Raw genomic sequence first — 115,343 nt, 5'->3', positions numbered from 1 at the left:
ATAGGGCTGAGCTGCTAGTAAGACCTCAGCTGTCGTCAAACCAAGATCGGTCAAAAAGTGATATTCTTTTCGTTTACGGCGTTCATTTTCGATCGCAATAAAATTAGTTCCACCTTTTCCGGAAAGGTCGACATACTTGACGTGACATTGTTTTAACTTGGCTAAAGCAAGTGGTGAGATCCCACCGCCAACTTCTTTAACGATCACAGGGACAGCTAAATTTTGGGTGACCTGCTTTAAATTTTCTAACCAGTAGAAACTACGGTCACCTTCAGGCATAACTAATTCCTGGGCCGCATTTAAATGTAATTCCAAGGCATCAGCAGACAGCATGGCGACCGCTTTTTGACAATTTTCTAAAGGGTGGTCAGCCCCAAGATTACCGATCACCATATTTTCTGGGAGCAAAGCCCGTAAAGTTGTGAAACCTTGGGCATATTTAGGGGCTTTGAGTCCGACACTTTGCGAGCCAGTTGCCATAGCTAGCCCGGTCTTGTTTGCAACATAGGCTAATTTTTCATTTATTTTATCGGTTTGAGGACTCCCACCAGTCATTGCGTTGATAAAGAAAGGGTAAGCTACCTGTTTTCCAGCCAATGTAGTCGTGAGCGTTATCTCATCTAGTCCAAGCTCTGGTAAGGTCGCAGGTAAGAGGCGGACTTGATCTAAACCATTATCAGCAATGGGGCGGTATTGTTTTTCAGCAATAAAAACATGTTCATCTTTACGGTGTGCGTGGATATCCATCGGCTCAGCTCCTGTCTAAAGTAGAGTAAATATTAAAGGGAAGTGGAGTGATCCCAGCTTGTCTCCAAGCGCTTAAGAGCTCATTTAAAGGGCGCTCTTTAGCCAAAATAGCGATCCCACAATCCCCACCACCAGCACCTGAAGTTTTAGCTTGACCACCAAATTTTTGGGCTAAGGTGATCAGCTGATGTAATTTAGGGGTCTCGATGGTCACTTGGGAAAATGTTTCAAGTGAGCGCAATAATTCGCGATCACGTGCCAGTTGTTGCATGATCATTTCCAGATCTTGTTGCTTGAAAGCAGCGATCATTTGGGAAACACAGAGCATACTTTGTTCTAGAAAATAGTCATATTTACGTTGGCGTTCCTCTTTTGAGAGCGCAACTTCATTGACTAGATTGGAAGTTGAAGCAGGTGAACCAGTCCAACCGATCAAAAGGCGCAATCGTGGTGGCGCCTTAAGAGGTTCGATCTGCAGTTTAGGCCAAGTGAGCTTTAATAATTCGGTCAGGGAATGGTCTTTTAATGCTTGGAGCAACCATGAACGATCAAAGGAATGATAGGCGATCCAGCCACCAAAGCTACTAGCTGCAATATCACCTAGTGAACCATTTTTTTGAACGAGATAATGAGCGCTGGCTGCGAGCTTGAAGATCTCAAGGGGAGTCAGCGCTAATTTGTAGTAGGCAGCCAGCGCTTTGACTGTGGCAACAGTAACGGCTGCTGAAGAACCTAGGCCATATTTTTTGCCATCAGGGCTATCTAGATCACTATCAAGTTGTAATTTGAAAGTCGATAGCTGGCAATTTTGTTCTTTAGCATAGCGTTCAGTCAGTTCGATGGCTTTGAGGACATAGGCAAATTTTGAGGTCGCTTGGGCCGTTTGCAGTTGATCGTTTTTACGTGTCCAAGAGATATCTTGACCTAGCAATTGTTTTGAGGACACTAGACCTTGCTTGGCTTGACTGATCGTGGCATAAACGAATTGATCGACTGCAATCAAAATAGCCGGTTGTCCAGGTTCAACAACGGCATATTCACCAGCAATATAGAGTTTTCCTGGAGCTTTTACAGTAGGCAAAAAATCAATTCCTTTCCGAATTTTTAATTTCTAAGATCTCTGCGCCAGGACCAGCTGAGGCGACTAAAAGTTGCTCGTTTGAAAATTCTTGACTTAATGAATCTACGATAGCTTTAAGATCTTTTCCTTGACAGATGACCTTGACATTAGGCCCAGCATCCATCGTGTAGTAACACTCTAGCCCTTGATCACGCAATTGCTCGACAAGTTGCATTGCTTTTAGACTTTCAGCTTCAAAATAGTTAAAGTGTGGTGTCGCACTAAGATTTAAAGCGTGCATACACATAGCATTACCTTCTGCGATCTTACCTAATTGTGTAAAATCTTTTTCCGCGATCGCTTGTTTGAGTGCTAAGAGATCTTCTTTTGAACGTTTTACCCAAGCTGAATAGTAAGGTGAAGTATGGACAACAGTTTGCATGCCAGCGCGTGAAGCGATCTTTTTTTGTTTATCGTTGACAACGATCGCGATCATTTTTAGATCCCAATCTAAATTTTCCACCAAAGGAACTGCATATGATGTCTGATCAGAATCACCTTTTTGCCACTCCACAAAACCACCATAGATCGAGCGACAAGCAGAACCAGAACCACGACGAGCTAAGCGTGATAAGTCTTTAGAGTTAAGATCTAATCCCAAAGCTTTGCTGCCAGCTAAAGCTAAGGCAGCATAAGCACTCGCAGAAGAGGCTAATCCAGCCATAGTCGGGACGTGGTTAGTCGATTCGACTCGTGCAAAAAGTTGGCTAGCAGCCATTTGCCGAATAATGTCCAAAAATTTAGTGATCTTAGTTGTTTTTTGGGCTTGACCGTTGAGTGTGAACTGGTCAGCTGTCAAAGTTGGATCGAATTGGACAGTCGTATCGGTGTAAAAATGGTCCAACGTCAAAGAAAGGGAATTGTTTTGCGGGATGATGAGTTCCTCATCTGCTTTGCCCCAATATTTAACAAGTGCGATATTTGTATGTGCACGAGCAGTTACTTTAGGTGTTTTCATCTGATATTACCTATATAAATGTGTTGGTCTAATGACCAGAAAGCGATATAGTTTTCCTTTCATAGTGCTACATTGATAACTATATATGATCAGTCACACATTTTTAGCTTTCTAACTGATGATCATTTTTTGAGTGGTTCGATCCAAGCTGCGATCGCGCCGTTAGCGAGCAAAAGATCGGAGAGTTGCTTGGCTGAGCGCTGATCTTTGACAAGACAGATAAAACAACCTCCACGGCCACCACCAGTCAATTTAGCGCCTAAAGCTCCATTTTGCAAAGCTAGTTCGATCAACTTATCTAGCGTTGGCTCGCTGACATCTAATTGCCTTAAATATTTTTGGGCTGCATTTAGCGTCTGACCTAGACCTAAAACGTCATTTTGTGCTAATTGTTTGCGTGCTTGCCAGCTTAAATCTCCGATCGCTGTGATCATGTTTTTAGTCGCAGTAGGTGTAGCTTGAAGTTTTTCTTTGACAGTTGCGATCGCTTGCGAAGTCTGACCTTTGATACCACTATCACATATCACCAAATAAGCATCTAGCTCAAGTGGGATCGGGTCGATCGTTTGGTCACGGATCATCCAGATCGGAGTGGCCGAAGAGGTCGTCGCTGCATCTAAGCCACTTGGATTTTTATGTGTATCTTTTTCAGCCACATCAGCAAGTTTTAAGAGCGTTTGATGATCAAGTTCTAGAGAAAATAGATCGTACATCGCGCGGATGATCGCTACTGCGACTGAGGCTGATGAGCCCATCCCGCGTTCGATCGGTAATTGGCTAGTTACCTGAAGCGTAAAGCCGATCTCTTTATTTTGTTGAGTCAAGATATACATGACTAAATGTTTGATCCCCTGCATAAATTCGGGGACTTCAGCGATCGGACCCGTATAGTAACTACTTTCTAGTATTTGTTGGTCATCTTGGCGCAAAGTCATCTTAGCATGAGTCTTAAGTGTTTTTAGTGGTAAAGCGATCGCTGGTTGCCCGTATACGACCGCATGCTCACCGATCAAAATGATCTTAGCATGACTAAAACCTTGGCCGGTCTTTTTTTGTGTGCTAAGCAAAAAGAGCACCCTTTCTATCGTGTCTATTCTAAATATTTACAATGAAAAACATTGCAATTTCAAACTAAATTATACCATACCGCTAAATAAGGATGGATAAGTCTCAAACTAGATTATACCTGTTTAGTGTTTAGGCGACAAGTTTAGACCGGTAATTAAGGATAGTTCGATCAAAACGAGCTGATCACTGGTTATTTATTTTTAAACTGAGTGTGATAGAATTATTGTCAGAAAGATTATTTAAAGTCGGTGATGATAAATGACTAAATCAAAAACCTATGCAGTAGTTGATCTTGAGATGACGACCCCTGCATTGGATGGAACTGGAAGAATTATCCAATTTAGTTGTACTTTTATTGAAAATGGAAAAATCTCAGATACTTTTAGCACGTTGATCGATCCACAATGTCCGATCCCACCAGAAGTACAAAAGCTGACCGGGATCAAGAACAGTGATGTTTCCAAAGCACCATTATTCAGTGATGTAGCGGATACGATCTATGCATTGTTACAGGATACAGTTTTTGTAGCGCATAATATCATGCAGGATTATCGCTTTTTAAATGCAGAGTTTGAGCGTGCGGGCTATCCTGAACTTGAATTAAAGGGGATCGATACGGTGCAGTTGGCTCAGATCTTATTGCCGACGCAACCTTCATATCGATTAGTTGATCTGGGTAACTATCTTGGGATCAAGCATGAACGCCCGCATCAAGCAGATAGTGATACCTATGTTACGGCAGAGTTATTTTTGCTCTTGCAGAAACGTTTAGAATTGTTACCACTAAGTGTTTTACAAACTTTATGTAATTTGAGTGGTGCGTTACTTTATGATACAGCAGAGTGTTTTAAAGAAGCATATGCTAAGCAAAGAAAAAAAGCCCAGCCGTTAGCTAAAAAATGGATGCAGATCGAAGACTTGGTTATTTTGAGGCCAAATTTCAAGACAAGGGATAATATAGCCCTGACATTTCCTAAGACTAAAGAAGAACAAGAACAACTCTTTTCAGGAAGTATCGAGTGGCGTGATGAGCAAGTCAAAATGATGTCTACGATCGCCGATTTCTTTGATGATCCAAACGAACGGCGCTTGTTACTTGAAGCACCGACTGGGATGGGAAAGACTTTGGGGTATTTAGTGCCGGCCGCATACGCTTCGACCCAAGACAAGCGTATCGTGATCAGTACGGCAACAACAGCCCTTCAAGCCCAACTGGCAGAAGAGATCGATCTGACCTTGAAAAATCTTTTCCCATTTGATCTTGATGTCGTTGTTTTAAAAGGAAATCGTCATTATATCGATCTAGATAAGTTTTGGCGTTCGTTGAAACAACCGTACAATAAAAATTCGCGTTTATTACAGATGCGTTTGATCGTTTGGTTATTACAGACCAAGACCGGTGATCTTGATGAGCTTAGATTGACGACACGGCAAGATCCTTTATTTGCTAATATCGAGCATACTGGTTTTGATAGTTTAGAGCCAACCAGTCCATTTTATCGCGTCGATTATCTCCGCTTAAATGAGATCGCCAAAGAAAACGCCTCATTTATCATTACAAATCATGCATATCTATTGACCCATGCCACTGATTTTAAGGGCAATGACTTGGAATTGATCGTTGATGAAGCTCAAAATCTCCCAGCTACAGTAGCTAAAAGTGTTCAGCAAGTTTTGGATTTTGATGAGATCAAGATCCTCTGTGATAGTATGTTAGTCAAAATGGAGTCGCAGATCTCATTTTCATTTGAACAATTGATCGAGCAAAGTCTGTTGACTAAAAAACAATACCATGCTCTTTTAAAAGATCTCCAAGTGTTAGATCATGATATGTGGGGTCTGAGGGCTGCTTTTATGCGAAGATTCCTAAGATTCCGACAAAATGGGATCACTGAGCAACCATTAACTGAAAAGAAGTTTTTGGGATTTTTAAAGGAACATTATGGTGTGATCAATAAGATAACTCGCGCCTATGACGGTTTTTTACAGCAATTTGTGTGGCTACAAAAAGTTTTTTTCAAAGCCAGCCGTTTAGAACAGATCGATCAAACGGCGACGTTATACTTATTGGATTTCTTTAGATTAGCTTCGCAATTAGTGACAGCTTTTGAGCCCTGGCAAAAATTAGCCTTTACGGATCTTGAAGCTAACCAAACTAAGCAATTGATCTGGTTGAGTATCGCTGAACAAGAAACTGCACATTTACGTTTACACTTCAGCTATTTAGATGGAGCTGACTTCTTACAAAGTAAAGTGTATCCAAAGTTTGAACATGTATTGTTTTTAGGTGCAGGTTTATTTACAAAGCAGACTCATGCTTATACGTTAAAACAATTAGACCTACCTAAAGATACGCGTTTATTGAGCTACCAAGGTAATTTTGACTATCAAAAAACCTTAGCGTTGATCGCAAAGGACGCGCCTAATGTTGGTGCGACTGAAAATGAGGAATATGTTAAGTACCTAGCTAAGACTATTTATGATCTAACTGCTAAAAATCAATGTCAGACAATGATCTTATTCAATTCATTAGATGAACTTGAACGAACTTATGAGTATCTAGCAGTCTTAGGTCTTACCAAAGAAAGAGAAGTTTTAGCTCAAGGTGTCAATGGAAGTCCCGAAAAGCTAAAGAAACGTTTTACCTTGAATCAAAATCAAACGGCGATCTTGCTTGCGACGGGGACATTTTTTGAAGGGATAGATCTACCCGAAAAATTATTAGAGCTTTTAGTGATCGTACGTTTACCATTTCAAGCACCTAATACCTTATTTAATCAAGTTCGATATGAGCGTGCACGCCAAGTCGGCGATGATCCGTTTACGACATTAGCTTTACCTGAAGCAGTTTTGCGGCTAAAACAGGGCTTTGGTCGCTTGATCCGGACGCCAAATGATCGTGGAGCTTTTATTTTATTAGATTCAAGGATCTTGACTAAGCGTTATGGTAAAGAATTTAAGCAGGTCTTCCCAGATAAATTAGAATTACGCCCAGTTTTGACAGCTGAGATCCCGAAATTAGTTGCTGATTTTTTACATGACAAACAGCGCTAACTTGGTATAATTGAAATAAACAGTTTTTGACTAGAGGAAGGAATTTATGAAGCGGACAACGAGGATCAAAAAGAAAACAAAGCATCGTTTGTGGTATCTCGGAGTTTTGACCGTCTTGGTATTAGTGCTCGTCATTTTCAACTTGGCACTTTCGCCTATGAGAAATGCCAAAAAGCAAGCAACGCAATTAGCACAACAATACGCTGGCTTAAAAGAAGAGACGGCCTTTTATCACTACAATCGAAATCATACTTATTACACGGTCGCAGGAACTAATGACAAAAAACAAAAAATTTATGCCATCGTTGCACAAAATGGTAAGAAGATCAACGTTTACCAGCAAAACGAAGGGATCTCTGAAGCAAGTGCCAAAAAGATCGCTCAGCAAACTGGGAATGTGAAAAAGATCACCCATACTGCTTTAGGGATGCATAAGAATAAACCAGTCTGGGAAATAAGTTATCTCAATTCCTACGGCAATCTTTGTTATGATCTACTTGATTTTAAAACAGGAAAAGTTGTTAAAACGATCCAAAATATTTAATTAAAGGGGCTATTCAAGATGGAATTATCAAAAAGAGTACAAAATGTTTCACCCTCAGCAACTTTAGCTTTGTCAGCTAAGGCAAAGCAATTACAAAAAGACGGCTATGATGTTAAAAATTTAACTGCTGGTGAGCCTAATTTCAATACGCCAGAACATATCAAAAAAGCAGCGATCCAAGCGATCCAAGCGGGAAAATCAGATTTTTACACCGCTACTTTAGGGATCGTTGAATTACGCAAGGCGATCGCTAAAGCAACTAATGCTCAATATCACACTGATTATACGTTTGAAAATGTTGCTGTTACAGTAGGGGGAAAATTCTCTTTATATGCGGTCAGCCAAACGATCCTTGATCCAGGCGATGAAGTCTTGATCCCCTTGCCATATTGGGTCAGTTATAGTGAACAAGTCAAGTTAGCTGAAGGTAAGCCAGTTTTTGTACTGCCTGAAACTAAGAGCTTAAAGGTAACGGTAGCTGCTCTTGAAGCTAAACGAACTGAAAAAACGAAGGCCGTGATCATTAACTCACCACAAAACCCTTCTGGTGTCATTTACACTAGAGCTGAGTTAGAAGCGATCGGAAATTGGGCCGTAAAAAATAATATCTGGCTAATTGCTGATGACATGTATAATAAGTTAGTTTATAATGGAAACAGCTTTGTTTCTTTAGTTGAACTTTCAGAAGCAATCAAGCAGCAAACGATATTGATCAATGGTTTTTCTAAAACGTACTCGATGACTGGGTGGCGTGTGGGCTATACTTTGGCGAAGAAAGAATTGATCGCTAAGTTAGGTACTGTGGTCGGGCATGCGACTGGAAATCTTTCGGCGGTCAGCCAATATGCAGCCTTAGCAGCTTTGGAACAAGATCAAGCTTGTGTTGAAGAGATGCGCCAAGCGTATGAAACACGACTAAATGAGATCTATCCTTTAGTGGAGAAGATCCCTGGTTTCGAGCTGACAGCTAAGCCAGAAGGTGCCTTTTACCTATTCCCTAACATTCAAAAAGCTTTAAAAGCAACGGGATTTAGTGATGCATCAAGTTTTGCTGATGCCTTATTGAGCGAGGCCTTTGTTGCTGTAGTTCCAGGGGAAGCCTTTGGAATGCCCGGACATATTCGTTTGAGTTATGCAACTTCGCTTGAAGATCTGCGTGAGGCGATCGTGCGAATAGAAAAATTTGTTGAAAAATATAGTAAATAAAATAGGAGGAAAAATTTAGTGGAAACTATCAGTATTATTAACGCTAAAGACTATGTTGACCAAAAAGTAAGAATTGGAGTTTGGTTGACTAATAAGCGCTCCAGCGGTAAAATCGCCTTTTTACAGCTGCGCGACGGAACAGCTTATTTTCAAGGAGTCGTAGTTAAGAATAATGTTTCTGAAGATGTATTTAAGCTTGCAAAAGAAGTAAGACAAGAAGCAAGTATGTACGTCACAGGTACGATCCATGAAGATACACGCTCACACTTTGGCTATGAGATCGAAATTGAAGATATTGAACTGGTAGGTCAAAGTGAAGACTATCCGATAACTCCTAAAGAACACGGGACAGATTTCTTGATGGATCATCGTCATCTTTGGTTGCGTTCGAAGCGTCAATTTGCGATCATGAAGATCAGAAACGAAATGATCCGTGCAACTTATGAATTCTTCAACAAAGAAGGGTTCATCAAGTTGGATTCACCGATCTTGACCGGTAGTGCTCCTGAAGGCACAACAGAATTGTTCCATACTGAATATTTTGAAAAAGATGCTTATCTTTCACAATCAGGTCAGCTTTATGCTGAAGCTGGGGCAATGGCTTATGGTAAAGTCTTTACTTTCGGGCCAACATTTAGAGCGGAAAAATCCAAGACACGTCGTCATTTGATCGAATTTTGGATGATCGAACCAGAAATGGCATTTATGCATCAAGAAGAAAGTTTAGAGATCCAAGAACGCTATATTGCTTACTTGGTTGAAAAAGTACTTGAAAATTGTGACTACGAACTTGATATTTTAGGACGAGATAAGGAAGTCCTAAAGCGCTATACGCAACTACCTTATCCACGCATTTCCTATGATGATGCGATCAAATTATTACAAGAATCAGGTAAATTCCCAGATGTAAAATGGGGCGAAGATTTCGGTTCGCCAGAAGAAACTTATTTGGCAGAACACTTCAGCAAACCTGTTTTTGTGTTGAACTACCCTAAAGCGATCAAACCGTTTTACATGAAACCACATCCAACTAGAGAAGACTTAGTTGTGTGTGCTGATTTGTTAGCGCCAGAAGGCTATGGTGAGATCATCGGTGGTTCTGAGCGTGCGACCGATCCAGAATATTTAGCAAAACAAATTGAAGATGCAGGTTTAAATAAAGCTGATTATGAATGGTACTTAGATCTACGGCGCTACGGTAGTGTACCACACTCTGGCTTTGGACTTGGTCTGGAACGTGCGGTAACTTGGATCACAGGTGAAGACCATATCCGGGAAGCTATTCCATTCCCACGTTTATTAAACCGGATCTACCCATAATAGTTGGTGGGCTGCGGGACATGACCGAGTGTTGTGTCCTGTTTTTTACTTAAAAAGGAAGATCAAGATGGATAAAATAATACGAAAATATTTAGCTGCTGGACAAATGACAGTTTCCAATCTATTGTTGAATAATTATCGTCAGTTAGGACTAGATGAAGCTGAGTTTATCTTGATGTTACAGCTCATGAGTCGAACGCAGCAGGGAAACGCGATCGATCTAACTGAACTTTCACAAAGTATGCAGCTTGATACTAGTAAGCTGGGAAATTTATTGCGTAATTTGATCGAAAAAAAATTTCTTAGATTAACGACAGCAACTGATGTGGCGGGACGTAAGTATGACAAGTATGATTTTACGCTACTTTACGAGAAATTATTTGCTTTAGAACAAAATGAAGTAACAGCTGAACTAACACAAAACAAAACGACCAGTAAGCAAGAAGTTTATAAAAATATTGAGGTCGAATTTGGCCGGCTTTTGACCCCGATGGAACTACAAACGATCGATAGTTGGCTCAATACAGAGAATTATTCACCCGAATTGATCGTTTTAGCTTTACGTGAGGCCGTTTTAAATCAGGTTTACAGTTTGAAGTATATTGATAAGATCTTATTGAGCTGGGAAAAGCAAAACATCAAAACTAGTGCCGATGTGCAACGATTACGCCAACAGCGCCGACAAGAAATGGCTAAAAAAGCACAACCAACTGCACCTAAGCAAAATAAAGCTAAGCCAAGTATTCCAATGTATGATTGGTCAGGAGGGATCGATGATGCTAAGTAGTGAAGAAACGACACATGCGATCGAAGTCATGGGTGAAATGTTTCCCAATGCCACAACATCGTTGACGAAGACAGATCCGTATCACTTTATGCTTTCAGTGATATTGAGTGCCCAAACTACTGACAAAGCTGTTAACTTGGTCACACCAGCTTTATTTGAACGCTATAAGGATCCTGTTGACTTAGCGAATGCGAGCCAAGCAGAAGTTGAAAGCTATATCAAAACGATCGGTCTATATCGCAATAAGGCGCGCTTTTTGATCAAATGCTCACAGGAACTGGTCGAACGCTTTGATGGGGTCGTCCCTAAAACTAGAAAAGAGCTGATGAGCTTAAGTGGGGTCGGACGCAAAACAGCGGATGTGGTTTTAGCTGAATGCTTTGGGATCCCAGCATTTGCAGTTGATACCCATGTCAGTCGCGTTGCTAAACGTTTAGGGATGGTCCCAGCTGATAGTGATGTTTTAACGATCGAAAAGATCTTAATGCAAAAAGTCCCACAAGATCTATGGATCAAAGGACATCACCGGATGATATTTTGGGGACGATACCAATGCATGGCAAGAAATCCGAAGTGTAGTTCTTGTCCACTATTAGATATTTGCCCAGAAGGCCGATCAAGAGTGTAAAAACCGAACATAATTAGTGATAAAGATATAATTTTAATAAAAAAACAAACAACATAATGAATTTTTATGTAAAATATGGTAAATTATTAACTGGCATAAAAATTCTATGGAGATGGTGAATTTGAAAAAGTTAAAAGTATATCGTTTGTCACTTGGGTGGCAGATAATTTTAGGCCTGTTGATCGGGATCGGTTTAGGGGTCATATTTGCTGATGATAAAGGATTTATCAAATTTGCAAATGGACTCGGATCGACCTTTATCAATATGATCTCGATGATCGTCTTACCGATCGTCTTTTCAAGTTTAGTTGTAGGGATCGCTAATATGGGCGATATCAAAAAGTTAGGGCGGATCGGACTAAAAACTTTGATCTATTTTGAGGTGTTATCAACGATCGCCTTTATCGTTGGGATGTTAGTCTCTAATCTTTCCCAGATCGGATATATGCTTGATTTAAGCAAGTTATCCCAAGTTGATATTTCGACATATGTTAAAACAGCTAAACAGGCTTCGCACAGCGGATTAGGATCGATCTTGATGTCGATCGTGCCATCTAATTTCTTTGATGCATTAGCGACAGGTCAGATGCTACCAGTGATCTTTTTCTCTTGTTTATTTGGGTTAGGGATCGCGGCAATTGGTGAAAAAGGTAAGATCTTATTACGATTTTTCCAAGCCGTAGCAGAAGTAATGTTCAAGATCACGAGTTGGATCATGTATTTTGCGCCTTTTGGGGTCGCAGGCTTGATCGGGGCTACCGTCGCTCAATTGGGACTCGAGTCGTTAAAACCATTAGGATTATTTATCGTAATGTCTTACGCAACGATGATCTTCTTTATTTTAGTAGTTTTAGGGATCACATCTCGGATCTTTGGTTTTAAGATCATGGACCAATTACGAGTAGTCAAAGATGAATTGGTGTTGGCCTTTACAACAGCTAGTTCAGAGGTCACATTGCCCCGTTTGATGGAAAAAACTCAAAAATTAGGTGTTGACCAAGCGATCAGCTCGTTCGTTATTCCGACTGGTTATACCTTTAACTTGGACGGCTCTGCGATCTATCAATCATTAGCAGCTATTTTTTTAGCCCAAGCCTATCATATTGATCTTTCGTTGAGTCAGCAATTGACTTTATTATTAGTTTTAATGATCACTTCTAAAGGGATGGCAGGCGTTCCTGGGGCGTCATTTGTTGTTTTATTAGCGACAGTTTCAACGATCGGTGTTCCAGTCTCAGGCCTAGCTTTGATCGCTGGGATCGATCGTTTAGTTGATATGGGACGGACAGTTGTCAATGTTGCAGGAAATGTTACTGCGACATTGATCATCGGTAAATCAGAAAATGAATTTGATCAAGAAAAACATGATAAATATGTAGCCTCTTTTAAATAAAAGAAGCATAAAAAGAGGCTGTGACATAAGTCTCTATCTTTAAAGAAGACCACTCGAATTATTCAAAAAAATTCGAGTGGTCTTCTTTATTTGGATCAGTTGGTGATGTTGTTTTTGCGTAAAAAAACACTCCTCCACATTGCTGAGGGGAGTGTTTACGAGTCTATCCATATCAGTTGATGGATACTTTGTTACTTTATTGTGGTGGCTTTTCACTGTTTGTTGTTTGATTTTCAGCTTGTGAGTCGGGTTCAGCTGGTGGTGTAGAGTTTGCTGAACTAGAGTTATCGTCGGTCGGTCGTGAAGGCTGACTTGACGATTGACTCGCAGAACTACTTGAGTTTGAAGAAGATTCTGATGAACTTTCTGAGCTAGCTGAACTTTCTGAGCTTGAAGAAGATCCAGACGATGAACTCGAAGTTTCTGAAGAACTTGAGCGACTAGAAGTTGAACTACCAGAAAGTTCTGAGCTTGGAGCAGCAGAACCAGCCAAGTAAAGTTGACGGACACCATTGATATAGCGAACATAGACGTTGCTTGGTTTGCGCCAATCGGTGTTGGTCTTTCCTTGCGACATGTAGGTCATGATGTTCTTATAGAAAAGTGATGCTAAAGCAACGGAATTGTTATCCAAGTAATTACCCGCTTCGTATTGGTGGTCATAACCGACCCAAACAGAGACAGAGTAGTGTTTGGTATAACCATTGAACCAAGAATCCATTGCCGCATCATCAGGGAATTTAGCTGAGATATCAGATGGGTAAGCGTTAGTCCCAGTCTTACCGGCTTGATATAAACCGCTGATATTAGCTCGAGTACCTGTTCCTTCAGGTGAAGTAATAACACCTTTGAGCATATCGGTGATCATATAAGCTGTTGATGACTGCATGACTTGTTTAAAAGAACTTGAAAATTCTTTGCGTTCGCCATCACCAGTTACGATCTCTTTGATATATTGTGGTTGGTAATAAGTCCCACCATTGGCAAAGGCCGCATAAGCTGCAGCATTTTGGAGAGTCGAAGAAGGTAACCCGATACCGTTTTGATATTCTAGGGTCTTATCGTAGTTAAAGCCCATTTGTGAAATGAAGTTTTGAGCTTTTGTGATCCCCACTGCGGCTAAAGCCCGGATCGCAGGGACGTTACGTGATTCGACCAAAGCTTGGCGCATCGTCATCAGGCCTTTGTATTGGTGGTCAAAATCGTATAGTTGAATATTTGTTCCAGGGTAAACATAACGATTGTCTTTGATCGGATGATACGTAGCCCAATCGAGATATTCGATCGCAGGTGCATAATCCATCAAAGGCTTAGCCGTAGAACCATTTGTCCGATCAGTTTGAACGGCACGGTTGAGTCCAAAGGTAACATCGCCAGTCTTACGTCCACCAAGCATCGCGACCACATTACCATTATCTGGATCGATCACAGTTGAAGCAACTTGGATATTGTCATCTGGGAAGTTCAAATATTCATCGCTATTTGCGATCTCATAGAGACGTTTTTGGATCGCCATGTCTAAATTAGTGTAGATCTGTAAGCTGTCTTTATAAGGATCATAGCCTTTCTTCTTAGCTTCTTCGATAACTTGTTTGATATATGGATCAGCGATCTTTTCAGTTGAGGTCACAGTTTTTGAAGTGTTCTTCTCAACTAGACCAGTGGTGATGCTTTCTTGTTTAGCTTCGTTAGCTTGAGCTTGGGTGATCTTTTTATTAGCGACCATCGCATTTAAAACATCATCCCGACGCTTTTTAGCAAATTCTGGATTAGTATAAGGATTGTAAGAGGATGGGGCATTTGGGATCCCAGCGATCAAAGCTGTTTGAGCTAAGTTTAATTTATCCAATGTCTTACCAAAATAGTATTTAGACGCGGTCTGCATCCCGTAACATCCGTCACCCATGAAGACTTTATTGACATAGAAAGTCAAAATTTGATCTTTGCTGTATTGGCGGTCCATATTGATGGCTAGCCAAGCTTCTTGGGCTTTACGCTTGATCGTTTGGTCAGAGCGCTTGGTCGAGAAGTAGGAGAGTTTGATCAATTGCTGATCTAATGTACTTCCACCTTGTAATCCAGCTGAACCAGACGCATTAGACATTGCAGCTGATACGATCCGCCATGGGTCGACCCCATGATGCTTATAGAAACGACGGTCCTCGATCGAGATGACCGCATCTTTTAATTGCTGTGGGATGTCTTTTTCTGCAACATAGGTCCGGTTTTCGGTCCCTAAAGACATGATCTTTTTGCCATTTGAATCATAAATGACCGTTGAACCGGCACTTTCAAGCTGTTGCTCACTTAATTTAGGAGCACTGCTTGCATAGACAAAAAAGACGGTGACTCCAACCACTAAAGCAGCTACTAGGGCGGCTGCAAAGGATAATAAGATCTTGAGCCACATTGGCTTTTTGCCAGTGCGTGAAGCTTTTTTCTTACCGCTACGCTTTAAACGACCATTTTTCTTGGGGCCATTTGTGCGCGAGTATTTCGGATTTTTATCCATAACGATACTGCTACTATACAAATGTGGAATCATAAAATATATGATCAGAAAGAATATAGAGTTCCTTTCTTAATTTTAGTTACTACAGTTATATAGTGATAAAGTGTAGTTTAGGCAAATTGCCTGACTGGGTCATTGTAAGTATCAGTCACACATTTTTAACTTTCTAACTGATATAGTTAACTGTATTTATCCACTAGGGAAACATTGAACTACTTTTCAAGCAGTAGATCAACGTAATTTAGATATGGGATACGGGGCCGGAGCGCATAATCGATCTCAAAGCCATCGCGTTCGATCACTGCTTTTGGGATCGATTTGCGCCCAGTTGCTTGGGCATCCCAGTAATCAAATAAAATATTAGCCGGCATCAAAAACACCTGATCAGTTGTGACGAATTTAACGATCGTAAAGCAGATACCAGCTTGATCTTGACATGCTTTCATGTGTTTTATCTGGTGAGCATGAAAGTTACTGAGCGGAAATGAGGTCTTATTTTTAGTCTCTTTTGCTTCAAAATCAAGATAATGACCACGATAGACACCATTGTAATCAGTGGTAGAAGCTTGTTTGAAATAAGCTTTTTTGATCACTGCGGCGCTACGTTTGGGATAATAAACATCAACGATCTGGATCGGTGTCGGCTTTTTGTGAATGACCGCGATCCCAGCTGAAAGATAGTATTTGTTGCTTTCGTTTATTTCATCTTCTAACGACATTCCGCGCTTTCCATAAATAGTATTGTTGGCGCGGCTTTTTTTACTCGCACTATTTTTAGTAGTGAACAAGCCGCCGTTTGGATAGTGGATTGCCATAGATAAATATCACGCTCCTATCCGGTTAATTATAACAAATTTAAACAGTTATTGGCAAAAAGTTGGGTGAAATTTAAAGTAAAAGATTTGTGGTATTATAAGGTAAAGAAAATATTTTGTGAGGTGAAATGCGTGCGTTTATGGGTAAGTGGCTATCGAAGTTACGAACTAGGGGTCTTTAAATTAGATGACCCCAAGATCGAAGTTTTAAAGTATTGTTTACGTAAAAATTTTATGCAAAATGCTGATATGGGGCTTGAGTGGATCATTTCTGGGGGCCAATTGGGGATCGAACAATGGGCGTTAGAAGAAGCAGTTTCTTTTACTAAAGAATATGTAGGCGTCAAGACCGCATTGATGTATCCTTATACAGAATTTTCCAAAAATTGGCAAGAAGATAAGCAGATACAGCTAGCACAGTTAGAACAACAAGTTGATTTTTGTGCTAGCGTAAGTAAACAACCATATAGTTCACCAATGCAGTTGAAAAATTACCAACAATTTATGCTAGCACATACAGATAAAGCGGTCTTGATCTATGACAAAGAACATCCCGGTAAGCCAAAATTTGACTATGAAGCGATCAAACGTTATCAACAGACACATGCTTATGAGCTTGAGGTGATCGATATGTATCAGCTTCAAGATGAGGCAGAACAGTATTTAGAGCAAAAATACTAATAGATTAAATCAAGAGCACTAAAAACTGATCATTAGTTGTTTTAGTGCTCTTGATTTGTATATGTGATCAATTAGTATTAACCATGATTTATCGAAAAAGTCAGTCATGAATCAGTCAGAAATTTACAAAGCTAACGAATTTGTCCAGAAGAGTTAGGAAATAACTCATTATCTCGGTTCAATGTATCACGCAAAATGGATAGTGTGATCGCTCGTGTTTGGAAAGAGTCCTGCATTTATGGCAGGGCTTATTTTTATGTCTACAGTCACGATAGCGAGATCTATGTTACTGATGCTTTACCACTCGATACCTTTGTGATCTACGACAATACGGTAGCACATAAGCCACTGTATGCAGTTCGCTATGGTCATATCGGTTCAGCTAAAAAACTGGAAGGATATGGTATAAAATGCGAAAAGCTTTAGTTGAAGATCGTGTCAAAAAATTGATGAATTTCATACCAAAAAAAGATATCGTCTATTCTTCCGATCCTTATATTGAAGGACTGACAGAAGACGAGATAGCTTACTTTGATAAACGATTCGAAGAAGAAAATGATAAACTAACAGAATGGCCCGAAGTATTTACAGGGAATTAAAGCACTCGTTGTACAAATCTAAGCCTAAAAGATATAATGACGTTGAAGGAGCTAAAAATATTCTTGATAGTTTACTTGAAAAATATGTAAAGAATGCAAAGGCTCAAGATATACAATATCTGAATGAAATTGTTAGTCGAAACGCGTCTATAAAATTTAGGGAAGGATCTGTAAATGAAATTGTATCAGAGATTGCTGTTTTGGGTGATAAATAAGAAGATAAAGTGCTTTTAAATCTAGTGAGTGAGGTGTTAAAAGATGGAACCAGAGTTAGAAATAATGGCTCTTCCAAATAAGGAAACTTTGGAATTTTATGACAAAGTATATAACTGGATAACTGGTGGATATAGAGAGCCTGATAACAAAATTGTCTATATTTTTTCAAAAGATGTACCTAAAGAGATCATCGAGTTATTTTTGAAAATAAGAGACGACGTAGAATTGCCGATATCAGAAAATTTCCATGTTGAAAGCTAAAGCACTTAGATAGGGTGCTTTTTTAGTACACGGAGGGATGAAAATTTCCTAATGCAAAAAGCTTACAAAGTAGCCAAAGAAACTAGAGACTGGTTACCGTTGATATGAATAAGCAGGGAGAACTCTGAAGAAGTTAAATGAAATCGAAGAAAAAGAAAGACTAGCGGAATACGGTGCTAGTCTAACGATCTTGATCATTATTTTGGTGGGGTTATTTGTCTTTACTTACGGTTTGATATGGTCCTTAGCATATGAGCCTGAGAACTATTATCTAAATAATATCAAAAATGGAAGGAAGTTATATTAATGGAATTTGAGAACTTTAAGTTTAGTTTGACTGAATACGAATTAGATGAAACTGTTCCTGAAATTGACATTGACTTTCCTAACAGGATTGGGCCTACTTACCGTGGGGAGATAAAACTTCCTGGAAAAACAGGTGCTGGATTGTTAACTGAGTGGACTGAATTTTCTGGTGGTGAAATTTGTTCCCTTCTAGTTGTTGATCCCGAAGCATTTTTAAAAGCACCTGAATTGGATGATATTGAGGTCAACGGTTATAATGTCAAGGAACTCATTAGGGTTGCATATCGCCGATTAAACATTGAACGATTAGTTTAACTTCTAAGCACTCGTCGTTGGGTGCTTTTTTAGTACACGAAGGGATGAATATAAAGGCTGATTCTTATGCTCGAGTAGCATGCAAGATCTTGAAATACCTAATGATTGTTACGAAAACGGCTTAAAAGCTAGTATTGATAGTCTAAACGCAAATATGTTTGGGCATTTCAGATCGGTAGTTCTATTAGACTATGAAAATGCTGTCTGATGATGGTTACGTTAAGGAAGTTGAGTTTATGGATTTTGTGAAATTTTTATTGACAGTCATGTTGAACTTTGGTATTCGTGACTTTTTGTTGACACTTGCACAAGGATATTTAGCACAAAAAATGATCGATATCCAAAAATTTATATTTACAAGCATCAAATAATTATGCTATAATGGACAACGTTATGAGTTAAGTTCCTAATATGCAAATGAGGTGCAGTTTCGATGGAAAATGTAAATCTTACGCCTAAGGACATCGTAAATAAGAATTTTTCACGCGGTCTACGCGGTTATGACTCGAATGAAGTTGATGAATTTTTGGATCAAGTTATCCAAGATTATGAAGCATACGCTAAAGAAAATCAACGTCTTCAAATGGAAAATGATCGTTTAGTAAGCAAAGTCGATGAATTGACAAAGCAAGTTGCGGTCGGTTCTTCGGGTCAAGCAGCTCGTCCAACGACGAATATGACTAATATGGATGTTTTAAAGCGGTTGTCTAACTTAGAGCGACATGTTTTTGGTGCTCAACTTAATGATGATGACGATCGTAGTAATCGTTTTTAAATAAGTAAATAATGTGTAGTCTTCTGGTAATCGCGGTCTATTATATATAGGCTGAGGAAAGTCCAAGCTTGCACAGGCTGCGATGCCTGTAGTGATCGTGCTTGCTGAAAAAATAAGGCAAGGTACCATTTTTTATGGTAACGGCAGATAAAAGGGCTAAAGTCATTTGACCATGTCCGAGTAGTCTTGAAAAGTGCCACAGTGACGAAGCAATAGTGGAAACATTATTGGTGGAACGCGGTAAACCCCGCGAGCAGGTAACCCAAACTTTGGTAGGGGCGCTTCATGACGGAAATGAACTAATCATGGGGGCGAGTTATTTAACTCGGAGATAGATGATTACCACCGATTTTAGCTCCTGGGCTAAATGACGTACAGAACGTGGCTTATAGAGGACTACATATTCAGGAAATGACTAGGGCGGAAGGAAACTTTTGTCCTAGTTTTTTTAATGTGAAAATCAAGTTATTAAAGCTATGCGAATACAGAAAGGAAGTATTATGAAAAAATACAACTTACTAGCAACCTGTGCTGCTGGGATCGAAGCAATTACAGGAAACGAATTAAAGCATCTAGGCTATCAAGTGGCTGTTGAAAATGGACGCGTTCGCTATCAAGGAACGGCAGAAGATATTATCAATACCAATCTCTGGTTACGCACGGCCGACCGGGTCAAGATCATTATTGGCGAATTCAAAGCAACGACTTTTGATGAACTTTTTGAAAAGACAAAGGCTTTGCCTTGGGATGAATATTTACCGTTAGATGCTAATTTTCCAGTTGCGGGAAAATCTCAAAAATCTAAATTGCATAACGTTCCTAGTGTACAAGCGATCGTAAAAAAAGCGATCGTTGAAAAGCTTTCAGCGGTATATCATCGCCGATCATTTTTACCAGAAACAGGGGCTAAATATCCTTTGGAAGTAGCATTGAATAAAGATAAAGTCCTATTGACGTTAGATACGACTGGAAGCAGTTTATTCAAACGGGGCTATCGTGTTGGTAAAGGGGGCGCTCCATTGAAAGAAAATATGGCAGCAGCGCTTGTTTTACTAGCACATTGGTATCCAGAAAAGCCCTTTGTCGATCCAGTATGTGGTTCAGGGACTTTGCCGATCGAAGCGGCAATGATCGGGCATAATATCGCACCAGGCTTCAATCGTGATTTTGTTTGTGAAACATGGGACTGGATGCCGGCTGGTTTGAGTGAAGAATTACGAGCTAAAGCTGAACAAGCAGCCAATTATGATATTGAACTTGATATCTGTGGCTATGATATTGATGGTAAGATGATCGAGATCGCTAAAAAAAATGCAATGGAAGCTGGATTATCGCATAGTATCAAGTTCAAGCAATTGGCTGTCAAAGATTTTAAGACAGATAAAGAATACGGCGTGATCGTGGCTAACCCGCCATATGGTGAACGTTTAAGCGATGAGGTTGGCGTGCATAAGCTCTATCAAGAAATGGGGGACCTTTACCGTCCATTAACGACTTGGAGCAAATATATCTTGACTAGTGACTTAGCTTTTGAACAATATTACGGACAAAAGGCGACTAAACGACGCAAGCTCTATAATGGTACTTTAAGAACTGATCTATTTCAATATTGGGGACAAAAAAAGCCTCGCAATTAGGCTTTTAAAGCTTGTAAAGCAAGACTATGAGCGCCAGTGTTTTGTTTATCAGGGATCCATTGATCGATGACCAACGGAAATTTTTCATGTAGCGTGAGTAGTTTGGCCAACTCAGGTGCAAATGACTTACTATAGCGCTTATCTAAGCTATCGATCACGATCTTACTATCAGAGTGAAAGAAAACATTTTGGGCATTTGGAAAGTTTCGAGACAAATATTCAAAACCTAAGATAGCAGCTTCAAATTCAGCTTGATGATTATTTGAGGCTGTTATTTTTTGTTTAAATTGGTATTGTTTTTGATCAGCGATAACTAAGATCCCAGCCGCGCTATGGGTTTTGTTTGTTGCGGCATCGGTGTATAATTTTACCATGGACTGTGCTCTTTTCTTAATTAATTGTTAAATTACCACTTCAATGAGCAAGTGGTTCTCTTCAAATTGTAAAATTAAAAGAAAAGTAGTGCAACGGAAAGGTGTTTTTTTGTGGAACAAAAATTTTATTGTCAACCTGATATTCCCAGTTCGATCACATGTTGGTCTTATACTTTTATGATTTTTTTATTGAGTTTGTTCTTATGGTTAGAGATCACAGTTTTTCAGATCTGGACTGCAATTGCTTTTGTATGCTTTGTGCTAGTCACTGCGATCCAATTATGGCGGCGCCAATTAGTTATTACAGACCGTGAAGTGAAATTCAAGCGCGTTTTATCTTTAAATGATAAAATCATCGCTCGTAGCGATATCAAAGAAGTCGTGGCTACGAAATACCAATTGAAGATCACTGACCAATATCGGACTTATTCAGTTTTGATGTTACCAAAAAGCAAAGAAAAATGCTTAAAAATATTAAAATAGTTCGTTTTTAAAATGATTAAATTGTGATTGTTAGCTTTTTTATAAAAACTAATGACAAAACACGAAATATGTTTTATACTGGTCTTAAATTCATCAGGAATTAGCTATAAGATACAGGTAAAAAAAGAAAGGAAAAGCTATATCTATCATTTTGGTGATATAGTCGTAAGCGTAAACGTGAAAGATATTGAAATTGCACAACAAAGTGAGATGTTACCGATCGTTGAGGTCGCTAAAAAAGCGGGTTTAAGTGGATCTGAGATCGAGCAATACGGGCAATATAAAGCAAAGATCAAACTACCGTTGGCTGACCGCCCAAAAACTAAAGAAAAATTGATCTTAGTGACGGCTGTCAATCCAACGCCGGCTGGTGAAGGCAAGTCGACAGTTACTGTTGGTTTAGGCGATGCCTTGAGTTTAGCAGGTAAAAAAACTATGATCGCCTTGCGTGAACCATCCTTAGGTCCTGTAATGGGAATGAAAGGTGGCGCAACTGGCGGTGGCTATTCTCAAGTAGTCCCAATGGAAGACATCAACTTACATTTCACGGGTGATATGCATGCTTTGACGACTGCCAATAATACTTTAGCAGCCTTGATCGATAACCATATCTACCAAGGTAACAAGCTAGGTATCGACCAGCGCCGAGTGATCTGGAAACGCGTATTGGATATCAATGATCGCGCATTACGCCATGTGGTCATCGGGCTTGGTGGTGTAGTCCAAGGGATCCCACGTGAAGACGGTTTTGATATCACGGTGGCTTCAGAAATGATGGCGATCTTATGTCTAGCAAAAGATATCGCTGATCTAAAGAAACGTTTAGGGCAGATCGTGATCGGTTATACTTATGCCAAAGAACCAGTGACAGTCGCTGACTTAGGCGTGACAGGTGCGATCGCGTTGTTGTTAAAGGATGCCTTGAAGCCAAATCTAGTTCAAACTTTAGCGCATACACCAGCGATCATTCATGGGGGACCATTTGCTAATATCGCTCATGGCTGTAACAGTGTGTTGGCAACTAAGACAGCTTTGCAGTTGGCCGACTATACGATCACTGAAGCTGGTTTTGGAGCTGATCTTGGAGCTGAAAAATTCTTAGACATCAAAGTACCTCAGTTAGGTAAAGCACCAAATACGATCGTGATCGTAGCCACAGTTCGTGCCTTGAAGATGAATGGTGGCGTGGCAAAAGATCAACTTGATCATGAAGATCTAGTGGCTTTAGAAAAAGGCTTTGCTAATTTGAAGCGTCATATTCAAAGTATGAAACAATATGATATTCCCGTAGTTGTTGCGATCAATAAGTTTACTGCTGATACTTTGGCTGAATTAAACATGTTAGTTGAGCTTTGTGCTAAAGAAGACACTACCGCTGTTGTTGCCGATGTGTGGGCTAAAGGTGGTGCAGGGGCTAAAGAATTAGCTCAAGCTGTGCTCGCTAGCTGTGATCAAGTTACTACACCTAAACGCTTGTATGCGGCTGATGATAGTGTTGAAGATAAGATCAAACAGATCGTGACCAAGATCTATGGTGGTAAAGATGTTGAATTCAGTCCGAAAGCTTTACGCCAATTGAGCGAATTCAAAACTCTTGGTTGGGATAAATTACCTGTATGTATGGCTAAAACACAGTATTCACTTTCGGACGATCCTAAATTACTTGGGGCCCCAACTGATTTTACGATCCATGTTCGTGAATTTGTGCCTAAATTAGGGGCCGGCTTTATCGTAGCCTTGACCGGTAATGTTTTGACAATGCCTGGTCTACCAAAAGTTCCAGCTGCGATGGGGATGGATCTAGCAGATGATGGTACGATCACAGGATTATACTAAAAACGTTTGCGATCGTTTAAAAATCGTAGGCTGATAGGTCAGGTCGGCTTTAAAAGGCATCAGCAGTGGTGCCTTTTTTGTTTGGATAATTGTCTAACAACGATTTTTACGTTAAGATTGAGATGAAAGATTTTTAAGTCATTAGTTTAGAAGGGTTATGGATCGGATGACGTTATATATTTGTTTAATGGTCGCGGTAGTTTTATCCGACCAGTTGTTGAAATTTTATATTCAGCAAAATGTTCCACTTAATGTTAGCTATGAAGTTATTCCAGATGTCTTGTCGATCGGGTACGTGCGAAATTTTGGAGCGGCTTGGAGCATGTGGTTAGGTCAAAGATGGTTACTAAGTATTATTTCACTTGTAGCTTTGGTGATCTTTGGCTATTATTTTAAGAAATTGCACCATAACTGGGGCTATGGACTAGGTTTTTCACTGTTGATCGGTGGAACACTCGGAAATTTACTTGATCGTCTTTTCTCTGGATATGTGGTCGATATGTTGGAATTGGATCTTATCAATTTTCCAGTTTTCAACATTGCTGATTGCGCCTTGACTTTAGGTGTGATCGTAATTTTGATCACGATGCTAAAAGATGATGAAGGGATAATTTAATCTATAAAGAAGGATGATAATGAATTGGTAGAAGCAACGATCACAACGCAAACGGGACGGTTAGATAAAGTTTTAACGACGATCTTTCCACAGTACTCGCGGTCCCAGATCCAACAATTATTGGAACAGGGCAATATTTTAGTCAATGAGACCCTACAAAAGGGTAAATACAAGGTCAAAGCGGGCGATAAGATCAGTTTGACCGAACCAGCGATCAAAGAGCTTGAAGTCGAACCTGAAAATATCGCTTTAGATATCGTTTATGAAGATGATGATGTGATCGTGATCAATAAACCACAGGGAATGGTCGTTCATCCGGCACCAGGACATGAACACCATACGTTAGTCAATGCTTTGTTATATCATTGCCCGCTTTCAACGATCAATGGAACTTATCGCCCAGGGATCGTACATCGGATCGATAAAGATACTTCGGGGCTCTTAATGGTCGCTAAAAATGATCAGGCGCATCGCAGTTTGGCTAAGCAATTAAAAGATAAAACTAATTTACGCGAATATGTCGCGCTTGTTCACGGACGGATCAAAGAAGATTCTGGGACGATCAAAGCTCCGCTCGCACGGAGCCCTAAGGATCGTAAAAAACAAGCTGTTGTTTCTGGTGGTCGGGATGCAGTGACGCATTTTAAAGTCTTGAAGCGTTATCAAGACTATACCTTAGTAAGTTGTTGCTTAGAGACAGGTCGGACCCACCAAATACGTGTGCATATGAAATATATCGGTCATCCGCTAGTGGGTGATCCAATGTATGGACCCAAGAAGACTTTGAAGGGTAAGGGGCAGTTTTTGCACGCAGCTAAATTAGGTTTTACCCATCCCAAAACGGGTGAATTTTTGACTTTTGAAGCCCCACTGCCAGAAATTTTTGAAAAACAACTGGCATATCTTGACAAAACAAATAAAATCAAGTAGATTATAAATAAATAAGTGAGTCCTTTAAGAATAGTCCAGAGAGGCTAGCAAGGTACGGTTCGATATTCCCACACTATCAGTGGGTCTGTTTAGCGCTAGTCTTGAAGTGTATTCTTTGAGGCTAGCGTTTTTTTAATATTCTAGGGAGGTTTTTACTTTGGCAAAAGAAGTGAGCGATGCAATCACGATGAAACGAGCATTAACACGGATGACTTATGAGATCATTGAAAAGAATAAAGGGGTAGACGGGATCGTTTTAGTCGGGATCAAGACCCGTGGTATTTATTTAGCTAAACGGATCGCAGCGCGCTTGCAACAACTAGAGGATGTAACGATCCCGGTAGGCGAATTAGATATTTCCTTATATCGTGATGATATTCATCATGATCCTAACGCCAAGCATGAACCGGTCGTAAAAGATAGTCAGATCGGATTTGATATCAATGATAAACATGTGATCTTAGTTGACGATGTGTTATTTACTGGACGAACGATCCGTGCGGCTTTAGATGCTTTGATGGATCAAGGCCGACCAAAGACGATCAACTTAGCGATCTTAGTCGATCGGGGACACCGTGAATTGCCGATCCGCGCAGATTTCGTTGGTAAAAATATCCCGACCGCATTAAATGAAGAAGTTTCTGTTTATGTCGAAGAGATCGATGGTAAAGACGGGATCGAATTAAAGACAATCAAATAAATTAACCATTTTAATTGACTCCAGAGAGGGCAAAAAAGGTTGATAGGCTTAAGACATTATGGATTAAGTCTACCTTTTAGAGCCCGAAATGTAATATTTCGGGCTTTTTTCTTAGCAAAATAGAACGGAGATTATTTATGTCAGAAAAAGAAGTTTTTAGAAATAAAGATGCACTATTAGATATCAACGATAAGCCGAATTTTCCGCATTGGTTAGTCTTATCGATCCAGCATCTCTTTACGATGTTTGGAGCTACCGTGCTCGTCCCGTTGTTGATCGGTTTGAATCCAAGTATCGCACTCTTTTGTTCCGGTGTCGGAACGATCGTATACTTGCTATGCACAAAAGCTAAGATCCCAGCTTATCTAGGTTCGAGTTTTGCTTTTATCATGACGATGCAAGTTTTGATGAAAAATTACGGCTATCCTGCTGTCGGTCAGGGGGCCATTGCAGCCGGCTTAGTTTATGTGATCGTTTCTTTGATCGTTGGCAAATTTGGCTCAAGTTGGGTCGATAAACTATTGCCTCCTGTTGTTGTAGGGCCGATCATTATTGTTATCGGGCTATCACTTGCCACGACGGCAGCTAATGATGCGATGTTGAACAATTCAAATTACGATCTGAAATTTTTCAGTGTTGCGATCTTTACTTTGCTGCTGACGATCGGCTTTAACATCTTCTTGCGCGGTTTTCCAAGTATGATCCCCGTTTTGCTTGGGATCATCGGTGGGTATATCTTTGCTGTTATGATGGGGATCGTGGATTTTACAGCCGTCGCTAAAGCTAAATGGTTCACGCTACCGGCGTTTGATGTAATGTTTATCAATTATGATTTTAAATGGTACCCAGCAGCGATCTTAGGGATGGCACCGATCGCTTTTGTGACAATGACTGAGCATATGGGACATATCATGGTCTTGAATAAACTAACTAAGCGCAATTTCTTTAAAGATCCAGGTTTGAATAAAACTTTACTTGGTGATGGTTTTTCAAGCATTATCGCTGGTTTTGCTGGTGGTCCCCCGACGACTTCTTACGGTGAAAATATTGGTGTTTTAGCCATGTCAAAGGTCCACTCAGTTTGGGTGATCGGTGGCGCAGCCTTTTTTGCGATCGTCTTTAGTTTTTGTGGTAAGATCTCAGCCTTGATCCAATCGATCCCAAGTCCAGTCATTGGCGGGATCTCATTTCTACTCTTTGGGATGATCGCCTCCAATGGTTTACAGATCTTAGTTGATAACAAAGTAAATTATGCGTTGAAGCGCAATTTAGTGATCACCTCGGTCATCTTGGTCGTAGGTGTCGGTGGAACATATCTTCAATTAGGGAATTTCCAATTGACAAGTATTGCTTTAGCAACGATCTTTGGGATCGGTTTGAACTTGATCTTACCAAAATACGCTTTTAGTGAACGATAAAAAATAATCAGTGGAAAGTAAAATGTGGAACTGATATTTGCCAGCAATCTAAGAAAGGAAAACTATAGCACTTTCTAATAACCACATGATCTATAGCCAAAAAGAGCCATGCAACATTTTGTAACAGTCGATAATTTAGATGAAAAACAAGTTTTAGCGTTGATCAAACGCGCTCAGTATTTCAAACAAGGGGGACGTCCAACTTGTGATCTAAGCGAGGTTTATTGTGTCAATATGTTCTTTGAAGATTCAACTCGGACGCATACGAGCTTTGAAATGGCTGAACGTAAATTAGGTTTGAATGTTTTGCAATTCGATCCTAAGCAAAGCTCGGTCAATAAGGGCGAGACTTTATATGATACATTGTTGACGATGGATGCTTTAGGTGTGAAACTAGCTGTGATCAGACATTCTCAAAATGAATATTATGCACCATTGATAGAACTAGGTGCCAAACAAACGCTAGATATCGGGATCATCAATGGCGGGGATGGAAGTGGTCAGCATCCTTCGCAATGTCTACTAGATATGTTGACGATCTATGAGCAATTTGGAAAATTTACGGGCTTAAAGGTCGCGCTTGTTGGTGATCTGACCAACTCGCGGGTCGCCAAAAGTAATATGGAGTTATTGCATAAACTGGGGGCGACGGTATATTTCTCGGGACCAAGTTATTGGTATGATGAAGCCTTTGAAGAATACGGTACTTATCGCCCATTAGATGAATTAGTCGCAAAAGTTGATGTCTTGATGCTCTTAAGAGTTCAACATGAACGCCATGGTGCTACTGAGGAGCAAACTTTTTCAAAAGAGAGTTATCATCAAAAATACGGTTTAACGACGAAACGCTATGCTAAATTAAAAGATGATGCGATCGTCATGCATCCCGGACCGATCAATCGGGATGTTGAGTTTGCTAGTAGCTTAGTTGAGGCAAAAAAATCTAGGTTTAAGGCACAGATGCAAAATGGTGTGTTTATGCGGATGGCAATGCTGGAAAAAGTGATCGAAGGCCGTGAGCTAGGAGGAAAAACAAGATGAAGTTATTGCTTAAAAATGGGACAGTTTATCAAGCTGGTAAATTATTAAAAAATGATCTGTTGGTCGAAAACGGCGTGATCACAGCCTTAGGCACGGAGCTAAAAGCAGATAGCGCTCAAGTGATCGATGTGACTGATAAATTAGTTGCTCCTGGTTTAGTTGATGTTCATGTACACTATCGCGAACCCGGTTTTACACATAAGGAAACGATCAAAACTGGGAGTTTAGCTGCAGCTCATGGAGGGTATACCACTGTTTGTGCGATGCCAAACTTAGATCCTGTCCCTGATACGCCAGCTAAAGTTACCGCTCAAGTGGCGTTGAATGAGGCTGATGGGGTCGTTAAGATCAAACAATATGGTGCGATCACAGCAGGTTTGAAAAGTGATGAGCTACTTGATTATGCAGGAATGAAGGCAGCTGGTGCCTTTGCTTTTAGTAATGATGGTTGTGGAGTTCAAACAGCTGGCACGATGTATCAAGCTATGTTAGCAGCGAAAAAACTAGATGTAGCTTTGGTAGCCCACGTCGAAGATAATTCACTGTTGTTTGGCGGTGTGATGAATGCGGGAAAGAAGGCTAAAGAATTAGGTCTACCAGGTATATTGGGGATCAGTGAATCTTCTCAGATCGCACGCGATCTATTATTAGCCAAAGAAACTGGCGTCCATTATCATGTCTGCCATGTTTCGACTAAAGAAAGTGTTGAATTGATCCGCATTGCTAAAAAGCATGGGATCAATGTGACCTGTGAGGTCTCACCACATCATCTATTATTGAGTGAAGACGATATCGTAAAAAATGATGGCTTTTATAAAATGAACCCACCGTTACGAGCTAATGAAGATCAACAAGCTTTGCTTACGGGGATCTTAGATGGCACGATCGATATGATCGCGACTGATCACGCTCCGCATAGTATCGACGAAAAAACTGGTGATATGCGCACAGCTGCTTTTGGGATCACAGGTAGTGAGACGGCTTTTGCCTTACTGTATACTCAACTGGTAAAACAACAGCAAGTTTTGACTTTGGAGCAACTATTAGAGCTCATGTCTAAAAATCCAGCTGAAGCCTTCAAATTTGAAGCGGGAAGTATTTTTGCAGGAGCTAAAGCGGACCTAGCCGTTTTTGACCTGAAACATGAAACTACGATCACTGAAGCCGATTATTTTTCGAGGGGTAAAAATACTCCATTTACTGGCGAAAGAGTTTTTGGGCAAACTTACTTGACTATGGTCGATGGTAATGTAGTTTATCAAAAGGAGGATTAGCATGGAGCGTTATTTAGTTTTAGAAGATGGTACAGTATTTTCGGGGGAAGCTTTTGGTTTTGAAGGGCAAACGACCGGAGAAGTGGTTTTTACAACGGGGATGACAGGTTATCAAGAAGCTGTAACAGATCAATCATTTGCTAATCAGATCTTAGTTTTCACCAATCCGTTGATCGGAAATTACGGAGTCAATCTGGATGATTACGAGTCGCTCATGCCAAATTGTTGTGGGGTCATTTGTCGTGAGGTGGCACGTGTTTCTGACAGTTGGCGCAAGCAAGGGACTTTTGATGATTTCCTAAAACAAATGCAGATCCCAGGTCTTTGTCATATCGATACTCGGGCATTGACTAAGAAATTGCGTGAACATGGAACGATGAAGGGGTGTTTGGTCGATTCAGTCCATGACATGACCCACACCCTTGATCAGTTACGTGCAACTGTGCTAAATGATCGTGTAGTAGAACAAGTTTCAACGACTAAACCTTATCCAAATCCAGGTGAAAAGCGCAATGTCGTTTTAGTTGATTATGGGCTAAAGCACAGTATCTTACGCGAACTTTCTAAACGTGATTGCAATACGATCGTGCTGCCCTCAAGTGCAACAGCCCAAGATATCTTGAATCTAAAACCCGATGGCGTCATGTTATCTAACGGACCTGGGGATCCTAAAGATGTTTTACATGCTGTCGAAATGGTCAAAGAAGTCCAAAAGCATCTTCCACTCTTTGGGATCTGCCTAGGACACCAGATTTTTGCTTTAGCTAATGGAGCTGATACGTATAAGATGAAATTTGGACACCGAGGCTTCAACCATCCGGTTCGTGAGATCGCAACGGGAAGGATCAATTTTACTTCACAAAATCATGGTTATGCAGTCGATCCAGCCACTGTCGATAAAGCTGAATTGATCATTACTCACCGTGAGATAAATGATGGTACAGTCGAAGGACTACGGCATAAGCGCTACAAAGCTTTTAGCGTGCAATTCCATCCCGATGCTGCACCAGGACCACACGATGCAGTCGATCTTTTTGATGACTTTATGCATATGATCGATCAACGAAAGGAAGAAGAAAATGCCTAAACGAACAGATATTAAAAAAATCATGGTTCTGGGATCAGGACCGATCATCATCGGACAAGCCGCTGAATTTGACTATTCTGGGACACAAGCTTGTATGGCGTTACGTGAAGAAGGTTATGAAGTAGTTTTAGTCAATTCCAATCCTGCAACTATCATGACAGATACTGACATTGCTGATCGGGTCTATTTAGAGCCATTGACGGTCGAATCAGTTTCACGTATCATGCGTCAAGAATATCCCGATGCTTTATTGCCAACATTAGGTGGTCAGATCGGGTTGAACTTAGCGATCGCATTGCATAAAAGTGGGATCTTAGATGAGCTTGGGATCGAACTTTTAGGTACAAAATTATCTGCGATCGATCAAGCTGAAGACCGCGAGAAATTCAAAGAGTTGATGTTACAGTTAAACGAGCCGATCCCAGCTTCAAAGACGGTCAATACAGTAGCAGAAGCCTTGGAATTCGCTGAAACGATCGGCTATCCTGTGATCGTACGGCCTGCCTTTACGATGGGCGGGACCGGTGGGGGCTTGTGTGATACCCCGGCTGAATTAGAAGAGATCGCAGCTAATGGTCTGGATCTTTCGCCTGCGACCCAGTGTTTGATCGAAAAATCGATCATGGGGCATAAAGAGATCGAATTTGAAGTGATGCGCGATTCTGCCAACAATGCAATGGTAGTTTGTTCGATGGAAAACTTTGATCCAGTTGGGATCCACACTGGTGATTCGATCGTGGTCGCACCAACACAAACATTGACTGATCGAGAGTACCAAATGTTACGGGACTGTTCTTTAAAATTGATCCGTGCACTCAAGATCGAAGGTGGCTGTAATGTTCAGTTAGCCCTTGACCCTAACAGTTTCAATTATAACGTGATCGAAGTCAATCCCCGGGTATCACGTTCTTCGGCCTTGGCTTCTAAAGCAACGGGGTATCCGATCGCTAAAATGGCAGCTAAGATCGCAGTTGGATTGACACTAGATGAGATCAAAAATCCTGTTACCCAAACGACGTATGCTGAATTTGAACCGGCTTTAGACTATGTAGTTGCTAAGATCCCACGCTGGCCATTTGATAAATTCGCCCAGGCAGATCGGACTTTAGGGACCCAAATGAAAGCAACTGGGGAAGTTATGGCGATCGGTCGTAATTTAGAAGAAGCGTTGCAAAAAGCAGTCCGCTCACTTGAGATCGATGAAAAAGATCTTTTATCACCACGAGTAGCTAAAGCTTCGGATGAAGAGCTAGAGAAAAAATTAGTTCACGCTCAAGATGACCGTCTCTTTTATTTGGCTGAAGCCTTTCGGCGCGGTTATACGTTACGAGAGGTCCATGAATTTACTAAGATCAATCTCTATTATTTAGATATTGTAAAACATATCATCGAACTTGAAGCTAAATTAAAAGCACATCCTAATGAGCCAGCTTGCTTAAAAGAGGCTAAGTATTATGGCTTTAGTGACCACACGATCGCTAAATTGTGGGATACGACTGCTGAAAAGATCCGTGTTTTACGGAAAGAAAATCAGATCCTTCCTGTCTATAAGATGGTCGATACTTGTGCAGCTGAATTTGAATCACATACACCATACTTTTACAGTTCATACGACCTTGAAAATGAAAGTCACCCGTCAACTAAAGAATCGATCCTAGTTATCGGTTCTGGCCCGATCCGGATCGGACAAGGGGTCGAATTTGATTACGCTACAGTTCACAGCGTTAAAGCGATCCAAAAACTAGGCTATGAAGCGATCGTGATGAATTCTAATCCTGAAACGGTCTCTACCGATTTTTCAGTTTCCGATAAATTATATTTTGAACCGCTTGATCTAGAGGATGTCTTGAATGTGATCGAGCTTGAACAGCCTAAAGGTGTGATCGTGCAATTTGGGGGGCAAACAGCGATCAATCTAGCAGATGGTTTAGAAGCAAATGGCGTCAATGTTTTAGGGACTGCAGTTGCTGATCTTGACCGCGCTGAGGATCGTGAGTTATTTGACCAAGTTATCAAACAACTTGGTCTAAAGCAACCTGTGGGCAAGACTGCGATGTCAAAAGAAGAAGTTCTGGCATGCGCTCATGAGATCGGATATCCAGTTTTAGTTCGTCCAAGTTATGTACTTGGCGGACGGGCAATGGAGATCGTTAATAACGATGAAGAATTGACCCAATATTTAGCTGAAAATGCGCACTTAGCCAAAGAACATCCGATCTTGGTCGATGCTTACCTTGAAGGATATGAATGTGAAGTTGACGCTATCTGTGATGGTAAGGATGTCTTGATCCCAGGTATCATGGAACATATCGAACAAGCCGGGGTCCACTCTGGCGATTCGATGGCAGTATATCCAGCGCAAAACTTTGATCAAAGTGTCAAAGATCAAATTGAAGATGCAACTAAGAAATTAGCCGTTGCTTTGAAGTGTATCGGGATCATGAATATTCAATTTATCGTGCATAAAGGTGAAGTTTATGTTCTTGAAGTAAATCCACGGGCTAGTCGGACAGTCCCATTTTTGAGTAAGATCACTGATATCAAGATGACCCAAGTTGCTACTCAGGTCATCTTAGGCAAGACTTTAAAAGAGCTCGGCTATGAGTCGGGGATCTATCCTGAATCTGAAATGATCCATGTCAAAGCTCCAGTCTTCTCCTTTAATAAACTGGCTGATGTCGACAGCTTATTAGGACCAGAAATGAAATCAACTGGTGAGGTCATGGGTAGTGACCATAGCTTTGAAAAAGCACTTTACAAAGCTTTTGTAGGAGCTAATATGAAATTACCGGCTAACGGGAGCGTCTTATTTACGGTCAAAGATAAAGATAAACAGCAAGCCCTAACTTTAGCAAAACGTTTTGCTAAGATCGGCTATCGGATCTTTGCGACTGCTGGAACAGCCGAATTTTTAAATGAAAACGGGTTGCATACCATGACCGTTGCCAAGATCGGACAGGCGAAACCAGGGATCTTAGATGTCTTACAAAATAATGAAGTTGACATCGTGATCAACACGATGGATCATGACCAAGAAAAAGTATCTGACGGCTTTGTGATCAGACAAACTGCGATCGAGCACAATATTGCTTTGTTGACATCATTTGATACCGTGGATGCTTTACTGAAAGCTTTAGAAAATCGTTCATTTTCGACGACAGCATTATAAAGGGAGGCTAATTATGTCAAGGTTATCAGTCAAATTACCAGGTTTAGAGCTAAAAAATCCTATCATGCCAGCAAGTGGAACTTTTGGCTTTGGAGATGTTGGCGCAGCTCAAAAATTTAATTTGAATACTTTAGGAGCGTTAGTTATCAAAACGACGACACCTGAAGCGCGTGACGGTAATCCCAATCCTAAGATCGCCGTATTGGACAATGGAGTCATCAATGCGGTCGGATTACAAAATCCGGGGATCGCAGCCGTTATTAGTGAAAAATTACCAGCATTAAAAAAGGATTATCCCGACTTGCCAGTGTTAGGTAGTGTGGGGGGGTCGACGGTTGCTGATTATGTGGAAGTTGCTAAAAAACTCTCCGATTCTAATTTAGTGGCCGCTTTAGAATTGAACATCTCTTGTCCTAACGTGCATGAAGGTGGGATGGCATTTGGAACTGATCCACAGACCGCAGCTGAATTGACCAAACAAGTCAAAGCTGTCTCTAAGGTACCAGTTTATGTTAAACTTTCTCCTAATGTAACCGATGTAGTAGCGATCGCTAAAGCAGTTGAAGCTGCTGGTGCTGATGGCTTGACAATGATCAATACCTTGATGGGGATGAGTTTGAATTTAAAAACGCGTAAATCGGTCTTGGGTAATTTGACTGGTGGCTTTTCAGGACATTCGATCAAACCGATCGCGATCAGAATGATCTATCAAGTTTCCCATTCAGTAGATATCCCGATCATTGGGGTCGGAGGGATCAAGAGTGCTAAAGATATCATTGAGATGTATTTAGCTGGAGCTTCAGCCGTCCAAGTCGGAACGGCGCATTTCTACGATCCTTTGATCTGCCCACATTTAGTTGCAGAATTACCAAAAGTAATGGATGAATTGGGGATCGAAAGTATTGAAAAGTTGATCCAAGAAGTACGGGAGGCTAGAGATAATGAAGCTTAAACGTCCGATCATTGCTCTTGATTTCAATGATGCTCAGCGAACGCTTGATTTTTTACAAAATTTTCCGCAAACAGAGAAACTTTTCGTAAAGATCGGAATGGAATTATATTACAGTGCAGGTCAAGATCTAGTTAAAGCGATCTTAGAGCAAGGACACGATGTCTTTTTAGATCTAAAATGTCATGATATCCCGCACACAGTCGAACGGGCAATGTATGTTTTAGGCCAATTAGGGGTCAGTCTCACCACGACGCATGCTAATGGAGGGCATGAGATGCTCAAGGCTGCTAAATATGGCCTAGTTGAAGGTGCACTAAAAGCTGGTAAAAAAGAGCCCCAATTATTAGCGATCACGCAATTGACCTCAACTGATGAACGCATGGTCAAAGAAGAACAATTGATCACAGTCGGACTTGAGAAAAGCGTGGAAAATTATGCTAAATTAGCGCAAAATGCCGGCTTAGATGGGGTCGTTTGTTCGGGCTGGGAAGCTAATAAGTTAAGAGAAGTTACGGGACCGGAATTCTTACGGGTCACGCCTGGGATCCGGTTAAAAACCGACAGTTTAGGTGATCAAAAACGGGTCATGACCCCAGATATGGCGGCGCAAAATGGCTCAAGTGCGATCGTTGTTGGGCGTCCGATCACACAAGCAAAAGACCCTGTGACGGCTTATCAAGCAATTTTTGAGCTCTGGAATCAGTAAGAAAGGATAAAGTAAATGAAAGAAATCGCAAAAGACTTACTCAAAATTCAAGCTGTAAAATTATCTCCTAATGAACCTTTTACGTGGGCAAGTGGGATCAAAAGTCCGATCTATTGTGATAACCGTTTAACGATCAGCTATCCTAAGATCAGAACAGCGATCGCCAAAGGAATTGCAGAATTGATAAGCGAAAAGTATCCAAAAGTCGAGGTGATCGCCGGGACAGCTACGGCAGGGATCCCACATGCGGCTTGGATCGCTGCTGAATTAGATTTGCCACTGGTTTATGTTCGATCTAAACCTAAAGATCATGGGCGTAGTAAACAGATCGAAGGTGTTTTGCATCCTGGAGCTAAAACAGTCGTGATCGATGACCTTTTATCAACAGGGGGCAGTGTCTTAAAAGCTGTTAAAGCTGCGCAAAATGAAGGAGCCGATGTTTTAGGTGTTGGAGCGATCTTTAGTTATCAATTGCAAGCAATCGTTGATAATTTTAGGCAAGCAGATCTGAGTTATTTTACCTTGACTAATTACTCAGAATTATTAGAAGTTGCTGTTGAAACTAACTATATTTCAACGACAGAACGTGCAGCCTTGGAAAAATGGCGCCATGATCCTGAAAACTGGTCAGCTAAAGCCTAAATGATAAAATGACCATCCGTGCACATTGGATGGTCATTTTAGATTTTTATCCTTGCTATGAAAGGCTTTTGTTATACAAAATTTAGGAATATTGGTATAATATACAAGGTTTATTTTTATTAATATAGATAATAAGGCGGTGATTGTTGATGCCTGATGAACAACATAAACATAAGCATCATCATAAGAAGAAAAAACGTTGGTGGAAGTGGGTCTTGATCGCATTGGGACTCTTTTTACTGATCGACGCAGTTATTGTAGGTAAACTCTATTTCGATGCCAAAAAAGCTGTCGATGTTACATATAAAGCTGTCAAACATGACGATAAGCGCACCGGCAGTGTCAATTTAGACAATGGACAACCGTTTTCAGTCCTTTTATTAGGAAGTGATACTGGTGAGTATGGTCGGACTGAACAAGGGCGTTCGGATACGATCATGGTAGCGGCTGTTACGCCTAAAAAGACTGAATTGTTGAGTATTCCACGAGATACTTTAGTTACGATCGCAGGCCATCCAGGCAATAATAAGATCAATGCAGCTTATTCATATGATGGAGTTTCGGGAGCATTGAATACATTACAAAGCTATTTAGATATTCCGATCGATCATTATATCGAGATCAATATGAAAGGCCTTGAACAGTTATCAGAAGCGATCGGTCCGGTCAAAGTCGATAATGACTTAGAATTTACGAACTTAGATGTTCATTTCCCTAAAGGCGAAGTCACGATCAATGCTGATAATATCTTAGCTTATACTCGGATGCGTTATGAGGATCCACGAGGCGATTACGGGCGACAATTGCGCCAACGCCAAGTTTTGACTGCTTTAGTAGAAAAAGCAGCTTCGATCGATAGTCTAGCTAAATACCATAGCATTTTGAATGCTATTTCGGCTAATATGAAAACTGACTTAACATTTGATGATATTAAAGATATCGTAACTAATTATGGTGGGGCTAAAAATATTGATCAGATCCAACTCAAGGGTAATGGTCAAATGATCGATGGTGTTTCATATGAGGTCGTACCAAAGGAAAACTTGGATGAAGTTCGCTCTCAATTGAAGCAAACGTTAAAACTTAAGTAATTAAAATTAAAGTTGAGAATTAATTAATTCTCAACTTTTTTTTCATGTATTTTCGTTGAAATTTAGAGTAAGTGTTAGTATACTGATACTATAGTGCAAATCATAACAAGATAACTTTTTGTTTATTGTTTTGTGCTTGCGTATTTGAAAATAGTAGATCATGTGGAAGTTATCTACTAGATATAACGGTAATTTATGGGTGGAAGCATAGATTATCGTTTTTTATTTATTTTATGTACTATATTCATTAATTTATCAAAATTTCTATTACTTATAGAAATTTTCACTTATAATGGAATTATTCCCCTTAGAGAGTTCAAAAAGTTTTAACATTACTATCATAATATAGTATAATTATTTATATAAGGATAAGATATTTGGCATTTGAATTAATGAAGGATAATGCTACGGGAAAGGATATACTTATATGAAGACACAACAAGAAAACATCTTTTCATCAAAGACGTTGACCTATTTCTTGCAATTAGCTGAAACGATGAGTTATACCCAAGCAGCTCAGATCTTGGGGATCACACAACCGGCATTGACTCAACAAATAAAGAAATTAGAGCGAACAGTCGGAGCACCACTATTTTATTCAGTTGGTAAAAAGTTACACCTTTCTGATGCAGGCTACACTATGTTAGATGCAACTCACCAGATCTATGAAACATTAAATAAAGCAGCTGATGAGATCCAACAATCAACAAGTGCGACTCAAGGGACGATCAACATTGGGATCTTAGCTTCGATCGAGGATCAAGTCTTCACGGATTTTGCGATCAAGTATTACGAAAAAAATAATGGTATCAAACTTTCCACACATATGTTGACGCGTAAGGAGATTTGGGAGCGCTTAGAAAATAATACGATCGATTTAGCGGTAATGTATCTTCCAGATGAAAGTATCAAAAACTGGAAACCATACGAAACTAAAAAGATCATCACCGAAGACTTGATCTTCTTGCACAACAACGAACGCTTAGAAAAGCGTAAGCGCGTGCGGTTCAAGGACACTTTGAACAATAAATGGGTGACATATCCACCACAATACTACTTAAATGATACGATCAGAGAAGCTTATAAGAATGCAATGGTCGATCATCCTAATAGTGTAGCTCACTTTGCAACACCGGAACAACTTTTTGAATTTGCTAAACGAACTGGTAGTTATACTGCACTACCAATGTCGTTTGTGACGGCTAAAAATCATGGTGAGATGGGGATGGCGTTATTTGAACCAGAGATCAAGTTCGATTTGGCCTTTGTCTTTAGACGTGGTAAAGATCAGATCCCACGTATCAATAGTTTTTTGAAAACTTTTGACAGCTATCTAGCTAAAAAAGATTACGTTTCACGTCTCAAAGAAAGCTTATAAGTCAGCAGTCTCACATAAATGGGCCCATCACGCTGCAATAAGTATCGTGGTGGGCTCTTTTTGTAGTGTCAAACCCAATGTTTGAAAGTCAAATAAAAGACTTATGTCACAGCTTCTTATTGTTATTTAAGTTTAGCTAGTTGTGTGGTAGAATTATTAAAGTTAGGAATACTTTAGATGGGAGATATTTTTGATGAAAGAATTAGTTTTCGGACATAAAAATCCAGATACAGATGCGATCGTAGCTGCTAAAGCTTACGCCTTTTTACAAAACGCTTTGGGCAATGAAGTCGAAGCTGTGGCTTTGGGGACACCAAACGAAGAAACAAAATTTGTTTTAGAACATTTTGAAGAACCAGCACCACGTGTGATCGAAAAGGCAACACCTGAAGTTGAAGCTGTAATGTTGGTCGATCACAACGAAGAACAACAAAGTGTCGCTGATATTGCTGATGTGACAGTCACACACGTTGTCGATCATCACCGGATCGCTAACTTTGCGACAGCTGCACCTTTGTACTATCACGCTGAGCCAGTTGGCTGTACAAGTACGATCATTTACGGTGAATTCGTGCAAAATAACGTTGAGATCCCAGCTAAATTGGCTGGTTTGATGTTATCTGCTATTGTTTCTGATACTTTACTATTCAAATCACCAACAACCACAGCTAAAGATGAAGCCGCTGCAAAAGCTTTAGCCAAGATCGCTAATGTAGATCTTGAAGCTTATGGCCTTGAAATGCTTAAAGCCGGTACAAACTTGGCAAGTAAGACAGAAGAAGAATTGATCACAGCTGATGCAAAATCATTTGATATGGGTGGTAAGACAGTCCGGGTCGATCAAGTAAACACAGTCGATCTTGATGAAGTTTTCGCACGTGAAGCTGCTTTACGTGCAGCCATCGAAAAACAATCAGCCACTGAAGGTTACGATCTATTCTTGTTGATGGTAACTAACATCTTAGACTCCAATACACGTCTTTTAGTTGTTGGCGAACCTAAGGAAATGGTCGAAAAGGCTTTTGAAAAAGAATTGGTGGCTGACAAAGTTGATCTACCGGGTGTTGTTTCCCGTAAAAAACAGATCGTCCCACAATTAGAAGCAGCTTTTAACGCTTAAAAGTTGATCTGATCAAGTATAGTGCATGCGTTCATTTAAGGACGTGTGCGCTTTTTATTTTTCAGGAGGGAAAATAAATCGGGATTTACTAAAAATAAGCTATTTTTTAAGGGAATTCGCCTATTTTAAATAAGTACATCATTATAAATGCTTTTAATTGCTGATAATTAAAGGTATAATAATTATAGATAATTAGTTAAGAGGTGCGCTTGATGAGTCAAGAAAAGAGAATTGAATTGATCAAACAATTATTAGAAGAAAGGCAGGAATTGTCGACTAAAGATATCATGCAGGAATTTGGGATCTCACAAGATACTGCGCGACGTGATATCGTGTTGTTAGCTAAACGTGGTGAAGTTAGACGTACACATGGTGGGATCTTGCCATTAGATTTTGGGCGTAGCGTACCAAACTTTCAAAGCCGTTTAGCCCGTTTCACTAAACAAAAAACGCAGATCGCCTTAGCAGCTGCGACCTATTTTAAACCGCATCATGTTTATTTTGTCGATTCGTCGACGATCTTATTGAAGACTTGTCAAAATATCAATATGCCTCTAACGATCGTGACTCATTCTTTAGATAATTGTATGGCTTTAGCTGAGCATAATAAGGTACGGGTCAAGGTTTTGAGTGGGACTTTGAATCATGAAAACCGTTATTTCTATTCAAATTTAGCGATCGAAGAATTACAAAATGTCGTATTTGATACAGCTTTTATTGCTGCATCCGGGATCGATGAAAATGGTGCTTATTTACTTGATCAAGATGATGCTCAGATCGTTGGAATGGCGGTCAAACGGGCACGTAAAGTCATTTTGGTAGCCGAACATCAAAAGTTTGTCAATAAATCCTATTACCGTATTTGCCCTTTGGATAAGATCTCGTTATTTATCACCGACCAAGCACCGACACCAGAACAACGTGCGATGTTTGCTCCTGAAACTAAGATAATCGTGACAAAAGAAGCCTAGCAAAAAGAAGCCTGCTAGCTTCTTTTTTATAGATATAGTAAACTTTTAGTTTCGTTAAAGTTGACAAAGGAATTTGAAACTCGTATGCTTATGATATTGATAGTAGAGAGGATGAGTGAATTTGAAGAATAAATTATATTACATATCTTTAGCTAGCATCATGCTCGCTTTACTGATCGTTTGTTCACAATTAACGATCCCCTTGCCCATGATACCGTTGACGCTTCAGACATTGGCTGTTGGCTTATTAGCCTCGATCTTACCGCTAAGATATAGTTTACAGACCATTTTAGTGTATCTATTATTGGGGTTTATCGGTTTACCGGTCTTTGCTAATTTTAAAGGGGGACTAGGCGTCTTATTTAGTAATACTGGAGGCTATTTATTGGGCTTTTTAGTTTATGTTATGATTGTTGGCTCAATGGTCGCTAAAAAGCAAACATTTAACTGGTTATTACTGGCTAACAGCTTAGGAGCCCTAATGCAGTTATTATGTGGTTCACTGTGGTTACTTGTGATCAGCGATATCAACTTGGAGAATGCTCTATTGATCGGAACAGTTCCTTTTCTTCTTCCAGGAGCAATTAAGGTCATTTTAGTATGCATATGCGCACAGATCTATTATCGCGAATTTACCAAACGAAGTGCTAAGATATAACAATGCCAAAATGCAGTCATATGGGCTGCATTTTTTATTTGCTGAAAATTCTTTGGAAATTTTAATCTATCTGCTATATAATGGAGTAAATTTAAAAAAGTGAGGTACTGTTTTTATGCAAGCTAGATTTAACCATAAGATCGAAGCTATTGCTGTATCAGACATTCGGCAATTCGATATGGAAGTCAGTCAGATCGAGGGGATCATTAAGTTAACATTAGGGGAACCGGATTTTAATACACCGGAGCATGTAAAACAAGCTGCGATCGCGGCGATCAATGCAGATCAGTCACACTATACACCTAATTCGGGGATCATGGAGTTGCGACGGGCTGCCGCTAAGTACTATAAGGAAAAATATGCTCTAGATCATACTCCAGAACAGATCATTACGACGGTGGGAGCAACTGAAGCGATCGCAGCGAGTTTGCAAACGATCTTAAATCCAGGAGATACAGTCTTAATGCCAACACCAGTCTTTCCGATCTATGCTCCAATCAGTCAGCTAAATGGAGCTGATGTATTACAAGTTGATACGAGCGCTGATGGTTTTATTTTAACACCTGAAAAATTACGTGCTACTTTAGAAGCAAATAAAGATAAAAATATCAAAGCAGTCGTGTTAGTCTACCCAAGTAATCCAACCGGGGCAACATATACAAAAGAACAACTAGTTGCTTTGGCTAAAGTGATCGCTGAATATGATATTTGGGCTTTATGTGATGAAGTCTATGCTGAGTTGACTTATGAAGGACAACATGTTTCCTTAGCAAGCTTCTTACCCGAAAATACGATCGTGATCAGCGGTCTATCTAAATCACATGCGATGACTGGCTGGCGGTTAGGCTTTATTTTAGGGCCCAAAGATTTCAGTGAACAAGTTGTCAAAGCACATCAATATATGGTAACAGCACCAACGACAAATGTTCAATTTGCTGCTTTAGAAGCATTGACTAAAGGAAAAGATGATGCCTTGAGCATGCGTAAGGAATATCAAGCTAGACGTGATTTTATGCGCCAAGCTTTAACAGATGCTGGCTTTGAAGTAGTCAAACCAGATGGTGCCTTTTATTTATTTGCTAAGATCCCCGCTAAATGCGGGCATGACTCATGGAAGTTTGTTCGTGAGTTAGCCAAAAAAGCTAAAGTTGCTTTGATCCCAGGTGTTTCATTTGGTCAAGGCGGCGAAGGGTATGTGCGTTTAAGTTATGCCGCTTCTATGGACGACCTCCGCCAAGCAAGTGAACGCATCAAAAAATTTACTGATAATTATTAAGACTACTCCTCACTGTCAAAAAGTGTTAGAATATTTAATTGTGAATAATGCAGTAGAGATGAGGAATAGTGATGACGGAAAACAAGGCTTTAGCTCCGATCGGAGTATTTGATTCAGGTCTCGGCGGCATCAGTGTCTTACGTGAGATCTATAAGCTCATGCCAAATGAGCGCTATTATTTCTTTGGGGATTCGAAAAATGCCCCTTATGGTACCAAAAGTGTAGCCAAAGTCAAAGCTTTGAGTGAAGCGATCGTAGAGGATTTTATCCAACAAAAAAAAGTCAAAGCGATCGTGATCGCTTGTAATACTGCGACAAGTGCTGCGGCCACATATTTACGTCAAAAGTACCCAGAAATTCCGATCGTCGGACTGGAACCAGCTGTTAAACCAGCTATTTTGCATCAAACCGATTCTAAAGTCTTAGTGATGGCGACTCCATTGACTTTAAAGGAAGAAAAATTCAATCATTTGATGGAACGTTTTGCTGATCAAGGTGAGATCATCAAGCTACCAGCACCTAAGTTAGTTGAGTTTGTCGAAAAAGGCGAATTAGATTCAGCAGAATTATATGCATATTTAGAAGATATATTAGCACCGTATAAAGGAAACGTTGATTCGGTCGTTTTGGGATGCACGCATTTTCCATTTGTTAAAAAAGCGATCCAAGATGTTGTTGGAAAAGATGTCGCTGTTTTTGACGGAGGTGCAGGAGCAGCACGTGAGTTGAAGCATTTATTGACGCAAAAGCAATTACTTTCACCCAACCAAGCAGTTGGTGAGATAACTTTTGAAAATAGTAATGCCACACCAGGTGAGCTCGAGTTGAGCCAAAAATTGATGAACTTGGCTGATTAACACAGTCACTTTGAGCTGAGAAGATCTCTCAGCTCTTTTCTTTGGAACTTTTTAGATAGTGAGGATAACAATGACAAAACAACAAAAACTTTGGACGCTACTGACGATCTTGTCGACTTTTCTTTGGGGCGTGTCGGGCTTATTTGCTAAATTCATTTTTGAGCTCGAGCCTAACTTGACTCCACTTTTATTGAGTCAGATCCGGATGCTTGGTGGGGGGCTAGTATTATTAGCCTTGGCCAGTTATAAAAAGGAAGCTCCCTTAGCGCTTTGGAAAAATAAGCAAAGTGCAAAAACGGCGATCGCTTATGGGCTAGGCGGAATAATTCCAGTCCAATTTTGTTATTTCATGGCGATCAAATTAGGTGATGCTTCGATCGCAACGATCTTACAATTTGTTGGACCATTTTTCATTATTTTGTATCTAGCTGTCTTTCAAAAACAACGACCACGCCGGATCGAAGTGATCAGTGCGTTGGTGGCATTTTTAGGTGTAGCTTTGCTTGCAACGCATGGTGATCTGACTCAATTAGCGATCACACCGGCTGTTTTGATCTGGGGCTTACTTTCAGCAGTTGGCGGGGCAGCTAATACTTTGATCCCTCGTAGCTTATTACAACATTATTCTTCAACGGCGGTGACCGGTTGGGGCTTGTTGATCGCGGGGATCGGTTTGACCGTGATCCATCCCAGCTTTGAATCATTTTCTGTGACATTTGAATTAGTATTATTAGTTTTAGCTGTTGTCGTTTTAGGGACGATCATTCCGTTTCAACTCTTTACTAATGCTTTGAAATATATCCGCCCCACCACAGCTAGTATGCTAGATGCCTTTGAGCCAATAGCAGCAACGATCGGTTCGATCATCTTTTTTGGGCTACAACTCAGTGGAGCAGATCTGTTAGGCTCATTTTTGGTCATTATTGCTGTCTTAGCCTTGAATTGGCGTCCAAGAAAAAAGAAATTTACCAATAATGTCTAAGTGAAGCGATACTCGTCATAAATATTGGCGAGTATTTTTTAGCTATATTTTTAAAACGTTTCCATAAGTTATAGCTAAAACTTAGGAAAAATGATAGTATATTATTATTGGAATTAGTTCGTATACTGAGATTTACTATTTAACTGGAGTGACCGGTTCGGAAAGTTAAAAATGTGCGAAGAGTTGCTCACAGTTCGTTAGATGGAGGTCTCAAGTTTAGGAAGGGAAAAACTATATTTCTTTCGCAAGTATAATTAATAAAGATTATGTTGTTACACATTTTATATAGCTGAAAAAGTCAATGTTAGAAAAAATTCGGGTCAGGCGTCGTTCAAATGAAGTGATCAGTATTGGCGATGTTGTTAACTATCGCAAAGCCACATTTGTTGTAATAAATATTTTAAGTATTAAAGTTGTTCCACGTGCTACAGGTGAATTTATCTATTATGACTGTTTATGTCAACAGCTCCAAACGCCAGATCTGTCGGCTGAATATACGACGACTCAAGCCGAGATCATGTATCAACCGCACGAATTTCGTGAAGTCTCTGAAGTTGGGGAATTTATCTATGATGAAAGTACCGGGATCTGGGTCCAGATCGATGCCATTTTGAATGTACGCTTTGAAGATAAAAATATGTATGTTAAATATGAATTCGCACCGGTAGTCGAGTGGTCAAAGAAAGAGATGCAAACGGCAGTAGTCAAGCAACGACGTAAATGTATGAAATTATTGAAACCAAAGACTAACAATTTGGTAAATGATTAAGATAGGGATGGTTTGATGGCTAAAATAGCGATAATTTCGGATATCCATGGTAATTTGACAGCGTTAGAGGCTGTTATTGCTGATATCAAAGCTAAAGCAGTTGATGAGGTCTGGGTCTTAGGTGATATTTTGATGCCGGGACCGGGGGGAAAACAGATCTTAGAATTACTCCATTCATTACAGCCAACAGTATTTATCCGGGGCAATTGGGATGATCTGTTGTTACACGGGTCAGCTGGTAAGATCGAATTGACCAAACCTAGTCATGTGTATTTTTCTAAATTGGCAATGGCTTGTGGTCAAGATCTAGGGCAAGCTGAATTAGAATTTTTAGCTAAAAATCCGATCCAACAAACACTTAGACGTGGTCCATTGACGATCAGTGTCTCACATAATTTGCCAGATCTAAATTATGGTCAAAAGTTATATCCTACGCGCCCACAAACAGACTTTGATGCCGTTTTAGCGGGGATCTCGGCTGATCTAGCAGTCTATGCGCATGTGCACCATCAACTGATGCGTTATACGACTGCAGAACAGATCGTGTTAAATCCTGGGTCAGTCGGTGAACCATTTTGTGATTGGAAAAAGTTCCAAGCGGATCTTAGAGCACAGTATGCTTTGCTAGAGATCGATGACGCTGGGATCGGCGGGATAGCTTTTTGTAAAGTCGCCTATGATCACCAAAAAGAATTGGAATTAGCTAAAAAAGCTGATATTGCATACCTTGAGCTTTATGAAAAACTTTTGACGACCGGTAAAGTCTATACGCATGATCAAGAATTATTAGCCCAGTATAATGAAAAGTATGGTTATGAACAAGAAGTGCGCGCTTATCAAAATAAAATGCGATAAATAAAAAGTTACTTTAACTTTAGTAAAAATAAACGATCCCCAGCTTAAAATAAGCTGGGGATCTAACAACTAACAGGAGGAAATTTTATGGATCTACAAACTAGCCAAGCTACACAATTAGCTGAGATCGATTATTTAGAACGCTTTATCAATTTTATCGATGCATCACCTAATACGATCCGTACTTATAAAACCTCATTAAAACAATGGTTTAATTACACCAAACAACAACAGATCACAAAGCCGACTCCGCAAGATGTCAAAAACTATCGTGAATCTTTGCTAGCAATGGGGTTACGACCAACGACCGTTCAAAATTATCTAATGGCGGTCAAACAATTTTTCAAATGGACCGAAGAAATGGGACTTTACCGTGATATTGCTAAAAATGTCAAGGGTTTAAAGCTAGGGACGGAACATAAAAAAGATTACTTGACTTCTAAGCAAGCGGCGGCAGTTTTGGAAAATATCGATCGCAGTACACTCAAAGGTAAACGTGATTATGCAATGTTAGCTTTGATGTTGACGATGGCCTTGCGAACGATCGAGGTCAGACGTGCCAATATTGAAGATATGCGTGTCAGTAGTGATGTGGTCGTTTTATATGTTCAAGGTAAAGGACATATTGAAAAAGACGCGCCGATCAGAATGCCCGACCAAGTTGAGACCGCGATCCGTGAATACTTGCGTGCTCGCAAAGAATTCAATAGTCAAGCACCGTTATTTGCTTCGACTTCCAACAATAATTTAGGCAAACGGCTTTCGACACGAAGCATTCGTGGGATCGTCAAAAAATGTTTTATTGCAGCCGGCTACAATAGTCCACGTTTGACTGCTCACAGCACACGCCATACCAGTGCAACGCTCAACTTATTGAATGGAGCAACTTTAGAAGAGACACAACAGCTTTTACGGCATACAAACATTCAGACGACTGAGATCTATGCCCATCATTTGAACAGTTTAAATAACAAGAGTAGTGATCGGATCAGTGATGCGATCTTTAAGTAGACGTTGGTTTGAAAGCCAACGTTTTTTTATTGGAAATAATTCGAAAAACTGATATTGTACATCCCTAGCAGCAACATTGTTATGAAGTACAATACTTTTCTAATTGAAATTATAATTAGTATATTTTAATCATAAAAGTATTATTACTTTTCGTCTTAATGTGCTATAGTAACTGTAATTTAAAACATATAGATCTGTTGTATTTTAAAACTTGGTAAAATTAATTAAAAAATTATATTTTTTATTAGTAGATAATAGATCGTTTTGACACTAAGCCAGATGAAAGTTTCAATAACGGTAATACTGGTATTAGATATTTTCAAAGTTTACTGAGGGGGGATAACTATGAATTTAAAAAGGGGGACAAATGCTAAATTGATCGGTGTTTTACGAAAAAAGAAACATGTACGTTATTTGCTATGTGCTAAGTTTGTCAATCGCATCGGAAGTGCACTATACAACTTGGCTTTATTGACTTTAGCTGCTAAACAAACATATAGTACTTTAGCGATATCATTAGTAAAATTGGGGGAAAATTTACCTGGCTTGCTTGATCCTGTCTTAGCTTACATGACTGATCGAGAAACTAAACGCCTCAAAAAAGCTGCTTTACTTAATATAGCCCAAATTTTGCTTTATTTTATGCTTGCTTTTTTGTTGCTTAAATACCAGATGCCACTAGCTTTATTTGTATTTATCTTATTAGCAAATGTATTGTCAGATCTACTCGATAGCTATATGGGTAAGATGTTTACTCCGTTTTCAAAAACTTGGATCGACCAAAGTGAACGTCGCGAAATTTCTTCACTGGATATTGTTTTATTCAGTTTAAGTATAATTATCGGTCAGCTTGTTGGTGCACAATGGTTAGTCATATATCCCAATAATTTTTGGGGACTAGCACTTTTGAATGCTGTAACCTTTGCTTTGAGCTTGTTTTTTCTAAAAAAGATCAAATTCGATGATACAGTAAAAACGGTAATGTCAGCAAAAAATCATTTCTCAGTTACTGATTTTTTGCAAAAGATGAGACTAGCGTATTCGCATATGCAACAAAAACATGTTCTGCAGACTATGTGGTTACTTACGTTTGTCAAAGTGATAGCCCTGGGATATGGATTGCTACTAAACGTTGCCATGGTTTCGACTAGTAACTTACGCTTTGGAAGTTATTCGCAAACTTTAGTCGTTTTACAACTCACTTCTTTTATCGGACTAATTTTAGGTTCATTTTTACGATTTAATTGGTTAGAAAAATTGAGTTATGGGCAACTTATTATGTTGGCTAATGGAGCGCTTGTATTTGCTATAGGCAGTTGCTTTCTTGGATTACCATTAGGATATACGCTGTTTTTTAAATTGATCGGTGTCATTCTTAGTGGATACATGACACCTAAATATTATACTGATCTGCTCCAGGTCATTGATGAAGAACAGCTAACTCGTGTTGATAGTCTTATCAATTTCGTTTTATTGATATCATCCCCACTAGGTATCTTACTGACAACGATCTGTCTGCAACTTTTTAGTTTAAAAACTTCGTGGCTACTTGAGCTTGGTGCAGCGCTCCTTTTTATAATAGTCGGAGAGATCGTGATCTATCGAAATAAGCGTCGCTATGGTTAGGGTATTAGGATCTTAAAAAAAGGATAAAATAGATTTAATAGAGGCTTTGACATGTTCTCTAGATGAACATAGAACTTGATCTAACTATCGCTTTGACGCTAGATCAGATGAAAGTTTCAATAATAGAAATGCAAGTATTCAATATTTTCAGGGGTTATTGGGGGGATAACTATGAATTTAAAAAGGGTGACAAATGCTAAATTGATCGTTGTTTTACGAAAAAAGAAACATGTGCGTTATTTGATATGTGCCAAGTTTGTCAATCGTATCGGAAGTGCACTATACAACTTGGCTTTATTGACCTTAGCTGCTAAACAAACATATAGTACTTTAGCGATCGCGCTTGTTAAATTATTTGAAAATTTGCCTGGTTTTTTTGATCCAATATTAGCATATCTGACCGACCGCGAAACACGAAGGCTTAAGAAAGCAGCTTGGCTTAACTTGTTTCAAGTCTTGATCTATTTTGTGATCGCTTTTTTGATGCTGCGTGTACAAATGCCACTAGCTTTATTTGTGCTGATCCTTTTTTCTAATGTGGCATCTGATAGTATTGATGGCTATATCAGCAATATGTTTGCTCCATTTTCGAAGACTTGGATCGATCACAGTGAACGGCGTGCGATCTCTTCTTTAGATATTGTTTTATTTAGTTTGAGCTTAGTTCTTGGTCAATTCTTAGGAGCAGCATGGCTAACTTTATTTCCTGGTCAGTTTTTTTCGCTTTCGTTGTTGAATGCCTTAACTTTTGCCCTAGGATTATTTTTTATTCGAAAGATCAAGTTCGATGATACGGTAAAAACTTTAAGAACAGTCAAAGAACATTTTTCGATCAAAGATTTTTTTAAAAAGATGAAACTTGCATATACGCATATGCAAGAGCGACATTTGCTAAAAATAGTTTGGCTGTTAGCGGAAAGTAAGATGATTTATGCTAGCTATCTGTTATTGCTAAACGTAGCCATGGCCTCAAATAATGAGCTACGCTTTGGTAGTTATGCGCAAACCTTGGCTATTTGGCAATTCATTTCATTTATCGGTCTGATTTTAGGGTCCTTTTTGCGGATCAGTTGGCTAGAAAAAATAAAGTATGACCAAATTATCATATTGATCAACATAACGAGTTTCTTAGCTATGATCAGCTGTTTTTTTGAACTCTCGCTAGTCAATGTTTTAGTCTTAAAGCTGATCGGTACGCTTTTGAGTGGCTATATGGCCCCTAGATATTATACAGATCTCATTCAACAGATCGACGAAGAACACTTGACGCGGGTCGAAAGTCTCAATAATTTTATCTTGTTACTCGCTGCGCCATTTGGTACCTTACAAGCAACGATCTGCTTACAACTTTTTGGTTTAAGGCTGACCTGGTTACTTGAATTGGGGATTTTGGTGAGCTTTATGATAGGTAGAGAAATTGTGATATATCGCTCCAAAGATAAATAATTGGGTTTTCTGATGATTTCTTTGGTCTTGCATTTAAAGCCGTATATTAGCTTTAAATCTTCATTTCTTAATTATTGGTTCTTTTTTAAGGTGAAAAGTTAAGTTATGAGCAATTAATGATGCTGCAATTTCTATCCCTCATCTTGGCTACACTAAATTGTGTTTATCGCGGACCGCTATTGACCGTCTTGCTCATCATATTAATTGCAACCATCATCATTAGTTCAAAAAATTGGTGAAGAACATTTGACCAGGGCCGAGAGTTTGATGGGGTTCATCTTTATGTTGGGCGACACAAGTGGCTCGTTACTTGCCACCGCAACCTTGCAACTCTTTAGTTTAAAAAATTCATGATTACTCGAACTGGGGATGCTAGTGGTCTTTATGACGATTGGGGAATTTATGATCTATAAAAATAAACGTCAATAATAGTTAGTGTGCTTAGCGGCAGCCAGCTGAGCACACTTTTTTATACCTAAAATCCAACTTCCGCAAATTAACATTAGCGGAAGTTGAAAGTTTTTTTAGCCAAAAGTATCCCCATTTTGCTAATATTTGTGTATAATATAGAATATATGTTCGGTAAAAGATATCGTTTGATATTTTGCGCTAAGATTGATAATCTATTAAGTAGAACGTGAACGCTGCGTTTAAATGCGTTTCTCAGCGTTGTATAAAGGAGTGAATTTAATGGCACGAACCGAGACGATCGAGCTCACCAATATGTGTTTATTACGCAACGGCGAACAAGTGCTAGTTGAAAACCGCCGTAAAAAGGAATGGCCGGGGATCACTTTTCCAGGCGGACATGTTGAGTCGGGTGAATCATTTCACCAAGCAATGATCCGGGAATTTTTTGAAGAAACGGGTCTGACTTTATTAGACCCCAAGCTTTGTGGGATCAAGCAATTCTTTGTCAATGAGACCCGCTACATAGTTTTGCTTTATCGCGCAACCAAATTTTCAGGTGACCTTAGATCATCAAGTGAAGGTGAGATCTTCTGGTTACCTGAACGTGATCTACTAAAGCAAGACCTAGCAAAGACTTTTGCTGAAATGTACAAAGTTTTTGCTGATGACACTTTATCTGAGATCTACCAAGTTCAAGATAACATTAATTTATATTGATAGTTATCCTTTGGATGCGGTAAGATAGATAACGTGACTTTTAAATTTGATAAAGGAAATGAATGTATGAGTAAAGTAAAATACGGTGATGACTCCATTCAAGTCTTAAAGGGCTTAGAAGCAGTTAGAAAACGGCCGGGGATGTATATTGGTTCCACTGATGGTCGCGGATTGCATCACTTAGTTTATGAAATTGTCGATAATGCAGTTGATGAAGCCTTATCTGGTTATGGTAAAGAGATCGATGTTACGATCCATCCCGATGATTCGATCACAGTCGTTGATTACGGGCGCGGGATGCCAGTTGGGATGCATGCCATGGGGATCCCAACGGTCGAAGTTATTTTCACAGTGTTACATGCTGGGGGAAAATTTGGTCAAGGTGACTATAAAACATCGGGTGGTCTTCACGGTGTTGGGGCTTCCGTTGTAAACGCACTATCTTCTAGCTTGACTGTCAATACAGTTCGTGATGGTGTTGAGTACGAAGAAGATTTTGAAAATGGCGGTCAACCAGTCGGAACTCTCAAAAAATTAGGCAAAACAAAGAAAAACAGTGGAACTACAGTCACTTTTAAGCCTGATCCGGAGATCTTTTCAACAACAAAATTCAATTATGATACTTTAGCAGAACGGCTACGTGAATCGGCCTTCTTATTAAAAGGTGTCAAGATCGTTTTGACTGATGAACGAACAGATACTCAAGATGTCTTCTTATTTGAAGACGGGATCAAAGAGTTTGTTTCCTATTTAAATGAAGACAAAGATACATTAGGCGATGTGATGTATTTTGAAGGGCAAAAAGATGGTGTCGAAGTTGAAGTGGCTGGTCAATACAATGATGGTTACTCAGAAAATATCATGTCATTTGTTAATAATGTCCGTACTAAAGATGGTGGAACACATGAAGCAGGGATGAAAGCGGCTTGGACTAAAGCGTTCAATGAATACGCGCGTAAAGTTGGCCTTTTAAAAGGCAAAGATAAAAATCTTGAAGGTAGCGATGTTCGTGAAGGCCTTTCAGCCATCGTTTCTGTCCGCATTCCTGAAGAATTATTGCAATTTGAAGGACAAACAAAGGGTAAGTTGGGGACTCCTGAAGCTCGGACGATCGTTGATAACATTGTCAATGAGCAATTAAACTACTATTTGCTGGAAAATGGCGATTTCGCTAAAGATCTTGTTAAAAAATCTATCAAAGCTAGAGAGGCTCGGGAAGCTGCTCGTAAAGCGCGAGATGAAAGTCGAAATGGCAAAAAACGGCATAAAAAAGATCGATTACTTTCAGGTAAATTGACTCCTGCGCAATCACGTAACGCTAAACGCAATGAATTGTTCCTTGTCGAAGGTGATTCAGCTGGTGGATCTGCTAAACAAGGGCGTGACCGTAAATTCCAAGCGATCCTACCGTTACGTGGGAAAGTTTTAAATACACAAAAGGCTAAGTTGCAAGATATCTTGAAAAATGAAGAGATCAACACGATGATCTATACGATCGGTGCAGGTGTTGGTGCTGAATTTGAGCTTGAAGATGCCAACTATGACAAGATCATCATCATGACCGATGCCGATACTGACGGTGCCCACATCCAGACGCTATTATTGACTTTCTTCTATAAATACATGCGTCCAATGATCAATGCAGGACGAGTATATATCGCTTTACCTCCATTATATAAGCTCCAAAAAAGTGTTAATAAAAAACTTCAAGTACGTTACGCTTGGACTGACGAGGAATTGGAAAAACAAGCTAAAGCGATCGGTAAGGGTTATACCTTACAACGCTTCAAAGGTCTCGGTGAAATGAATGCTGATCAACTTTGGGAAACAACGATGGATCCAAAAACAAGAACTTTGGTCAGAGTCAAGATCGATGATGATGCCCTAGCTGAAAAGCGGGTCACGACCTTGATGGGTGATAAAGTCGAGCCACGACGCAAATGGATCGAGAAAAATGTCCAGTTCACCTTAGAAGAAGATGGAAGCTTATTAGATACGACTTTAGCTAATAAAGCTCATGAAACAGAAGATAAAGCATAGTTAGGAGAAATTTGTAAATGTCTGAACAAAATATCCAAGAACTATCCTTGGAAGCCGTTATGGGTGAACGTTTTGGACGTTATTCTAAATACATCATCCAAGAGCGCGCCTTACCTGATATTCGGGATGGGTTAAAACCCGTGCAACGCCGGATCTTATTTGCAATGCACGAAGATAAAAATACATTCGATAAACCATTTAGAAAATCGGCTAAATCTGTGGGGAACGTGATGGGTAATTTCCATCCCCACGGCGATAGTTCGATCTACGAAGCAATGGTGCGTTTGAGTCAAGATTGGAAGTTACGCGAGCCGTTGATCGAAATGCACGGTAATAACGGTTCAATGGATGGCGATCCGCCTGCTGCGATGCGTTATACTGAAGCACGTCTGTCAATGATCGCTGCTGAAATGCTTAAAGATATCGATAAAAAGACAGTTGATATGGTCCTAAACTTTGATGATACGGAATATGAACCAACTGTTTTACCGGCCCGTTTCCCTAACTTATTAGTAAACGGTGCTACAGGGATCTCAGCGGGATACGCAACCGAGATCCCGACCCACAACTTAGATGAAACGATCCAAGCAACGATCTACTTGATGAAACACCCTGAAGCAAGCTTAGAAGAGTTGATGCAATTTATCAAGGGACCTGATTTCCCGACCGGTGGGATCTTGCAAGGTTTAGATGGAATCAAGAAAGCCTATGAAACTGGTCGTGGTCGTGCGATGTTGCGCGCCAAGACTGCGATCGAAGCCCTCCGTGGTGGAAAATCTTCGCTCGTAGTCACTGAGATACCTTATGAAGTTAATAAAGCCGTTTTAGTCAAAAAAATAGATGAGATCCGGTTACTCAAAAAAGTTGAAGGGATCGCTGAAGTTCGGGATGAAAGTGACCGTGACGGTTTACGGATCGTGATCGAGCTAAAGAAAAATGCCAATGCTGAAGGGATCTTGAATTATCTCTTCAAAAATACTGATCTTCAAATCTCCTATAACTTCAACATGGTCGCGATCGATCATATGCGCCCTAAACATGTTGGCTTAAAACAGATCTTGACTTCATATTTAGAGCATCAACGAGCAGTTACAACTAAACGGACTGAATTTGATCTAAATAAAGCTAAACAAAGAGAACATATCGTTATTGGGCTGATCAAAGCTTTATCGATCTTAGATCAAGTCATCAAAGTCATTCGTGCTTCTAAAAATCGTAAAGATGCTACTAAGAATTTAGTTCAGCAGTTTGATTTCACTGAAAAACAAGCTGACGCGATCGTTGCCCTACAATTGTATCGGTTAACGAATACTGACGTGACTGAACTTGAAAACGAAGCAGCTACTCTTAAAAAAGCGATCGCTAAATACGAAAAGATCTTAAGTGATCCTAAGGAATTAGATAAAGTCATTCGCCAAGAATTACAAACGATCGCCAAAAAGTACGCATCTCCACGTAAAACTGAGATCCAAGCTAAGATCGCCTCTCTTAAGATCGAAACTGAAGTCTTAGTTGCTCAAGAAGATGTGATCGTTCAGATTTCACGTGAGGGTTATGTTAAACGCTCATCATTGCGTTCTTTCAATGCATCAGATGCTAATGATAATGGCTTACGCGAAGACGATGAACCAGTCCTCCAAACGACGGTCAACACGTTAGATCATCTCTTTATCTTTACCAACAAGGGAAATGTGATCTATCGTCCAGTTCACGAGATCACCGAAGCCCGCTTTAAAGATACAGGGGAACATCTCTCACAAACGGTGGGTCTAGATGTAGATGAGCGTGTCATTTTTGCTAAAGTTTTCAAGAGTTTAGACGAACCAGGAAACTTTGTCTTTGCAACTAAAGAAGGCTTTATCAAGCAGACCGCACTAGTCGATCTAAAACCTGGTCGGACTTACAAGTCACGGGCTAGCCGTTATATCACACTCAAAACACCGACTGATGAAGTTATTTCATTGTATTACACAACTGAAAACAAACAATTAGTCTGTGTATCTTATAATGGTTACGGTCTACGTTATGATCTAGCTGAAGTTCCAACAACAGGAGCACGAGCAGCGGGGGTCAAATGTATGGATCTACGTGATGATACTTTAGTGGCTGTCTTATTAGCCGATGAGCAAAGTGCACTTGGATTATTAACGACACGAGGATCATTTAAGAAGATGAAAGTCACTGAAATTCCAATGACCTCACGTGCTCGCCGGGGAGTACAGATCTTACGGGAACTAAAGAGCAAACCACATCGAGTATTCACTGCATTTTTGATCGTACCTGATCAACGATTAGAAGTTACCACTGAGACTGAAAAAGTGATCACCGTTGAACCAAATGCCCATAACTTTAATGAGCGCTATTCTAATGGATCATATGTGTTTGATGCTAAGACCGAGGGTGAACCACAAAATATACGACTCTATACGCTAGAAAATACTGAAACTGAATAAGCAAAAAGAGTATGTTATCCAAGTTGATAGCATACTCTTTTTGGATATATTTAATTTTTTAATTTAGCTACTAGTGCTTTGTCTGGCGTAACATAAAGGGTCTTTTGGCCTTCATAGATCACAAAACCTGGTTTAGCACCATTAGGCTTTCTAAGATGGCGAACTTGTACGTAATCGACAGGAACATTGGCTGAGCTACGAGCCTTAGAATAGTAGGCCGCTAGACTAGCAGCTTGCAGTAAGGTTTCTTGGGTCGGCTGGGAACTATGCACGATCACATGAGAGCCAGGGATGTCTTTTACGTGGAGCCAATAGTGATTTTTTTGTGCTGTTTTTAACGACAAACGATCATTTTGCAAATTATTTTTCCCGACTGAGATCTCAGTCCCGTCAGTAGCAACAAAGGTTTCTGGTTTGCTTAATTTTGGTTTACGCTTTTTTTGTTGCTTAGTTTGGGTCAAATAACCTGCTGTTTGTAATTCGAGTTCGATGTCATTTAGATCACTTGGTTGGGCTAGTTCTAATTGCATCTGTACACTTTCTAAATATGCGATCTCAGCTTTAGTTAAAGCTAATTGTTGCTCTATGTGCGTAACCGCATTTTTTAGTTTTTGGTATTTTTTGAAATACTTTTGTGAGTTTTGCGCTGGTGAAAGTTGGGGGGAGAGGGTAATTTTGACGGGCTTTTCACCATCATAATAATTAGGTAGCGTCACACTTGTCGCATTTGGCTTTACCTGATAAAGATAAGTCGTCAGCAATTCACCTTTGACCCGAAGACCATCGGCTTTATCCGTATTTTTGAGCTCCTTAGTCAATTTTTTAAGCTTAGTTTGGTTTTTAGACAATTCTTTTTTAACTATATGGATCAATTTTGCACCTTGGTGAAAAACACGATCACGTACAGCTTTTTCTTGATAGTAGCTATCAAGCATCTCACTTAAAGTCACAAATTCTTGTTGAGTCGTATGGTGTGTAAAAATATCAAAGGCTAGCTTATTTTTTTCGGTAAAGATATTAGCTTTGGGATGCTTAGTTTGTTCTAAAAAGGCGTTAAAACTAGTGCTTAGGTCGCGCTCTTCATGAAGCATCTTAGCTAATTGTAGGGCGCTTTGCCGCGATAGTCCTTGATACGTCTTGACAAGTTGCATAGCTAAGACTTCTCGATTCGGGTGATCTTTAACTAACTCTAAATAAAGCTTATCTTGATCTGAAAAAGGATCGCGTTTAGTTTGGGCAGGGGGATTCTTATAGGTAGCCCCGGGTAATAGCGTCCGATAACGATTTTGATTCATCCCGACATGCTTTACAGTATCTAAGATCTTATTGGTCTCTTGTTCTACCAAGATGATATTGCTATAACGTCCCATGATCTCAACGCTTAAGATCAACGGTAACCGATCACCGAGTTCATTTCGAGTCATAAAATAGAAATTGAGAACTCGATCACAATTCAATTGCTCAAGTTTTACTAGCTTAGCACCTTCTAAATACTTACGTAAGACCATCGTAAAATTAGTCGGGACGGGGGGATTGGTATATGGGATCTCAGTGACCTGAACACGCGCATAATTGGGATGGGCTGATAATAAAACAGGATAATTATGGCGATTTTGGCGAATCGTTAGGATGACTTCATTGGCGTAAGGTTGCGAGATCTTCATCACGCGTCCCTCTAAGAGAAGCTCATTTAATTCGTTAGCCATTGCACGGGTAAAAATACCATCAAATGCCATGTTAAAAGCCTCCTTTAAAAAGTTTCACTTAATATTGTAGCCTTTATTTCAAAAAAGAGCAAAGTTATCTGTGTAAAGTTTGTTATCTAATGATATAATTTATTCTTAAAGCTCGTCTAAAAGTGGCTTGTTGAACGCGCACGAGTAAGAACTGTGCTAGTAACTAACTTATTTGTGTGTTATGATAGGATTTGCAATAATAATTAAAGTAGGTGTAATTTTATGAAAATAGCTGTTGTTACCGACAGTACAGCCTATCTAAGCGCGGAACAGATCAAAGAAAATGATATCCATATCGTTCCTATCCCGTTTATTCTCGATGGTAAAAGCTATGATGAAGGTATTGATATTACTACTGAAGAATTTTATGAAAAGTTACGGACTTCGGAAACTTTCCCTAGTACCTCACAACCACCGATCGGCAAATTGATCGAACTTTATGAGTCTTTAGGTGACCAGGGCTATGATGCTGTGATCAGTATCCACTTAGCCGGTACGATCTCTGGGTTAGTTCAAACTTTGGAAACAGTCAAAGATACGGTCAATAATATCCAAGTTGTACCTGTAGATTCAGAGATCACAGTTCTGTTGATGGGTTACTTAGCGATCGAAGCGGCTCGAATGGCCAAACAAGGGAAAAATTTAGATGAGATCTTAGCTCGTTTAGATCATTTAAAGAAAACGATCAACGAATATTTTGTCGTTGATGATCTTCAAAACTTAGTGCGTGGTGGTCGACTGTCTAACGCTGCAGCTTTTGTCGGTAGTGTACTTAAGATCAAACCGATCTTGACTTTTGATGATGAGACTGACAAGATCGTAGCTTTCGATAAAGTTCGTTCATCTAAACGCGCTTTAAAACGTGTTGAAGATCTATTTGAAGAAGATACAAAAGATCTAACTTATCCGATCAAAATGCTTGTGATCCATGCTAACAACGAAGAAGCGGCCAAAGAATGGGAAGCTAAACTTGCTAAAAAATATCCAAACAACTCGATCGAGATCAGCTATTTTGGTCCCGTTATCGGGACTCATTTAGGCGAAAACGCACTCGCCCTTGGTTGGATGGAAGATATCGATAAATAATGATATATATTTTAAACTGGATCGGTAGTATGACCTATCCGGTTTTTTTGAGAAGGAGCTGATTTTATGAAAAAAATCGATCTAGGCTTGAAAGCTAGTTCTGACCCTGAACAGATCAAGGATCGGCTACAATATCAGCCAAATGTTTTTGAATTCTATACCGCTGAAAATGATTTTACTAGGGATGGACTGAAACATTTGGCCTATGGTATCGATCAAGTCAAAGATGCGGGAATAAACCATATCGTATTACATCACCCCATGCGTTACCGTGAGTATTTTACCGAACTTTTGACGCCTGAAGCTAAATTGCCAGAGCTGTATCGATTTATTGAGCAAAGTTCCTTAGATTTGTTACAATTAGCTTATGACAAAAATGTTCAAGTATTGATCCATGGATCTTATTCGCGCCAAACGGCTGAATTTCTCAGTTTATATCCTGATTTAGAACATGCTGAAGAATACGTTTTTAAGCGCTTAGACCATTTTAAAGATCTTGGTAAAGAGCATGTAATGTTTGAAAATTCGATCTCACCAGTATTTTACTATGGGGATGAAGCGCTAGATGCTAAGATCTTAGCTCGTGATTATCGTTTAGCCTTTGATACATCGCATTGCTTTATCAAGTGGCAGGGGGATAACACTAAATTAATGACCGCCTTAGCTCGTTTGAAGCAAAATATCGTTCATTACCATTTAGTTGACTCGTTAGGTAAAACACATGATAGCTTAGAACTTGGTAAGGGTAAGATCGTTTGGAAAAATGTTTTACCTTTACTGAATGAAGATGCGACCAATATCTTTGAGATCGTCTTAAAAGATCAGACTGATGCTTTAGAACAAGTTAACAGCTTTAATTACTTAAAAACGTTGGAGGAAAAATTAGATGTCAACATTTAAAAATATTATGGGTTGGATCAGGCCCGTTGTTGTCGGACTTCTTATTGCACTTTTGATCCACACTTTCCTGTTGTCGTTGGTCAAAGTCGATGGGTTGTCAATGTATCCCAATCTCCAAAATAACGAACGCGTGATTATGTTAAAACATGCTAAGATAAAACGTGATACCGTCGTTGTTTTCAGCGCTAAAGGCGTTGACGATCGTCCTGGTGTGACCGATGGCACAAAATACGTTAAGCGTGTGATCGGTTTACCTGGCGATAAGATCGAATACAAAAATGATGGTAAACTCTATGTTAACGGAAAATTCCAATCTCAAGGATATATCACTACTGAGCAACAAAAAGAAGGAACTTTATCGATCTCAAATGCCGAAGATAAGGGTGTGACTCTTGGTACTGGACGCGCATTTACAGTTCCTAAAGATGAATACTTTGTTTTAGGTGATAATCGTGAAGTTTCCAATGACAGTCGTTCCTATGGCTTTGTACCACGTTCTAAGATCTTAGGCGTTGTCAAAGTTCCATTTTGGAATAATGCACACGAATATATCAATTCATATGGTGATTAATTAATATCGACCCAAAGTCAAGTGGCTTAGGGTCGATATTTTTTATTTTATGAAATTTGTATGCTAAAATTTGTTCAATATCTTTTAGAAAGTAGGGATGTTTATGTTGATACCCGCACGCTTGAAACAAAATGATGAGATCAGGATCATTGCCCCTAGTCGTACTCTTGATTGTGTCGGTGGTTTTGCTGCTAATCAAACAGCACAAGAAAAATTAACACAGCTGGGCTTTAAGGTCACTTTTGGTAACTATGTATCAGGGATGACTTTAGATGGCACTAACAGCATTTCTGAGCGGATAGATGATATTCATGCTGCATTTAGCGATCCTAATGTCAAAGCGATCCAAACAGTGATCGGTGGTTTTACATCAAATGAGTTATTACCATACCTAGATTTTGATCTGATAGCCAATAATCCCAAGATCATCTGTGGTTTTTCAGATTTCACAGCGCTTGCTAATGCGATCACAGCTAAAACAGTGCTAGTTACCTATTATGGACCCGCTTACATAACGTTGAAAATGCTAGATAAAGCAGGGGCTTATCAAGATAACGCTTTTATACAAGCACTGACAAAAAAGCATTACGAGCTTCGACCATCACGGACATGGTCAAGCGATGAGTGGTTTTTATCCGACAGCAAGCGGACATTTTACCCAACGGCTTGGAAAGTTTATACCTCAGGGCGTGTCCATGGCCAAACAGTTGGCGGTAATGTCAACACGTTGTTTTTGTTGGCTGGAACGCCATATCAACCATATTTTGAGGATAAGATAATTTTGCTCGAATTTTCAGATGATGGTGAAACTTGGCTAGATTTTTCTAGGTTGTTGGCGCAAGTATTACAACTAGCTAAACGGCCACGGGCGCTTTTATTAGGGCGTTTTCCCAAAACATCCCAGATGACAGAGCAACGATTGTTATATATCTTGGATAAATTTCCGATCCTAAAAGAGATACCCGTAATGTATGATCTAGATTTTGGACATACCCAGCCAATATTTACGATTCCGCTAGGTCAAGAAGTCTGGCTCGATACTGATGAGCTAGTGATAAAGATCTAGCTAAAATAAACAGTTATGTATATAATACTAACTGTTTATTTTAGCTACCAAAACTACTTTTTATAATGTATATTATGTAAACTAGAATGTGTTGTGAGAAAGTCGATATTAAATGTAACAAAAACTGACCTACTCTCAATGTAACGCAACCCTTAATCTTTGATAAATACCTAGCCCCCAACGAATAAGTGCAATAGCTACAAAAAATAATATACCATACCAAATCAATCCAAAAATACAACCAACTAAGCTTGCAAAAGATTCAATAGCACCTAAAAAGAATCTCATTACATCTCACCACCTTTAACACCTATACGGAACTACATATATATAATAATATAAATTGGTTACTTTCTCTAAATTAATAAATCAATCCTGATCTTTTATTTTGATAATATTTTTTAGCCGAACGTATCTTAAACACAGCATCCCCGATCACCCTATACTATAAAGAGTCAACCTACTAGCTTGCAGGCTGACTGAGATAGATTCAAGTTTTCAAGTACACAAGTTTTAGCTCATTATTTAGTAGTTACAGTCGTTTGTTTTACCTTATTAGTTTTTGGATCGAAGTAAGTTAAATGCGATTTACGTAACTTACTCTTTTTGAAATCACTTTGTTGGTAATTGTTGTTGTATAATGCCGCTTTCCAATTACCATACATTGGATTAGGTAAAATGATATATTTATCTCCAAATTGTGTCGCATTTTGCATAACATCATTTGTGCGATCAGCGACAGTATTTTCAGCTGGATCGTTAAAATCAGAAAGATCATCGCCAAACAGCATGATAACATCAGCCTGTTGTGCCACTTGTTGTCGCCGTTGTTCTTTAGTCTTAGCTTGCTTTTGTTTGAGCAAGATATGCTCACGATCAGCTTGTGGTAACCCTTCAGCCGTCAAATTCTTGATCGTTGCCTTTAATTGTCCCTGTTCACGATCACTGACATAGTAAATTTGAACGCCCTGCTCATTAGCATAATTCAAAAAGTCTTTTGCTCCTGGTACAGCCTTAGCTTTAGCTGCCTTGACCCACCGATCCCAACCGTGTGGATAGGATCGATTATTTAAAGCGTTGTAAGCTTAATATGGCGAATTGTCTAATACCGTTTCATCAATATCTAAAATGATAGCTAATATCTAAAATGATAGCTTTCGGCTTTTCTGACTGTGTAGCAAGCTTAGTCGCCAGGTTATCACGGGCAACATTATATCCTTGTACATACAATGTCTTTACTTCAGCTGAAGTTTGATACCATACAACTGCCATCGTATTTTGGTCGCCCAAATTCGTCTTAGCCGGCGCTGTTGACATCCCTAGTAGCATAAATGCTACGAAACTTGCACAAGATGTATTTTAACGATTTATTTGTTTGAATACAACACAAGTTTTTTATGTAAATTACTCAAACATTTGTTAAGCGGTTAAAAAAGTGTAATAATATTTATAAGACTAGTTTTAAGGAGAATTTATCATATGAATAAACGTTTGCTCTTTGCACTTGGTTTATTATTAAGCGTTATCTTACTGGTGATCGGGAATTTAGCCACATTACCTATCATTTCTTTGGTCGGTTATGGCATAATGAGCCTAATGTTTTTGCTTGCTGGTTTTACAATGGCTATTTTACGCCATACTGGTGCTTTGACGGCTAATGAAAAAAATATTGCTTGGGACAAAGCACCTGGGGAATTAAAGGCAATGACTCTGGTGATCGGGCTAGGCTTTTTAGCTGCTGGGATCTTTGTTATTTTCAATTATATCTTCTGATCCTTATTGAATTTATATTAAAAAGCCAGTACAATAAAACGTATTGCTTTTTAGAGGAGGAATTTTTTTGTCAGAGACATTAAAGATCATCTTGATGTTGATCATTGGCTACTTTTTAGGCTCCATCCCATCAGGTGTTTGGATCGGGAAGTTGATGTATGGTAAAGATGTTCGCAATTACGGTAGTGGCAATATGGGAACGACCAATACATTTCGCGTCTTAGGAAAAAAAGCTGGCACGATCGTTTTATTGATGGATATGTTTAAAGGGACCTTAGCTGCCCTATTACCTTTCCTATTCCATTCAACGGCTGACCCGCTCTTGATCGGTTTAGCAGCGATCATTGGACATGTCTTTCCGATCTTTGCTGGCTTTAAGGGTGGTAAAGCTGTTGCCACGAGTGTTGGTGTCTTATTAGTTTATAATCCATTATTCTTCGTTATTGCTTGGGTGATTTTTTTAGTGACACTTTACATCTCCAGCATGGTCAGTGTTGCTAGTATGCTAGGCTTTTTACTGATCACGATCGTATCCTTTTTCTTTAAAGATGCACTACTTTCAGTCGTTGCGATCGCTTTAACGATCTTTGTTTTTGTTCGCCACTACGGTAACATTGAACGGATCAAAAATGGGACTGAAAATATGGTGCCATTTGGCCTAGGTTATAAGCACCGACAACAAAAGCAACATAAATAAAAGCATATCTTGGTGAAGTGAACCCCCTAAGTTGGACAAAGGAATCTAACTTAGGGGGTTTTACTATGACTAAATTTTCTTTTGAGGATAAGTTGCGGGCTGTAAATATGTATCTAAGAGGCTATGGAAGTAACACAGTAGCTAAAGTTTATAAAGTGAAGAATCACTCAAATATCCTTATGTGGGTCAAACGATATCAAAAATATGGTATTGATGGGTTAAAAGTTCGCTACCCTAAATACGATTACGATGGAAATTTTAAGCTCAACGTTTTAAACTGGAGAAAAAGGCATAAGGCTTCCTATCCGGAAACGGCACTTCAGTTTGATATAAGTAATCCTGGGACGATCGCGACTTGGCAACGTAAATTGGATACTAAAGGTGTTGATGCCTTATTTACTAGAAGAGGACGGGCTAAACACATGACGACCAACAATAATAAACAAGCAGAAAAATCAGAATTATCTGAATTAGAACGTTTACGAGCTGAGAATCGTGCTTTACGGGTTGAAAATGAATACTTAAAAAAACTCGATGCCTTGGTTCAGAAGCGCGGACATCGCAAGAAAAATATCAAATCATCCAAGAACTAAGGCAAAAATTTAAATATACATTGGATGAAATACTACCTTACACTAGTCTTAAACGTAGTACATTTTACTATCAAGCCCAACGAATAAACAGGCGAAAAAATAAAGATGAGGAGCTATTAAAGCTTATAAAGGAGGTCAAATCAAAGCACCCGTGTTTTGGTTATCGTACAGTAACACTGAAATTACGATCTCAAGGCATAAAAGTAAATCATAAGCGTGTTAGTCGCATCATGCGAGAAAATGATCTATCAGCGCATATGTATAATAAACAAAGGCGAAAATATAATTCTGCCCTTGGACCACAAGGTAAGAAAGCTAAGAACTTATTACATCGACGTTTTGATACACATTTACCATTTCAAAAAATGGTGACCGACGTAAGTGAATTTAGGTATGGAAATAAGACACAAGAAGAACGTGTCTATCTTTCACCTATCAAAGATCTATGTACAGATGAAATAGTAAGCTATAGTATCAGTAAGCATCCAACAACAGACTTCGTGGTAAAACCGTTGGATGCATTGATAAAACTTAGACCTAAATTAAACTATCGTATGACTCTCCATAGCGATCAAGGTGTCCAATATCAGAGTGTCCAATGGCGAAAGAAGCTAAAAGAAAATAGGATCTTTCAAAGCATGTCTCGTAGGGCAACGTGCTTAGATAATGCACCCATGGAAAGTTTTTTCCACACAATGAAAGTAGAGCTATATCACAATAAAGAATATACAACACAAGAAGAGTTGGTCAAAGCAATGATCAGCTGGATCAGCTATTACAATAACGAACGGATAAAGGTCAAACTAAAAGGCAAGACACCGGTAGAATACCGACATCTTGCCTTAAGAAATATAGTCTAAATAGAGTGTCCAACTTTATGGGTTCACTTCATGGGCCTATGGTTACCCAGATATGCTTTTTTTGTGTGCTATAATGAAGTTGAGGTGATATTATAATGGCAGTTATGCTTGAAAATGAAAAATTACGCGTCGTGATCAATGAACACGGGGCTGAATTAGCTAGTTTGATCTCCAAAGAAAACGGGTTTGAATATATGTGGAGTGGCGATAGTAAGTATTGGAAACGCCACTCAGCTGTTCTTTTTCCGATCGAAGGACGTTTAAAAGCTGATACCTATCAAGTTGATGGGACAAGCTATCACTTGACACAACACGGTTTTGCTCGTGATATGGATTTTGAGATCTTACATCAAGCTCCAACTGAAGTTTGTTTTGAATTACGTTCTAATGAACAGACCCTTGAAAAGTATCCATTTGAGTTTGTTTTACAGGTTCAATATATTTTGACACAAACTAAACTTGAAGTAGTTTACCGCGTGATCAATCCAAGTACTAAAGATATGTATTTTGGCTTGGGTGCTCATCCGGCTTTTTCAACTAAACTAAAAGCAACTGATACTTATCAAGATTACGAAGTCCGCCTAAGTCCAAAAGAAAGTTATCCGCGCATCCCACTGGTCGATGGTTTTATCGATCTAGAACATGTCACGACTGGCGCAGCAACCTTACCCGTTAGTCATGACCTATTTAAAAATGATGCTCTTATCTATGATCTTGCACAAAAACCAAATCAGGTCAGCTTGGTAAGTAAACAACACGGCCATGGCGTAACGATCACAACCACTGATGCTAAAGCAATGGGTATCTGGTCAAGTTATCCAGCTGAAGGTGATTTTGTTTGTCTTGAGCCTTGGTGGGCCTTATCTGATACTTTGGATACTGATGGTGATTTTAAAACAAAATATGCGATCAATAAGTTAAGTGGGCAACAAGTTTTTGAAGCTAACTATGCGATCGATACTTTCTAACTAAATAGATAATAAAAAAGCAGCACTTCCGCTCTATATGGAAATGCTGCTTTTGGCATCACTATCGAACTATATAAGGTTTACTTTAAGCTATCATTCGGCAAACTCTCAAAAATCTCCGAGAAAACACGTTTGAGTATCACTAAAATATTCGGACTATAGGATGTATTGACTAAGATCTTTATCAGCCACGATCTTGCCTACTTTTTCTTCAACATAAGCTTCTGTGATCGTGATCTCACCCATTTGCATGTCTGGTCCTTCAAAGAGTAAGTCTTCAAGTAATTTCTCTAAGATCGTGTGTAACCGTCGTGCCCCGATATTATCAGTTTCATGGTTTACACGATAAGCGATCTCGGCGATTTTTTCGATCGCTTCGATCGTAAATGTGACCTTAATGTTATCAGTTCCAATGATCGCGATATATTGCTTGATCAATGCATTGTTAGGTTCAGTCAAGATCTTAACGAAATCATCTTTACTCAAGTCTTCTAATTCGACTCTGATCGGAAAACGCCCTTGTAATTCGGCGATCAGATCACTTGGTTTACTTTGAGCAAATGCACCTGATGCAATAAACAAGATATGATCGGTCTTAATGATGCCGTACTTAGTTTTGATCTGCGAGCCTTCAACGATCGGTAAAATATCTCGTTGGACCCCTTCACGTGAAACTTCACCTGCATTTTGTTGAGATTTTGAAGTTATTTTATCGATCTCGTCGATAAAGATGATCCCGGTATTTTCTGCACGCTTGATCGCTGCATTAGCTGCATCAGCAGTATTCATCAATTTTTCTGATTCTTCACGTACAAATACTTCACGTGCTTCTTTAACGGGCATCGTTCGTGTTACCATTCGCTTTGGTGCTAGTGAACCTAACGTATCCGATAGATCTAAGCCCATTTGGCCTAACATCCCATCGGCACCTTGGAATTTTTGAGCAGGGTCTTCCATTTGGATCGTAACTTCTTCGTTTTCAAGTAAGCCACGTTGAAGTTTTTCAGCTATACTAGAGCGTTCACGTCTAATATCTTCGGTTACATTTTCGTTTTCTTCAGCCCCTTGCATCCCAGGCATGTTTGGCATTTTTCCGCTTTGTAGATCACGCATGAACTGCATGAAATTTTCTTGTTCATTTTGACGTTTTTGCTGTTTTTGAGCTGGAACTAACAACTTTACTAAGCGCTTATCTGCTTTTTGCACAGCTTGGCCTCTGACTTTTTTAAAGAGCTCATCTTGTTCCATCTTATAAGCAACTTCGACTAGGTCACGTACCATGGATTCAACATCGCGTCCAACGTAACCCACTTCAGTAAATTTTGTTGCTTCAACTTTAATGAATGGTGCATCAACGATCTTAGCCAAACGCCGTGCGATCTCAGTCTTACCCACCCCAGTAGGTCCGATCATCATGAGATTTTTAGGGGTGATCTCTTCTTGCATATCTTCGGGTAGCTGCATTCGGCGGTAACGGTTACGTAAAGCGATCGAGATCGCTTTTTTAGCTTGGTCTTGACCAATAACGTAATTATCTAATTCAGCTACGATTTGTTTAGGTGTTTTTTCACTATGTTCCATAGAAATCTGTCACTGCTATATAAAATATGAACAAACGTAATCAAATATCTCAAATGATTACATTTGAGAAAGAAATATAGCTTTTCCTTTCCTAAATTTTATTTACTACTCATTTTTCAATTTACTTTTATACTTGCATAAACCATATAAGCGATAAGAAAATACATGTACAATGCTTATCATATCGTCGATCATTTCTTGAGTAGGACGAGTTTCAATGTTATTTAACACTACAATTTCCGTATTGTGCATCTTACATAATCTTTCAAACCAGTCATAACCAAAGCGGATAAACCTATCTTTATAGGTAATAAAGATTGTGTCAACTTGATTATCCATTATTTCTTTTAGTAATTGTTTCATCAAGAATAACACTTTTAGCATGGGAGCACAATAAGCTTTTAAAGTCCCATTGTTATCCCAGCGTTATAGGGTTAAAACAGTAACGCCCAATCTTTCAGCTATTTCTTTTGGTTTTAATATCTACCTCACATTTTATCTTTCTTGTAGATATTACATCACATTTGCTTATATTTTAATGCATTTTAATTAACAGTTATTTCCTCCTTGATTAAAGTTCTTCTACGATGATATTATGGTTGGTAAAAATATCGATGTCGCCAGCGATCGAGATCGCATTTTGAGCGATCTGAGCTGCACTTAGATCTTTAGCATAAGCTGTCATCGCTTTGGCTGCTGCAAAGGCATAATTTCCACCAGAACCGATCGCTAAAATATCATCATCAGGTTCGATAACTTCACCTGATCCTGAAACTAATAGCAAGTTTTCTTTATCCATTACGATCAATAAGGCTTCAAGTTTTTGCAAAGCTTGATCGCTACGCCATTCTTGTGCCAATTCAACAGCTGCTCGTTGTAAGTTACCGCTATATTGATTGAGTTTTTTTTCAAATCTATCTTCTAAATTAAAAGCATCAGCGACACTTCCAGCAAAACCAACTACAACTTTATTATCATAGATCCGCCTAACTTTACGGGCAGAACCCTTCATGATGACTTTTTCGCCCATGGTAACTTGACCATCCCCGGCCATCGCAGTATGCCCATTGTGGCGTACTGCGCAGATCGTAGTTGCGTGAAATGAAACAGACATGTAAATTCCTCCTAAATTACGCTCGTGGAAAGAACTTTCGATAATCTCGTTGTAAGTGTTCCGGCGTAACGTGTGTATATATTTGTGTGGTCGATAAACTACTGTGGCCTAAAAGTTCTTGGACCGCCCGTAGATCTGCCCCATTACTCAATAAATGTGTGGCAAAAGTATGCCGTAACTCATGAGGATGGATCGTACTTGAAAGCGAACTTCGCTTAACGATCTGGTCTAAAACATAAGAGACCCCAGCAGCTGTCAAGGGATCACCATGATGGTTCACAAAAACATGATCATGTTCACGTTTGTATTTAGCCATCAGCGGCTTACGTGACTTTGCCAAATAACGTTTAAGTGAAGTATAACAGTATGACCCAAAAGGCACATACCGATCCTTGCGTCCCTTTCCGTGAAGAAGCATCGTTTTTAGTTCAAAGTCGATATCTTCAAGCTTGAGCCCCGTACATTCACTGACCCGCATCCCAGTTGAATAAAGGGTTTCGAGCAGGGCATTGTCACGTAAAGAAAGTTTGTCAGGGCGCCTTGTTTCTTCAAATAAAAGCTCGAGTTCTTTTTCATAAAAGAACCGTGGCAAACGTCGTGGATCTTGTTTGATCTGTACATACGCAAAAGGATCTTTAGTCACATATCCATTGCGTAATAAAAAACGATAAAATGCTCGCAAACTTGAAACTTTACGGGAAATGCTACTCATTTTGAGATCTTTATCATAAAGTTCACTCATAAAGACATGAACGTCAAAAGTCGTGATCTTCGCAAACGATTTAGGATGACCACTTTCAGCTAAAAAATGCTCAAATTCAGTGACATCTTCTAAATAAGCAGTGATCGTCTTAGGTGAATACTGTCGTTCGACTCGAAGATATTCTTTAAATTCTGTGATCCACTTTTTTTCCATTTGCTTGCTCCTTCACCTATCTAAAGCTATTTTCTAATATTGGTCAATATTAGTCAAGCTCCTAAATGCATATATGTCTAAAACTTTTAAACTTTCTTAAGGTTAGATGTTTGAGATATCTCGTGGTCTATGATCATGTATATCTTAAAACGAAAATATGTTCGTGTAAAGTGATAAGCACACTAAAAAAACTCGTACATCTCACACGAGAACTACGAGTTTTACTTTTTAAATATCAGCTGTTGTTTTAAATTCTTCTAAAACAGTTAACGCACGCTGTGATAGAGCTAAATTACGTTCACGTTTTTCACGGATCCGCTTTTCTAAACGAGGGATGATCCCAAAATTTGCATTGATCGGTTGGAAATGCTTAGGGCTAGCATGAGTGATATAGTGAGCCATTGCTCCCATCATCGTTTCTTCTGGGAAAATGACTGGTTCTTTACCTTGAGCGATCAAGGCTGCATTGATACCCGCATAAAGGCCACTAGCTGCACTTTCAACATAGCCTTCAACACCTGTCATCTGACCGGCAAACAGTAAGTCAGAACGTTTTTTAGTTTGATATGTTGCATTTAAAAATTCTGGTGAGCGCAAATAAGTATTACGATGCATCACACCATAACGGACAAATTGAGCATTTTCCAGCCCTGGGATCATTGAAAAGACCCGTTTTTGTTCGCCCCATTTGAGATGCGTCTGGAAACCAACTAAATTATATAAGTTACCAGCAGCATTGTCCTGCCGTAATTGAACGACTGCAAAGGGTTCCTTACCTGTTTTAGGGTCTTCTAAGCCAACTGGTTTTAAAGGACCAAAGAGCATCGTCTTTTCACCACGTGAAGCCATTTGTTCGATCGGCATACATCCCTCAAAGAACTTTTGATCTTCAAAATCATGTAATTCAGCCATCTCAGCATTGATCAATTCATGATAAAAATTGTAAAATTCTTCTTCCGTCATTGGACAGTTGAGATAAGCCGCTTCGCCTTTATCGTAGCGTGATTTCAAATAGATCTTATCCATATCAAGGGATGACTTTTCAACGATCGGAGCAGCGGCATCATAGAAATATAGTCCTTCATCATCAGTTAGACGTTTGATCGCTTGCGCTAATGGATCAGAAGTCAATGGACCAGTTGCGATCACTGTTAATCCTTCTGGGATCGCGGTCAATTCTTCGCGGATGACTTCCACATTAGGATGGTTTGTCAATTTTTCTGTGATCGCACTAGAGAAAGTCTCACGGTCAACGGCTAGCGCTCCACCAGCGGGAACATTATGCGCATCAGCTGCCTCCATGATGATCGAATCTAAGCGCCGCATCTCTTCTTTTAACAACCCCGCACCATTTGTTAATTGATTTGCACGCAACGAATTAGTGCAGACCAATTCAGCAAAATTTTGTGTATGGTGGGCTGGGGTCTTTTTTTCAGGCCTCATTTCATAAAGTCGAACCTTGAGGCCACGTTTGGCGATCTGCCAAGCGGCTTCACTGCCGGCTAAACCGGCACCAATAACATTAATGCTAGTAGTTGTCATTATTTTACTCCTTAGTTATTTTTGAATGGCTTCTTCATAGTCACCATTTGGACATTTGACTTGTTGTCCTTTTTTAGTCTTTTTATAGACTAAATAGTGGTCACATTTAGGGCAATTTCTACCGACCGGCTTGTCCCAAGAAACAAATTCACAGTCTGGATACCGTGAACAGCCATAGAAAACGCGATTCTTCTTAGATTTACGTTCAACAACTTGTCCCTTGCCACAAACCGGGCATTTTACTCCGATCTGTTTGATGATCGCTTGTGTATTACGGCAATCTGGGAACCGGCTACAAGCGTAAAACTTGCCATAACGCCCCATTTTAATGACCATTGGAGCTCCACAGATCTCACAATTGAAACCAGCAGGTTCATCTTTGATCGTGACCTTCGCTAATTTTTCAGAAGCTTCTTTGACCTCATCAGAGAATGGTTGATAAAATTCATCAATAATAGAGACCCATTCTTGTTTACCTTCTTCGATCTCATCTAACTGACCTTCTAAATTAGCAGTAAAATCAACATTTAAGATATCAGGGAAGCATTCCTGGATCATCTTATCAACGATCTCACCCAATTCCGTTGGTTCGAATTTACGTGCAGCTAATTTAACGTAGTAGCGCTTTTGGATAACATTTAGTGTTGGCGCATATGTCGAAGGGCGCCCAACACCGTTTTCTTCGAGCGTTTTGATCAAACTAGCTTCAGTATAACGAGCTGGTGGCAAAGTGAAGTGTTGATTAGGTTGATTTTTGACCATCAAAACTTCATCGGCTTCTTTTAGATCTGGTAAGATATTATCTTTGCGCTTGGATTCGGCATAGACTTTAGTAAAACCATCAAATTTTAGTTTTGATCCATTCGCACGATAGGTCACACCATTTTGTGTTAGATCGACCCGCATCGTATCTACGATCGCTGGTGTCATCTGACTTGCCACAAACCGTGACCAGATCAAAGAATAGAGTTTCATTTGATCTTTAGTCAAATATTTCTCGATCGATTTAGGGGTCCGCATAACTGAAGAAGGCCGGATCGCTTCATGGGCATCTTGTGCTCCTTCAGATAACTTAGTCTTACGTGGCTTTAAGGCGGCATACTCTTCGCCATATTCTTCATGGATAAATGTTGATGCTTCATGTTTAGCCACACTAGAGATCCGCGTTGAATCAGTCCGCATATATGTGATCAACCCAACGGCTCCACCACGCCCTAAACTGATCCCTTCATAGAGTTGTTGGGCTACCATCATCGTCTTTTGCGTCTTGAATTTCAATGTGTTGTTGGCAGTTTGTTGCAAAGTCGAAGTTGTAAAAGGTGGCTGTGGCATCCGTTTACGTTCCTTTTTAGTGACACTTGAAACAGTAAATGGTTTCTTAGTGTCTAACTTAGCTAAAACATTTTGAACTTCTTCGTTGTTCTTTAGCTCAGCTTTCTTACCGTCTAGACCATAGAAGCTAGCATCGAATTTAGCTTTATCCTTTTTGAATTGGGCATCTAAAGTCCAATATTCTTCAGGTTTAAAAGCTTTGATCTCTTGTTCACGTTGAATGATCAAGTTTAAAGCGATCGATTGCACGCGACCGGCTGATAGCCCTTTTTTGATCTTAGCCCATAATAATGGTGAGATCGAGTAACCTACCAAACGATCAAGAACTCGCCTAGCTTGTTGGGCATCAACTAAATTCATATCGATCGCCCGGGGGTTTTTAAAAGCATTTTTAACAGCATCTTTAGTGATCTCATTGAACACGACTCGATTTTTGTCTTTTGGATCAAGTCCTAAAAGGTAAGATAGATGCCATGCGATCGCTTCTCCTTCACGGTCCGGATCGGCTGCAAGATAAACGTGAGCAGCTTTTTTAGCTTCTTTTCTTAGTTCTTTTATCACATCACCTTTACCGCGGATCGAAATATAATGTGGTTCGTAGTTATTTTCAACATCGACCCCCATCTTACTCTTAGGCAAGTCACGAATATGCCCTAAACTAGCCATAACTTTATAGCGTGAGCCTAAATATTTTTCGATCGTTTTAGCCTTGGAAGGTGATTCCACGATCACTAAATTCTTTTTTACTTTACGTTTTGTTTTCTTTTTGGTAGCAGTCCCAGTTGTAGACCTCGGCATACCAACAACTCCCTCATACTATAGTCTTGATTTAAAAATATCTGTTGACCCGATCAATTGACCAGTCACGAAATTCGATACTCATGTTATGCTATTTAAACTAACTTTGTCAAGCAGTTTGAACATTTATCAGTCAATGTTTACCTTACCTAAATAAATTCTTCTAAGATATCGTTGCTATTTAAGACTGGTTTGGCACCTGCTGCGATCAATTCATTACATCCCGTCGAATAGATATCATTTATCCGTCCTGGTAAAGCTAAGACATTACGATTTTCTTGTAGTGCGAGATTGGCTGTGATCAAACTCCCACTGTGATGTCTTGCTTCAACAACTAACACTGTTTGACATAGCCCCGCAATGATCCGATTACGCAAGGGAAAATGATATTTCAACGGGCGACTTTCTAAAGGATATTCACTAAGTAACAGTCCCGCATGTGCGATCTGTGTTTGTAAAGCGCGATTGCAGCTGGGGTAACTGATATCTAGTCCATTACCGATCACAGCGATCGTTTTACCGTGGTGCTTTAAAGCCAATTGATGGGAGAGTCCATCGACACCCTTAGCCAAACCACTGACAAGGATAAGTTTTTGTTGGATCACATTAGGTAATAATTGGGTCAAGGCTTGCAGTGCATATGAACTACATTGACGTGCCCCGACGACACCTAAGAGTTTTTTAGAATCCAGCAGTTCGAGATCTCCTTGATAAAACAAAACGACCGGTGGTGAATATATCTCTTGTAATTGTGATGGGTAGCGCTTATCTAAAATCGTCAAAAAATGGCTGACTTTTAGATTTTGCTGGATCTTTTGAGATAATTGCTTACTTTGTAGAGCATTCCACAGATCATTTTTTTGCGTTTGACCTAATTTTAAAAGTAAAAAGAGTTCATCCTTACTAGGACAACGCTCAAATGAAAGCATATAACGAACGACCCGTAATTCATTTTTAAGATCTAGGTTACATAAATGTAGCTTCAACAAGAAAAATTCTAATTCGTTCATGAAAAACACCTCTCGCTATATAAATACGCAAAAGGTGGGGATCTATTTGCTTAAATATTTAACAACTGGTTCAAATGTCTTACGATGGATCGGGGTGACCCCTTTTTGAGCTAAGCCAGCCAAATGTTTAGGTGTCCCGTAGCCAGCATTATTTCCCAGATCATAGCCTGGATATACCGTATCATAAAACTTCATCAGGCGGTCACGGTTGACTTTAGCAACGATACTAGCGGCCGAGATCGAAGCTGATCTAGCATCACCTTTGATCAATTTTGTTTGCGGGATGTCAGTGTCGATCTGCATCGCATCGATCAAAATATGACCGGGTTTGATCGTTAAAGCTTCCAAGGCTTCTTTCATTGCGATCCGAGTTGCCTGATAGATATTGACTTCATCGATCAGCTCATTTTCTGCTATCCCAACGGCTACCGCAACTGCTTGTTCTAAAATCTTGTCATAAAGTTCCTCACGTTTTTTTTCAGATAACTGCTTTGAATCATTGACTTCAACTAATTGAAAATCATGTGGTAAGATCACTGCAGCTGTAACGACTGGACCAGCCAAAGGGCCGCGACCGACTTCATCGATCCCAGCGACATATTCAACACCGTTACTCCATAGTTGTTTTTCTAAACGTAAACGTTCTTTAAATTTGACTAACTTTTGTGCCTGTTTTTCTTTTTGTTTATAATACGTTTTTAAAGCAGTCTGAACGCCTTTACGTGGGTCGTCCTGCAATTTTTTTAATGTTTCAGCGCTAGGCTCAGCCTTTAATAGCGCCTTGATCTGTGCGATCGTGTGGCCCAAAATAAATTCCCCCAATTAATAAATTAAGAGGGGCGTGCTACTGCAAGTCCCTCTCGAATATGCTCTAAACTTTAGCTGGATCTTTAGGAACGTCATCCAAAGTATAACGCCCTAATTTTCCCTTACGACAATCAAAGATCAACCGTTCACTTGCTCGCTCATAGTCATCTTTAAAACCTAATTTACGAGTTAGTTCTAGTAGAACTTCAACTGTCGGCAATTCCAAAAGTTCTTCGTCGATCTTATAGCGTTCGATCAAAGCTTGTGGATTTTTTGCACTAAATTCTTCGATCTCATATAAAGCAACATCATCTTTTGCGTATAAAGTATCCTTGATCGCACCCGTCAAAGCTAGTTTTTTACCCACGATCGGATCTTCGAACTTAGGCCACAAGATCCCCGGTGTATCTAATAATTGGAGATCTTTACCGGCTTTTAACCACTGCTGAGACTTGGTGACCCCAGGACGATTGCCCACTTGAGCAACATTTTTTTTGACCAAATGATTCAACAACGTAGATTTACCTACGTTAGGGATGCCGATGCACATGACTTTGATGCGTTGTGATAAGATCCCACGTGCTTTTTTATTGGCTAATTTTTCAGCTAAGACTTCTTTGATCTTCTTATCGATCACTTTTAATGAACCTTGAACACTATTGATCGCTACGGCAGGTTGCCCCATTTTTTCGTAGTATTCGATCCATTTACGTGTTTCTTTAGGATCAGCTAGATCCATTTTGGTCAGCACGATGATACTTGGCTTGTCTTGTAATAGATCCTTTAGCTGGGGATTACGTGATGATTCAGGTAGTCTTGCATCGACTAATTCTAAAACGACATCCACCAGTTTGAGGTTTTCTTTGACTTGACGTAAGGCTTTGGCCATGTGACCAGGGAACCATTGAATAATTGCCATGTTTTTGCATCCTTTCATAAAATTAAATCAGCTTTTGCTATTATACCATGCCTCATAGCACTTTAAAATGCCAGATAGGCCAATAAATGATCCAAGCTCGCCCTGAGATCTTCGTTTCATCGATCATCCCTAAAGTGCGCGAATCTTGGCTGATCCGACGATTATCGCCCAATACAAAATATTTATGTGCTGGGACTTTAGTAGTGGTAAAAAAATCATCCAATGTAAAATCGGAAGTCTCACCCAAATTTGGATCTGTTAGGAATTTTTCTGGAACTTTCTTTTGATTTACGTAAAGCTGATTATTTTCATATTTGATCTCATCACCTGGTAAACCGATCACCCGCTTGATATAAGTTTCACCATTATTGAGCTTGAAAGTAATGATATCAAAGCGTTTGATCGTGCCATAATGTCGCACCAAGACTTCATCGTGATCGTGAAGTACTGGTAACATCGAATTACCATTGATCTCCAATGGTGTGACTAAAAAAAAGCGAACAAAGAGCGCTATCACAAGCGCCAAACTGAAGGGACCACTCCATTTTTTGAGCTTTTGTTTATCTACATGCACTTTCATGATGATCTTTACGTCCCTTTCTGAAAAATACACCCATATTGTAACATAATTTTTGGAAAGATAAAAAACGGGCGTCTACTTTGAGACGTCCCGTTAAAAAACTTATTCACTTAATTTTTCGACAGCTTTTTGGTAGGCGTTGTCTGACTCAGTAACTTTTTGAGCAACTTTATTTTCAATGCTTTCAACGGTCGCTTTATCGGCCGTGCCGTTAACGATTAGGCCGTTGTCTGTTTGATATTTTTCGATAGCTTGCTTGGTTTGTTCATTAAAGTAACCCGATTTTTCATCCAAGTCATAGCCTAAAAAGACCAGCATTTGTTGTAAATTCTTGATCTGCTTTGAATTTTGTCCCGCTTGATAGGCTTTAGTTGTATCGATCGCAGTCAAATAGGCAACATCAGGATAATCAGCTTTAACATCAGGCTTGATCCCTTTTTTATGGATCCAAGTCCCATCTGGCGTCAACCATTTAGCGATCGTTAATTTTAATTCTGTCTTATCTTTGAATGGCAAGGTATTTTGAACTGTTCCTTTACCATATGACTTAGTTCCGATCAAAGTGACATTATTGCCCGATTGTTTGAGTGCTGCCGCAAAGATCTCTGAAGCACTAGCAGATCCACCATTGATCAAGACGATCGCTTTTTCTTTGACCTTGAAACCATCATCCAGTTCATTACTTGCCTTATAGATCGTTGGTTTGCCATCACGACCAACAACTTGCAAGATCGGCTTGCCATTTTCAACAAACATTGAAGACATCGCTAAAGCTTGATCCATCAAACCACCCGGATTATTACGCACATCAATGATAAAGGACTTAGCCCCTTTTTTGCGCAAACTTTGGACTGTTTGTTTAAATTCTTTAGCAGTATTTTCAGAAAATGAAGTTACTTGAATATAACCGATCTGTTTATTAGTAGCTAATTTGCCTTCAACGGTTTTAACAGGGATCTTAGCCCGAGTCAAAGTTTTCGTGAAAGTCGTTCCATTTCGCTCGATCGTGACAGAAACTTTAGTCCCAACTTTACCACGCATCAATGAAACAGCTTTATTCAAGGAGTAATCCTTAGTTGATCTGCCATCGATCTTGACGATAACATCATTGGCTTTCAAACCAGCTTTAGCGGCTGGTGTCCCCGCGATCGGTGCCATGATCTTGATCTTTGAACCACTTTTTTGCACTTGGGCTCCGATCCCACCAAAACTCCCTGAGATCGAATCATTTAATTCTTGACTCTCAGTTTTATTCATGTATTCGGTAAAAGGATCACCTAAAGCCTCGACCATCCCATTTAAAGCACCATCAACCAGCTTTTGTTGGCTGACATCTTTATAATAGTTATAGTAAAGGGCATTATAGACCGTATTGATCTTGCCCATTGCTTGATTAGCTGACTCGAGCCCTTTTACTTGACGATCCATCAGCCAAAATACACCACCTCCACTGAGCAAGGCAACACACAATGCAACCAGCACGGTGGTCAATAAATTGTACTTTTTTTGTAAAAACACTCTTTTAAGTTTTCGTTCTTTTTGCTTCTCTTTTTCCACTTAAATTACCTCTTCCAAATATCCTTGCCATGCTTCATCGAAAACGCTCATTGAAGGTAGATACGTCGCATTCAATTCAAGATAATGCGAGATCTCATGATAATCATCTGAATGTTTAGGAAAAGCTTGATCAAAGAATGCTGCATTGGCAAAATGACTGATCTCATCTATACCATTTGGATCACGTTTAGTCATCAAATAACGATAAAAACTTTCACGCATAAATCTACCTGCCTTTAATTAGTATTACTCAATGGGAAAGCGACTTTAAATTGAAGATCATCTTGTTTGAGATCAAATTTTTCACCTTGGATCTTGATCCCTTGTTTTTTGGTCAATTGATTTAGATCAAGGGTGATCGTTGCTTTGGAAGCATTGATCTTAGCCCATTTACCAAGATCGTAATTATTTTTGATATAACCTAAGACAAAACTTGGTGGAGCATTCAAAGATCCGATCGCAACTGATTTAGTTTTTAGCACTAGATTTCCTGAATCGTCAAGTTGGGGCGTCGCATATAGCGTAAAAGAGACATCTTTACCTAAGATCTTTGTCGTCCCCATCAAGATCGCTGATTTATCCAAGACAAAGCGGTACTTGATCGCACCTTTCTTTTGATTTTGTTGTAGATAATAATTGACAGCTGCACTTAATTGTTCTTTATTCAAAACGACATTGACATTGGCATATTGCCCTTGTTTTTGTGTTGTTTGCGTTGCGATCTGTTTTTGATCTGAGCTTGGAGTCGTTACTTGAAACCAAACAAAGACGATAAAGCCCAACACCAGGCCTAAAAGGATCGCAAACGCCCATTTCCAAGGATCGCTTTGTTTTTTCATCCTATTTTTCACCTTCTAACCATGTACTTTTATGTTTGAGCATCACTTGATATAGTCTAGCAGTGATGTAGCGATAACCTTTATCATTAGGATGAAAATGATCTTCATCAGATAAATAGTCATTTTTCTCCTTATCATCGCTTAGAAGTTGCTCAAGTTTACTATCAGCAACTTCATTTAGATCAGTCGTCGCATTTTTTTGCAGTGTTGCTTTCGATCTACCGTAATATTGGCCTTCAGATAGTTGCTTATTTACATCTACAAAATAGATCTTGGCTTCATTTGCAATAGTGTCTTTAGCAACTTCATTCCATTCATCGGTATATTGTTGTATTTGAGTCAAAGTTGGAAAATACACATAAAACGGATTGTAGACACTGATCAAAAAGATCGGTGCTGTCTTATTGTATTGGCGGACTGTCGTTAACAAGCTCTGAAGTTCAGTTGCATATTGTGCTTTTGCTTTAGGCATTGCATTGCTGAGTTTATTTTCAGCTAAACTATTGAAGTTTTGTTGAAGAACTTTCATCAGATCGTTGCCGCCGACCGTCATTGTGATCACATCAGCTTTTTTTAGATCTGACTGGAGCTGTTTTGAAGCAAGCACACGCTGTTTTATCTGATCGCTACGATCGCCAGTCTTGCCATAATTGTGTGTGGTTACCGTTAGAGCTTGTTTTTGTTCGAGCTTAGTCTTGATCAAGCCAACATAACCACCTTTATCCGTGGTATCACCCACACCAAAAGTCAAAGAATCGCCTAAAGCAGTCAAGGTCAAGGTCGGTTTAACCTTTTTGGTAGTAGCTCGTTCTACTTTAGCGGTAACTTTTTTGACTGGGTCCAACTCTTGTTTTTGTGGTAATACAAGCTGTAAAACCAAATAAAAAACAGCAGCTACTCCAACGATACAACCGACAAATGCTGCTATTTTTTTGATTGCTTTCAAAAAATATCCCCCTTTAATTAGTCTTGCCTTTATTGTAAGCTAAATGCACTTTAATTTAAATACTTATCTCATGTAAGTTGTACTTACTGGTATGTTACAATGTAATTGATCAAAATTTTTTATCAGAAAGGTCGATCTATTTGCCTAAATATAATAACAAAAACCTGATCGCCAGTTCGATCATCACAGGGATCGCTCTACTAGGCTCTGTCTTTTTAACGATCATTACGCTTCTAGCCGGACATCCCAAAACAGCTTTCATTGTTGCACTTTCACTTATTTTGGGCACAGTTAGCCTTTATCTATTGCTAAAGATCATTACTTTAGCTCTTTATAATACTAAAGCTCACCGCCCTTTAGACACGATAACCCGGAGCCTAGGCGCTTTGATGCTTATGACGCTCCTTTACCCCCTTTGCTTTGGGGTAAAATTTTTTGCAGCTGGCTGGGTCGCTTTTGGACTCGTGACTGCTTGGGCTGTTTTAACATTGCTCTATGAATGTGTTTTTTATCTAAAATACTGGCAGTGGGTCTACACCGTTAGCTTGGTCGTTTGGCTGGTTTGTTTGATCTTGGTATTTACGGGTAAGATCTTTACACCGCTCTTTATTATCGCCATCATCTTGGGAATCTTTTCTTATTGGTGGAATAAAGCCCAGCCTAATCTGCTTTGGCTTTCATGCATTGCAGAAACATTGATGATCTGGACTTGGCTTTTAGGTCTAATACAATTGATCTACTAGTGATAATTAAAACGGGGATGTCGTAACAAAACATCCCCGCTTTTTTATTTACGTTCATAGATATAGAAGGTATGTGGATAATGATTTTTTTCATCGACCACACCTTCTTTTTGAAAGATCGCTCTGAATTTTGAATAGTCTAGCTCAGGCATGAGCGTATCTCCCTTAAATTCAGAAGCGATCTTAGTTACATATAACCGCTCAACTTCTTCTTGTAAACTGTTGAACAATGAAGCTCCACCGATCACAAAAACTTCCTCAGACTGCTGTGATAACCAAGCCTTCAACTCAGATAGATCTGAAAAAATCGTCAAACGTTCGGTCGCTTTTGCTTCTTTTTTTAGTTCTTCACTATGAGTCAAGACGATATGTTGGCGTTTAGGTAATAATCCTGGAAAGCTAGCGAAAGTTTTGCGTCCCATCACGATCGGGTGACCGATAGTTTGTTTTTTAAAAAAAGCTAGATCAGCTGGGAGGTGCCAGGGTAACTTCCCCTTGTATCCGATATGATGTTTCTTATCTTCAGCCCAAATAAATGAGATCATTTTTTTACCCCTTTTCTTATACAGCTACGGGAGCTTTGATAGGTCCAAAAGATTCATAGCCTTCTAATTTAATATCATCCATTTCAAATGACAAAACATCTTTTTTAGCTGGATTCAACCATAACTTAGGTGCAGCTTTAGGCGTACGAGTTAATTGTTCTTTGACTTGCTCGAGATGGTTAGAATAGATATGCGCATCGCCTAAAGTGTGGATAAATTCGCCTACTTCTAAGCCTGTCTCATGTGCGATCAGATGCGTCAGCAAAGCATAACTGGCAATATTGAACGGCACACCTAAAAAGACATCACCACTTCGTTGATAAAGCTGGCAACTCAGCTTATTATCATTGACATAAAATTGAAATAACGTATGGCATGGTGGTAAAGCACTGAAAGGTACATCTTCAGGATTCCAAGCCGAGACGATCATTCGCCTAGAATTGGGATCAGTTTTGATCGTCTCGATCACCTCTTTGATCTGATCGATCGTTTCACCTGTACGTGTTTTCCAATGACGCCATTGGGCACCATAGACGTCACCTAAATTGCCATATTTCGCTGCAAATTCATCATCATTAACGATCCGGTCGCAAAATTGCTTCTTTTGTGCTTGATATACTTCTTTGAATGCTGGATCTTTTTGAGCTCGCAAACCAAAATCAGTCATATCTGGTCCAGTGTATTCATCACTTTCGATCCAATTTTTGAAGGCCCACTCATCCCAAATATGATTATTGTGTTGCAATAAGTATTGAATATTGGTATCACCTTTCAAAAACCAGAGCAACTCACTTTTGATCAAGCCAAAAGGAACTTTTTTAGTTGTCAATAAAGGAAAACCTTGGCTTAGATCAAAGCGCATTTGATAACCAAATAAACTGGTCGTCCCTGTTTTAGTTCGATCACCTTTTTGATGACCTTTTTCTAAAATATCTCGAATCAATTGTAAATACGGTTCTTCAAGTGCAGTCATTTTCTTCCTCCGATGCAATTATTTGGGATAGATCATTATATCATTTTACTAGACATATTGCCCTAATTCTTCCCACCGCGCCATCTTTTGTTCACTTTGCGCGTTTAGGTCGTCGATCTCTTGTTGCAAACTGGCGAGCTTAGGATAGTCTGATCCATCCACTTCTCCCATTTGCGTCTGTAATTGTTCTAGCTTTTCATCCAACATTTCGATCTCTTGTTCTAATTTGTCAAATTCAAGTTGCTCAGCATAAGTCAATTTCGTTTTTTCCTTTGGTTTGACTGCTTTGACAACTGGCTTTTCTTTGACAACTTTTTTGGCAGGACGTTTATCTAGCTCTTTTTTTAGATAATCTGTGAAAAGACCATAATGTCGTGTTATTTTAGCATTACCTTCAAAGATCAAAAGCAAATCGGCTACTTTATCTAAGAAATAACGGTCATGGGAAACTGTGATCACCGTTCCTTGGAATTGATCAAGATAGTCTTCCAATACCGTCAATGTACCGATATCTAAATCGTTTGTTGGTTCGTCTAAGATCAAGACATTTGGCTGCATCATCAGTAGTTTTAACAGATATAAGCGCCGTTTTTCGCCCCCTGAAAGTTTTTTGATCAATGTACCATGCATTGATCTTGGAAAGAGAAACTGCTCCAGTAATTGTGTCGTGCTAACATGTTCACCATCTTTATTGACGATCGTTTGGGCAACGTCATTTAGATAACTGATAACTCGTTTATCTTCAGGGATGTCTTCAGTTTTTTGTTGGTAATAAGCGATCTTGACCGTCTCACCTGTGATCAACTCACCACTGTCTAAAGCTAGCTTTCCAGCTAAAACATTCAATAAACTTGACTTACCAGCCCCATTGAGCCCCGTGATCCCGATCCGATCACCGGCTTGGATCAACAGATCAAAGTCTTTTAAGATCGTATGCTCGTCTAAGTTCAATGAAGCATGTTTTAGTTCTAAAACTTTTTTACCTAAGCGTTGTTGTCCTAGGTTGATATCGACTTTGCCATCAACTTGAACTTTATTGAGATTTTCTTTTAATTCATTAAAGCTATTGATCCGAGCTTGCTGTTTAGTCGTTCGTGCCTTAGCTCCAGTACGCATCCAAGCTAATTCTTTTTTATAGAGCTGTTGTTGCTTATGTTCAGCAGTTAATTCACGCTCAACACGTTTTGCCTTTTGATCGACAAAAGCTTGATAATTTCCAGTATAAAAATATAATTTACCAAATGATAGTTCAACGATCTGATTAGCGATCTGGTCTAGGAAATAACGATCGTGGGTCACGACCAAAAGCGCGCCCTTATACGAAGCTAAGTAATTTTCTAACCAAGCGATCGAATCAAAATCCAAGTGGTTTGTCGGTTCATCTAGGATCAATAGGTCTGGCTCTTGGATCAAAACTTGGGCTAAGCCGACTCGCTTGACCTGACCACCAGAAAGTGTCTTGATTTTTTGATGCCAATCGTTGATGTGTAACTGTGTCAAGATCGTCTTGATATCACTATCAGCACTCCAAGCATCTTCTTGATTCATCTTAGCTTCAGCCTCATCGTAGCGTTTTTGGAGCTTTTCGTTTTCTGGATCATTACTGTAGGCAGTCAATGCTTGTTCATAATGTTTGATCGTCTGAAAAACGGGAGCTGCACCATCAAAAACAGCTTCCATGATCGTTTTTTCTGGATCCAATTCCGGTTGTTGCTTTAGATAACTGATCCGATAATTGTTAGGCGCGATCAATTCACCAGAATCAGCGGGATCAAAACCACTGATCGCATTCAAAAAAGTTGTCTTCCCCGAACCATTAGTCCCGATCAAGCCGATCCGGTCATGTTCATTGATGATAAAACTTGCATCTTGAAACAATGTTTTATCGCCATAGGTCTTAGTTAAATTTTCAATTCGAAGTGTTTGCATCTAATTCAATTCCTTACTTAATTTTTCAGCTTGAGCTAATAAAACTGTTTTATCGTTGGCTAGTTCACCTAACACAACTTTTTGTTCGAGCGTATTCAAGATCTTTCCTAAGCCTGGTCCCGGTTTTAGTCCTAGTGTTTGGAGGAGATCTTTACCATTCAAAGCTAACTGTGCCTTATCTTTGATCGGTAATGCTGTATAAGTCTGTAAAAGTTTAGCACCTGTTAAAGGTAACTGTAGAATATCTAATAGATGACTTGCTGCTTTAGTTGCGCGTTCTTTAGCATGATAACAGACCAAAGGATCAAGATCAGATGTAGCTTGCTCAAGGATCGACAAGACATTTTGAACTTCTGTGCTGATCTCATTTGAAGTTTTCCAAGCTTTGAGAAAACTACGCACTTGTTTAGGCGTAAGCTCAAAGACATAGGCCAATAATGCCCAACACTCTAATTCATCGGCTAGTTTTAATTGTGGTAATTTTGCAATTTTACGTAAAGCTTGCTCACGCGTAGCAAATTGTGGGCAGTATTTATATAGTTTTGTTTCTAAAAAAGCGTCTAAGCCTTGGACCACATTTTTACCTAGTAGTAATTTGATCCATTCGACTTGGATCCGTTCAACTGCGATCTTTTCAAGTAAATGTGCATTGGCTTTGATCGCTTGTAAAGTTTGAGGCTCGATCTTAAAATCCAGCTGACTAGCAAAGCGCACTGTCCGCATCATGCGTAAAGCATCTTCAAAGAAACGTTCAGTCGGATCACCCACGGCACGGATCGTCTTATTTTCCAAGTCATCTAAACCAGAAAACATATCGATCACAGTTCCATCAGGTGCTAAAGCTAAAGCATTGATCGTTAAGTCACGTCGCTTGAGATCTTCTTTTAAAGAACGGACAAACTCGACTTTATCAGGTCGCCGAAAATCTTGATAGCCACTTTCTGTCCGAAAAGTCGTGATCTCGTAACCTTCACCATGGTCTAACACCATAACAGTTCCATGTTCGATCCCAGTATCAACTGTCCGCTCAAAGATCGCTTTTATCTCGGCCGGATATGCACTAGTTGCAATATCAACATCGTGGATCGGCAAGCCTAGGATCGTATCCCGGACACTTCCTCCCACAAAATAAGCTTCAAAGCCAGCAGCTCTTATCTGTTGTAACAACGGTAAAGCTACCATAAATTCTTGAGGTATTTTTTCTACTTGCATAATCTATATCCAACCTATTCTAAATATATAGTCAGTATTATTATAGCTGTCTCAATTCAGCGTTACAATTAAAAGTATCTAACAAAAAAGCACTCAACTTTTGCTGAATGCTAAGGTAAATTATTTTAATTTTATGACATATTCTTTTTTGTCGGTGTTATTAAGCCAGTAAAATTCTTCTAGATCATGATGTTTTTCACCTGTTAAGTTAAACTTTGTACCCGCGCATGAGAATTCTACGCTACTAGCAGATATTTTTTGCTCACTTAAAACATACTCAGCTCAGAGTAATTTTTTCTTGGGCCGATTATACGTAAACCCTTCACCCATTGCTTCTGTCACATCTAAAACTGAGATAAAAGCTTTAGGATCATGCTGTTCTGCGATCCGCTTGATAGCCGTCAATTCACTGGGGCTGACGACACAGTAGATCGCTTTAAAGTCTTGATTGGAAAAAGCGCCTTGTCCAGCTAAATAACTAACACCTCGATCAAGATCTTGGATGATCGATTTTGCGATCTCATCTGGAAAACGTGAAATAATGACAACTCCTCGCGCTGCATACGCCCCACCTTGGATAAAATTAACTAGTTGTGAAAAAACATATGAAGCAAGCAAAGTGTACATCATTTGACGTAGATCTAAATAGCTCAGTGATAACATCAAAACGACCACATCTAACGCGAGTAGTGTTTTTCCCATCTGGATCCCTTTTTCTTTTTCCAAGATCCGAGCTACGACATCGGTCCCCCCTGTGGTCCCCCCGAATTTATAAACGATCCCAGAACCAATCCCCCCAAAGATCCCAGCTAAGATCCCGGCAATAAAGAGATCATTATGGATATTAATTGGAATATAAAATCTTTGCCAAAACCAGATCCAAAATGACAGCGCTAATGTTCCATAAACTGTATAAACTAAAGCTTTTTTCCCTAAATAACGATAGCCAATGATGATCAAGGGAATATTGATCAAGATCGTTGATAACGCTGGATCGATATGTAACCAATAACGAATGATCAACGTGATCCCTGTGACTCCACCTTCAGCTAAATGATTTGCTATATTGACAGAGACCAGCCCCAAGCCATAAAAAGCACACCCTAGACTTATCATGATAAGATCTATCATACTTAAGCGTTCATTTGATACCATGCAAACACACCCTTTCCAGTTTTATAATAGCATAAGTTAGTTGCTAATGCGTGATCGTGCGAAAAATGTTTTGTGGACTGCGCCGGTTTTTGGCGCAGTCTTTTGTTTTTATCCCTAAGTTAAAGTAACATTTTATTTTTTGATAACTTGCGCTGAGCTGTTATTTTTGCTATTGTTAAAGTAACAAATTATTATTGAGGTGATCGAAGATGGCGCAATTTCCTTATGAAGACAGATTTCGGCATTATTTAGAATATGATCGGGTACTTGAAAAAAATACTTGTGATGATCTTTGTCGTGATGTCGCTGATCTCTTTAACTACCTAAGAAATTTCAATAGTCTTTACCGCACAGATCCAGATCTGTCTAACCTGACTGAAAGCGATATCCGTGATTATTTAAATATGCTACAAGTCAAACGTGAGATCAAAAACACGACTTACAATAAATATCTGACACACCTTAATGTTTATTTTACTTTTCTCTTCAATGAACGGCTTTCAACTAGTCTACCGACCCTGCCATTGAAGGGATTAAAACGCTCTAAAAATGATTTGGTACCTGTAAATTGGCAAGAAGAACTGTCGCTATTACTGGAAAACAATGACTTATCATATTATACGCGCGCAACTTTATTATTCATCTCACACTACTATACGATCACTGAGATCTTACAAAGTGGCTTTTATCAAATATTAGACACAAAAAACTTTGCGCCAAACGAACAGCACTTCTTAGCCTGCTTTAAAGAATATCTTGTTCCTTTGCAAACTAAGCAACACAGTCAAGACCTTTTCTTAAAACAGCGGATTGATCTAGTCGAACCACGACTGACTTTACCTGGCTTGCATAAATATCTCAAAGCTGATCAACCTAAATGCTTCTTACCTCTGATCCCACGTAAGCTCTACCAAGCTGCGATCTTCAATGCTTTATTGACAAAACAACACTTAACTGAACAGCAACTTAGTGACAAATTGCACCTTGATGGGACTTCACTCAACTATTATCGGCAAGAACTGATCCGGTACGAACTTCAATAATAAAAAGCGCTCGAGATGAGCGCTTTTTATTACTATCAATACTGTAATTCATCTAATAGATCTTCGACTTCATAATCAGTCGGAACTTGCATGAGATAAGCTTTAGCCGCTGCACTAGCCTCAACACGGCGACCTGCGTTTCTAAAGAAGAAAGCCGCATCTCTTAAAAATTCGGCATTATCATCTAAATAACGATCAGCCGTTTCGTAATTAGTCAAAGCTTGTTCATAATCATCCAAGTTGGCATACGAACGCCCTAGATTCCAATAGATCTGTGGATCAACTTCATCTTTAGCTAAATAATCTTTCAAGAGTGCAATATTTTCTTGATCTTGTTGTGTAGCCAATAATTGATTACTCAACTCTAAAACTAGTGTCAAATTACTTGGATCTAGTGCTAGAGCTTCTTTTAAGTAATCAGTTGCTTCCTTGTTTTTACCTAATTTAGCGGCTAACTGACTGGCTTTTTGATATAATGCTTCGTTAAATTCATCCACAGCTAGACCTTCTTGGGCCGTGATCAAAGCTTGACCAAATTGACCAGCTTGCTCGTAGAGATCAGCTAGATATGGATAGACCGTCACATAATCTGGTGTACGTTTGCGCAACTTCTCAAAGTTAGCTGTAGCAGCTTCAAGATCGCCTAATTCACGTTGGGTAAAAGCTAATTGGAACAACGTATCATTATCGAGTTGTTCTTCTGGGATCTGTTCTAAATAGCCTAAAGCTGTCTCAAACTTGCCATAGCCTGCATAAGAAAGACCCAAACGGGCCACTAAATTGACCCGAGAAAACTCTAAGACCCCTTGTTTTAATAAAGAACGGTAAAATTGAGCTGCTTTACGATATTCTTTAATGTTAAAGTATAACTCGGCTAAAGCAAATTCGATCACGGGTTCATCCGGAGCTAATTGATAAGCCGTTAGCAATTTTTGTTCACTGACATCAAAAGCCCCTTGAGTTTGGTAGAGATCAGCACTAACCAAAAGTGCTTCTAAGTAAGCATTAGATTTTGGAGTGATCTGAGATAAGATCGCTAAGGCTTGATCATCATTACCTTCACCGATCTGGATCTCAGCTAAGGCGGTCTTTAAGCTATCTTCATTGGGGTAGCGTTTGACCAAAGTTTCATATGCTTTAGCAGCCATCTCCGAAAAGCCCAATGAATACAGCTCTTCGGCCAAACTGTATAGCATATCATCTTCGTCTCTAGTCAACGCAAGCTCTAAAGTTTCATTTGCTTTTAAAAAATCTCCCTGCGCCAAATGATCCAGTGTTTCTTCCGAATAAGTCATGTGGTTACCACCCTTACTTAATAACTTCTAGCTACCATCATAACATAAAAAAGTTGCTAAATTAATAACAACTTCTTTGGTACTATCCTAAATATGGCTCAGTTGGAACATGTACAAGATCATTTTCAACTAAGCGCTCAGCGATCTGAACCGTATTCCAAGCAGCGCCTTTCAACAAATTATCTGACACGATCCACATGTTGAAACTCCCGGGATTTTCCTTATCAGCACGGATCCTCCCCACAAAAGTCTCACGTTTACCTTCAGCTGTCAGTGGCTGTGGATATTCTTGGTGGGCCGGATCATCTTGTAAAACTACTCCTGGTGCAGTTTGGAGCGTTTCTTTAAGCTTTTCAACAGTCAAAGTCGTATCTGTAGTCTTAAAGTAGACTGATTCACCGTGTCCGATCACGACTGGGACCCGAACACAAGTCGCGGTCACTTTGAGTTTTGGATCATTCATGTCGCCTTGCATGATCTTTTTTGTTTCATGGATCATCTTCCATTCTTCATGGGAATAACCATCGTCTTCAAAGACATCGATCTGGGGCAAAAGATTAAAAGCCAGCGGATAATGCTTCTTATCACCTTTGACTGGAAAGATCTTACCTTCCATTTTTTCCCCATTCAAATAGTCTTTAGCTTCTGAAAGCATTTCGTCTAAAGCGGTTTGGCCTGCTCCTGAAGCTGCTTGATAAGTCGAAACGATGATCTGTTCTAAGCCAAATTTTTGACGGATCGGTTCTAAAGCGACCATCATTTGGATCGTTGAACAATTAGGATTCGCTACGATCCCACGGTGCTCAAATAGTGCTTGTTCATTGACTTCTGGAACGACTAGTGGTACTTCTGGCTCCATCCGAAAAGCACTCGTATTATCGACACACACTGCCCCACGCTTAACGGCTTCAGGGAGTAGTCTTTTAGAAACAGCCCCACCAGCTGAGGCCAAAACTAGATCAACGCTTTCAAATACCTCTGGTGTTGCCTCTTCGATCGTGATCGCTTGCCCCTTAAAATTGAGCTGCTTACCCGCAGAACGCTTAGAAGCAAGCAATTTGACCTTTTTGACTGGGATCGTTGACTGTTCTAACTGTTCGATCAACCGTGAACCAACTGCACCAGTAGCACCTAAAATAGCAACCGTATATTCTCTCATTTTACTTTACCTTCTTTTTATAAAATATTTTCTAACCCAACGACTAGACCATCTAATGCCTGAGCCTTTTTTACTGCGAGCTTTACACCGCTCATAAATGAAGCCCGATCAAATGAATCTTGGCGGATCGTCAAGGCTTCCCCGGCACCACCAAAAAGGACCTGTTCATGAGCCACATAGCCTGGCAAACGAACTGAATGAAGCTTGATGCCTTCATAATCGCCACCACGTACATGCGCCAACGTTTCAGTCTCATCAGCTACACCTTGATGATGAGGCAAGCGATTTTGTGCGATCAATTTGGCCGTCATCAAAGCCGTCCCTGAAGGTGCATCTTTTTTATTATCATGATGCATTTCAATGATCTCGACATCAGGGAAATATTTGGCTGCTTCTTTGGCAAATTTCATCAATAATACCGCTGACATTCCAAAATTAGGTGCTACCAAGCCACCTAGCTGCTGAGCTAACGCTAACTGCTTAAGTTCAACTAACTCTTCATCTGTCAAGCCTGTAGTTCCTACTACGGGACACATTCCATGTTTTAAAGCAAATTTGACATTTTCAAATACAGCACTCGGAGCGGTAAAATCGATCCAAACATCTGCTCCTTGTTCGATCTGTGATAGCTCATTATAGATCTTGACTTGTTCACCAAGGCCCAAGCGTTGACGATCATTTTCTGTAGCCCCTAAAGCAAAAACTGCTACCAATTCAAAATCAGGCGTCTCATCGATCAACTTTAAGACCTGTTGGCCCATCGAACCTGAATAACCTGCAACTAAGATCTTGATCATTTCATTTCCCCCAAATCTAATGATAATCGCTTTGATAAAGCATTTTTAGCTAAGCCTAATCTTGATGCTAACTCTTGTTTTTGAGTAGCATTTAAAGCAAGCAACGGTAATCTAAGCCCACCAACAGCAAAACCTTGCGCATTCAACACAGCTTTGACTGGAGCAGGTGATGGATACATAAACAAAGCTTGCATCTTAGGGAGCAGCCATTGTTCCAATTTTTTAGCTCTACTTTGATCAGCCTTAGCGAATGCTTGATACATTTGTGTCATCTGTTCACCATAAATATGGGCCGCCACTGAAATAACTCCAACTGCGCCTAATTTCTTAGCTGCTAAGGCCTGAGCGTCTTCACCAGTAAAGACACTAAAATCTTCATCACGCGTATTATCGATGATATATTCCAGCTCAGCTAGACTGCCACATTGTTTTACTCCAACAATATTATCCAATTTGGCTAGGTCTACGATCACTTCTTGGCTAAGTTTGACCCCAGTTCGACTGGGGATGTTATACATGATCAAGGGAAGTTCAGCTCTTTTTGCCAAATATTCAAAATGTGCTCTTATCCCAGCTTGATCTGGTTTATTGTAATAAGGGACTACCGTCAAAGCGTAATCTATTCCCGAGATCTTTGCAACTTCATTGATAAATTCTAAAGTCGCTTGGGTCGCATTAGTGCCACAACCAGCGATCACTGGGACACGCCCAGCAACTATTTGCGCAAATCTTTGGTAAAGCGTTAGTTTTTCTTGATGCGTCAAAGTCGGTGTCTCACCCGTTGTACCGCCGACTACAAAGCCTTGGGTCCCACTTTGTAACAAATATTCAGTCAATTTTTCCAATGCCGGATAATCGATCTGACCTTCAGCTGTAAATGGTGTCACGATCGCGGTTATGATCTGTGATCTTGTTAACATTAAGCATCCACTTCTTTCTCTTGTTTCATACGGGCACATAAAAATCCAGTTATTGCATTGACCCCTTTAAGGATCGCTGTTTGATCAGGTACTAGCTTATTGCTATGTAAAGCATGTACATCATTTACCCCCAACCAAAACATCGTCCCAGGAAATTTTGAAAGTAAGTATCCAAAATCTTCCCCGGTCATTTTCGGCTCAGTTTCGATAAATTCAACATCTGGAGCATTTTGCATATATTCAATAAAAAAATTCGTCAATAAAGGATCATTTTCGACCGATAGATAACCACCTTGATTTAAGTTAAGCTCGACTCTAGCACCAAAACTTTGGGCTACACCATCGCAGATCTCTTGTAACCTTTTTTGGATCAAGGTGATCATCTCTTGTGTCAGACCACGAATGGTCCCTTTGATCATCGCTTCTCCGGCGATCACATTTCTGATCGTACCGGCCCTTAATTCACCAAATGTTAAGACACCACCCTTAGTCGGATCGACGTTACGTGAGATGATCGTTTGAGCCTGCATGATCAAAGCACTAGCACAAACGATCATATCATTGGCTTGATGTGGATAAGCTGCATGCCCGCCTTTACCATACAAGTGGATATCGACTTCAGTTGTTCCTGCAAATAAAGTTCCTAAATTACATCCGATCGCTCCAGCAGGTAGTTCAGGCGCATCATGTAAAGCATAGAATTCATCTGGACGCCATTTTCCACTAAAAACGCCCAATTCATAAGCTAATTTACCACCATTTTTACTTTCTTCAGCTGGTTGGAAGAAAAAGATCAAGTTATCTTTAGGACGAGTAGTTGCAAAATAAGCTAAGACTCCTAATGCTACTGTCATATGGATATCATGACCACAAGCATGCATCACCCCGGGATTTTTCGAACTAAACTCTAAGCCCGTTTCTTCTGTGAGGGGCAACGCATCGATATCGCACCGATAGCCGATCGTTTTTTTAGGATCACTTCCCAACACTTTGACCAATAAAGCCGTTGGTAACTCAGAGATCTCTTTTATCTCTAAGTAACTTTGATCTAATTTTGCGATCTCTTGTTGTAAATAGGCTTTCGTTTTGACTTCTTCTAATGCTAACTCTGGGATCTGATGTAATTTTTGATAGATCTTTGTCAACTTACTTTCACTTAACATTTTGCTCACAACTTTCTTAGATCATCTTCTAAACCTGTCTTTTCTTTTGTCTTATCATCAGTGTATTTAACAAATTTAGCTGGTACACCAGCAACGACACTGTAAGGTTCAACATCTTTAGTCACGATCGCACCAGCTGCCACGACTGCGCCTTTACCGACCCGGACACCTTCTAAAACGACAGCATTAGCGCCGATCAAAACATCATCTTCAATGATCACAGGCGTTGCGGAAGCCGGTTCGACTACGCCAGCCAAAACAGTGCCGGCACCGATATGACAATTCTTACCTACGATCGCACGACCACCTAAAACAGCGCCCATATCGATCATTGAACCAGCACCGATCTCAGCCCCAATGTTGATGATCGCTCCCATCATGATGACAGCATTGTCCCCGATCAAGACTTGGTCTCTGATCAAAGCGCCAGGTTCGATCCGGGCATTGATGTCTTTTTGATCTAATAACGGTACAGCGGAATTTCGCGTTTGATTTTCGATCACATAGTCTTTGATCTTAGTTTGGTTAGTAGCTAAAAATGGTTTGACGATCTGCCAGTCACCAAATAATACAGCACTATCTGCACCTCCAAAAACTTTGATCTCATTTGGGATATCAAGGTCAGCGATTTGAGCATTCAAATAAACTTTGACTGGTGTCTTTTTGTCTGCATTTGCGATAAAATTGATAATTTCTTGTGCGTTTAATTCTGCCATCTTCTTTAATTGCTACCACTAAAAAGTAGCTTTCCTTTCTTAATTTTATTTATAAGGTAGATCCAATTTCAATAAGTCAGCGTAAGTCTCACGTTTGACTACTAACTTAGCCTGCCCATTTTCGACAAAAACGACTGCAGGACGCGGATTACGATTGTAATTTGAAGCCATCGCATAACCGTATGCTCCCGTTGCTAACAGTGCGATAATGTCACCTGGTTTTGTCTTAGGTAAAGTCGCTCTATCGACCAAAATGTCACCTGATTCACAATATTTTCCAGCTAAATGCACTGTCTGAGTCACTTTAGCGTTTGGATCATTGGCCAAAACAGCCGTATACTTAGCTTGATATAAGGCAGGACGAATATTATCTCCCATTCCACCATCAACTGCTAAATATGATAGATGGTCTGGAATATCTTTTCTTGCCCCTACTGTATATAAGTTATATCCTCCTGGTCCCGTGATCGAACGCCCTGGTTCGATCCAAATCGCTGGAAGCTCTAACTCATATTCTATAGCTTTTTGCTTTACAGCCTTAATGATCTGTTCGACAAATTTTTCTGGTGCCAAAGGATCATCTTCAGCCGTATATTTGATACCAAAGCCACCACCAACGTTGATAACCTTAGTCGTATAACCGTATTTTTGTTTCCAAGAATGAGCCACTTCCATCAACTTTTGGCCCACCAGCTCAAAGCCACCTAATTCAAAGATCTGGGACCCAATATGGGCATGGAGTCCTAAAACTGTGATCTGTGGATCAGCCAGTAACTGAGTCAAAGCTTTGTCAGCTTGACCTGAAGCTAGATCAAATCCAAATTTACTATCAGTCTGGCCAGTTTGATCGTATTCATGGGTATGTGCTGAAATACCAGGCGTCACACGCAAGATGACTTTAGTTTTAGCATTTTGCTCCCGTAAAACTTTTTGTAAAAGGTCGATCTCATAAAAATTATCCACGATGATCACACCAACGCCTGCTTTGATCGCAAATTCAAGTTCAGCGATCGATTTATTATTTCCATGGAAACTGATCTTTTCAGCGGGAAAACCCGCTTTTAAGGCAGTTGCTAATTCACCACCAGACACAACGTCTGTATGACAATCCAATTCATTGATCACCTGATAGATCGCTACTGCACAAAATGCTTTACTAGCATAGCTAACTTCATATTCAACAGCTTGTTCTTCAAAAACTCGTTTAAATTTAGTGATCTGCTCCTTGATCAAAGCCACATCATATACGACTAATGGAGTTTGATATCGATGTGCTAAGCTGACCGCATCTACACCGCCGATCGTTAAATGACCAGCTTTATTCGTTGGTAACACCATAAGCTTTCCTCCAAAATAAATTGCACAAAAAAAGATCTTTTTAGTCCTATCGTCTAAAAAGATCTTGCTGGAATAATTGCAAAATTCTGTTTGATCGATAGCACTCCGCAAAGTTTAGTTTGCGACAGTCTGTGATCTCTTAAACCACAGCCCAGCATCAAGTGTCTATAAACACCTAAAGCTTCGGCAACTTCCCCTTTTTAGAACCATTCAAACACTGTTATAGCAGCTAAGGGTCTTTACTCATGTCAGTTGCGCCTCTTCGATTTAACATAATATTATAATTTTTAATGTGATACGTCAAGGAATTTTAATATTATTTTTTTGAAAATCCACTTTTTTATAAAAAATCTAGAATTTTATACTTGTTATTAATTAAAAAATGATACAATTCAGTTATCGAAAAATTAAAGCGAGATCACCCCTCACCATATGAGATGAGGTAAAATGTCCCCTTATTCGCTTAAAAAATTGGAGGAATATTCATGATAAATTTAAAAAAAGTCCATGGATCACAGAATAGTTTTTTTATCTTAGATCAAACATTACTAACTACACCTTTGACTGAACAAGAATTGGTCACATTGACCAAAACACTCACAGCTAAAGCTACCGGTATCTTAGGAGGCGCTGATGGCATCTTAGTCGTTCAAAAGAGTTCCACTCCCAATACGGTGGCACAAATGCGGGTTATCAATGCTGATGGTAGTGAAGCATCGATGTGTGGCAATGGTCTTCGCACAGTTGCACGTTATTTGGCCGAAAAACACGCGCTGACCTCTTTTAAGGTCCAGACTCGCCAAAGCGACTTAGAAGTTCAAAAGCAGGCTGAGCTAGCCCCTAATGTTCCTGCATTTGGTGTTGAGATCTCACCTGTTCATTTTGAGAAGCGCTACCTCCCCTTTGATAACTTAGGAGCTGAGCAGATCATCGACCGTCCCTTAGTGGAATTTGAACCTCAGAAAAAATTACACTTTACGATCATGGCTGTACCTAATCCCCACTTGATCAGTTTCGTACCCAATATTGAGAAAGCCGGAACATTTTTAGGCGAGTTGGGTGCTAAATTAAATACTCTAAATCCTTATTTCCCAGATGGCGTCAATGTCAACTTTGCTCAGATCCTAGGTCCAAACAAACTATTTGTGCGTACTTATGAACGGGGCGTAGGTTTTACTAATGCTTGTGGGACTGGAATGTCAGCTACAAGTTTAGCCTTTTATCTCAGTCATCCTGAGCAATGTGATCTCACACAAGAGATCACAGTCTTCAATCCTGGGGGAATGGTCAAAACTAAAGTGCGACAATTGGATGATCAGTTTAAGATCCAGCTGATCGGTAATGCAACTTTCACTCACGATATTTTAGTTGCTGAAAGCCACTTGCACCACAACACAGTTACTCCTGATGTTTGCCAGATCCAAGCGACTGGTGAACAGGAAGCTTACTTAAAATTTATTCAACATCTAAATGCCTAATAAAAATAGACGCTATACTTTTTACTGTGTAATGATATTATTCATTACGCAGTTTTTTGATCTATCATTAAAAAGTATCTGTATACACAAAAAAGACCCGCCTCAAACGAAGCGGGTCCGATAACTAGTTATTTATTATAAATTTAAGCGTTCGGCTTAAAGTGCGTTTGATGCACCGTGGTAAACAATACCACGACGAGAATCAACTGTTACAACTTCACCGTCAGCGATCAATTCAGTTGCGTTTGCAGCACCAACAACAACAGGAATACCCATTGAGATACCTACAACAGCAGCATGTGATGTTAAACCACCGTTTTCAACGATCAAAGCAGATGCTTTTTCGATAGCTGGTAAGTAGTCTTTGTCAGTTGTCTTTGTTACAAGAACTGCACCTTCAACCGCTTTTTCGTTAGCTTCAGCAGCAGATGTAGCTACAACAGCTTTACCGATAACAGTTTCGTCACCAACACCTTGGCCTTCAACTAATTTAGAACCGATCAATTGGATCTTCATAACATTAGTTGTACCCTTTTCACCAACTGGAACACCAGCTGTGATCAAGATCAAATCGCCTTCCTTAGCAAAGCCAGCTTCTTTAGCTTTTTCTGTTGCTAAGTTGAACATTTCATCTGTTGAAGCTGGTGTTTCAGCAACAACAGGGAAGACACCCCAGTTTACAGCCAAACTACGGCGTGTACGTTCGTCAAATGTAACTGCCAAGATATCAGCATCTGGACGATACTTGGAGATCATGCGAGCTGTGTGACCAGATTTTGTAGCAGCAACGATCGTCTTGATGTTCAAGTTGTCAGCTGCTTCAGCAACGGCACGGCCAATTGCTTCTGTAACGTCGGTCTTGTCAAATTCGTTCAATGAGAATGACTTGTGTTGACGTAATGCATTTTCAGCTTTAACGTCGATACGAGCCATTGTTGCAACAGCTTCAACTGGGTACTCACCGTTTGCAGATTCACCAGAAAGCATTGTTGCATCTGTACCGTCAAACACAGCGTTAGCAACGTCAGAAGCTTCAGCACGTGTAGGACGTGGATTTTCTTGCATAGAATCAAGCATTTGTGTAGCTGTGATAACAGCTTTACCAGCAGCGTTACACTTCTTGATCAATGATTTTTGTACCAAAGGAACATTTTCTGCTGGGATTTCAACACCCATGTCACCACGAGCGATCATCAAACCATCAGAAACTTTCAAGATTTCATCAAAGTTATCGATACCTTCTTGAGATTCGATCTTAGGGAAGATTTGAACATGTTCCATGTTCTTTTCTTCTAATAATTCACGAATATCTAAAACGTCTTGAGGCTTACGTACGAAGGAAGCAGCGATAAAGTTGATTTCGTTATCTAAACCAAAGCGGATATCGTCAGCATCTTTTTCTGTAATACCAGGTAAGTTGATGGAAACACCAGGAGCGTTAACACCTTTACGTGAACCAAGTGTACCTTCGTTAAGAACTGTACATACTAATTCGCGGTTAGCTTCGTCTTTCTTTTCGATCTTCATGTCGATCAAACCATCGTCAAATAATACGTGGCCACCTTCATGAACATCATCGTATAAGTCAGCATAAGTAACAGCGATCTTTTCTTTTGTACCTTCAATAGAAGGATCCATAGAAATACGAACTTCATCGCCGATGTTGAAGTGAAGCTTCCCACCTTGTTGAACAGTTGTACGGATTTCAGCACCCTTTGTATCAAGCATGATACCAACCATCTTACCAGTAACCTTTTCAGCTTCACGCACAAGGTTCATACGGCCTAAATGTTCTTCATGGTCACCATGAGAGAAGTTGAAGCGAAAGACGTTAGCGCCTGCTTCGATCAATTTGCAAATTGTATCTAAATCTGAACTAGCTGGTCCAAGTGTACTTACGATCTTGGTCTTTTTCATGAGTTAATTCTCTCCTTTGAAAATCTTAAATGCTCTGCATTTTACGTTGAAATATCAAAAGTTTAAACAGTTGCCTGTTAAGGCAGTTTCAACTCTACCTATAAATTGATAATTTAGAAGCTCAAACGTTCGTTCAAGTCAAGCAATGACACGTCTGTCACATGCTTGTGGTTTTCTAAAGTATCAATGATATCAGTTGCAACAAGTTGGTTGTCGCGAATACCAATAGCTAAACCGCCCTTGCCTTCAAGCAATAAACGGACAGCGTAATCACCGAAGCGACTAGCTAACACGCGGTCTTTAGCAGTCGGTACGCCACCACGTTGAACGTGGCCTAAAGTAATTGCACGACTGTCAAAGTCACCATGCTTGTCAAGTTCTTCTTTGAAGTCTTTAGCAGACATTACACCTTCAGCCAAGACGATCAAGCCGTGGTCTTTACCTTGTTCACGGTTCTTAGTCAACTTATCAGCAATTGCTTTGACGTCATAATCGCGTTCTGGAATAACGATCGCATCTGCTCCGGCTGCGATCCCAGACCATAATGCAATATCCCCAGCGCCACGACCCATAACTTCAACAACAAAGACACGTTGGTGTGATGTTGCTGTATCGTTGATACGATCTAAAGCATCAGTTGCTACGTTGACAGCTGTATCAAAACCGATCGTGAAATCAGTTCCTGGAATGTCGTTATCGATCGTTCCTGGAACACCGATCGAGTTAAAGCCATGCTTTGTAAGTTTCAAAGCACCGTGGTAAGAACCGTCGCCACCAATAACAACTAAAGCATCGATCCCAAACTTTTTAAGTTGTTCGATCGCTTTTAATTGTACTTCTTCTTCTGCAAATTCTGGGAAACGTGCAGAGTAAAGAATGGTGCCACCACGATTGATGATACCGTCCAATTGGGAAGATTCCATCTTGAAAATGTTACCTTCAACAAGACCCTTGTAGCCATAGTTGACACCATAGGCTTCAAGGCCCGCATTCATAGCGGAACGAGCAATCGCACGTACAGCAGCGTTCATCCCGGAGGCATCGCCACCGCTTGTTAAAATACCAATGCGTTTCATTTCTTCACCTCAAGTAATAATTGTAGTACTACATTCTCCAAATGTAATCTTATCACTTTTGAGCGCCGTTGTCTTGTAAAAAATTGCATTTTCACCAATAATTTAAAAGCAGTTTTCATGAATTTTCATCACTTCAAAACGACATTTTTGCTACCTAATAAGGTTGTTAGCGCTTCTTTTGTACTTTCATCTGGACGTAGCCATAAATTTTCTTGCAAAATTATTTTCCTATTCTCATTTTCTTCGATTATGATTACAGGAACATCACCGTGATGGGCGCGCAAGATCTGCCAAAGTTGCTGGCGTGTTTTCTCAGCTAGTGACCTTTCTAAACGTAAATAGTAGTATTGTTTTTTGATGTCAGTTGCAGCAACCATATCTGAAACTAAGATACTCTTTCTTTCATTGCGCACCTCAACTTTTCCACTTACTAATAAGATATTTTGCGGCTCACATAAAGTAGCAAAACGCCGATATTCCCGTGGAAAGATCACCAATTCAGTTTCACCACTTTCATCAGCAACTTGTAAAAAGGCCATCTGCTCGCCTTTTTTAGTTCGGATCACGCGCTTATTTTTAACGTAAACGACCGTCTTGATATTTTCATTTGGTATAAGTTTTGCTAATAGTTTTGTATGTTGCCTTTGACGTAGCCAAGCATATTTTTCGACTGGATGTCCCGATAGATACGTCCCTAAGTAATAAAATTCCTTTTCTAAAAGCTCAGCCGTTGAGAGCTTTTCAGCCGACTTTTCTTCTTTAGGCGCTAACATCTCAAACAAAGTCTGATTTTCGCCACTTAAAGCGATATTACTCAACACCATCGGTAATTGTGATAATAGCTTGCTTCGATCTGACTCTATTTGATCAAGGGCTCCAGCATAGATCAAAGCTTTTAGTTGTTCTTCTTTTAAGAGCTTTTTATCTAAACGCCGAATAAGATCGGCCAAGCTCTTGAAATTACCGTTTTGTCGGCGCTCTTGTAAGATCGCTTTGACCAGATCACCGCGTAAAGTTTTGATCGATCCTAGGCCAAAGACGACCTTTTTGCTCTTAAGTGAAAAATAGAGCTGACTGGTGTTGATATCTGGACCAGCAACTTGTAACTTGAACTGGCGCATCTCACCTAGATATTCTTTTAACTTATTATCATTTCCGATCACCGAATTCAATAAAGCAGCAAAAAAAGCAGCCGGATAATGGCTCTTAAGATAGGCTAACTCAAACGCCATTTTAGAATATGCAACTGCGTGTGAGCGATTGAAACCGTAATTACCAAAGCGTTTCATATACTCATAGACCTCTAGCGCACTAGCGACCGTATATCCTTTTTTCTCAGCTCCCATGACAAACCGCGCTTGCAATTTATCGATCTTCAATTGATCTTTTTTGCTGATCGCTCGCCGTAAGAGATCAGCTTCACCTAAACTAAAGCCTCCCATCGCTGAAGCAACTTGCATGACTTGTTCTTGGTAGACCATGATCCCATAAGTTTTAGCTAGGATCGGTCTTAAACTTTTTTCTGGATAGCTAACAGGATGCTTTCCATGTTTACGCGCAATAAATTCATCGATATTTCCGATCGGTCCTGGACGATATAAAGCATTGACCGCAGCAACATCTTCAAATGAAGTTGGGTGTAGACGCCGTAAAACATTTTTGATCCCCGTCGATTCAAATTGAAAGACGCCATTTGTCTGTCCCGCTTGAAAGAGGCGTAACGTCAAAGGATCATCTAAAGAGAGCTGTTTTAGGTCTAATTTTTCTTGGTAACCGTTACGGACAAATTTAAGTGCATTATCTAAGATCGTCAAATTCCGTAAGCCTAAAAAGTCGATCTTCAATAGACCAGCTTCTTCAACTTGGCCCTTAGCAAACTGTGATAACAAGATCTGATCAGTCCCTAATTGAACTGGGATCAAGTCGCTCAAGACCTCATCACTTAAGATCACCCCTGCAGCATGCGTCGAATAATGTCGCGGTAGTCCCTCTAATTTAAGCGCTGTTTTGAACAACACTTCGTTTCTTTGACTATCAGCGATCAAATTTTTGACCTTTTGCGATTCCTGATAGGCCTCTTTTAAGGTCAATTTAAATTTATGAGGCAATGCTTTTGACCATTCATCGATCTCAAAGCTCGTCAACCCCATAACTCGAGCAACATCGCGGATCGCTTGGCGTGCCCCCAAAGTTCCAAAGGTTATGATCTGAGCCATATGTTCATGCCCGTACTTTTGGTGAACATATTTGATGATCTGATCACGTTTAGCATCTGGAATATCCAGATCGATATCGGGCATTTGGGCTCGTTCTGGATTTAAGAAACGTTCAAATAACAAGCCATACCGTAAAGGGTCGACATCGGTTATCTTTAAAACATATGAAACTAACGATCCAGCTGCTGAGCCTCGCCCTGGGCCGATCCGGATCTGGTTGTTGTGCGCATAATTAGTTACGTCCCAAACGATCAAAAAATAATCATCAAAGCCCATCGCATCGATCACGGCTAATTCTTGCTTCAACCGGTCAAAATACGGCTTGGTCTCGGTTATTTGATCAGCTATTAATCGTTGCCGCAACCCTTCTTGACAAAGTTTTTGTAAATAGGCTTTAGCACTTAGCCCATTAGGTGTCTTAAAATGAGGCAATTTAGTCTTGGGAAAAGCTAGTGTCACTTGTGCCAGATCACACAGCCTGGCATTTTCATCTAATGCTTTTTTTAAGCCTAAAGCCTGATATTCTTCATGATATTGCCGGATCTCTTTGAGATAGTTTTTGCCTAAAGTGTTTTTCTTATTCCACCCACCACCTAACTTCTCTGCTTTGCCGATCGCTCGCAAAACTTTGACTTCAAAATAATCAGCTGGTTCTAAATAATGAACTGCACTGGCAGCGATCAATGCTGTTCGCGTTTGTTGAGCTAATAATTTGATCGCTAATAATTCTTGTTTAGATAAGAGTGGATCGATCCCTAAGTAGATCCCAGCAGCCTTAGTTTGTTTCAAACGCTCTAAGATCGCACCCGCTTGTTCGTAGTATTTTAATAATAGGCTTTCCTTAGCTGGTGAAATGATAAAGAGGTCTTGACTATAGGTCATGACCGCTTTTAAAAATTCTTCTAGATCTGGAAGTTCTTGCTTGAACGTTGTCATTTTTAGCGAAGACAATTTGAGTAAATTGTGGTAGCCCGTGTTATTTTTGGCGATCAATAACAGTTTCGCATCACTTTCAAATTCTAATGTCAAGCCAATGATCGGCTTGATCTGGTATTTTTGACAGGCATGATAAAAATCTAAGACACCATACATCACATCGATATCGCTTAAAACTAAACTTTGGTATCCTAGATCGGCAGCACGTTTGACATAATCTTCAATACGCAAAGTGCTCTTTAACAAACTATTAGCACTGATAACTTGTAATGGTGCAAACAAAACGACCGCCACCTTTCTAAATAAAAGTCTTTGTCTTAATTATACAAATTTGTCCGTAGCTTTTCAAAAATACGTTCGCCTTTTTACCATAGTACGCAAAATTACGGAAAATACCGGATAGATAACTGCGACAGTCTACTAAAATTGCCCCTAGTCATTCGTTGTAAATTAAAATTCTTTGTGCTAAACTACTTAGTGAGAATGCGAGGTGTTGTCAAATGGCAAAACAACTTACAATTCTTTTTTGGGGCTTTATCTATGGTGAAGTTATCGGCTATGTGCTTTCTGCACTTTCCGGTAGTCCCTTTGAACCACTTCAAAGTGGGCTGATCGCAATGGTCGGTGGCTTTATCGCCGTAAATTGCCTACTCGCTTTTGTTAAAAGCCCAAAAAAGGCAACAAAAACTGATAAGTAATAAAAACCGAGACTAGTTGTAGCCTCGGTTTTTTGTTATTCAATAACTTTCTTATTAAAGACTAAGTTTTCATCCTTTAGATCGATCTCAACTTTACTGTGGGGCAAGATCTCACCTGAAATGATCTCACGTGCCAATGGCGTTTCGACCTGGTTAGTGATGAATCGTTGCAGTGGACGGGCTCCATAGGCAGGATCATACCCTTTTTGAGCCAACCATTGTCGCGCACTATCACTGATCGTCAAACTGATCTCTTGTTCTTCAAGGCGGTTTGATAGTTGCGCAATGAATTTATCCACGATCTTTCCAATAGCATTTAGCGATAATGGTGAGAACATGATGATATCATCGATCCGGTTGAGAAATTCCGGCTTAAAGTGGGCTTTAGCAACATCCAATACTTGTTTTTTAGCCTCAGGTGAGATCTTATCGTCAGCTTCTAGATCATTTAACAAGATCTCTGAACCTAAGTTAGATGTTAAGATCAAGATCGTATTTCTAAAATCGACTGTTCGCCCTTGTCCATCAGTCAAGCGTCCATCATCTAAGACTTGCAACAAGATATTAAAGACATCGGGATGAGCTTTTTCGATCTCATCGAATAATACGATCGTGTATGGATTACGGCGAACGGCTTCGGTCAATTGTCCCCCTTCTTCATAGCCAATATACCCTGGAGCAGCTCCGACCAAGCGGGAAACATTAGCTTTTTCCATGTATTCTGACATATCGATCCGAACCATATGCTTATCGGAATCAAAGAGATCTTCGGCTAAGGCTTTAGCTAATTCAGTTTTACCGACCCCAGTTGGGCCTAAAAACATAAATGAGCCCAATGGTTTAGATGGATCTTGCAACCCGGCACGGGAACGTAAGACTGCATTTGAGACTGCATCGACCGCTTCATCTTGACCGATCACGCGCTTATGCAGATTTTCGGCTAAATGTAAGAGCTTTTGCCGTTCACCTTGAACTAATTTAGCTACTGGCACACCTGTTAAGCGACTGACGACTGAAGCGATCTCTTCTTCGGTCACTGATTCTTCGACTAACCAATTATCAGGGCGCTTTACTTGTTCTAGTTTGGCCAATTGTTTCTCCAATTCTGGGATCACAGCATGTTGCAATTTAGCAGCTTTTTCAAGGTCATAGTTGTTTTCTGCGTCTTCTAGTTCATGCTTAGCTTGATCAAGTTCTGATTTTTTGTCACTTATTTTTTGGACGTCTTCTTTTTCACTTTCCCAGCGCATCTTTAACTGATTAGCTTTCTCACGCGACTCAGCTAACTCACTTTGCATTTCAGCTAAGCGTTTCTTAGAAGCGGGATCAGATTCTTTTTTCAAGGCCGCTTCTTCAACTTCTTGGCGCATCAATTGGCGCGTGATCTGATCGAGTTCGGTCGGCATCGAATTCATTTCTACTCTGATCTCAGCACAAGCTTCATCGACTAGATCGATCGCTTTATCTGGTAAGAAACGATCGGTGATGTAGCGATCAGATAAAGTCGCTGCTGCCACTAAGGCACTATCATGGATCGAAACACCGTGGTGGATCTCATAGCGTTCCTTTAGTCCACGTAAGATCGAGATCGTGTCTTCAACAGTCGGTTCTTTGACCAAAACTTTTTGGAAACGGCGCTCTAAGGCTTTATCTTTTTCCAAATACTCACGATATTCGTCTAAAGTCGTCGCTCCGATCAAATGCAATTCGCCTCGAGCAAGCATTGGTTTTAACAGATTACCGGCATCCATACTGCCTTCTGTCTTCCCTGCCCCAACGATATTATGGATCTCATCGATAAATAAAATGATCTGTCCTTGACTTTTGGTAACAGCTTTTAAAACAGCTTTCAAACGCTCCTCAAATTCGCCCCGGTATTTAGCGCCTGCGATCAAAGAACCCATATCTAAAGAAAAGATCGTCTTATCTTTTAGGTTATCAGGTACGTCTTTTCTGACGATACGTTGCGCCAGACCTTCAATGATCGCCGTTTTACCGACCCCTGGCTCCCCGATCAAGACCGGATTATTTTTCGTCTTGCGCGATAAGATCCTGATCACATCACGGATCTCTTCATCCCGGCCGATGATCGGATCTTGTTTACCTTGGCGTACTTGTTTAACTAAGTCGACTCCATATTTTTCCAAAGCTTGGTATTGTTCTTCTTGATTTTTAGAAGTCACCCGCTCACCAGCGCGCATCTTAGTGATGGTCTGTTGTAGCTTAGTAATCGTAAAACCATGCTCGGTCAACCACCGTACTAATGGATCATAGGTCTGTTTCATCAAAGCCAAGACCAAAGTATCCAAAGAGATGTATTCATCGCCAAATTCTTGCTTGATCTCATCAGCGTCACGCAATAGCTGCAATAACTTTGTGCTAAATGCTTGACCATATTGGACACTGCCAGAAATGACCGGTAATTGTTCTAAGACACGGTCGATCTCTTGTTCAAAGTTTTTAAGGTCGACCCCGGCTTTTTTATAGATCTCACCCACAAGTTCACCTGGTTGCACTAAAAATTTAAAGAGGTGAGCAACATCGATCTCTTGTTGTTTACGCGTGATCGCGATCTGCTGAGCTTCACCCAATGCAGCTTGAACTGCTGAAGTCAAATTATCTTCATTATTCATCTTTAACTACCCCATTTCACAAATAAGCGCGACTTACTTGTCACGCTTTAAAACTATTTAGTTGCTGCCAACTTGATGATCTCTAAGATCACGTCAGCTGCTTGTTCCATAACTTGCTTAGAAACGTATTCATAGCGGGCGTGCATATTCTCGCCCCCCGCAAAAATATTAGGTGTTGGTAAGCCCATAAATGAGATCGTTGAACCATCTGTCCCCCCACGAACAGGATAGATCTCTGGTGTGATACCAAGATTTTCCATCGCTTGTTTAGCAAGTTCAACGACTGTCATATCTTTTTCGATAACTTCGCGCATGTTGTAGTATTGATCCTTTAATTCAAGAACAACGCGCTCTTGTCCCAATTTTTCATTTAACTCAGCTGTAATGTCTTGCATCAATTGTTTACGTTGTTCAAATTTTTGATGATCGTGATCACGAATGATATAAGTCAAACTAGCTTGATCAACTGTCCCTTGCATATCAAGCACATGGAAAAAGCCTTGACGTCCTTCTGTTTTTTCAGGAACTTCATCTTTAGGCAATAAAGCATGGAAATCCATTGCTAGCTGGATCGCATTGACCATGATCCCCTTTGCGGTCGCCGGATGAACCTCTTTACCGATAAATTTGACCTTAGCCTGCGCTCCATTAAAGGTCTCATATTCCAATTCTCCTAAAGGACCACCATCGACTGTATAAGCAATATCAGCTCCAAAATCAGTTACATCAAATTGCCGTGAGCCAGTTCCAATCTCTTCATCTGGTCCGATCCCGATCTTGATATCGCCGTGTTTGATCTCGGGATGGGCCACTAAATATTCCATGACCGTAATGATCTCAGCTACCCCAGCTTTATCGTCAGCCCCGAGTAAAGTTGAGCCATCAGTGGTGATCAAAGTATGCCCTTGATATTTTTTCAAACTTGGAAATTCAGCTGGTGATAAGACATAAGCACCAGCTGGATCCAATTTGATATCACTTTTCCCGTCATAATTTTCAATGATCTGTGGTCTTACATCAGTTGCATTAAAATCAGCCGTATCCATGTGAGCTAAAAAGCCAACTTTTTTTACACCGGTATCATCGGCCAAATTGCTTTTTAATTCAGCAAAAACATAACCACTTTTAGCTGAGATACGGACATTTTCTAAGCCGATCGCAGTCAATTCAGCCGCTAATTTTTGGGCGAACTCAACTTGTGAGTGCGTCGATGGGATCGTTGTCGAATTTTCATCGGAACGTGTTTCGACTTTAACATAATCCAAAAAACGTGGCACTAATTTATCATATTTTGTCAATAGAACTCCTCTTTTCTGCTAGATAAATGTAAATGGATCTGTATTTAATTTAGAAGAAATGACCTCGATCTGCCAAGCATTTTGCTCATTCCAATGAGTAAAAAGTTGTTTTAGATGGGGCTTACAGATCGCTTCAAAATGATGTCCTGGATCGATCACTGCCAAACCACTTTCATACATATCATGAGCTGTATGGTAAGAGACATCGCCTGTAACATAGACATCAGCTTGAGCTTTTAAAGCAAATGGATAAAATTTAGCGCCGGAACCACCTAAGACGGCGACCCGTTCCACTACCCTTGTAGGATCTTTAGCTACTAAACGCAACCCCTGAAGGCCTAAAACTTGTTTACAAAACGCCACATATTCATTGACTGTCATCGGTGTACTCAACTTACCGACGCGACCCATCCCCGTACCTTGGCCGAGGCCTTCGACTTGATATAGATCAAAAGCAATCTCTTCATAAGGATGCACAGCTTGCATTGCCTGCAAAACTTTGGCTTTTATTTTAGCTGGAAAAACCACTTCGACTTTTTCTTCAGCTACTTTACTTACTTGACCGACTTCACCTAAATATGGGGTAGCACCTTCCTTGGGTCTAAAGCGCCCAGTCCCACTTACAGAATATGAACATGCCGTATAATCGCCTAAATGTCCCGCACCAGCTTTAGCTAAGGCTTGACGTAAAACGGTAGCATGTTCTTCAGGAACAAATACCGCTAATTTATACCAAATTTCAGCTTTAGGTGGTAGTAACGGTTTTGTTTCTTCAATATTCAATGCTTCTGCTAGCCAATCGTTCATACCACCATTAGCATTGTCCAAATTGGTGTGAGCTGCATAGACCGTGATGTCGTGTTTGATGAGCATAGCATACATTTGATTTTGTGGATCTGCTAGATCAAAATGTTTTACCGGAACAAACATCGCTGGATGATGGGCAAAAATAAAATCTACTCCCGCTTCGATCGCCTCTTCCACGACTTCTGGTCTGACATCCAAGGTGACCATCATTTTTTTGACTTCATGCTCAAGACTACCTAATTGTAATCCGATCGGGTCGTTTTTTTCGGCGATCTGCTGGGGGGCAAATTCCTCAAAACGAGCCACAATATCTTTGACTTTAACCATTTAAAACACTTCCGATCTGCGCTATTTTTGCTTCGAGCGCTTGTTTTTTAGCGACTGGAACTTGCTTTGCTTTATTCAATTCTTTTAAGATAGTTTCTAACTTAGCGATCTCTTTTTGCCATTTAGCTTGAAAGGCAGCATTTTTATTTTGTAAAAGATACGGACCAAACTGTAACTCTGCTGATGTTAAAGTTTGTTTTTCATCAGTATAGCTCGCTGCGATCACTTCATAGATATGTCCATCTTCTTCCATGATATATTCAGCTGTGATCTGATAATTATTAGCTAACAACCACCGTCTAACATTTTCTTCACCGACATTAGGCTGTAAGATCAACTGTGGATGCTCGCCTAACTTGTCTTTGCCAGCTTCCAAGATATCACAGATCAACGTACCACCCATTCCGCAGATTGTGATCACATTGATCTGGTCAGCCAACTCGATCGCATCCAAACCATCAGCCAATCGGGCTTGGACTTTATCTTCTAGCCCCTCTTTTTTGATCTCTTGCTTTGCATTTTCATAAGGTCCCTTGACCACTTCACCCGCGATCCCAAATTCGATCTGACCCTTTAAAGCCAAATATGCTGGTAAATAAGCATGGTCAGAACCAATATCCGCTAAACGCGCCCCTTTTTCGATCAGATCAGCCACACATAAGAGGCGTTGTGAAAGATGATGTGCATCCATGTAACTATTAGCTATACCAAATGTGGTCCGAAAATATAGCTATTCCTTTCATTTACTACTTTTTGGACTCAGCGCCACATTTTATTTCCGCTGACGTTGTTTCTTAAGGATTATTTTACCATTTATCTTCAGACTCGACAAAAAAGGTCCACCAAAAGTATGCGTTCGCTTATCCTCGGTTTTCTCTCAAAAGCCAATCCAAAAATCAGTTATAACTAATCCATACATAAGATCCACTTTAGACATGCGCATTTTTGCCGTAACGGTGCGCTTTCCGCTCTATTTTCTAGTTAGTATTTTACCATCTTTCATTATTCTTTTTAAGTACTTTTTTTATTTTCTTTCTGCATTTAAATTTTTGGATATAAAACTCTACATTTTACTCAGTTACTTTCCCAATGCTTTTTTCACTTCTAGCCGTAAGTTCTTTTTATCTTTCCTTGCGCAGTTCGTGATCCTCCTTCATTTAATATTCGCCCTGTCTTTACACCAACGTGTGGTTCATGTGTCGTCCGCAACAACTTATTAAAATCAACATCTACTTCGTCAAGTTTTCTTAATACCTTCTTCCAGTTCGATCTTATCGCTTCATCATATTCTTTATTTTGTAGCGACGTTATCAGTCTAACCATATTCTCAGCACCGGGCCTTCTCCAACTTCTCCCTTGGCGTTTCATTCGATATGAAAATGGTCTATGTCTACTTTCACATACACCAAGACCTCCGCGATTGATCACAGTCGGTATATTACGCAATCTCAGTGGTTTTATATACTCCCAATTTCTATCTAGATATTTACGTAATAATTCCGTATACTTTCTTGCCCTCTTGCTGTCATTTTCAGTTGCTGCTATTGATTCCATCGTATCTAACACAAGCTCAACTTCTTGCTTCGAGTATTCTCTGACCGCCATAGTCATCTTATCTACTAACTCTATCGGGCAGAAATACATTCTCTCACGTATTTTTCTGTTCAAGTGATATCTATCTAAAAAGTGTTCATGTTGCTTACAGCCTAATGCGAGTTCATAGAATACTTCTGGCTCATAACCAGATCCCCCATCGCTATTAGACAATATAATTGTATTCCTGAGATCATAATTTTCTCTCAAATACTCCAACATGTCGCTAAATGCTTTCTTACGTGATCTACCCGAAAACTGATGTAAATTGACACAATGTCCCCGCTTGCCGTTCTTTTTCACACCTTCATGCACCTGGAAACGATTGATATTTATTATCCCTCGTTCTTGAGATTTGACTGCTAAAGCGTCACCTTCAAGATAAAGTACTGGAACTGCCTTCTTTTCTTTGTGTACCAATTCCTTTGTATTGTTCTCATGATTTTCTACTTTCTTAGAAACACGTTGTACGATTCCGTGAACCCCGCTAGGTGATATTTGTAACGGCGTTAAGCAGCTCACAGCCTTAGATACTTTACGAAATTCGCTTGACGTTGCTAACTCTCTCAGTTTTGCCTGTACTAAAGGACTATAACGAAGACGCGGCAAAAAGCCCATCAGCTCATCTAATGGGTAAACATATTTTTTGCCTTTTCCCCAGAGTCGACGTTCAAAATATACGTCACCAAACAAAAATTGGATTGAAGTGAACCCCCTAAGTTGGACAAAGGAATCTAACTTAGGGGGTTTTACTATGACTAAATTTTCTTTTGAGGATAAGTTGCAGGCTGTAAATATGTATCTAAGAGGCTATGGAAGTAACACAGTAGCTAAAGTTTATAAAGTGAAGAATCACTCAAATATCCTTATGTGGGTCAAACGATATCAAAAATATGGTATTGATGGGTTAAAAGTTCGCCGCCCTAAATACGATTACGATGGAAATTTTAAGCTCAACGTTTTAAACTGGAGAAAAAGACATAAGGCTTCCTATCCGGAAACAGCACTTCAGTTTGATATAAGTGATCCTGGGACGATCGTGACTTGGCAACGTAAATTGGATACTAAAGGTGTTGATGCCTTATTTACTAGAAGAGGACGGGCTAAACACATGACGACCAACAATAATAAACAAGCAGAAAAATCAGAATTATCTGAATTAGAACGTTTACGAGCTGAGAATCGTGCTTTACGGGTTGAAAATGAATACTTAAAAAAACTCGATGCCTTGGTTCAGAAGCGCGGACATCGCAAGAAAAATATCAAATCATCCAAGAATTAAGGCAAGAATTTAAATATACATTGGATGAAATACTACCTTACACTAGCCTTAAGCGTAGTACATTTTACTATCAAGCCCAACAAACAGGCGAGAAAATAAAGATGAGGAGCTATTAAAGCTTATAAAGGAGGTCAAATCAAAGCACCCGTGTTTTGGTTATCGTACAGTAACACTGAAATTACGATCTCAAGGCATAAAAGTAAATCATAAGCGTGTTAGTCGCATCATGCGAGAAAATGATCTATCAACGCATATGTATAATAAACAAAGGCGAAAATATAATTCTGCCCTTGGACCACAAGGTAAGAAAGCTAAGAACTTATTACATCGACGTTTTGATACACATTTACCATTTCAAAAAATGGTGACCGACGTAAGTGAATTTAGGTATGGAAATAAGACACAAGAAGAACGTGTCTATCTTTCACCTATCAAAGATCTATGTACAGATGAAATAGTAAGCTATAGTATCAGTAAGCATCCAACAACAGCCTTCGTGGTAAAACCGTTGGATGCATTGATAAAACTTAGACCTAAATTAAACTATCGTATGACTCTCCATAGCGATCAAGGTGTCCAATATCAGAGTGTCCAATGGCGAAAGAAGCTAAAGGAAAATAGGATCTTTCAAAGCATGTCTCGTAGGGCAACGTGCTTAGATAATGCACCCATGGAAAGTTTTTTCCACACAATGAAAGTAGAGCTATATCACAATAAAGAATATACAACACAAGAAGAGTTGGTCAAAGCAATGATCAGCTGGATCAGCTATTACAATAACGAACGGATAAAGGTCAAACTAAAAGGCAAGACACCGGTAGAATACCGACATCTTGCCTTAAGAAATATAGTCTAAATAGAGTGTCCAACTTTATGGGTTCACTTCAAGTGATGTTGCCTTTAGGTTGGACTTTTTGTAGGAAGTCTAGATCGTATCCTTGCTTTGTATATTTACGTACCGCTTTTTTTGATAACCTTACCATTGTGCTTGCCTCCTAGATTTTTTCATTCATGTTATTTATCTGTTCTAAGATCTGCTCTTTTTTGCTCCTAGAGATCACTTTAGGAACAAAATCCTGATTACCATAACTCATAGCTTTACCTACCAGGTCATCTAATTCATTGACAGTTTGTCCATAAAGAAACAAGATAAATTCTGAGTTATAGATCTGTTTTTGGATCATGAGTTCCGTTTTGATGTTTTGTTCTAAGATCTGTTTTTGATCTTGTAATTGTGCTCTGATACGCTGATTATTTGTTTTTTTCAGCTTAGCTTTCGTTCGGTTCAAACAGGACGTGAGGTATCTCACCTGTCTAGTAGTATCAGTTGGCAACTTAGTGCTATAGATCTCAAGATCATATTGAAATTGGATCAACCAGTTATGGTAGTTCAACAACGTTATCTGTTGTTCTTCATGGCCAAGATTTAAAATATCTTTACCCTGGATCTCTAATAGTTGTAAATATCCTCGTTCATTGGCTAACTCGATATACCGGCCACGATTATCCATTATTTTTTTATACGGAGCGATCTTCAGCCATTCTATGAAATCAGAACGATCTCTTACCTCCCCAAACCAATCAGAAATACCTGCGCTAACATTACTTAATTTATCAAGCATCTATGATTCCTCCTACTTTTGAAAGCTACGGTAAAACCGCTTCTTTCTTACCAACGCTATAAACAGACAGCCTAACGTTGTTTTTCCAGCCACTGCCGGCATCAATAAATAGCCTACCCACGTGGGAGTTAATCCCACATACACAAGTTGCATATACCGCCAAATACCTTCATTGGGAAAAATCTTGCTCATTGTGAAAAATGCGATCACTAAAGATAATGCTACTGCCACTAACTTCCACATGACGAAGCCAGCAACCTTCATTTTGGCGTAAATATCTCTTGTTACACCATAATTTCCATTCATAAAATTACCTCCGAAAATTGATTTAACGCTTTTTAGGATACTTTTCTTTAGGCAATACGTATTTTTTAGGATAATTTAAGCTAAACTTGTAGCCACACCTTCTAACAGATCCTGACTAATATTACATAACCGTTCAAATAAACATTCATCAAAAATAAAATCTTTAAATTCCTTGTGATCAATGTCGCCTTCAAATTTTGGAAACTCCTCTATCTCGTCTAAATAATTCAGTCTGGCACCTCTAAGAGAAAAACGCTTATCTGAAGTGAACCCCCTAAGTTGGACAAAGGAATCTAACTTAGGGGGTTTTACTATGACTAAATTTTCTTTTGAGGATAAGTTGCGGGCTGTAAATATGTATCTAAGAGGATATGGAAGTAACACAGTAGCTAAAGTTTATAAAGTGAAGAATCACTCAAATATCCTTATGTGGGTCAAACGATATCAAAAATATGGTATTGATGGGTTAAAAGTTCGCTACCCTAAATACGATTACGATGGAAATTTTAAGCTCAACGTTTTAAACTGGAGAAAAAGGCATAAGGCTTCCTATCCGGAAACGGCACTTCAGTTTGATATAAGTAATCCTGGGACGATCGCGACTTGGCAACGTAAATTGGATACTAAAGGTGTTGATGCCTTATTTACTAGAAGAGGACGGGCTAAACACATGACGACCAACAATAATAAACAAGCAGAAAAATCAGAATTATCTGAATTAGAACGTTTACGAGCTGAGAATCGTGCTTTACGGGTTGAAAATGAATACTTAAAAAAACTCGATGCCTTGGTTCAGAAGCGCGGACATCGCAAGAAAAATATCAAATCATCCAAGAACTAAGGCAAAAATTTAAATATACATTGGATGAAATACTACCTTACACTAGTCTTAAACGTAGTACATTTTACTATCAAGCCCAACGAATAAACAGGCGAAAAAATAAAGATGAGGAGCTATTAAAGCTTATAAAGGAGGTCAAATCAAAGCACCCGTGTTTTGGTTATCGTACAGTAACACTGAAATTACGATCTCAAGGCATAAAAGTAAATCATAAGCGTGTTAGTCGCATCATGCGAGAAAATGATCTATCAGCGCATATGTATAATAAACAAAGGCGAAAATATAATTCTGCCCTTGGACCACAAGGTAAGAAAGCTAAGAACTTATTACATCGACGTTTTGATACACATTTACCATTTCAAAAAATGGTGACCGACGTAAGTGAATTTAGGTATGGAAATAAGACACAAGAAGAACGTGTCTATCTTTCACCTATCAAAGATCTATGTACAGATGAAATAGTAAGCTATAGTATCAGTAAGCATCCAACAACAGACTTCGTGGTAAAACCGTTGGATGCATTGATAAAACTTAGACCTAAATTAAACTATCGTATGACTCTCCATAGCGATCAAGGTGTCCAATATCAGAGTGTCCAATGGCGAAAGAAGCTAAAAGAAAATAGGATCTTTCAAAGCATGTCTCGTAGGGCAACGTGCTTAGATAATGCACCCATGGAAAGTTTTTTCCACACAATGAAAGTAGAGCTATATCACAATAAAGAATATACAACACAAGAAGAGTTGGTCAAAGCAATGATCAGCTGGATCAGCTATTACAATAACGAACGGATAAAGGTCAAACTAAAAGGCAAGACACCGGTAGAATACCGACATCTTGCCTTAAGAAATATAGTCTAAATAGAGTGTCCAACTTTATGGGTTCACTTCAATCTTCATCTATTCCGTCACTTTTCTCCAGGTCACACACGATCTTTACCGCCTTAACTACCGGTAATCGTAATATCATTTCAATAGCACTAGCTTTTCTTAATTCTTCGGCTGTTTCTGCATAAAAATCTTTCAATAATTCCATAGTCATATCTCCCTCGCTATCATAGTTTCATTTTCTACAAGTCCATAGAAAAAATCTCCGTACAAGTCTGTGAGCTTGCGAACACGCAAAGCGCTTGGACTTGTACGGAAATTTGGGCTATGGCATACAAAAGGCGTCTTGACGCCTTGCGCAAGGAGCTTTAGCGACTGAAGTTATTAAATTCCCCTAGCGCGGTGGGCGGAGGCTGGAGCGCCACCATTCAGAGAATTATTGCACTTCAACAAAACAAAAAACTCGTAGTAGTTGT

At 39.7% G+C, this 115,343-nt stretch carries 108 protein-coding genes, 1 other RNA gene, 2 pseudogenes and 1 riboswitch (1 of these 112 only partly in view); of the genes and pseudogenes, 63 read left to right on the top strand and 48 right to left on the bottom strand.

Annotation, left to right across the window (positions count from 1 at the left end):
- The 4 genes from fni to mvk all read right to left on the bottom strand — a co-directional run.
- Positions 1-747 carry the 5' portion of a type 2 isopentenyl-diphosphate Delta-isomerase gene (gene fni / locus CPS94_RS03725; protein WP_112194996.1) on the bottom strand. The gene continues 276 nt to the left of window position 1, outside the view, so the window shows 747 of its 1,023 coding nt (coding positions 1-747); it begins with the start codon at positions 745-747; its stop codon lies off the left edge, out of view.
- Between the two features lie 4 nt (positions 748-751).
- Positions 752-1,828, bottom strand: coding sequence for a phosphomevalonate kinase (locus CPS94_RS03720; protein WP_004047823.1), 1,077 nt, complete (start codon positions 1,826-1,828; stop codon positions 752-754).
- Positions 1,829-1,832: 4 nt separating this feature from the next.
- Positions 1,833-2,825 carry a diphosphomevalonate decarboxylase gene (mvaD, locus tag CPS94_RS03715; protein ID WP_112194998.1) on the bottom strand — a complete coding sequence of 331 codons (993 nt, stop codon included), beginning with the start codon at positions 2,823-2,825 and terminating at the stop codon, positions 1,833-1,835.
- 122 nt (positions 2,826-2,947) lie between these two features.
- A complete protein-coding gene (mvk, locus tag CPS94_RS03710) occupies positions 2,948-3,892 on the bottom strand; it encodes a mevalonate kinase (RefSeq protein WP_112195000.1) in 945 nt (314 codons plus the stop codon).
- Positions 3,893-4,151: 259 nt separating this feature from the next.
- Between mvk and CPS94_RS03705 the strand changes: the two genes are divergently transcribed.
- From CPS94_RS03705 to CPS94_RS03675, 7 genes are all read left to right on the top strand, one after another.
- Positions 4,152-6,947, top strand: coding sequence for a helicase C-terminal domain-containing protein (locus tag CPS94_RS03705; RefSeq protein ID WP_112195002.1), 2,796 nt, complete (start codon positions 4,152-4,154; stop codon positions 6,945-6,947).
- A gap of 46 nt (positions 6,948-6,993) precedes the next feature.
- Positions 6,994-7,491 carry a cell wall elongation regulator TseB-like domain-containing protein gene (locus tag CPS94_RS03700; RefSeq protein ID WP_112286370.1) on the top strand — a complete coding sequence of 166 codons (498 nt, stop codon included), beginning with the start codon at positions 6,994-6,996 and terminating at the stop codon, positions 7,489-7,491.
- A gap of 18 nt (positions 7,492-7,509) precedes the next feature.
- Complete coding sequence (locus tag CPS94_RS03695; RefSeq protein ID WP_112195006.1) at positions 7,510-8,697, top strand: pyridoxal phosphate-dependent aminotransferase; 1,188 nt, start codon at positions 7,510-7,512, stop codon at positions 8,695-8,697.
- A gap of 18 nt (positions 8,698-8,715) precedes the next feature.
- On the top strand, positions 8,716-10,017 hold the full coding sequence (asnS, locus tag CPS94_RS03690; RefSeq protein ID WP_004047811.1) for an asparagine--tRNA ligase: 1,302 nt from the start codon (positions 8,716-8,718) through the stop codon (positions 10,015-10,017).
- Between the two features lie 67 nt (positions 10,018-10,084).
- On the top strand, positions 10,085-10,804 hold the full coding sequence (locus tag CPS94_RS03685) for a DnaD domain-containing protein (protein ID WP_112195008.1): 720 nt from the start codon (positions 10,085-10,087) through the stop codon (positions 10,802-10,804).
- Positions 10,794-11,432: an endonuclease III gene (gene nth / locus CPS94_RS03680; RefSeq protein ID WP_039935994.1), complete on the top strand. Its 639-nt coding sequence runs from the start codon at positions 10,794-10,796 to the stop codon at positions 11,430-11,432. The genes CPS94_RS03685 and nth overlap by 11 nt, the downstream gene beginning before the upstream one ends.
- Positions 11,433-11,553: 121 nt before the next feature.
- Positions 11,554-12,825: a cation:dicarboxylate symporter family transporter gene (locus tag CPS94_RS03675; RefSeq protein ID WP_112195012.1), complete on the top strand. Its 1,272-nt coding sequence runs from the start codon at positions 11,554-11,556 to the stop codon at positions 12,823-12,825.
- A gap of 196 nt (positions 12,826-13,021) precedes the next feature.
- Here CPS94_RS03675 and CPS94_RS03670 read toward each other — a convergent pair whose 3' ends face one another.
- On the bottom strand, positions 13,022-15,337 hold the full coding sequence (locus CPS94_RS03670) for a transglycosylase domain-containing protein (RefSeq protein ID WP_112286369.1): 2,316 nt from the start codon (positions 15,335-15,337) through the stop codon (positions 13,022-13,024).
- A 212-nt stretch (positions 15,338-15,549) separates the two neighbouring features.
- Positions 15,550-16,152 (bottom strand): Holliday junction resolvase RecU, encoded by a 603-nt coding sequence (gene recU / locus CPS94_RS03665; protein ID WP_112195014.1) that lies wholly within the window; start codon positions 16,150-16,152, stop codon positions 15,550-15,552.
- Between the two features lie 132 nt (positions 16,153-16,284).
- Between recU and CPS94_RS03660 the strand changes: the two genes are divergently transcribed.
- The 10 genes from CPS94_RS03660 (at position 16,285) to CPS94_RS03620 (ending at position 20,942) form a co-directional block, all read left to right on the top strand.
- Positions 16,285-16,833 carry a DUF1273 domain-containing protein gene (locus CPS94_RS03660; RefSeq protein WP_112195016.1) on the top strand — a complete coding sequence of 183 codons (549 nt, stop codon included), beginning with the start codon at positions 16,285-16,287 and terminating at the stop codon, positions 16,831-16,833.
- Between the two features lie 195 nt (positions 16,834-17,028).
- Complete coding sequence (locus CPS94_RS03655; protein WP_238145381.1) at positions 17,029-17,259, top strand: phage portal protein; 231 nt, start codon at positions 17,029-17,031, stop codon at positions 17,257-17,259.
- On the top strand, positions 17,244-17,432 hold the full coding sequence (locus tag CPS94_RS03650) for a hypothetical protein (protein ID WP_112195018.1): 189 nt from the start codon (positions 17,244-17,246) through the stop codon (positions 17,430-17,432). The genes CPS94_RS03655 and CPS94_RS03650 overlap by 16 nt, the downstream gene beginning before the upstream one ends.
- Positions 17,433-17,440: 8 nt before the next feature.
- On the top strand, positions 17,441-17,647 hold the full coding sequence (locus tag CPS94_RS03645) for a hypothetical protein (protein WP_112195020.1): 207 nt from the start codon (positions 17,441-17,443) through the stop codon (positions 17,645-17,647).
- 43 nt (positions 17,648-17,690) lie between these two features.
- Positions 17,691-17,909, top strand: a complete 219-nt coding sequence (locus tag CPS94_RS03640; RefSeq protein WP_112195022.1) for a hypothetical protein — start codon at positions 17,691-17,693, stop codon at positions 17,907-17,909.
- 306 nt (positions 17,910-18,215) lie between these two features.
- Positions 18,216-18,530 (top strand): hypothetical protein, encoded by a 315-nt coding sequence (locus CPS94_RS03635; RefSeq protein WP_112195024.1) that lies wholly within the window; start codon positions 18,216-18,218, stop codon positions 18,528-18,530.
- A gap of 236 nt (positions 18,531-18,766) precedes the next feature.
- Positions 18,767-18,901: a hypothetical protein gene (locus CPS94_RS11700; protein WP_269148575.1), complete on the top strand. Its 135-nt coding sequence runs from the start codon at positions 18,767-18,769 to the stop codon at positions 18,899-18,901.
- 62 nt (positions 18,902-18,963) lie between these two features.
- Positions 18,964-19,305 carry a cell division regulator GpsB gene (gene gpsB, locus CPS94_RS03630; protein WP_112195026.1) on the top strand — a complete coding sequence of 114 codons (342 nt, stop codon included), beginning with the start codon at positions 18,964-18,966 and terminating at the stop codon, positions 19,303-19,305.
- 18 nt (positions 19,306-19,323) lie between these two features.
- Positions 19,324-19,699: RNase P RNA component class B (gene rnpB / locus CPS94_RS03625), an RNA gene on the top strand.
- A 106-nt stretch (positions 19,700-19,805) separates the two neighbouring features.
- Positions 19,806-20,942 (top strand): THUMP domain-containing class I SAM-dependent RNA methyltransferase, encoded by a 1,137-nt coding sequence (locus tag CPS94_RS03620; protein WP_112195028.1) that lies wholly within the window; start codon positions 19,806-19,808, stop codon positions 20,940-20,942.
- On the opposite strand, the gene CPS94_RS03615 is transcribed toward CPS94_RS03620, so the two are convergent.
- Positions 20,939-21,316, bottom strand: coding sequence for a ribonuclease HI family protein (locus CPS94_RS03615; protein WP_076149822.1), 378 nt, complete (start codon positions 21,314-21,316; stop codon positions 20,939-20,941). The two genes, CPS94_RS03620 and CPS94_RS03615, sit on opposite strands and share 4 nt — an antisense overlap.
- A gap of 111 nt (positions 21,317-21,427) precedes the next feature.
- Between CPS94_RS03615 and CPS94_RS03610 the strand changes: the two genes are divergently transcribed.
- From CPS94_RS03610 to parC, 29 genes are all read left to right on the top strand, one after another.
- Complete coding sequence (locus CPS94_RS03610; protein WP_112195030.1) at positions 21,428-21,799, top strand: EbsA family protein; 372 nt, start codon at positions 21,428-21,430, stop codon at positions 21,797-21,799.
- Between the two features lie 177 nt (positions 21,800-21,976).
- Positions 21,977-23,635, top strand: a complete 1,659-nt coding sequence (locus tag CPS94_RS03605) for a formate--tetrahydrofolate ligase (protein WP_112195032.1) — start codon at positions 21,977-21,979, stop codon at positions 23,633-23,635.
- A 166-nt stretch (positions 23,636-23,801) separates the two neighbouring features.
- A complete protein-coding gene (lspA, locus tag CPS94_RS03600) occupies positions 23,802-24,251 on the top strand; it encodes a signal peptidase II (RefSeq protein ID WP_112195939.1) in 450 nt (149 codons plus the stop codon).
- Between the two features lie 24 nt (positions 24,252-24,275).
- Positions 24,276-25,181 (top strand): RluA family pseudouridine synthase, encoded by a 906-nt coding sequence (locus CPS94_RS03595; RefSeq protein ID WP_112195034.1) that lies wholly within the window; start codon positions 24,276-24,278, stop codon positions 25,179-25,181.
- Positions 25,182-25,338: 157 nt separating this feature from the next.
- Positions 25,339-25,881, top strand: a complete 543-nt coding sequence (gene pyrR, locus CPS94_RS03590; RefSeq protein ID WP_004047733.1) for a bifunctional pyr operon transcriptional regulator/uracil phosphoribosyltransferase PyrR — start codon at positions 25,339-25,341, stop codon at positions 25,879-25,881.
- A 137-nt stretch (positions 25,882-26,018) separates the two neighbouring features.
- Positions 26,019-27,299: a solute carrier family 23 protein gene (locus CPS94_RS03585; protein WP_112195036.1), complete on the top strand. Its 1,281-nt coding sequence runs from the start codon at positions 26,019-26,021 to the stop codon at positions 27,297-27,299.
- Positions 27,300-27,407: 108 nt separating this feature from the next.
- Positions 27,408-28,340: an aspartate carbamoyltransferase catalytic subunit gene (locus CPS94_RS03580; RefSeq protein ID WP_112195038.1), complete on the top strand. Its 933-nt coding sequence runs from the start codon at positions 27,408-27,410 to the stop codon at positions 28,338-28,340.
- On the top strand, positions 28,337-29,614 hold the full coding sequence (locus CPS94_RS03575; protein WP_112195040.1) for a dihydroorotase: 1,278 nt from the start codon (positions 28,337-28,339) through the stop codon (positions 29,612-29,614). Before CPS94_RS03580 ends, CPS94_RS03575 begins: the two co-directional genes overlap by 4 nt.
- A gap of 1 nt (position 29,615) precedes the next feature.
- Complete coding sequence (locus CPS94_RS03570) at positions 29,616-30,701, top strand: carbamoyl phosphate synthase small subunit (protein WP_056960518.1); 1,086 nt, start codon at positions 29,616-29,618, stop codon at positions 30,699-30,701.
- Positions 30,694-33,870 carry a carbamoyl-phosphate synthase large subunit gene (carB, locus tag CPS94_RS03565; RefSeq protein WP_112195042.1) on the top strand — a complete coding sequence of 1,059 codons (3,177 nt, stop codon included), beginning with the start codon at positions 30,694-30,696 and terminating at the stop codon, positions 33,868-33,870. Before CPS94_RS03570 ends, carB begins: the two co-directional genes overlap by 8 nt.
- A gap of 13 nt (positions 33,871-33,883) precedes the next feature.
- Positions 33,884-34,822, top strand: a complete 939-nt coding sequence (locus tag CPS94_RS03560) for a dihydroorotate dehydrogenase (RefSeq protein WP_112195044.1) — start codon at positions 33,884-33,886, stop codon at positions 34,820-34,822.
- Entirely contained in the window at positions 34,812-35,528 is a 717-nt protein-coding gene (gene pyrF / locus CPS94_RS03555; protein ID WP_112195046.1) for an orotidine-5'-phosphate decarboxylase, read from the top strand. The genes CPS94_RS03560 and pyrF overlap by 11 nt, the downstream gene beginning before the upstream one ends.
- 15 nt (positions 35,529-35,543) lie before the next feature.
- Complete coding sequence (gene pyrE / locus CPS94_RS03550; protein ID WP_112195048.1) at positions 35,544-36,170, top strand: orotate phosphoribosyltransferase; 627 nt, start codon at positions 35,544-35,546, stop codon at positions 36,168-36,170.
- Positions 36,171-36,319: 149 nt separating this feature from the next.
- Complete coding sequence (locus tag CPS94_RS03545) at positions 36,320-37,261, top strand: LCP family glycopolymer transferase (RefSeq protein ID WP_112195050.1); 942 nt, start codon at positions 36,320-36,322, stop codon at positions 37,259-37,261.
- Positions 37,262-37,688: 427 nt separating this feature from the next.
- Positions 37,689-38,639 (top strand): LysR family transcriptional regulator, encoded by a 951-nt coding sequence (locus tag CPS94_RS03540; RefSeq protein ID WP_112195052.1) that lies wholly within the window; start codon positions 37,689-37,691, stop codon positions 38,637-38,639.
- Positions 38,640-38,832: 193 nt separating this feature from the next.
- Complete coding sequence (locus CPS94_RS03535) at positions 38,833-39,759, top strand: manganese-dependent inorganic pyrophosphatase (protein ID WP_112195054.1); 927 nt, start codon at positions 38,833-38,835, stop codon at positions 39,757-39,759.
- A gap of 212 nt (positions 39,760-39,971) precedes the next feature.
- Complete coding sequence (locus tag CPS94_RS03530) at positions 39,972-40,730, top strand: DeoR/GlpR family DNA-binding transcription regulator (protein WP_004047718.1); 759 nt, start codon at positions 39,972-39,974, stop codon at positions 40,728-40,730.
- 121 nt (positions 40,731-40,851) lie between these two features.
- On the top strand, positions 40,852-41,388 hold the full coding sequence (locus tag CPS94_RS03525) for a biotin transporter BioY (protein WP_112195056.1): 537 nt from the start codon (positions 40,852-40,854) through the stop codon (positions 41,386-41,388).
- 115 nt (positions 41,389-41,503) lie between these two features.
- Positions 41,504-42,664, top strand: a complete 1,161-nt coding sequence (locus CPS94_RS03520; protein WP_089135173.1) for a pyridoxal phosphate-dependent aminotransferase — start codon at positions 41,504-41,506, stop codon at positions 42,662-42,664.
- 71 nt (positions 42,665-42,735) lie between these two features.
- Entirely contained in the window at positions 42,736-43,521 is a 786-nt protein-coding gene (murI, locus tag CPS94_RS03515) for a glutamate racemase (protein WP_112195058.1), read from the top strand.
- A 70-nt stretch (positions 43,522-43,591) separates the two neighbouring features.
- Complete coding sequence (locus CPS94_RS03510) at positions 43,592-44,503, top strand: DMT family transporter (RefSeq protein ID WP_112195060.1); 912 nt, start codon at positions 43,592-43,594, stop codon at positions 44,501-44,503.
- Between the two features lie 301 nt (positions 44,504-44,804).
- Entirely contained in the window at positions 44,805-45,272 is a 468-nt protein-coding gene (locus tag CPS94_RS03505; protein ID WP_112195063.1) for a hypothetical protein, read from the top strand.
- Positions 45,273-45,287: 15 nt separating this feature from the next.
- Positions 45,288-46,127, top strand: coding sequence for a metallophosphoesterase family protein (locus tag CPS94_RS03500; RefSeq protein ID WP_112195065.1), 840 nt, complete (start codon positions 45,288-45,290; stop codon positions 46,125-46,127).
- Between the two features lie 87 nt (positions 46,128-46,214).
- The gene (locus CPS94_RS03495; RefSeq protein WP_112195067.1) at positions 46,215-47,138 is read left to right on the top strand and encodes a tyrosine-type recombinase/integrase; all 924 of its coding nucleotides are present in this window, start codon (positions 46,215-46,217) and stop codon (positions 47,136-47,138) included.
- 345 nt (positions 47,139-47,483) lie between these two features.
- Positions 47,484-48,764 (top strand): MFS transporter, encoded by a 1,281-nt coding sequence (locus CPS94_RS03490; protein WP_112195069.1) that lies wholly within the window; start codon positions 47,484-47,486, stop codon positions 48,762-48,764.
- 171 nt (positions 48,765-48,935) lie between these two features.
- Complete coding sequence (locus tag CPS94_RS03485) at positions 48,936-50,210, top strand: MFS transporter (protein WP_238145380.1); 1,275 nt, start codon at positions 48,936-48,938, stop codon at positions 50,208-50,210.
- Between the two features lie 690 nt (positions 50,211-50,900).
- Positions 50,901-51,338: an 8-oxo-dGTP diphosphatase gene (locus tag CPS94_RS03480; RefSeq protein WP_112195071.1), complete on the top strand. Its 438-nt coding sequence runs from the start codon at positions 50,901-50,903 to the stop codon at positions 51,336-51,338.
- A gap of 66 nt (positions 51,339-51,404) precedes the next feature.
- Positions 51,405-53,378 (top strand): DNA topoisomerase IV subunit B, encoded by a 1,974-nt coding sequence (parE, locus tag CPS94_RS03475; RefSeq protein ID WP_112195073.1) that lies wholly within the window; start codon positions 51,405-51,407, stop codon positions 53,376-53,378.
- A 17-nt stretch (positions 53,379-53,395) separates the two neighbouring features.
- Complete coding sequence (gene parC / locus CPS94_RS03470; RefSeq protein ID WP_112195075.1) at positions 53,396-55,831, top strand: DNA topoisomerase IV subunit A; 2,436 nt, start codon at positions 53,396-53,398, stop codon at positions 55,829-55,831.
- 50 nt (positions 55,832-55,881) lie between these two features.
- Here the strand turns inward: parC and CPS94_RS03465 are convergent, their stop codons facing one another.
- A complete protein-coding gene (locus CPS94_RS03465; RefSeq protein WP_112195077.1) occupies positions 55,882-57,567 on the bottom strand; it encodes an NFACT RNA binding domain-containing protein in 1,686 nt (561 codons plus the stop codon).
- 222 nt (positions 57,568-57,789) lie between these two features.
- Here CPS94_RS03465 and CPS94_RS03460 point away from each other — a divergent pair, with 222 nt between their 5' ends.
- The 4 genes from CPS94_RS03460 (at position 57,790) to CPS94_RS03445 (ending at position 61,190) form a co-directional block, all read left to right on the top strand.
- On the top strand, positions 57,790-58,653 hold the full coding sequence (locus CPS94_RS03460; RefSeq protein WP_112195079.1) for a DegV family protein: 864 nt from the start codon (positions 57,790-57,792) through the stop codon (positions 58,651-58,653).
- Between the two features lie 66 nt (positions 58,654-58,719).
- Complete coding sequence (locus CPS94_RS03455; RefSeq protein WP_112195081.1) at positions 58,720-59,553, top strand: sugar phosphate isomerase/epimerase; 834 nt, start codon at positions 58,720-58,722, stop codon at positions 59,551-59,553.
- Positions 59,540-60,124: a signal peptidase I gene (lepB, locus tag CPS94_RS03450; RefSeq protein ID WP_112195083.1), complete on the top strand. Its 585-nt coding sequence runs from the start codon at positions 59,540-59,542 to the stop codon at positions 60,122-60,124. Before CPS94_RS03455 ends, lepB (CPS94_RS03450) begins: the two co-directional genes overlap by 14 nt.
- Positions 60,125-60,227: 103 nt before the next feature.
- A complete protein-coding gene (locus CPS94_RS03445; RefSeq protein ID WP_112286368.1) occupies positions 60,228-61,190 on the top strand; it encodes a S66 family peptidase in 963 nt (320 codons plus the stop codon).
- Between the two features lie 135 nt (positions 61,191-61,325).
- Here the strand turns inward: CPS94_RS03445 and CPS94_RS11320 are convergent, their stop codons facing one another.
- The 3 genes and pseudogenes from CPS94_RS11320 to CPS94_RS11545 form a co-directional block, all read right to left on the bottom strand.
- A complete protein-coding gene (locus CPS94_RS11320; protein ID WP_162626407.1) occupies positions 61,326-61,478 on the bottom strand; it encodes a hypothetical protein in 153 nt (50 codons plus the stop codon).
- 233 nt (positions 61,479-61,711) lie between these two features.
- A pseudogene (locus CPS94_RS11550) lies at positions 61,712-62,212 on the bottom strand (HAD family acid phosphatase); the annotation flags it as partial.
- A gap of 94 nt (positions 62,213-62,306) precedes the next feature.
- A complete protein-coding gene (locus CPS94_RS11545) occupies positions 62,307-62,519 on the bottom strand; it encodes an HAD family hydrolase (protein ID WP_238145379.1) in 213 nt (70 codons plus the stop codon).
- A gap of 150 nt (positions 62,520-62,669) precedes the next feature.
- On the opposite strand from CPS94_RS11545, the gene CPS94_RS03435 reads away from it, so the two are divergent.
- From CPS94_RS03435 to CPS94_RS03415, 5 genes are all read left to right on the top strand, one after another.
- Complete coding sequence (locus CPS94_RS03435) at positions 62,670-62,963, top strand: hypothetical protein (RefSeq protein WP_004047845.1); 294 nt, start codon at positions 62,670-62,672, stop codon at positions 62,961-62,963.
- A gap of 94 nt (positions 62,964-63,057) precedes the next feature.
- Positions 63,058-63,660, top strand: a complete 603-nt coding sequence (gene plsY / locus CPS94_RS03430; protein ID WP_112195943.1) for a glycerol-3-phosphate 1-O-acyltransferase PlsY — start codon at positions 63,058-63,060, stop codon at positions 63,658-63,660.
- 65 nt (positions 63,661-63,725) lie between these two features.
- Positions 63,726-64,253, top strand: coding sequence for a helix-turn-helix domain-containing protein (locus tag CPS94_RS03425; protein ID WP_004047940.1), 528 nt, complete (start codon positions 63,726-63,728; stop codon positions 64,251-64,253).
- Positions 64,178-65,113 carry an IS3 family transposase gene (locus CPS94_RS03420; RefSeq protein WP_112193146.1) on the top strand — a complete coding sequence of 312 codons (936 nt, stop codon included), beginning with the start codon at positions 64,178-64,180 and terminating at the stop codon, positions 65,111-65,113. The genes CPS94_RS03425 and CPS94_RS03420 overlap by 76 nt, the downstream gene beginning before the upstream one ends.
- Positions 65,114-65,208: 95 nt before the next feature.
- Complete coding sequence (locus CPS94_RS03415) at positions 65,209-66,081, top strand: aldose 1-epimerase family protein (protein WP_112195085.1); 873 nt, start codon at positions 65,209-65,211, stop codon at positions 66,079-66,081.
- A 156-nt stretch (positions 66,082-66,237) separates the two neighbouring features.
- Here CPS94_RS03415 and hslU read toward each other — a convergent pair whose 3' ends face one another.
- From hslU to CPS94_RS03345, 14 genes and pseudogenes are all read right to left on the bottom strand, one after another.
- Positions 66,238-67,662, bottom strand: a complete 1,425-nt coding sequence (gene hslU, locus CPS94_RS03410) for an ATP-dependent protease ATPase subunit HslU (protein ID WP_089135191.1) — start codon at positions 67,660-67,662, stop codon at positions 66,238-66,240.
- A 105-nt stretch (positions 67,663-67,767) separates the two neighbouring features.
- Positions 67,768-68,019: pseudogene (locus tag CPS94_RS03405) on the bottom strand (IS607 family transposase); the annotation flags it as partial.
- A gap of 214 nt (positions 68,020-68,233) precedes the next feature.
- Positions 68,234-68,776 carry an ATP-dependent protease subunit HslV gene (gene hslV, locus CPS94_RS03400; protein WP_004047858.1) on the bottom strand — a complete coding sequence of 181 codons (543 nt, stop codon included), beginning with the start codon at positions 68,774-68,776 and terminating at the stop codon, positions 68,234-68,236.
- Between the two features lie 16 nt (positions 68,777-68,792).
- A complete protein-coding gene (gene xerC / locus CPS94_RS03395; protein ID WP_004047859.1) occupies positions 68,793-69,692 on the bottom strand; it encodes a tyrosine recombinase XerC in 900 nt (299 codons plus the stop codon).
- Between the two features lie 228 nt (positions 69,693-69,920).
- Complete coding sequence (gene trmFO / locus CPS94_RS03390) at positions 69,921-71,234, bottom strand: FADH(2)-oxidizing methylenetetrahydrofolate--tRNA-(uracil(54)-C(5))-methyltransferase TrmFO (RefSeq protein WP_004047860.1); 1,314 nt, start codon at positions 71,232-71,234, stop codon at positions 69,921-69,923.
- Between the two features lie 15 nt (positions 71,235-71,249).
- Complete coding sequence (gene topA / locus CPS94_RS03385) at positions 71,250-73,364, bottom strand: type I DNA topoisomerase (protein WP_056958384.1); 2,115 nt, start codon at positions 73,362-73,364, stop codon at positions 71,250-71,252.
- A 149-nt stretch (positions 73,365-73,513) separates the two neighbouring features.
- Complete coding sequence (dprA, locus tag CPS94_RS03380) at positions 73,514-74,374, bottom strand: DNA-processing protein DprA (RefSeq protein WP_004047862.1); 861 nt, start codon at positions 74,372-74,374, stop codon at positions 73,514-73,516.
- A gap of 42 nt (positions 74,375-74,416) precedes the next feature.
- Positions 74,417-75,181, bottom strand: coding sequence for a ribonuclease HII (locus tag CPS94_RS03375; protein ID WP_112195088.1), 765 nt, complete (start codon positions 75,179-75,181; stop codon positions 74,417-74,419).
- Positions 75,182-75,245: 64 nt separating this feature from the next.
- Positions 75,246-76,100: a ribosome biogenesis GTPase YlqF gene (ylqF, locus tag CPS94_RS03370; RefSeq protein ID WP_004047864.1), complete on the bottom strand. Its 855-nt coding sequence runs from the start codon at positions 76,098-76,100 to the stop codon at positions 75,246-75,248.
- A 52-nt stretch (positions 76,101-76,152) separates the two neighbouring features.
- The gene (gene lepB / locus CPS94_RS03365) at positions 76,153-76,680 is read right to left on the bottom strand and encodes a signal peptidase I (protein ID WP_004047865.1); all 528 of its coding nucleotides are present in this window, start codon (positions 76,678-76,680) and stop codon (positions 76,153-76,155) included.
- A 102-nt stretch (positions 76,681-76,782) separates the two neighbouring features.
- Positions 76,783-78,237, bottom strand: a complete 1,455-nt coding sequence (locus tag CPS94_RS03360; RefSeq protein WP_112195090.1) for a S41 family peptidase — start codon at positions 78,235-78,237, stop codon at positions 76,783-76,785.
- Positions 78,238-78,459 carry a YozE family protein gene (locus tag CPS94_RS03355; protein ID WP_004047867.1) on the bottom strand — a complete coding sequence of 74 codons (222 nt, stop codon included), beginning with the start codon at positions 78,457-78,459 and terminating at the stop codon, positions 78,238-78,240.
- Between the two features lie 14 nt (positions 78,460-78,473).
- On the bottom strand, positions 78,474-79,076 hold the full coding sequence (locus tag CPS94_RS03350) for a YpmS family protein (RefSeq protein ID WP_004047868.1): 603 nt from the start codon (positions 79,074-79,076) through the stop codon (positions 78,474-78,476).
- 1 nt (position 79,077) lies between these two features.
- The gene (locus tag CPS94_RS03345; protein WP_112195092.1) at positions 79,078-80,022 is read right to left on the bottom strand and encodes an SGNH/GDSL hydrolase family protein; all 945 of its coding nucleotides are present in this window, start codon (positions 80,020-80,022) and stop codon (positions 79,078-79,080) included.
- A 140-nt stretch (positions 80,023-80,162) separates the two neighbouring features.
- Between CPS94_RS03345 and CPS94_RS03340 the strand changes: the two genes are divergently transcribed.
- Positions 80,163-80,765 (top strand): hypothetical protein, encoded by a 603-nt coding sequence (locus CPS94_RS03340; protein WP_112195095.1) that lies wholly within the window; start codon positions 80,163-80,165, stop codon positions 80,763-80,765.
- Between the two features lie 44 nt (positions 80,766-80,809).
- On the opposite strand, the gene CPS94_RS03335 is transcribed toward CPS94_RS03340, so the two are convergent.
- The 5 genes from CPS94_RS03335 to CPS94_RS03315 all read right to left on the bottom strand — a co-directional run bounded on the left by CPS94_RS03335 (position 80,810) and on the right by CPS94_RS03315 (position 86,579).
- Positions 80,810-81,310: a dihydrofolate reductase gene (locus tag CPS94_RS03335; RefSeq protein ID WP_004047871.1), complete on the bottom strand. Its 501-nt coding sequence runs from the start codon at positions 81,308-81,310 to the stop codon at positions 80,810-80,812.
- A 16-nt stretch (positions 81,311-81,326) separates the two neighbouring features.
- On the bottom strand, positions 81,327-82,283 hold the full coding sequence (locus CPS94_RS03330) for a thymidylate synthase (protein WP_112195097.1): 957 nt from the start codon (positions 82,281-82,283) through the stop codon (positions 81,327-81,329).
- A gap of 48 nt (positions 82,284-82,331) precedes the next feature.
- Positions 82,332-84,212, bottom strand: a complete 1,881-nt coding sequence (locus tag CPS94_RS03325; RefSeq protein WP_112195099.1) for an ABC-F family ATP-binding cassette domain-containing protein — start codon at positions 84,210-84,212, stop codon at positions 82,332-82,334.
- Positions 84,213-85,424, bottom strand: a complete 1,212-nt coding sequence (locus tag CPS94_RS03320) for a CCA tRNA nucleotidyltransferase (RefSeq protein ID WP_112195101.1) — start codon at positions 85,422-85,424, stop codon at positions 84,213-84,215.
- A gap of 282 nt (positions 85,425-85,706) precedes the next feature.
- On the bottom strand, positions 85,707-86,579 hold the full coding sequence (locus CPS94_RS03315) for a YitT family protein (protein ID WP_112195103.1): 873 nt from the start codon (positions 86,577-86,579) through the stop codon (positions 85,707-85,709).
- A gap of 209 nt (positions 86,580-86,788) precedes the next feature.
- Here CPS94_RS03315 and CPS94_RS03310 point away from each other — a divergent pair, with 209 nt between their 5' ends.
- Positions 86,789-87,622 carry a site-specific integrase gene (locus tag CPS94_RS03310; protein WP_089135322.1) on the top strand — a complete coding sequence of 278 codons (834 nt, stop codon included), beginning with the start codon at positions 86,789-86,791 and terminating at the stop codon, positions 87,620-87,622.
- 35 nt (positions 87,623-87,657) lie between these two features.
- Here CPS94_RS03310 and CPS94_RS03305 read toward each other — a convergent pair whose 3' ends face one another.
- The 7 genes from CPS94_RS03305 to lysA all read right to left on the bottom strand — a co-directional run bounded on the left by CPS94_RS03305 (position 87,658) and on the right by lysA (position 95,010).
- Positions 87,658-88,917, bottom strand: coding sequence for a tetratricopeptide repeat protein (locus tag CPS94_RS03305; RefSeq protein WP_112195105.1), 1,260 nt, complete (start codon positions 88,915-88,917; stop codon positions 87,658-87,660).
- A gap of 82 nt (positions 88,918-88,999) precedes the next feature.
- Positions 89,000-90,076, bottom strand: a complete 1,077-nt coding sequence (locus CPS94_RS03300) for an aspartate-semialdehyde dehydrogenase (protein WP_112195107.1) — start codon at positions 90,074-90,076, stop codon at positions 89,000-89,002.
- Between the two features lie 17 nt (positions 90,077-90,093).
- A complete protein-coding gene (dapB, locus tag CPS94_RS03295) occupies positions 90,094-90,873 on the bottom strand; it encodes a 4-hydroxy-tetrahydrodipicolinate reductase (protein WP_004047889.1) in 780 nt (259 codons plus the stop codon).
- On the bottom strand, positions 90,870-91,793 hold the full coding sequence (dapA, locus tag CPS94_RS03290) for a 4-hydroxy-tetrahydrodipicolinate synthase (RefSeq protein WP_112195109.1): 924 nt from the start codon (positions 91,791-91,793) through the stop codon (positions 90,870-90,872). The genes dapB and dapA overlap by 4 nt, the downstream gene beginning before the upstream one ends.
- Entirely contained in the window at positions 91,793-92,956 is a 1,164-nt protein-coding gene (locus CPS94_RS03285; RefSeq protein WP_112286367.1) for an N-acetyldiaminopimelate deacetylase, read from the bottom strand. Before CPS94_RS03285 ends, dapA begins: the two co-directional genes overlap by 1 nt.
- Before the next feature lie 5 nt (positions 92,957-92,961).
- On the bottom strand, positions 92,962-93,672 hold the full coding sequence (gene dapD, locus CPS94_RS03280) for a 2,3,4,5-tetrahydropyridine-2,6-dicarboxylate N-acetyltransferase (protein WP_004047892.1): 711 nt from the start codon (positions 93,670-93,672) through the stop codon (positions 92,962-92,964).
- 45 nt (positions 93,673-93,717) lie between these two features.
- Complete coding sequence (gene lysA / locus CPS94_RS03275) at positions 93,718-95,010, bottom strand: diaminopimelate decarboxylase (RefSeq protein ID WP_112195113.1); 1,293 nt, start codon at positions 95,008-95,010, stop codon at positions 93,718-93,720.
- A 90-nt stretch (positions 95,011-95,100) separates the two neighbouring features.
- A riboswitch (Lysine riboswitch) is annotated at positions 95,101-95,280 on the bottom strand.
- Positions 95,281-95,495: 215 nt separating this feature from the next.
- On the opposite strand from lysA, the gene dapF reads away from it, so the two are divergent.
- Positions 95,496-96,488, top strand: a complete 993-nt coding sequence (gene dapF, locus CPS94_RS03270; protein WP_112195115.1) for a diaminopimelate epimerase — start codon at positions 95,496-95,498, stop codon at positions 96,486-96,488.
- 156 nt (positions 96,489-96,644) lie between these two features.
- On the opposite strand, the gene pyk is transcribed toward dapF, so the two are convergent.
- The 3 genes from pyk to dnaE form a co-directional block, all read right to left on the bottom strand.
- On the bottom strand, positions 96,645-98,405 hold the full coding sequence (gene pyk / locus CPS94_RS03265; RefSeq protein ID WP_004047895.1) for a pyruvate kinase: 1,761 nt from the start codon (positions 98,403-98,405) through the stop codon (positions 96,645-96,647).
- A gap of 113 nt (positions 98,406-98,518) precedes the next feature.
- A complete protein-coding gene (pfkA, locus tag CPS94_RS03260; protein ID WP_004047896.1) occupies positions 98,519-99,481 on the bottom strand; it encodes a 6-phosphofructokinase in 963 nt (320 codons plus the stop codon).
- Between the two features lie 128 nt (positions 99,482-99,609).
- Complete coding sequence (gene dnaE, locus CPS94_RS03255; RefSeq protein ID WP_112195117.1) at positions 99,610-102,915, bottom strand: DNA polymerase III subunit alpha; 3,306 nt, start codon at positions 102,913-102,915, stop codon at positions 99,610-99,612.
- 218 nt (positions 102,916-103,133) lie between these two features.
- Between dnaE and CPS94_RS03250 the strand changes: the two genes are divergently transcribed.
- Complete coding sequence (locus CPS94_RS03250) at positions 103,134-103,331, top strand: YjzD family protein (RefSeq protein ID WP_004047900.1); 198 nt, start codon at positions 103,134-103,136, stop codon at positions 103,329-103,331.
- A 35-nt stretch (positions 103,332-103,366) separates the two neighbouring features.
- On the opposite strand, the gene clpB is transcribed toward CPS94_RS03250, so the two are convergent.
- From clpB to CPS94_RS03225, 5 genes are all read right to left on the bottom strand, one after another.
- Positions 103,367-105,964 carry an ATP-dependent chaperone ClpB gene (gene clpB / locus CPS94_RS03245; RefSeq protein ID WP_112195119.1) on the bottom strand — a complete coding sequence of 866 codons (2,598 nt, stop codon included), beginning with the start codon at positions 105,962-105,964 and terminating at the stop codon, positions 103,367-103,369.
- A gap of 53 nt (positions 105,965-106,017) precedes the next feature.
- Positions 106,018-107,262 carry a peptidase T gene (pepT, locus tag CPS94_RS03240; protein ID WP_112195121.1) on the bottom strand — a complete coding sequence of 415 codons (1,245 nt, stop codon included), beginning with the start codon at positions 107,260-107,262 and terminating at the stop codon, positions 106,018-106,020.
- Positions 107,263-107,280: 18 nt separating this feature from the next.
- Entirely contained in the window at positions 107,281-108,396 is a 1,116-nt protein-coding gene (locus CPS94_RS03235; RefSeq protein WP_112195123.1) for a Nif3-like dinuclear metal center hexameric protein, read from the bottom strand.
- On the bottom strand, positions 108,389-109,087 hold the full coding sequence (locus CPS94_RS03230) for a tRNA (adenine(22)-N(1))-methyltransferase (protein WP_112195125.1): 699 nt from the start codon (positions 109,085-109,087) through the stop codon (positions 108,389-108,391). Before CPS94_RS03230 ends, CPS94_RS03235 begins: the two co-directional genes overlap by 8 nt.
- 413 nt (positions 109,088-109,500) lie before the next feature.
- Positions 109,501-110,682: an ISLre2 family transposase gene (locus CPS94_RS03225; protein ID WP_162626406.1), complete on the bottom strand. Its 1,182-nt coding sequence runs from the start codon at positions 110,680-110,682 to the stop codon at positions 109,501-109,503.
- Positions 110,683-110,743: 61 nt separating this feature from the next.
- Here CPS94_RS03225 and CPS94_RS03220 point away from each other — a divergent pair, with 61 nt between their 5' ends.
- Together CPS94_RS03220 and CPS94_RS03215 are read left to right on the top strand one after the other, a co-directional pair.
- Positions 110,744-111,271: a helix-turn-helix domain-containing protein gene (locus CPS94_RS03220; protein ID WP_112195129.1), complete on the top strand. Its 528-nt coding sequence runs from the start codon at positions 110,744-110,746 to the stop codon at positions 111,269-111,271.
- A 61-nt stretch (positions 111,272-111,332) separates the two neighbouring features.
- Entirely contained in the window at positions 111,333-112,127 is a 795-nt protein-coding gene (locus CPS94_RS03215) for an IS3 family transposase (protein WP_112195131.1), read from the top strand.
- Between the two features lie 139 nt (positions 112,128-112,266).
- On the opposite strand, the gene CPS94_RS03210 is transcribed toward CPS94_RS03215, so the two are convergent.
- Both CPS94_RS03210 and CPS94_RS03205 read right to left on the bottom strand, forming a co-directional pair.
- Complete coding sequence (locus tag CPS94_RS03210) at positions 112,267-112,893, bottom strand: hypothetical protein (protein WP_112195133.1); 627 nt, start codon at positions 112,891-112,893, stop codon at positions 112,267-112,269.
- A 12-nt stretch (positions 112,894-112,905) separates the two neighbouring features.
- Positions 112,906-113,199: a hypothetical protein gene (locus CPS94_RS03205; protein ID WP_112195135.1), complete on the bottom strand. Its 294-nt coding sequence runs from the start codon at positions 113,197-113,199 to the stop codon at positions 112,906-112,908.
- A gap of 313 nt (positions 113,200-113,512) precedes the next feature.
- Here CPS94_RS03205 and CPS94_RS03200 point away from each other — a divergent pair, with 313 nt between their 5' ends.
- Positions 113,513-114,040 (top strand): helix-turn-helix domain-containing protein, encoded by a 528-nt coding sequence (locus tag CPS94_RS03200; protein ID WP_004047940.1) that lies wholly within the window; start codon positions 113,513-113,515, stop codon positions 114,038-114,040.
- Positions 113,965-114,900, top strand: coding sequence for an IS3 family transposase (locus tag CPS94_RS03195; protein ID WP_112193146.1), 936 nt, complete (start codon positions 113,965-113,967; stop codon positions 114,898-114,900). Before CPS94_RS03200 ends, CPS94_RS03195 begins: the two co-directional genes overlap by 76 nt.
- 28 nt (positions 114,901-114,928) lie before the next feature.
- Here the strand turns inward: CPS94_RS03195 and CPS94_RS11315 are convergent, their stop codons facing one another.
- Complete coding sequence (locus CPS94_RS11315; RefSeq protein WP_162626405.1) at positions 114,929-115,075, bottom strand: hypothetical protein; 147 nt, start codon at positions 115,073-115,075, stop codon at positions 114,929-114,931.
- Between the last annotated feature and the right edge of the window lie 268 nt (positions 115,076-115,343).

It is taken from the genome of Ligilactobacillus murinus (assembly GCF_003288115.1).
GTDB classification, from domain to species: Bacteria; Bacillota; Bacilli; order Lactobacillales; family Lactobacillaceae; genus Ligilactobacillus; species Ligilactobacillus murinus.
The sequence above is the reverse complement of the archived record's forward strand: the minus strand, read 5'-3'. Positions and strand labels throughout refer to the sequence as shown.

Excerpts from the sequence above, each read along its gene's own strand:
- mvaD (WP_112194998.1), bottom strand. The coding sequence starts at position 2,825 with ATGAAAACACCTAAAGTAACTGCTCGTGCACATACAAATATCGCACTT.
- CPS94_RS03705 (WP_112195002.1), top strand. The coding sequence starts at position 4,152 with ATGACTAAATCAAAAACCTATGCAGTAGTTGATCTTGAGATGACGACC.
- CPS94_RS03700 (WP_112286370.1), top strand. The coding sequence starts at position 6,994 with ATGAAGCGGACAACGAGGATCAAAAAGAAAACAAAGCATCGTTTGTGG.
- CPS94_RS03695 (WP_112195006.1), top strand. The coding sequence starts at position 7,510 with ATGGAATTATCAAAAAGAGTACAAAATGTTTCACCCTCAGCAACTTTA.
- CPS94_RS03685 (WP_112195008.1), top strand. The coding sequence starts at position 10,085 with ATGGATAAAATAATACGAAAATATTTAGCTGCTGGACAAATGACAGTT.
- nth (WP_039935994.1), top strand. The coding sequence starts at position 10,794 with ATGCTAAGTAGTGAAGAAACGACACATGCGATCGAAGTCATGGGTGAA.
- CPS94_RS03670 (WP_112286369.1), bottom strand. The coding sequence starts at position 15,337 with ATGGATAAAAATCCGAAATACTCGCGCACAAATGGCCCCAAGAAAAAT.
- recU (WP_112195014.1), bottom strand. The coding sequence starts at position 16,152 with ATGGCAATCCACTATCCAAACGGCGGCTTGTTCACTACTAAAAATAGT.
- CPS94_RS03655 (WP_238145381.1), top strand. The coding sequence starts at position 17,029 with ATGGATAGTGTGATCGCTCGTGTTTGGAAAGAGTCCTGCATTTATGGC.
- CPS94_RS03650 (WP_112195018.1), top strand. The coding sequence starts at position 17,244 with ATGCGAAAAGCTTTAGTTGAAGATCGTGTCAAAAAATTGATGAATTTC.
- CPS94_RS03640 (WP_112195022.1), top strand. The coding sequence starts at position 17,691 with ATGGAACCAGAGTTAGAAATAATGGCTCTTCCAAATAAGGAAACTTTG.
- CPS94_RS03635 (WP_112195024.1), top strand. The coding sequence starts at position 18,216 with ATGGAATTTGAGAACTTTAAGTTTAGTTTGACTGAATACGAATTAGAT.
- CPS94_RS11700 (WP_269148575.1), top strand. The coding sequence starts at position 18,767 with ATGGATTTTGTGAAATTTTTATTGACAGTCATGTTGAACTTTGGTATT.
- gpsB (WP_112195026.1), top strand. The coding sequence starts at position 18,964 with ATGGAAAATGTAAATCTTACGCCTAAGGACATCGTAAATAAGAATTTT.
- CPS94_RS03620 (WP_112195028.1), top strand. The coding sequence starts at position 19,806 with ATGAAAAAATACAACTTACTAGCAACCTGTGCTGCTGGGATCGAAGCA.
- CPS94_RS03615 (WP_076149822.1), bottom strand. The coding sequence starts at position 21,316 with ATGGTAAAATTATACACCGATGCCGCAACAAACAAAACCCATAGCGCG.
- lspA (WP_112195939.1), top strand. The coding sequence starts at position 23,802 with ATGACGTTATATATTTGTTTAATGGTCGCGGTAGTTTTATCCGACCAG.
- CPS94_RS03585 (WP_112195036.1), top strand. The coding sequence starts at position 26,019 with ATGTCAGAAAAAGAAGTTTTTAGAAATAAAGATGCACTATTAGATATC.
- CPS94_RS03580 (WP_112195038.1), top strand. The coding sequence starts at position 27,408 with ATGCAACATTTTGTAACAGTCGATAATTTAGATGAAAAACAAGTTTTA.
- CPS94_RS03575 (WP_112195040.1), top strand. The coding sequence starts at position 28,337 with ATGAAGTTATTGCTTAAAAATGGGACAGTTTATCAAGCTGGTAAATTA.
- CPS94_RS03570 (WP_056960518.1), top strand. The coding sequence starts at position 29,616 with ATGGAGCGTTATTTAGTTTTAGAAGATGGTACAGTATTTTCGGGGGAA.
- carB (WP_112195042.1), top strand. The coding sequence starts at position 30,694 with ATGCCTAAACGAACAGATATTAAAAAAATCATGGTTCTGGGATCAGGA.
- CPS94_RS03560 (WP_112195044.1), top strand. The coding sequence starts at position 33,884 with ATGTCAAGGTTATCAGTCAAATTACCAGGTTTAGAGCTAAAAAATCCT.
- pyrF (WP_112195046.1), top strand. The coding sequence starts at position 34,812 with ATGAAGCTTAAACGTCCGATCATTGCTCTTGATTTCAATGATGCTCAG.
- pyrE (WP_112195048.1), top strand. The coding sequence starts at position 35,544 with ATGAAAGAAATCGCAAAAGACTTACTCAAAATTCAAGCTGTAAAATTA.
- CPS94_RS03545 (WP_112195050.1), top strand. The coding sequence starts at position 36,320 with ATGCCTGATGAACAACATAAACATAAGCATCATCATAAGAAGAAAAAA.
- CPS94_RS03540 (WP_112195052.1), top strand. The coding sequence starts at position 37,689 with ATGAAGACACAACAAGAAAACATCTTTTCATCAAAGACGTTGACCTAT.
- CPS94_RS03535 (WP_112195054.1), top strand. The coding sequence starts at position 38,833 with ATGAAAGAATTAGTTTTCGGACATAAAAATCCAGATACAGATGCGATC.
- CPS94_RS03530 (WP_004047718.1), top strand. The coding sequence starts at position 39,972 with ATGAGTCAAGAAAAGAGAATTGAATTGATCAAACAATTATTAGAAGAA.
- CPS94_RS03520 (WP_089135173.1), top strand. The coding sequence starts at position 41,504 with ATGCAAGCTAGATTTAACCATAAGATCGAAGCTATTGCTGTATCAGAC.
- murI (WP_112195058.1), top strand. The coding sequence starts at position 42,736 with ATGACGGAAAACAAGGCTTTAGCTCCGATCGGAGTATTTGATTCAGGT.
- CPS94_RS03510 (WP_112195060.1), top strand. The coding sequence starts at position 43,592 with ATGACAAAACAACAAAAACTTTGGACGCTACTGACGATCTTGTCGACT.
- CPS94_RS03505 (WP_112195063.1), top strand. The coding sequence starts at position 44,805 with ATGTTAGAAAAAATTCGGGTCAGGCGTCGTTCAAATGAAGTGATCAGT.
- CPS94_RS03500 (WP_112195065.1), top strand. The coding sequence starts at position 45,288 with ATGGCTAAAATAGCGATAATTTCGGATATCCATGGTAATTTGACAGCG.
- CPS94_RS03495 (WP_112195067.1), top strand. The coding sequence starts at position 46,215 with ATGGATCTACAAACTAGCCAAGCTACACAATTAGCTGAGATCGATTAT.
- CPS94_RS03490 (WP_112195069.1), top strand. The coding sequence starts at position 47,484 with ATGAATTTAAAAAGGGGGACAAATGCTAAATTGATCGGTGTTTTACGA.
- CPS94_RS03485 (WP_238145380.1), top strand. The coding sequence starts at position 48,936 with ATGAATTTAAAAAGGGTGACAAATGCTAAATTGATCGTTGTTTTACGA.
- CPS94_RS03480 (WP_112195071.1), top strand. The coding sequence starts at position 50,901 with ATGGCACGAACCGAGACGATCGAGCTCACCAATATGTGTTTATTACGC.
- parE (WP_112195073.1), top strand. The coding sequence starts at position 51,405 with ATGAGTAAAGTAAAATACGGTGATGACTCCATTCAAGTCTTAAAGGGC.
- parC (WP_112195075.1), top strand. The coding sequence starts at position 53,396 with ATGTCTGAACAAAATATCCAAGAACTATCCTTGGAAGCCGTTATGGGT.
- CPS94_RS03465 (WP_112195077.1), bottom strand. The coding sequence starts at position 57,567 with ATGGCATTTGATGGTATTTTTACCCGTGCAATGGCTAACGAATTAAAT.
- CPS94_RS03460 (WP_112195079.1), top strand. The coding sequence starts at position 57,790 with ATGAAAATAGCTGTTGTTACCGACAGTACAGCCTATCTAAGCGCGGAA.
- CPS94_RS03455 (WP_112195081.1), top strand. The coding sequence starts at position 58,720 with ATGAAAAAAATCGATCTAGGCTTGAAAGCTAGTTCTGACCCTGAACAG.
- lepB (WP_112195083.1), top strand. The coding sequence starts at position 59,540 with ATGTCAACATTTAAAAATATTATGGGTTGGATCAGGCCCGTTGTTGTC.
- CPS94_RS03445 (WP_112286368.1), top strand. The coding sequence starts at position 60,228 with ATGTTGATACCCGCACGCTTGAAACAAAATGATGAGATCAGGATCATT.
- CPS94_RS11320 (WP_162626407.1), bottom strand. The coding sequence starts at position 61,478 with ATGAGATTCTTTTTAGGTGCTATTGAATCTTTTGCAAGCTTAGTTGGT.
- CPS94_RS11545 (WP_238145379.1), bottom strand. The coding sequence starts at position 62,519 with ATGCTACTAGGGATGTCAACAGCGCCGGCTAAGACGAATTTGGGCGAC.
- CPS94_RS03435 (WP_004047845.1), top strand. The coding sequence starts at position 62,670 with ATGAATAAACGTTTGCTCTTTGCACTTGGTTTATTATTAAGCGTTATC.
- plsY (WP_112195943.1), top strand. The coding sequence starts at position 63,058 with ATGTTGATCATTGGCTACTTTTTAGGCTCCATCCCATCAGGTGTTTGG.
- CPS94_RS03425 (WP_004047940.1), top strand. The coding sequence starts at position 63,726 with ATGACTAAATTTTCTTTTGAGGATAAGTTGCGGGCTGTAAATATGTAT.
- CPS94_RS03415 (WP_112195085.1), top strand. The coding sequence starts at position 65,209 with ATGGCAGTTATGCTTGAAAATGAAAAATTACGCGTCGTGATCAATGAA.
- hslU (WP_089135191.1), bottom strand. The coding sequence starts at position 67,662 with ATGGAACATAGTGAAAAAACACCTAAACAAATCGTAGCTGAATTAGAT.
- hslV (WP_004047858.1), bottom strand. The coding sequence starts at position 68,776 with ATGTCTGTTTCATTTCACGCAACTACGATCTGCGCAGTACGCCACAAT.
- xerC (WP_004047859.1), bottom strand. The coding sequence starts at position 69,692 with ATGGAAAAAAAGTGGATCACAGAATTTAAAGAATATCTTCGAGTCGAA.
- trmFO (WP_004047860.1), bottom strand. The coding sequence starts at position 71,234 with ATGACAACTACTAGCATTAATGTTATTGGTGCCGGTTTAGCCGGCAGT.
- topA (WP_056958384.1), bottom strand. The coding sequence starts at position 73,364 with ATGCCGAGGTCTACAACTGGGACTGCTACCAAAAAGAAAACAAAACGT.
- dprA (WP_004047862.1), bottom strand. The coding sequence starts at position 74,374 with ATGAACGAATTAGAATTTTTCTTGTTGAAGCTACATTTATGTAACCTA.
- ylqF (WP_004047864.1), bottom strand. The coding sequence starts at position 76,100 with ATGGCAATTATTCAATGGTTCCCTGGTCACATGGCCAAAGCCTTACGT.
- lepB (WP_004047865.1), bottom strand. The coding sequence starts at position 76,680 with ATGAAAGTGCATGTAGATAAACAAAAGCTCAAAAAATGGAGTGGTCCC.
- CPS94_RS03355 (WP_004047867.1), bottom strand. The coding sequence starts at position 78,459 with ATGCGTGAAAGTTTTTATCGTTATTTGATGACTAAACGTGATCCAAAT.
- CPS94_RS03350 (WP_004047868.1), bottom strand. The coding sequence starts at position 79,076 with ATGAAAAAACAAAGCGATCCTTGGAAATGGGCGTTTGCGATCCTTTTA.
- CPS94_RS03335 (WP_004047871.1), bottom strand. The coding sequence starts at position 81,310 with ATGATCTCATTTATTTGGGCTGAAGATAAGAAACATCATATCGGATAC.
- CPS94_RS03330 (WP_112195097.1), bottom strand. The coding sequence starts at position 82,283 with ATGACTGCACTTGAAGAACCGTATTTACAATTGATTCGAGATATTTTA.
- CPS94_RS03325 (WP_112195099.1), bottom strand. The coding sequence starts at position 84,212 with ATGCAAACACTTCGAATTGAAAATTTAACTAAGACCTATGGCGATAAA.
- CPS94_RS03320 (WP_112195101.1), bottom strand. The coding sequence starts at position 85,424 with ATGCAAGTAGAAAAAATACCTCAAGAATTTATGGTAGCTTTACCGTTG.
- CPS94_RS03315 (WP_112195103.1), bottom strand. The coding sequence starts at position 86,579 with ATGGTATCAAATGAACGCTTAAGTATGATAGATCTTATCATGATAAGT.
- CPS94_RS03310 (WP_089135322.1), top strand. The coding sequence starts at position 86,789 with ATGGCGCAATTTCCTTATGAAGACAGATTTCGGCATTATTTAGAATAT.
- CPS94_RS03305 (WP_112195105.1), bottom strand. The coding sequence starts at position 88,917 with ATGACTTATTCGGAAGAAACACTGGATCATTTGGCGCAGGGAGATTTT.
- CPS94_RS03300 (WP_112195107.1), bottom strand. The coding sequence starts at position 90,076 with ATGAGAGAATATACGGTTGCTATTTTAGGTGCTACTGGTGCAGTTGGT.
- dapB (WP_004047889.1), bottom strand. The coding sequence starts at position 90,873 with ATGATCAAGATCTTAGTTGCAGGTTATTCAGGTTCGATGGGCCAACAG.
- dapA (WP_112195109.1), bottom strand. The coding sequence starts at position 91,793 with ATGTTAACAAGATCACAGATCATAACCGCGATCGTGACACCATTTACA.
- CPS94_RS03285 (WP_112286367.1), bottom strand. The coding sequence starts at position 92,956 with ATGTTAAGTGAAAGTAAGTTGACAAAGATCTATCAAAAATTACATCAG.
- dapD (WP_004047892.1), bottom strand. The coding sequence starts at position 93,672 with ATGGCAGAATTAAACGCACAAGAAATTATCAATTTTATCGCAAATGCA.
- lysA (WP_112195113.1), bottom strand. The coding sequence starts at position 95,010 with ATGGTGTTACCAACGAATAAAGCTGGTCATTTAACGATCGGCGGTGTA.
- dapF (WP_112195115.1), top strand. The coding sequence starts at position 95,496 with ATGATAAATTTAAAAAAAGTCCATGGATCACAGAATAGTTTTTTTATC.
- pyk (WP_004047895.1), bottom strand. The coding sequence starts at position 98,405 with ATGAAAAAGACCAAGATCGTAAGTACACTTGGACCAGCTAGTTCAGAT.
- pfkA (WP_004047896.1), bottom strand. The coding sequence starts at position 99,481 with ATGAAACGCATTGGTATTTTAACAAGCGGTGGCGATGCCTCCGGGATG.
- CPS94_RS03250 (WP_004047900.1), top strand. The coding sequence starts at position 103,134 with ATGGCAAAACAACTTACAATTCTTTTTTGGGGCTTTATCTATGGTGAA.
- clpB (WP_112195119.1), bottom strand. The coding sequence starts at position 105,964 with ATGAATAATGAAGATAATTTGACTTCAGCAGTTCAAGCTGCATTGGGT.
- CPS94_RS03235 (WP_112195123.1), bottom strand. The coding sequence starts at position 108,396 with ATGGTTAAAGTCAAAGATATTGTGGCTCGTTTTGAGGAATTTGCCCCC.
- CPS94_RS03230 (WP_112195125.1), bottom strand. The coding sequence starts at position 109,087 with ATGGATGCACATCATCTTTCACAACGCCTCTTATGTGTGGCTGATCTG.
- CPS94_RS03220 (WP_112195129.1), top strand. The coding sequence starts at position 110,744 with ATGACTAAATTTTCTTTTGAGGATAAGTTGCAGGCTGTAAATATGTAT.
- CPS94_RS03210 (WP_112195133.1), bottom strand. The coding sequence starts at position 112,893 with ATGCTTGATAAATTAAGTAATGTTAGCGCAGGTATTTCTGATTGGTTT.
- CPS94_RS03205 (WP_112195135.1), bottom strand. The coding sequence starts at position 113,199 with ATGAATGGAAATTATGGTGTAACAAGAGATATTTACGCCAAAATGAAG.
- CPS94_RS03200 (WP_004047940.1), top strand. The coding sequence starts at position 113,513 with ATGACTAAATTTTCTTTTGAGGATAAGTTGCGGGCTGTAAATATGTAT.
- CPS94_RS11315 (WP_162626405.1), bottom strand. The coding sequence starts at position 115,075 with ATGGAATTATTGAAAGATTTTTATGCAGAAACAGCCGAAGAATTAAGA.